This is a genomic window from Rhizobium sophoriradicis, assembly GCF_025200795.1.
Lineage (GTDB): Bacteria > Pseudomonadota > Alphaproteobacteria > Rhizobiales > Rhizobiaceae > Rhizobium > Rhizobium sophoriradicis.
In genome coordinates, this window is sequence record NZ_CP104152.1 from 4,054,302 (window position 1) to 4,169,644 (window position 115,343).

Below are 115,343 nucleotides of genomic sequence, written 5' to 3' on the forward strand. Positions count from 1 at the left end.
CCGAGCGGACCGATGTTCCTTTCGCCAGGCTGTGGGCTTGGCTGGCGATCGCGCCGCTCGCCGTGCCGGCCTTCGTGCACAGCTATGCCTGGGTCAGCCTCATTCCCGGCATGCGCGGCCTACAGAGCGGCGTCTTCGTTTCGGTGATCGCCTATTACCCTTTCCTCTATCTGCCGGTCGCCGCAGCCTTGCGCCGTCTCGATCCGGCCATCGAAGATGCCGCGGCCTCGCTCGGCCTCAATCCCTGGCGTGTCTTCTTCCGCGCCGTGCTGCCGCAGCTGAGATTTGCCATCTGCGGAGGCTCGCTGCTGATCGCGCTGCACCTGCTTTCGGAATATGGCCTGTTCGTCATGATCCGCTTCGACACCTTCGCGACGGCGATCGTCGACCAATTCCAGTCTTCCTACAACAGTCCAGCCTCCAACATGCTCGGCGGCGTGCTCGTCGCCTGCTGTCTTTTCCTGCTTGGCCTCGAAGTGCTGCTGCGCGGCAACGAACGTTATGCCCGCGTCGGCGCCGGCTCGCCGCGTCCGGCCGATCGTCGGCGCCTCGGCTGGTTCATGGTGCCGGCCCTCTCGCTGCCCATCGTGCTGGCGGTGTTGACGCTCGGCGTGCCGCTGGTGACACTTGGGCGCTGGCTCTATCTCGGCGGCAGCGAGATCTGGCGTATCGAGGTCGCCAGCGCCTTCGTGCAGACGATCGTGCTCGCCCTTGCCGGCGGCGTGCTTGCGACGATTGCCGCGGCGCCGATGGCGTGGCTGTCCGTGCGTGCACCCGGCCGCTTGCAGCGCCTGCTCGAAGCCTGCCACTATTATGTGGGATCGCTGCCGGGTGTCGTCGTGGCGCTGGCCCTGGTGACGATCACCGTGCGCCTGATGCTGCCGCTCTATCAGACCTTCGCAACCCTGCTCGTCGCCTATGTGATGCTTTTTCTGCCGCGCGCCATGGTCGGGCTGCGCACCAGCATCTCCCAGGCGCCGGTGGAACTGGAGCGCGCCGCGATGGGTCTCGGCCGCACCCCCGGCCAGGCGGTGCGGCAGATCACCATGCGGCTTGCAGCGCCCGGAGCCGCCGCCAGCGTGGCTCTCGCCGCACTCGGCATCACCAATGAACTGACGGCGACGCTGATGCTTTCACCCAATGGCGTCGATACGCTGGCGACGAAATTCTGGTCGCTGACCAGCGAAATCGATTATGTCTCCGCCGCCCCCTACGCCTTCATGATGATCGTGCTGTCGCTGCCGCTCACCCTGACGCTCTATACGCAATCGAAACGGACCGCCGGCCAATGACGCTGCTTACGATCGAGAACATCAGCAAGCGTTACGGCCCGGTCCAGGCGCTGAAGGATATTTCGCTCGAAGTGCAGGCGGGCAGCCGCACCGCCGTCGTCGGGCCTTCCGGTTCGGGCAAAACGACGCTGCTGCGCATCATTGCCGGCTTCGAGCAGGCCGACGCCGGCAGGGTGACCCTGGATGGCGACGTGCTGGCGGACGGTCCGGCCGCGGTGCCGGCCCATAAGCGCGGCATCGGCATCGTCTCGCAGGACGGAGCGCTGTTCCCTCATCTGAGCGTTGCCGAGAATATCGGTTTCGGTTTCGAAAAAGGGGCCGTGGATCGTGAGAAGCGCATCGCCGATCTGCTCGATATGGTCGAGCTCGATCGCGGCATGCTGGCGCGGCGCCCGCACCAGCTTTCCGGCGGCCAGCAGCAGCGCGTCGCACTTGCCCGCGCGCTCGGCCGCAAGCCGCGGCTGATGCTGCTCGACGAGCCGTTCTCGGCGCTCGACACCGGCTTGCGTGAAAACATGCGCAAGGTGGTGGCGCGCGTGCTGCAGGCAGCCGGCATTACCGCCGTTTTGGTGACGCACGATCAAGAAGAGGCGCTGAGCTTTGCCGATCAGGTGGCGGTCCTAAGGGAAGGGCGGCTGATCCAGGCCGGATCGCCGCAATCATTGTATCTGCATCCCAGGGATCGCGAGACGGCACTGTTCCTCGGCGATGCCGTGCTGCTTCCGGCGATCATCCGGAACGGGCTAGCCGACTGCGCCCTCGGCCGCGTCGCCGTCGATGGCAGCCGGCAGGGCAAGGCGGAGATCATGCTGCGGCCCGAACAAATCCGTGTCATTGCCGATGAAAGCGATCGCGATCATGGCGGACGTGTCGTCGAGGTGGAATTCGGCGGCGCAGTCTGCACGGTTGCGGTTTCGCTTGACGGCGTTGCCCTGCCGCCGATCCGGATCAAGACCTCGAGCGTCGCCCTTCCCTCGCGCGGCGATCTCGTTCGCCTCGATATCTCAGGCAAGGCGCATGTCTTCGAGCGGTAAAATCAACCGACCTTACGCACCACTTCTTCCGGCTCGATGCCTTCGAGCCAGCCGCCGGTAAAGCCGGCGCGCTCGAGGCCGAGGCGGATGGTCGGCGATCGCCGCATCAGCTTCCAGATGAAATCGGAGCGCTCGTTTTCGATGGTCATGACGACAAGACCCTGGTCGATGCCGACGGTGCGGTCGTCGACCCAGCCTTCCGGCCGCTTGGTCTTGACCGTCGGGTTGAAGCCGCCGGGAAAACCGCCTTCCAAGAGCAGGTTCGGATAGCTGGTCAAAAGTGCCTTGGTGCCGTCGAGGGCGGCCTGCCGGTCGTAGGGCAGGCAGGCGAGGGCCGCCCAGGGCGCGATCGTCCCGTCATCGGGGCCAAGCGGGGCGCCGCGGGCGGCGTAACCCAGAACCTTCGGCTGTCGGCCGCCGCGCATGCGCCGGGTCGGCGGCGGGCCATCGCAGGCGGAGAAGCCCCAGATATTCCTGTTATAGCCGACAAACTGGCCGGGATTGCGCTCGGCATAATCCCGCTGGACGTTGATGACGACCTGGGTGTTGCGGAAATAATCCCAGTTGCGCTCCGCCATCGGCTTGTCCCGAATGCCGCGGAAATCGATCCAGGCATGCGAGAAGAGATGGATGAACAGCGGGCCGGCATAGAGATAGGGCTGTTCGCCGTGCATCATCCAGGAATAGCTCACCGTGAAGGCGTCGTAGCACGACTGCGGGATGGGATGCGTCGGCGATGCCAGCGCCAGGGCATAGAGGATGATCGCCTCGTCGAAGCCGTGATAACGCCAGCGCAGAAAACCCGATGAAGGCTTCCAACCCATGGAAATGGTGTCGCCCTTGTTCAGCGCCCAGCGCCAGTCGACGCGTTCGTAGATGAAGGTCGCGAGCTCACGGATTTCAGTCTCGGTCTCGTCCTGGCGATCGAAATATTGCGCTGATGTCAGGATACCGGCAACGAGCAGCGCGGTGTCGATGGTCGAAAGTTCGCTGTTCCAGGCGCGGTTGCCGGTGTCCATGTGCAGGAAATGGTAGAAGAAGCCGCGGTGGCCGGTCGCATGACGTTCCTCGCCCTGGCGCGCCTCGGCAAAGAAACGCAGCGTATTGACCGTGCGTTCTGCCGCTTCCTTGCGGGTGATCCAGCAACGTTCGACAGCAACGGGATAGGAGGAAAGCGCAAAGCCAACGGCCGCGATGCTCGCCGGCACGCCGCCGATCGAGGTATCCGCCACCAGGCCAATCTCGGGATTGGAATATTTCAGGAAGTACTTGAATGCCGAATGCTGCAACCTGTCGATTAGGGCTGCATCAATATCTTCAATCCGTTGCAGCATAGGCTCCTACCCAACTGTTGCATCGCCCCATGGTGGAACATGGGGGCCGTCCCCCGGGCAAATCAAACCTTTTTGATTCGCAAGGATAAGAGAACACAAACGGCGGGTATTGGTCGTTAACAATTATCGGTGAAATAATATCTAGCATAAGTCATATAAGCAGTGCAGCAAAAGGGCGCGATGCGCCGCGGCGGCACAGCGCATCTCCGGCAATACTTGTTGCCTCGCGGCACCCTGCAGGGCGGCCGCTTATCGACCGATCGCAAAAACCCATTCGCAAGTCGCGTGAGGGTCGCGGAGTCGTGCCGAACATTCTTTTGGGAAATCATCTCTCGCTGGCGTCGGTGAAATCTTAAGCCTGTGGCGATCGCGCGGAGAGGAAGACCTGCGGCTCGAAGGCAAAATCCTTGTCGAAAGGATAGGTCGGATGCTGTTTGCGCAGCCGCGGCAGGCGCTCGACGAACTGATCGACGACGCCCTCCGACAGTGCCATGAGGTTAGGATTAGCGATCGGCGCCAGTTCCGGCGAGAGATAGCCCGATTTGACGACGATGATCCGGGCCGCATGCGGGTCGAGCCCGAGCCGGGTGAAGTCGGCGATATTGTGATAGGGCCGCCGTTTGGCCGAAAGCGCCAGATCGATGCCGCCGGTCGAAACCACCGCCTGGCGGTCTGAAGGGTCGGACGTTTCGTGCAGGAACTTGACTGTGAAACGGGCAATGACCGGCCTGCTGCCCTTGGTGTCGAGCGAAGCGCCGACGCTGAGTTCGAGCTCGCGACCCACGCCCGCAGCGTAACAGGCCTCGGTCGCTTCGCGGTCGGCGATACCGGCAAAGACGACGCCGCTGGCGTTCCTGGAAATCAGCTCCGCCAAGATGTCGGCCCGATCTCCGACGCCGCCGCCGGTCGGGTTATCACCGGATTCGGCGAGCACGACAGGAGCCGTCGGGCTGGCGATGGCTCTGGCGACGCATTCTTCGACGGAGCCGGTCTCGCAACCGAAGACGAAGTCCTCGCGCGAATCCCAATAGGCCTGGGCAAGGCGTTTGGCCTCACGCTCGAGCACGGCCCGATCGGTGCCGGTCATGATGGCCGCAGCCGTGGCGCGCGGTTCGTCGGCCCAGACGTAGCCGACCATCAGCGACGCATCCCAGACGCCGTCGATCGCATCGATTTCGGGCAGCATGGCATAGAGGCTCTTAGCCGGCTCATCGACGGTGCTGGTGCGTTCGCCCGGCAGCACGACCGGGATCGGCGCCCAGAGAACAACCGGCTTCACGCCTGTTTTCAGGCTCTTTACCAGCATGGCGACCGAGCGGCGCATCGTCTCCTCGACATCGATATGCGGCGCCGTCCGATAGGTCGAATAGACATCGAGTGCATCAATGATGCGTTGGGTGACGTTGCCATGCAGGTCATAGCTCGCCGAAACCGTACAATCCTCGCCGACCAGCGCGCGGGCGGCACTAATCCAGTCGCCCTCGGCATCCTCCATGCCGTCCACATACATGGCACCGTGCATGGCAAGATACAGGCCGTCGAGCGGCAGCAGCGGTTTTAGCCGCTCGAGGAATTCGCTCTTGAACGCCTCATAGGTGGCACGCGAAACCGGCCCGCCGGCAATGGCGCGGGCATGGATCGTCGGCATGAATTCCGCGTCGTAGTCTCTGAGGAAGGCAAAGTAGGGCGATTCCAGCAGCCCCTCCCCGCGCAACACGCGAAAATCACTCTCCTCGTTCAGAACGGGATTGTAAGTGCTGCATTCAATATGGATGCCACCGACGGCGATGCGCATGGAAAACCTCGGATGTGGGAGCAATTACAATATAGGGCTGGTGATGAACTGAAGATGGGGGGCAGCGATTCGGCGGTCGCGCCGCCGCCCTCTGATCCTGATGATAGTTCGCAAAACAAGCTGATCAACCGCAATAAATGACAAAATGGATCCGAGCTTCTGACTCGATCGATGACGCTGAATCAGTTCCTCGAAAGCTTACCCTGGGAAGCCGTGAAAGGCGGCATCGCAAGATTCGCGTCGATCAACACAATCTCCTGAACGTCGTCGCGAGCCACCCCCACACAGTCAAAGAAGTCCATGTCGATCCTCGGAAGCGGCCCGAAGTCGATCGCCGGGAGGAACTGACGGTGAACTGGCTCAGGGAGCTGTATGGCGATACTCTCGTCTCTGTTGTCCCGCATGAGGATGAAACCTACCAGCACCTTGACGCCTACATCTTGCCGCCATCGCAGGACCTAAAAGCCGCCATCGACGGGATGGAGGGCATTCGAGCATGCGGCGATCGGTTCCGGTGCAGCCATAGGAGCGTCAGCGAAACGCCGCCCAGGGCGGGGCGCGGGACTGACTGCCCCCGAAGTCGCATTCCATACCTCTCCCGGGACGCTGCCGTGGAATGTCTCTTTTTTCCACCTTGCGTTTGTGGCCGTGGCTCAGGAACACGATACCTCCGCTTTTGATTCAGAAGCTGTCATTTTTTGGAGCGACGGCATAGTTCTTTAACGCTACGCCTCTCTTTGGTGCAATTTCGTACCGATGTGGGGTTTTCCCCCTCGCCCTTTTTCAAAAAACTTACGTTTGTGGCTGACTTAGTTTCTTAGCTGAACAGTCTTTGTTTTCTAGCGTTTAAAATTATCAACGATAGAGGGGTAGCTATGTCACTTTCCGCAGTTTTCGTGCCTGAAATTCAGAATCCACAGTATACTTCCAACCATCGTGATGATGTTGTCCTTCCTCGCGAGGAGAGCAAGCGTGTTTTCATCAACGGCGTGGAACTCGATGCAGAGCGTATCTCCGGAAGAGTTGTCGGCTCAAGGATAAAGCAGCACAATCAAATCTATACAACTCATCACAACAACTACATGGCTAACGTTGATAATCACGTACATTCTACGGTTCGAAACGAACAATGGGAAACGAGCGAAGTCCGGCTAAGGTTTGAGGACGGGAAAGAAAGGCTCTTCCAGCTGCCGTTTGCCGTCAGCGTCGGTGAAAACGATATGATGAGCATCATCAGTCTGTATAGGGTAGGCGGAGACGGATACACGGCCGCGGCTCAAAACCATAATATCGGCCAATCGTTCACACAGGACCGCAATGGCTTGCAGCATACATGTGCTCGCCTTGGCGTATTCAAACCGTCGGTATTCCTCAACAACAAGTCATTTCTGATTGTCCTCGCATTGCTGGCGGTTTCACTTTACGGCCTGTCTGGAAGTGTCTTGCTGGCGCTGATCGGCAGCGTCCTTTTGTCTGGGCTTTTTGTCCTCGCGTTTCAGTACCTGGTTCTCCTGCCCTATGTCATCGCCGTGTGGCCCAAGGCAAATCGGCAACTCCAGGCGTTTTTCGACGATTTTGCCGCGTGGTAGCCCCCAGGGGATCGCGCTTCGCCAGCGTGAGGGCGAGGCGTTTGTGCTGAATGAATAACTGATTGCGCCGGGTGTTTTATGTCGTTTTTATCTTCTCTTGTTCTTCTTGCCTCTACCATTCCTTCAATGCCGTCGCCGCCCGTCGGTGACGAGTTTCCATGGAATTCCAAAGCGGTCGCTCCGACAATATTCGAATTCTCTGACTACGGCGGCAAAAACTCGACGATGAAGGCGAAGATCACACCTGAATCCATTCAGAGTTGGTGTGGTAACTGGCATCCGGGAGATACCTCATGTGCTGCGTCGCGAGAGGTCGATTGAAAGGTGTATGAAGCCCGCGCAGACTGCGAAACGGGTGACCTATGGACGGAGGGCAAGCACTACCGTTTTGAGGGCCCCGAAACCGAAAGCAAGGACTTCTACGGCTACATCAGCATGAAAGATACCGAGACAGGTAAACGCGTCGGAATGTCAAATGCAGATCGTGGCCGCGAATTCGGAGCTATGTGGCTCAAGCTGTGTCCTTTCGGATGGCCTTACAATGATATCCCCGTTCAGCGGACATTCGCGACTGAGGATCGCTACGGTGAGTTCATGGGCCACAACGGATCCCTGATGTTCCATCATCAGAAGCAGCACATCATCGTCTATTCGCAACCCAAGGCTTCAATCGCCGGGTCCATCAAGGCCGAAGACCGTCGTTTTCCGTGGCTGGAGTGTTCCGAACGAGTGGATTTCTGGCGTCGCATACACATTCAAGAAGGGCTGCGATCCGGCGCCGTACCTCGTCAGCGGATACGACAACGGCTCACTGCAACTGACATTGCAGGGCAAGGCCCCAGTCCGCGATGGATGCAATGTCGTCGGGTACAGCGACAAGAGTCCCAATGCAAAACTTGTTTTTGATCGTGGTGAATAATGGATAGCAATAAATTTCCACTCCACAGAGCCATGAACTCCAAAGGAAATTCGAATGCTGCGCAGCAGCTAGCAATGGTGGATGTCGTGTGCCGGGGCAATCATCACCATGAAAACGAGAGGATTGGCCAATGTTCGCGTTCTGGCAATCATTTGATAACAAATACTCGATGTATATGCAGTTGAAACAAATGGAAATTTCTCCTGCTCCTGCCGAAAAATATGAGTTCATTCAATACGATTGCCCAAGACCTCATCGATGTGTGGCTACGATCCGACGAGATGACAAACCCGGAGAGCCTGTATGCCGAGATCATCAAAAGGTCGACCATCAAAATGGCGCTCTCCGTCGTCACGACGGTCGCCGACAATCCCTATGACTGGCGGTTTCTCCGGGTGAAGGACTTCGGCTTCAAGAGCCACCTGCTGAACCAGATGAAGCAACAGTTTCCTGATGCCGCCCTACGTGATCTCGATCGAAGCTTTGTCGACGACGCGATTATTCCCGCCTATTCGCGTGCCATAGAAGTGGGACACCCGACACTCGAGCTTGTCAGGACCAGACTTCTCGGTGTCCGGATAGGCTACGAACGCCTTATCCTGCCGCAGAAAGGCAATGGAAAACCCGCCTGGTGCATCAGCCTCGTCGAAGGGCGATTCTTCGTCTCACCTACACGGGAGGCAAAGACCGACATCACGGACGACAATATCATCCAGCTTCTTATCGAAGGGCAGACCACGAAAGAAATCGCCGAGGTTCTGCACCTATCGCCAAGAACGATCGAGCACCGAATAGACAAGCTGAAAAACCGATTTGAGGCGAAGAACCTCGTCCATCTGGTGGCAAAGCTCGTCGCCACCCAGGTCGGCCGTAGGGAGAAGGAGAGCAACTAGTCTATCTGGCTACCGCCGGTTAACCGCTGCCCGCGCCTGGAGGTCTTCCATGGACAGGCCAGTGCTTACCGATGCAACATTGTAGAGCGCGGCGGTGATGTCTTTCGTCTTGAAAGACACGCCTTTGTTACCAAGCGTTGGATTGAAGCCAAGCAGATTCCCATCGCGGCCCAATATTAGGTGAAGGCCGAAGAACATCTGGTCGAAATCCTGGCTTCGGGGCTTGTAGAGGTTTGCGCTTCCGGCGGTGGTGTCGATGTCGCCATCGAAGTTCGCGATAAATAACTGCGTTACTGCGAAGACATCCTGGCTGCGACCAGTCACAATCTCCCCGAACTTACAGGCTCCCAGATGCGGCGCGTTCGGCAGGATGGTTGGGCGGATGGCTTTCCGCATTCGGTGCCCCGTAGGTAGCTTCGAGGTGAACAGATCGCTTGCATCGCCACCGAGAATGGACAGGTTTTCTTTTGTCGCTGCGATGACTTCGGCCGCAGCCATGTCCGTCGTGATCCGGTGGAACTTCTTGGCCGATGTTGCCATAGGCACGGTCTCGCCAGTCTCTCCCCGGAACCATCGCGCATAGCGGGCCGAGGCAACCTCAGCTTCGGACGAGACCGAGGCAATGGAGAGCGCCGAGCGCACGATTTTCTTGACGTCATCGCCGAAGCGTTCGCCATACTGCAGTTTCGATGCTGGACTCATCATACCCTCTCGCTGTTCGTCGGATTGAAAGTATGACCGATTTCTTAACGGCCTGGTTTCAGTGGCTTCGTAGTTTCCCCCTCATTTGGACGGGGTTCTCTCGAAAATCGGTGCTTGCTCAAATTCGTACGCCAGTGCATGCCGTCGGGGTATTCGGCCCTGACGGGTTCTACCCATTTAAATTCAATATCGAATCCTTGAGTGGGAAGGACGAGACTTCCTTTTCACATTTGCGCCGGTCCTCCTGCTGCCTCATCCTTTCCGAAAGGATTGAGGAGGTCGCGCATGGACAGGGAACTCAAGCAGAGAAAGCGACGGCGAACCTGTGCAGATTGGATTCGCCTGAATGCTGCCAGACGGCGGCGACGCGATTCTGCGGCGAAAACCGTGCTCCAACTGCTCGACCTGTTGTCTGCCGCGCTGGCCCTGCTTCCGGAAAGTGCCGTTACTGTGTTTCCTGAACGCAATCGCGGGACCATGGCGGAGAGGGTGGGATTTGAACCCACGATACCCTTGCAGGTATGCCGCATTTCGAGTGCGGTGCATTCGACCACTCTGCCACCTCTCCGCGGTCAGGTCGGCGCTTGTTCGGCGCGGGCGTTCTCATAACGAGCATATGACAGGTTGGCAAGCCGAAATCTCAAGCTTTTCCATCCTTTTGCCTTGACACCTTTTCGTCACTCGCGTATCCCGCATCCGCAATAGGAGTGGAGTAATCCGCCCCTTGCCCGCCTTGCGCTCGCGCGGGGTTCACCGGCAGACCAGAATTCCGGGCTAGACCCCTGAAATCCCTGCTTAACCTGGACTGATAAAAAGACGGCCACCTGCGGAATAGCGGGGAGCGCCGGAACGAACATGAAAGGATAAAAAATGTTCGCAGTCATCAAGACCGGCGGTAAACAGTACCGAGTGGCAGCCAATGACGTGCTGACCATCGAAAAGCTCGAAGCTGTCGCTGGCGACTCCATTGAATTCACCGAAGTGCTCGTGATCGGCGAAGGCGCCGACGCTGCGATCGGTGCGCCCTTCGTTACCGGCGCCTCTGTCAAGGCAGAAGTCGTCGAACAGAACCGCGGCAAGAAGGTCATCGCCTTCAAGAAGCGCCGCCGTCAGAATTCGAAGCGTTCGCGCGGCCATCGTCAGCATCACACGGTCGTCCGTATCACGGACATCGTGGCTGCCAAGTAAGATCAACGGGACAAGGTTTAAAGGAGAACTCCAATGGCACACAAAAAAGCTGGCGGTTCCTCGCGCAACGGTCGCGATTCCGAATCCAAGCGCCTTGGCGTGAAGAAGTTCGGCGGCGAAGCCGTCATCGCAGGCAACATCATCGTGCGTCAGCGCGGTACGCAGTGGCATCCGGGTTCCAACGTCGGCCTCGGCAAGGATCACACGATTTTTGCGCTTACCGCCGGCAATGTGAACTACCGAACGAAGGCCAACGGTCGCGTCTACGTGTCTGTCATGCCGAAAGCGGAAGCAGCGGAATAAGCCGGTAGCGCTCAAAAACAGCCGGCGTCTCATCGACCCGGCTGGCCGTACCAGGTTCAGTCCAGAAAACAGGGGAGATGGGGCGCCATCTCCCCTTTTTCTTTGTCCAAACAGGAGGACTGAACATGCAAGGCGAATTGTTGAGGGCAGACCAATCACGGTCTCCCCGGGAAGACCAGCGGTCTCCCATAGAACGGCTGAGGCCGGAGCGGTTAAGGACCGATTGCCCTGTCTTGTTATCGGAAAGGCTCGTCATGCGCGCGCCCCACGAAGAAGACATCGACGCCCTTGCCCATCTCGCCAACAACGCCAAAGTCGCCACCATGGTATCGCGTATGCCGCACCCCTATACCGCCAATGATGCCGCCGACTTTGTTTGGCGTACGCGAAATGGCGAGATCGGCAAGTGCGTCTATGCGATCACCAAAGCCGAAAACGGCGCCTTTATCGGCTGCTGCGGCGTCGAACCGCATACCGACGGCAAGACCGTCGAGATCGGTTACTGGCTGGGTGAGCCCTATTGGAACCAGGGTTATACAACCGAGGCCTGCCATGCCCTGGTCGATATGGTGTTCAGGACCCGTCAGGACGTCGACCAGATCGACGCCCGCTGCAGGGTGATGAACGTCGCCTCCCGGCGTGTCATCCAGAAGTGCGGCTTCCAGTTCCAGGGTTCGGGGCTTGCCGCCTCGCTGGCGCTTGGCAGCAACGTGCCTGTGGAATGGTACAGGCTCGACCGCAAGACCTGGATGTCGCTGAGAAGCTGGGGGAACATCGCATGAGCACGACCGCGCTGCAAAGGCCGGAAACCAGACCGATGATGCCCGGCCCCGCGCCTGTCATCTCGACATCGCGGCTGACGCTCCGCCCCCACAGGCTGAGCGATGCGCCTGCGATCGCGGAATCGCTTTCTGATTTCGCGGTCACACGCATGCTGTCCCGCGTTCCCGCGCCCTTCGACCGGCAGGATGCGCTGGACTGGCTAATCCCGGTCACCTCGGGCACCCTGCCCGACTGGCCCCTGGCGATCACCGGTCAGGACGATGTCCATATCGGCAACGTCTCGATCGAGCTGCGCCACGGCCGCTGGCACCTCGGCTACTGGCTGAACCGCTACTACTGGCGGCGCGGCTATATGAGCGAGGCGGTGGCGGCGATCATCGAGCGCTTCTCGCGCCGCATGCCGGAGACGCCGATCCATTCCGGCGTCTTCGCCGACAATCCGGCGTCGCTGAGACTGCAGGAGAAGCTCGGTTTCCGCATGACGGGTTGCGGCGAAATCTATTGTTTCGCCCGCAATACCATGGTTTCGCACATCGAAACCGTACTGCAGCCGGGCATGCTGCAGCCACGGAAGGTTGCCTAATCGAAGGAAGGGAGACGCCGCCACCGGCGGCGTCTCGGTCAATCGCCGACCTCGACCCAGAGCGGGAAATGATCGGAGCCGACGGATTGCGTGTCGATCCGGGCGGATTTCAACCGGCTCACGAGGCCGCAACTGACGAAGCAATAATCGAGATGCATGCGTTTGCCGTGATCCTCGGGGTCCATCCAGCTGTAGCTCTCGGGGCGGTAGGCTTCGAGCGTCGCAAAGGCGTCGACCGGCGTGCCGATCCGGGCGACCCGGCCGTAATATCCGCCGGCAGCACCGGCAAGCGCGCTATATTCCGGCGATTCCGGCTCCATGTTGAAATCGCCCATGATGACGTAATCCTCCGGCAGCGGCGGTTCCGGCAGATCGAATTCGGCCGCCCCGGTCAGCGACCCGCCCTCCTGGACGAAAGCATTGATATGCGCGTTCAAAAATTGCAGCTGGCGGATGCGTTCGTCTGGAGAAACGTGGTCGAGATGGACGGAGTAGACGCGGATCGCGCCCTCGGGCACTGTGATGACAGCCTCGGTCGCGCCGCGCTGCGGGTTGATCTTGCCCATCGTGCGGCTGCGCGGCAGAAGCAGCGTCCGGGTCGAGGCGATCGGCCAGCGCGACAGCACCATATTGCCGAACTGGAAGCGGGTGCCGGGTGCCTGCGCGGGCTTGCTGCGATCAGCCTCGACATGCAGGTCGCAGGCCGGCCCATACACCCAGAAATGGTCGGGAAAGAAGGCGGCGATGTCGGCCACCATGTCGGCAAAGCCGTTGCGCGAGAAGCCGCGGGTCACCTCCTGCAGCGCGATGATGTCGGCGCCTTCGAGGCTCCGGGCAATGCGCGCGAGATCGTATCTGCCGTCGAGACCGAAGCCGTACTGTATGTTATAGCTCGCAAAATTCACGATAATCTTTGACCTCCGTCGGAACCGCCTATATCGAATGGGCCAAGACGGGCCGTCCAACTGCCACCGGATACTGGAAGTAAAATGAAATTTCTCGACGAAGCAAAGGTCTATATCCGATCCGGAGACGGCGGCGCGGGCAGCGTCTCCTTCCGGCGCGAGAAATTCATCGAGTTCGGCGGCCCCGATGGCGGTGACGGCGGACGCGGCGGCGATGTCTGGGTGGAAACCGTCAACGGCCTCAATACGCTGATCGATTTCCGCTACCAGCAGCATTTCAAGGCGACGATCGGCACCCATGGCATGGGCAGGAACCGCACCGGCGCCAATGGCAGTGACGTGACGCTCAAGGTCCCTGTCGGCACCCAGATCTTCGAGGAAGACCGGGAAACGCTGATCTGCGACCTCACCGTCGAAGGCCAGCGTTACTGCCTCGCCCGTGGCGGCAACGGCGGCTTCGGCAACGCCCATTTCAAGACCTCGACCAATCAGGCGCCGGATTGGGCCAATCCCGGCCTGCCCGGCGAGGAAAAGACCATCTGGCTGCGCCTGAAGCTGATTGCCGATGCCGGCCTCGTCGGCCTGCCCAATGCCGGCAAATCGACCTTCCTCGCGTCCGTCACCCGCGCCCGGCCGAAAATCGCCAACTATCCCTTCACCACGCTGCATCCCAATCTCGGCGTCGCCACCATCGACGAACGGGAATTCATCTTGGCCGACATTCCCGGCCTGATCGAAGGCGCCCATGAAGGTGTAGGCATCGGCGATCGGTTCCTCGGCCATGTCGAGCGCACCCGCGTGCTGCTGCACCTCGTCTCCGCGCAGGAGGAAAAGGTCGGCAAAGCCTATAAGACGGTCAAACACGAGCTCGAAGCCTATGGCAACGATCTCACCGACAAGCCGGAGATCGTGGCACTCTCGCAGATCGACGTGCTCGACGAGGCCGAACTGAAAAAGAAGACGAAAGAGCTGGCCAAGGCCTGCGGCAAGACGCCGTTCCTGATTTCGGCCGTCACCGGCAAGGGCATGACCGAGGTGCTACGGGCGCTGCGCGATATCATCGTCGAAGAAAATGCCGAGGAAAAGCCGGTCAAGGTGCCGAAGCTCAGGCATCGCGACATGATCGTCTCCGACGAGGGCGAGGATGAGGCCGATGACCAGCCGTAAGCCGCTCGGCCGCTACCGCCGCATCGTCATCAAGATCGGCTCGGCCCTCCTGGTCGACCGCAAGGCCGGGCTGAAAAAGGCTTGGCTCCATGCCATGTGTGCCGACATTGCGGGGCTGAAGGCCAAGGGGATCGATGTGCTCGTCGTTTCCTCGGGCGCGATCGCGCTCGGCCGCTCGGTGCTCGACCTGCCTTCCGGCGCGCTGAAGCTCGAGGAAAGCCAGGCGGCCGCTGCCGTCGGCCAGATCGCGCTCGCGCGTGCCTGGTCGGAAAGCCTGTCGCGCGACGAAATCGTCGCCGGCCAGATCCTGTTGACGCTCGGCGATACCGAAGAGCGCCGCCGCTATCTCAATGCGCGCGCCACCATCAACCAGCTTTTGAAAATCGGCGCCGTGCCTATTATCAACGAGAACGATACGGTCGCGACCAGCGAAATCCGCTATGGCGACAATGATCGGCTGGCGGCCCGCGTCGCGACCATGACTGGCGCCGACCTGCTGATCCTTCTCTCCGATATCGACGGCCTTTATACCGCTCCGCCGCATCTCGATCCGAATGCGGCCTTCCTGGAGACGATCGCCGAAATCACCCCTGACATCGAGGCGATGGCCGGCGGCGCCGCTTCCGAGCTTTCACGCGGCGGCATGCGCACCAAGATCGATGCCGGCAAGATCGCCACGACCTCGGGCTGTGCCATGATCATTGCCTCCGGCAAGACCGATAGCCCGCTGTCGGCGATCGAAAACGGCGCCCGCTCCTCCTGGTTCGCGCCGTCGGGCACGCCGGTGACCGCCCGCAAAACCTGGATTGCCGGGCAGTTGCAGCCGGCCGGAGAACTGCATGTCGATGACGGCGCCGTCACCGCCCTCGGGGCCGGCAAGAGCCTGCTTCCCGCCGGTGTGCGCAGCGTTTCCGGCCTCTTCAGCCGTGGCGACACGGTGGCGATCATCGGCCCTGAAGGTCGCGAGATCGCCCGCGGTCTGGTGAGCTACGATGCCGAGGACGCCCGTCGGATCGCCGGCCGCAAGTCGGCCGAAATCGCGGCAATCCTAGGCTATGCCGGGCGCGCCGCCATGGTCCATCGCGACGACATGGTGATGACCGCACAGATCAGACAGAAATCGGAAAGGCAGAAAAAGGACGCGAGCTATGCTTGATACCGTTGCGCTAAGCCCTGACATTGACGCGCTGATGATCGACATCGGCCGCAAGGCCAAGGCTGCCGCGCGACCGTTGGGCTCTGCGTCCACCGAGGCGAAGAACAGCGCCTTGAATGCCATGGCCGACGCGATCCTCGCGAACAAGGCGCATATCCTTGCCGAGAACGCCAAGGACCTGAAGGACATCGAAGGCAGCGAGATGCTCGCCTCCTTCGTCGACCGGCTGACGCTGAACGACAAGCGCGTCGCCGAGATGGCCGAGGGAATCCGCGCCATCGCCGCCCTTGCCGATCCGGTCGGCGAAGTCATCGCCGCCTGGGATCGGCCGAACGGCCTGAAGATCGAGCGCGTCCGCACGCCGCTCGGCGTCATTGGCGTCATCTTCGAAAGCCGGCCGAACGTCACCGCCGATGCCGGCGCCCTTTGCCTCAAGGCGGGCAATGCCGTGATCCTGCGCTGCGGCTCGGATTCGCGCCGTTCATCGCAGGCTATCCATGACTGCTTGGTTGAGGGCCTGAAGGCCGCCGGCCTTCCAGAGCATGCTATCCAGCTGGTTCCGGTCACCGATCGCGCTGCCGTCGGCGCCATGCTGCGCGGCCTGGACGGCGCGATCGACGTCATCGTGCCGCGCGGCGGCAAGAGCCTGGTGGCCCGCGTGCAGAGCGAGGCCCGCGTGCCGGTCTTTGCCCATCTCGAAGGTCTTTGCCACATCTATGTCGATGCCTCCGCCGATATCGAGATGGCGAAGCAGATCGTCGTCAATGCCAAGATGCGCCGCACCGGCATTTGCGGCGCGGCCGAAACCCTGCTCGTCGACGGTGCCGCGATCGGCACGCATCTGACGCCGCTGCTTGAGGTTCTCACCGAAGCAGGCTGCGAGATCCGCGGCTCCGCGACGGTGCTGAAGGTCGCTCCCGGCATCAAGCCGGCGACCGAGGAGGACTGGACGACCGAATATCTCGACGCGATCATTTCGGTCGCGGTCGTCGACGGCATATCGGGCGCGATCGCCCATATTCAGACCTATTCGTCGAACCACACCGAGGCCGTGATCGCAGAGGACCCGGCGGTGGTCGAGCGTTTCTTCACCGAAGTCGATTCGGCGATCCTGCTGCACAATGCCTCGACGCAATTTGCCGATGGCGGTGAGTTCGGCATGGGCGCGGAGATCGGCATCGCCACCGGCAAGATGCATGCGCGCGGCCCCGTCGGCGTCGAGCAGCTCACCTCCTTCAAATACCGGGTGCGCGGTGCCGGACAGACCCGACCTTGACGTGACGACAGAAAATCTGGATCGGCGCTACCTCCGCATGCCGCACAGCGAACGCGGCATGGCCGTCGGCCTGTTCGGCGGTTCGTTCAACCCGCCGCATCAGGGCCACGCGCTTGTTGCCGAGATCGCAATCAAGCGGCTCGGCCTCGACCAGCTCTGGTGGATGGTGACCCCGGGCAATCCATTGAAGAGCCGCAACCAGCTCGCACCGCTTGCCGAACGCATTGCCGAAAGCGAACGTATCGCCGCCGATCCGCGCATCAAGGTCACCGCTTTCGAACAGGCGCTCGGCGTCAGCTACACCGCCAATACGCTTGCCCGCATCAAGGCCTGCAATCCGCATGTACATTTCATCTGGATCATGGGCGCCGACAGCCTGCAGACCTTTCACAAATGGCAGAAGTGGCAGGAGATCGCCCGCACTTTCCCGATCGCCGTGATCGACCGGCCGGGCGCGACACTCTCCTACCTCTCCTCGAAGATGACGCGGACCTTCGATTTTGCCCGCGTCGACGAGGATGACGCGCGCGTGCTCTGGAAGAAGCGGGCACCGGCCTGGACCTTCATCCACGGACCACGGTCCGGCCTGAGCTCGACGGCAATCCGCAACGGCGCGCAACCGGACAGCGCCGAATAGACTGATTTTTAGGGAAATCCCGGAAACGAGAAAGCCCGACGGGGGAGGATCCGTCGGGCTTATAAACTCGATCGACAACTGGGAGGAGGAGTGTTGTCGACCCGATCGAACGGCTATGGGAGGAGGAGAAGCCGTGTCGATGAGTGTGTTGTACCATATTCCGCCGGAAGATGAATATCGATTTGTGCAATGCAGCAATGCTGACGATGCAACACTGAGGCCGAGAGGCTTCGACTGTTGCCGATTTTATCAGCAAGGCGGAACGAAAATGGCCATTGTCACGGCCGGTCTGGTGGTCAGTCGTCGGCTTTCCCAGGCAAAGGCGTTACCGCCGAATCTCCTACTCTAGGAACAGCCATGCGCTTCAAGAACGCGTGGATCCTCATCTCCAGACAACAGGGTTATATTTCCTTGGATATATCTCTGGCCAGAACCCAAGCGCCGTTATATCCATGAAGATATTTCGAACCGCGGGAAGGAATCATGCACAGCCGCCGCCAATGGATGAAACTGACAACCGCCGCGATCGCGGCTTCCTGGCTTGGCGCGGCAGCGCTGCCGACTAAGGCAGAAGCCGCCGAAAAGCTGACTGTCTTTGCCGCAGCAAGCCTCAAGGACGCGCTCGATGCCGCCAATGCCGCCTGGGCGAAGGAAAGCGGCAAGCAAGCCGTTACTTCCTATGCGGCAAGCGGCGCGCTCGCGAAACAGATCGAAAACGCGGCCCCTGCCGATATCTTCATCTCGGCCGACCTCGACTGGATGGATTACCTTGCCAAGAAGAATCTGATCAAGGCCGACAGCCGCACGAACCTGCTTGGAAACCGGATCGTGCTCGTTGCCGAAAAGGACAAGGCCAAGCCGGTCGAGATCAAGCAGGGCTTCGATCTTGCCGGTCTGCTCGGTGACGGCAAGCTGGCGATGGGTGAGCCGAAATCGGTTCCGGCCGGCAAATACGCCATGGCCGCGCTCGAAAAGCTCGGTGTCTGGACATCGGTCGAAACCAAGGTCGCCGGCGCCGAAAGCGTGCGCGCCGCCCTTGCCCTGGTCTCCCGCGGCGAGGCGCCCTATGGCATCGTCTACCAGACCGACGCGACGGCCGATAAGGGTGTCGCCATCGTCGGCACCTTCCCCGCCGATTCCCACCCGCCGATCATCTATCCGGTCGCAATTCTTGCCGAGAGCAGGAACCCGGACGCCGCAGCCTATCTCGACTTCCTGAAATCCGATAAGGCAGCCGGCTTCTTCACGGCGCAGGGATTTACTGTCTTGAAATGATGGGCTGAATTGATTGCGGAATCGATAGTGACAGCTTAGCGTGAAGCCGCCCCTCACCCTAACCCTCTCCCCGTAAACGGGGCGAGGGGACGTGCCCAGCGACACGTTGGCAAGAGACGGAAGGGTTGCGGCTGCTCCCCTTCGCCCCGCAAGCGGGGAGAAGGTGCCGGCAGGCGGATGAGGGGCAATCGGGTGACCGGATTTTCCAGGGAGACAACTGCGTTTGGATATGTTCGGCCTGAGCGATGAAGAATGGACGGCGATCCTGCTCAGCCTGCGCGTCTCGGTCGTCGCCATGCTGGCGAGCCTGCCCTTTGGCATCCTCGTCGCCCTGCTGCTTGCCCGGGGCCGCTTCTGGGGCAAGTCGGTGTTGAATGGCATCGTTCACCTGCCTCTGATCCTGCCCCCTGTTGTCACCGGTTTTCTTCTTCTCATCCTGTTCGGCCGCCGCGGCCCGATCGGCAGCCTGCTCGATCAGCATTTCGGCATCGTCTTTTCCTTCCGCTGGACGGGTGCGGCACTCGCCTGCGCCGTCATGGCCTTTCCGCTGATGGTGCGCAGCATCCGTCTGTCGATCGAGGCGGTCGACCGCAAGCTCGAGGAGGCGGCCGGAACGCTGGGGGCCGGCCCGATCCTGGTCTTTCTGACGGTCACGCTGCCACTGACCCTGCCCGGCATCATCACCGGCATGATCCTTTCCTTCGCCAAGGCGATGGGCGAATTCGGCGCGACGATCACCTTCGTCTCCAACATTCCCGGCGAGACCCAGACCTTGTCATCTGCCATCTACACCTTTACCCAGGTGCCGGGCGGCGATGCCGGCGCGCTGCGGCTGACGCTCGTCGCCGTCCTCATTTCCATGACCGCCCTGCTCGCCTCCGAGTTCCTCGCGCGTTTCGCCGGCCGAAGGATTGATCCGGAATGACGTTGATCGTCGAGGCAAAACAGAGGCTCGGCGCCTTTCTTCTCGACGCCGCCTTCACATCCGAAGGCGGCGTGACCGCGCTGTTCGGACGCTCCGGCTCCGGCAAGACCTCACTGATCCGCATCATCGCCGGCCTCGCCCGTCCGGACGAGGGCCGCGTTATCCTTGACGGCGAAACCCTGACCGAAACCAAAGCCGGCCGCTTCGTTCCGAAACACCGCCGTCATTTCGGTTATGTCTTCCAGGAGGCGCGGCTGTTCCCGCATCTTAGCGTCCGCGCCAATCTTTCCTACGGCCGCTGGTTCGCGCCAAGACCTGCAGGCGGCGAGAGCTTCGATCACGTCGTCGACCTGCTCGGCATCGAGACGCTGCTGGATCGCAGCCCCGCAAAACTTTCCGGCGGCGAGAAGCAGCGGGTCGCGATCGGCCGCGCCCTTCTCTGCTCGCCCCGGCTGCTGTTGATGGACGAGCCGCTGGCCGCCCTCGACGAGGCGCGCAAGGCCGAGATCCTGCCCTATCTCGAGCGATTGCGGGATCAGACCGAAATCCCGATCGTCTATGTCAGCCATTCGATCGCCGAGGTGGCGCGGCTCGCAAACAAAGTGGTGGTCATGCGCGATGGCAGGGTGGAGGCGGTCGGCCCGGCCGTCGACATTTTGAGCCGCGCCTCTGCGGCCTTCGACCGGAAAGAGGCGGGGGCGCTGCTGCAAGGCATCGTCGAAAGCTTCGACGCACGGCACCATCTCTCGACCGTCGCCCTCAAATCCGGTCGGCTGCATATTCCCGGCGCGGCACTCTCGCCCGGCAGTCCGGTCCGCATCCGCATCCCATCGCGCGACGTCATGCTGGCGACGGCAAGACCGGAGGGGCTCAGTGCCCTCAACATTGTTGAAGGCAGGATCGAACAGCTATTTCAGGATGCGGACGGAACGGTTGAAATCCGGCTCGACTGCGGCGGCGATAGCATCCTCTCGCGCGTCACCGCGCTCTCCTGCGAGCGCCTCGACCTTCGACCCGGCAAGATTGTCTTCGCCGTCATCAAGACGGTTGCCCTAGAACAGGATGATTTTAGGCCTAGTCGGCCTAAAATCTGAATCCTGTTCTAAATTAAAGGTTTAGAGCATGATGTCGTCCGAAAACCGCTCACACTTTTCGGCATCAAGCTCTAGAGGCTTAGCCGTGCCCATCCCGCCGCGGGTTACGCTTTGCCTCGAGCCAGGCAAGGTCCTCGGCAAGGCTCGCTTGCAAAATGCTTTCCATCCGCCGAAACCGCGCCAGCAGTTGCTCGCCGAACGGCGTCAGCGCCGCACCGCCGCCCTTCTGGCCGCCGCGTTGTGATTCCACCACCTGTTCGCAGAACATCCGGTTCATCTCGCTGACCAGCAGCCATGCGCGGCGATAGGACATATCCATCGCCCGCCCTGCTGCGGAGATCGATCCGGTTGCGCGGATATGTTCCAGCAGCTCCATCTTGCCGCGTCCGAGCCGATCCTCATCCGGGAAGCTGATTCGCAAGATGGGAACGAGTGGTTTTGCGGCCGGATCGGTCATTCGAATCTGCAGATGGTGGAATTTCCCGCACTTTACGCTCCGGCCTGAAAACTGTACACCGCGCCGACAAGCAGCGGGGCAGCAATATAGTTCAATTCGGTCGCCAGATCGGATTTTCCGCCGCTCCGTACGTTAGCACGTCTTGAAACATTAATGGTTTGATGCCTATCTTAACCATATCCGGTCGTGATCGGATTTCGTGTTGTGCATGGTTTGTCATTCCAGGAAAGGGAAAGCACTGACAACAGTACACGCCAAGGGAAAAACGCTCGCCGTTGTCCCGAAGAGCGCAGAACGTGGCGCCGATGCCGCTGCCCGCGCCTTAGAAGCCGTCCTCGCCAGCCTTGAGGACTCCAAAGCTGAAGATATCGTCACTATCGACATTGCCGGAAAATCGGCGCTGGGAGACTACATGATCGTCGTCTCCGGCCGTTCGAACAGGCATGTCATGGCGATCTCGGACCACCTGCTCACCGATCTGAAGGACGAAGGCTTCGGTACGGCCCGCGTCGAAGGTCAGGAGGGCGGCGATTGGATCCTGATCGACACCGGTGACATTATCGTGCATGTGTTCCGTCCTGAAATCCGAGAGTTCTACAACATCGAAAAGATGTGGGCGGCTCCTGACATGGATGAAGAAACACGCCACTGACAGCCGGGGCCGGCATTCTGACCGGTACCTGAGAGTGGCATTGACTGGCCGGGAACCATTGTAAGCCGGCCAGGGGGCGCGCTTTGTGCGCCGCGGATGCCTCATAAGCGGGAGCGGGTGAATGCGAGTTGGTCTTTTTGCGGTGGGACGGCTGAAATCCGGCCCCGAAAAGGATCTTGCGGCCCGCTATTTTGATCGTTTCGCCAAGGCCGGCCCTGCGGTCGGCCTCGAACTTGCCCGTATCGCCGAGGTTGCCGAAAGCCGCGCTTCCAATGCGGAGACCCGCAAACGCGAGGAGGCGGCGATGCTGTTGAAATCGCTTGCCGAAGGCAGCGTCCTCATTCTTCTCGACGAACGCGGCAAGGCGCTCGACAGCGAAGCCTTCGCAAATCTGCTCGGCGCCTATCGCGACCAGGGCAAGCGTGAGCTGATGATCGCGATCGGTGGCGCCGACGGCCTCGATCCCGCGCTCTACAATCGGGCCGACGCCACACTCTGCCTGGGCAAAATGACCTGGCCGCACCAGCTCGTCCGCACGCTGATCGCCGAGCAGCTCTATCGCGCCGTCACCATCCTGTCCGGCCATCCCTATCATCGCGTCTGACGTGTTCCACGTGGAACTCAAGCCTTTGACGATGCGTCGCATTGTCACGCAGCCGTGTTTCGCCTGGCCTGCCGTTCGCCTGCGAACTTTCTGGCAAAGCGTGCCAAATCAGCTTAGTCTCCGCGCGATTTGAAAGAGTGCCCCGACACGCATGACGACGACACCAACCAGGCGACACCGCATGATCCTGCCGGCCCTTGCGGCCGGTTTTGGTATCGCCGTCATCGTCGTATCAGGTAACACCTTCACCGTCCGGGCGCAGGAAGCCGCGCCGGAAGCGGCGCAATCTGCAGCGCAGCCGCCCGCAGCCGAGCCGCCGCCACCCGATCCGGCCGCTGAACTTGCCGCCAAACGCGATCAGACCCGCGCCGAGCTCGAAACCCTGGCGAAATCCATCAGTCTTTCCTCGGACAAGGTGAGCGAACTCCAGCAAAGCATCGCCAATCTGGAAAAAAGCACGGAGAGCATCCGCCAGGCGCTGATCGATTCCGCCGCCCGCCGCAAGGGGCTCGAAAAGCAGATCCTCGAAAGCGAGAAGAAGCTGGCCGATCTCGGCGTCAAGCAGGATGGCATCCGCCGTTCGCTGCATGAGCGCCGCGGCCTGCTGGCCGAGGTACTGGCAGCACTTCAGCGCATGGGCCGCAACCCGCCCCCAGCCTTGCTCGTCACTCCCGATGACGCGCTCGCTTCCGTGCGCAGCGCCATCCTTCTCGGCGCCGTCGTGCCCGGCATCCGCAAGGAAACCGACAAGCTCGCGGCAGACCTTGCAAGCCTTGCCGCCCTGCAGACGGCAAGTGCGGCCGAAAAGGCCGGCCTGACGGCGACGATGACCGATGGCATCGAGGAAGAGCGCCGCATGGACCTGCTGCTTGCCGAAAACGACAAGCTCAGCCGCAGCAACGCCGCCGAACTGGCCGCCGAAAGGAAACGTTCGGAGGAGCTGGCGGGCAAGGCGACCAGCCTGGAAGGCCTCGTCGCGTCGATGGAATCCGAGATCGCTTCCGTGCGCGATGCGGCTGCCGCCGCCCGCCAGGCCGAGGAGAACCGCAAGCTCCTGACCGACGAACAGCGGGCTCAGGCGCGGGCTCTGGCCGACAGTGGCGTGCCCGATAAAAACCGCATTGCGCCCGCATATCCCTTCGGAGAATTGAGGGCCAAATTGGAGCTGCCCGTGGCAGGCGACATCCTGCGCCAGTTCGGCGACGCCGACGGCACCGGGCACGAAGCCATGGGAATGACCGTCGCCACCAACCCGGAGACAGTGGTGACGGCGCCTGCAGATGGCTTGGTGGTTTTCGCCGGCGTTTTCCGCAGTTACGGCCAGATGATCATTCTTGATGCGGGCGACGGATATCACCTGGTTCTCTCGGGAATGGATACGATCAATACCCGTCAGGGAAAATTCGTTTTCGCCGGCGAGCCGCTCGCCGTGATGGGGGCGAAAAGAGTGGCAAGCGCAACTGCATTGGCGCTGGAAACGGACCGGCCAACGCTTTACATTGAATTTCGAAAAGACGGTAAACCGGTCGATTCCCGACCGTGGTGGACCGCCAAGGACACTGGAAAGGCACGCAATGATTCGTAGGGCTTCTCTTGTTCTGGTCGGCGCATTGATGGGTGCGACCGCGATGAGCGTCATTTACTCGGCAGGTGTGCCGGCAGAAGCGGCCGGATCCTCTACATATAAGGAACTCTCGGTATTTGGCGATGTCTTCGAACGCGTGCGTGCGCAGTACGTCACGCCGCCGGCCGAAGACAAGCTGATCGAGAATGCCATCAACGGCATGCTTTCCTCGCTCGATCCGCATTCGAGCTATATGAATGCGAAGGACGCCGAGGACATGCGCACCCAGACCAAGGGTGAGTTCGGCGGCCTCGGCATCGAAGTCACGATGGAAGACGAGCTCGTCAAGGTCATCACCCCGATCGACGATACGCCCGCCGCCAAGGCCGGCGTTCTCGCTGGCGACTACATCTCCGAGATCGACGGCCAGTCCGTGCGCGGCCTGAAGCTGGAAGACGCGGTCGAGAAGATGCGTGGCGCCGTCAACACGCCGATCAAGCTGACGCTGATCCGCAAGGGCGCCGACAAGCCGATCGAGCTGACGATCGTCCGTGACGTCGTCGCCGTCCAGGCGGTCAAATCACGCGTCGAGGACGATGTCGGTTACCTCCGCATCATCTCCTTCACCGAGAAGACCTATCCCGACATGGAAAAGGCGATCAAGAAGATCAAGGACACCGTTCCGGCCGACAAGCTGAAGGGCTACGTCCTCGACCTGCGCCTTAATCCGGGCGGCCTGCTCGACCAGGCGATCAATGTCTCTGATGCCCTGCTGCAGCGCGGCGAGGTCGTTTCGACCCGCGGCCGCAATCCCGATGAAACCCGCCGCTTCAATGCCGGCCCGGGCGACCTGACTGACGGCAAGCCGGTCATCGTGCTGATCAACGGCGGTTCGGCCTCCGCATCGGAAATCGTTGCCGGCGCGCTTCAGGATCTGCGCCGCGCCACCGTTCTCGGCACCCGTTCCTTCGGCAAGGGTTCCGTCCAGACGATTATCCCTCTTGGCGAGAACGGCGCGTTGCGCTTGACCACGGCACTCTACTACACACCGTCGGGCCGCTCGATCCAGGGCACCGGCATCACGCCTGACATCAAGGTCGAAGAGCCGCTGCCGGAAGAACTGCAGGGCAAGATGGTGACCGAAGGCGAATCCAGCCTGCGCGGCCACATCAAGGGTCAGAGCGAAACCGATGAAGGTTCGGGCTCCGTTGCCTACGTGCCGCCGGATCCGAAGGATGACGTTCAGTTGAACTACGCGCTCGACCTTCTGCGCGGCAAGAAGACCGATCCGGCCTTCCCGCCGAACCCTGATAAGGCCGTCGTCGCCAAGTAATCGATCGTCGCAAGGCCGGGCACTCGCCCGGCCTTGACCCTTTATGCTGTTTCCCGGTTTTGGAGCGGGCGAGAAAATTGGGAACGGACCTGCATGCGCCTTTGGGGCGCAACCGCAAAACCGCCAGCCGGCGTCCCGGCGTGCTGCGCCTCGGCCGCATTGCTGCCAGTCTCTGCCTTTTCGCGATAGGCGGCTTTTCTCTCTATACCGCCTTTCGGGGCGACGGGCTGGAGCGCGCCAAACCGCCGACGGCCGAACAGGCCGCAACCCAAGCTTCCGGCAAACCGCCGACGGCCGCTGCCGACCAGGCGGCGGACGGAATGCCCCGCGCCGATCCACGCTCGGGCGCCAATGTCGAACAGATGATCACCGGTGATGGCTCCGTCGTCACCAAATACAGTCCCCACCCTCGCGACGGCAGCGGACCGGTGCTGGTCGATGCCATGCAGATCGGCCAGGACCCGCGCATGGCAGCCCAACCCAATGAAGCACTGCTCGAAGACACCGCCTTTGGCAGGCTGCCGATCGTCGGCCCCGACGGCCGGCGGCCGATGGACCAATATGCCCGTCCCTCATCCGGCGCACGTGGCATCCGCATTGCCATCGTCGTCAGCGGCCTTGGCCTCAGCCAGACGGGGACGCAGCGCGCCATCGCCGAATTGCCGGAGGAAATCACCCTCGCCTTTGCCGCAAGCGGCAACAGCCTGCAGCGCTGGATGCAGGAGGCCCGCCGCGGCGGCCACGAGATTCTTCTGCAGGTGCCGCTCGAGCCATTTGATTATCCGGCCAATAATCCCGGTCCGGAGACGCTGCTGACCTCGAAGCCGGTGGCCCGCAACATCGAGAACCTGCACAAGGCGATGGGTGAGATCACCAATTACACCGGCATCATGAACTATCTCGGCGGCCGTTTCCTCTCCGACCCCGCCGCCATGGAACCTGTCATGCGCGATATCGGCAAGCGCGGCCTGCTGTTCCTCGACGACGGCACGTCGGCGCAGTCGAAAACGGCGACGGTCGCCAAAGGCACCGAACTGCCCTATGCCTTTGCCGACCTGCAGCTCGACGGCCAGCTCGATATCAGCGCCATCCTGAAGAAGCTCGACGAGCTCGAACGCATCGCCCGCAAGAATGGCCAGGCGATCGGCATCGCCTCGGCTTTCGATGAAAGTGTCGACGCTATCGCCAAATGGAGCGAGGAAGCATCCATGCGCGGCATCGAGATCGTCGGCGTCGCGGCGCTTTCCAACGACCCGAGAAGCCCCTGAGATAATTCCTGAACGGAGAAGAAGATGAGCCAGGCGACCGTGAAAGCCGAGGATCTGCCCTACCGTCCCTGCGTCGGCGTCATGATCCTGAACCGCGATGGCCTGGTCTGGGCCGGGCGACGGATCCCCGACGGCAGTTCCGAATATGACGGCTCGCCGCAGCTGTGGCAGATGCCCCAGGGTGGCATCGACAAGGGCGAGGATCCCTTGGACGCCGCCTATCGTGAGCTCTACGAGGAAACCGGGATCAGAACGGTGACCTTGCTTGCCGAAGCAAGGGACTGGATCAACTATGATCTGCCGCCGGCGCTGATCGGCATCGGATTGAAAGGGAAATTCCGCGGCCAGACGCAACGCTGGTTCGCCTTCCGCTTCGAGGGCGACGAAAGCGAGATCGCCATCAACCCGCCGCCCGGCGGTCATGATCCGGAATTCGATGCCTGGGAATGGAAGCCGATGCAGGAACTGCCCGGTCTGATCGTTCCGTTCAAGCGCGCCGTCTACGACCAGGTGATCGCCGAGTTCCGGCATCTGGCAGCGCTGCAGTCGGAAGACTGAGCGCCTTTTTGCGCGAAGACGTGTATTGAAGATGCCAGCCGCGCGGAGTGGCCGGCATTTCCGTCCGAATTATTCGGCTTCGTTGGCCGAATCGGCGTTAAGCTGGCCGTATTTGCTCTCGCCGATTTTCTCGAGCAGATCGAGTTGCGTTTCGAGGAAGTCGATATGGCCTTCCTCATCCGCCAGCAGTTCTTCGAAAAGTTTCATGGAAACGTAGTCGCCGGCATCGTGACAGATATCGCGCGACTTCTTGTAGGCCGTGCGGGCGTCATATTCGCCGGCAAGATCGGCTTCCAGCACTTCCTTGACATTCTGGCCGATGCGCAGAGGCGCCAGAGTCTGCAGATTCGGATGGCCTTCGAGGAAGATGATGCGCGCAACAAGCCGATCGGCATGGTGCATTTCTTCGATGGATTCGGCGCGCTCCTTCTTGGCGAGCTTGGTGTAGCCCCAGTCCTCGAGAAGCCGATAATGAACCCAATATTGATTGACCGCGCCGAGCTCGAGGAACAGTGCCTCGTTAAGCCGCTCGATGACCTTTTTGTCGCCTTTCAATGTCCGCTCTCCTGTTTTCCTCATGGAATCGTTTCAAGCGTGACATGAAATCAAATATTTCGGTCTCCGTCGAGTGGCGACGGGCGTGATATTCCTCGGTCGTCTGGATGATGATATCGACCACATTGGGGAAGCAGCCGCAGCAACGGCCGCGTTTTTCCATGGCGTGGTAGACCTTCGCAGGTACGATAAGCTGCCAACAGTCCTCGTCGAGAAGGTTGGTGATAACCTCCCGGATTTCCTTGTCGGTTATATAATTGCAGCTGCAGACAAGCACGTCTTCATTTCCAAACATGACACTGACTATCGTGTTTTTTGCTAAAGAAGATGATGGCTGTCAAGAAAAAATTCGAATCCGATTGCATCGATTGGAAGCGATGGACGAGGGCTGTTGCAGATTGTCTGAAATTTTGCAGCGAGCGCATGATGAAGGTGTGCCCGGTCAGCGGCCGCTTTGACGTGTTCAATGAAAGTTCCGCCCGCGCGGCATGACCTCGGCGGTTTCCGCCGCACCGCCATGGCGTCCCGCCGCACTCATCCGTCTTTCCAATTCCGCCTTCTCCTGCGCAGTCGCAAATTTTCTCTGCCGTGGGTCGACCCCCGGCCTCAGCACCTCGTCCGCGCGCTCACAAGCGCCGAAACGCCGGGCCTCGCGTTGCAGGATGCCAAGCGCCGGCGTCATGTCCTCGATATGCTCGACGACCGTATGGATCACCCCGCTATGGCTTTGCAGCCTGCCGCGGATTTTCACCAGCCGGGCCCCCATGACGACTGCCCTATATTTGTCGAACATCTTGTTCCAGACGATCGCATTGGCAACGCCGGTTTCGTCCTCCAGCGTCATGAAGATCACGCCTTTGGCCGAACCCGGGCGCTGCCGCACCAGCACCAGACCGGCAATCGTCACTCTCTTCCCGTTGGGCACCGTCAGAAGATCGACATTGCGTGTGATGCCCGCCTTTCGCAATTCCTCCCGCAGAAACGAGACGGGATGCGCTTTCAGCGACAGCGAGAGATAACGATAATCCTCGATCACCTGCTCGCCCGGCAGCATATCCGGCAGCACCGCCGCGGGTTCGGGCTGAAGGTCGATATGACGGACCTGTTCGAAAAGAGGCAGCTCTTCGGCCGCACTCTTCACATCCAGTGCCCGCACAGCCCAAAGCGCTTCGCGGCGCGACAGATTGATGGATCGGAATGCATCCGCATCCGCCAGTCGCTCGATGACGGATTTCGGCAGACCGGATCGCAGCCAGAGATCGCGCACCGAACGATATCCTTGCCCTCGATTGTCGACAAGCCGTTTCATATCGTCTGACGAGAGACCTTTGATCTGCCGGAAACCCAGCCGCACCGCATGCCGGGTCTTGATGATCCCCCGCATCTGCCCATGCCGGAAATCGACAGCCTTTCGGTCGAAGGCAGCCTCTTCCAAAGTACAATCCCAGTCGGATTCATTGATGTCGACCGCTAGGATCCTTACCCCATGTTCGCGTGCATCCCGCACCAGCTGAGCCGGCGCGTAAAACCCCATCGGCTGGGAATTCAGCATCGCCGCGCAGAAGACATCGGGATAATAGGCCTTGAGCCATGAAGAGGCATAGACGAGCAGCGCAAAGGATGCGGCATGGCTTTCCGGAAAGCCATATTCACCGAAACCTTTGATCTGATTGAAACATTGCTTTGCGAACTCGGGATCGTAATTCTTTGCGACCATTCCCTCGATGAAGCGCTTCTCGAAATCGCCGATCGTACCGGTCCGCTTGAATGTCGCCATCGCTCTGCGAAGCTTGTCGGCCTCTGCCGGCCTGAAGCCTGCAGCGGTGATTGCGATCTGCATCGCCTGCTCCTGAAAGAGGGGGACGCCGAGGGTTCTTTCGAGGACCGCTTCCAGCTCCTTGCTTGGATATTTCACGGGAATGTTCCTGGCCCGCTGCTCCCGGCGTTTCAGATAGGGATGGACCATATCGCCCTGGATCGGTCCTGGCCGAACGATCGCCACCTCGATAACGAGGTCGTAGAATATCTTCGGCTTCAGGCGCGGCAGCATGCTCATCTGCGCCCGGCTCTCGATCTGGAAGACGCCAAGCGTATCGGCCCGGCCCATCATCTCATAGACCGGCTTGCCCTCGTCCCCATGCTCCCTGTTGCCGAGGTCTGCGAGCGTCTTCTTGACATCATAATGCAGTTCAAGCAGCGAGAAGGCCTTCCGCAGACAGGTCAGCATGCCGAGCGCCAGCACATCCACCTTGAGGATCTTGACGTTGTCGAGATCGTCCTTATCCCATTCGATCATGTAGCGATCCGGCATCGCCGTCTTCATGATCGGCACGACCTCGTCGAGTCGGTCCCGCGTGATGACGAAGCCGCCGACATGCTGGGTGAGGTGGCGCGGAAAGCCGAGAAGCTCGGAGGCATATTGCAGCACGTTCTGGGTCAGTGGATCCTTGACGTCGAGACCGGCCGCCTTGGCATCCCGATCGGAGAGATTGTCCTCCGACCAACCCCAGACGAGGCTGCTGATCGCCGACTGAACATCCTCCGACAGGCCGAAGGCCTTGGCGACCTCGCGGCCGGCCGAACGGGTGCGGTAGGTGGTCACTCCCGCCGTCAGCCCGGCATGTTCGATGCCATATCGTCCGTAGATGAACTGGATGACTTCCTCACGCCGGTCATGCTCGAAATCGACGTCGATATCCGGCGGCTCGTCCCGGTCCATCGAAATGAAACGGTCGAAGAGCAGCGTGCTCTTCTGAGGGTCAACTTCCGTTATTTCAAGGCAATAGCAGATGACCGAATTCGCCGCCGATCCGCGTCCCTGGCACAAAACCTTGAGGTCATAACGGGCGTGCTGGATGATCCTGTGAACCGTCAGGAAGTAGGAGGCGTAGTTCTTATCGCCGATGAGTTTCAGTTCATAATCGATCTGCTGCGCCACCTTGGGTGGGACACCCTCGGGATAGCGCCTTGCGGCTCCCGCCCTCGTCAGTCTCTCGAGGGTCTGCTGCGGCGTTTCGCCGGGATCGTTTTCAGGCGGGTAATTGTGCTGCAGTTCCTTCAGCGAAAAGGTCAGTTTGCTGAAAAAGACCTGCGTATTTTCGACCGCATCGGGATAGTCCCCGAAGATCCGGGCCATTTCACGTGAGTCCTTGAGGTAGCGCTCGGCATTCGGCGCCAGCAGGAATCCGGCTTGTGATATCTGCACATGCTCCCGGATCGCGATCACGACATCTGAAAGCGGCCGGCGTTCAGGATGATGGTAAAGCGGCTGGTTGGTCGCAATCAACGGCACGCGATTTCGGGCGGCAAGCATGGCAAGCACCGCAAACACCTGCCTGTCGCGACCGTCATAGGCCGGCGCCAGCACCATAAAAAAAGCCTTGCGGAAACGTCTGCGAAACCGTTCCAGATAATCCTCCAGCGCAGTCTGGCCCGCCTGGCTCTCGACAAGGGTACGATCGGCAACGAGGGCAAGCATCATCTCGTCCCCCCATTCCATGAGCTCCGCTTCGGTCAGGATGCAGGTTCCCTTGACCGCTTCCTCCTTCAGATTGCCAGCGCTGAGAAGGCGGCAGAGGTTTGCCCAGCCCCGCCGATTGCATGGGTAGGCGAGGATATCAGGCGTGTCGTCGGAAAAGACGAGACGGGCGCCCGGCTGTATCCGGATTGGATGGAAAATCCTTTCCTTTTTCCCGTTCTCCTCCGCTTGGGCCATGATCGCATCTCTGTTCTTGTATCTCTCCTCAAGCTGTTCCGCCTGGGCATGCGCACGCACGACGCCGGCAACCGAATTCCGGTCGGCAATTCCAAGACCGCCGAGCCGGAGATGAGCAGCCTGCAAGACCATCTCTTCCGGACTGGAGGCGCCTTCGAGGAACGAGAAATTCGTCCTCGCGCCGATCTCGAAAAATGCGCGCCCGCTCTTCATGCAAACACACCGTGCATGAACCAGCGGGGATCGAGTTCCCGGCCATAGAAACCTCGACGATAGATCCAGAAACGATGGCCGCTCTCGTCCTCGATGCGAAAATAATCGCGCGCCTCCGCGTCACTTCCGTCGATCCACCATTCCATGGCAATCCGCTCCGGACCTTCGCTTTTTGCCACTTGATGCTGCATACGCCGCCAGCGAAAGATTTGCGGCGGACCATCGGGCACTTCGGCGAGTACGGTCTCGACCGGCTCCGGCGTTGCAAAAAGCCGCAACGGGCGCTCTTGGCGGAAAGGAAGAGAAGCCTTCTGCTCGGCTTTCCCACGTCTTGAAAGATTGTCCATCGTCGGAACCGCGATGACGGCGCGTTCCGGCACATGGCTCTCGCGGAGTTGGAAACTTTGCAGACAATCCTCACCCAGCCGAGCGGAGACACGGTCGACGAAAGCCGAAAGGGAGATTTCTCCCTGACAATCGCCCTCGAAGTCAGCCTGCGCTTCGTTGAAGGGATCATGCCGCAACACATTCAGCCGCACGATCTCGAAACCATAACCGGCATCGAGATCGTCATAGACCGCCTGCAGGCGCTCGGAAAAAAGCCCGGCGATAAATTTCGGTTCGCGAAGCGGTTGCGAAGCGCCGACAGAAATACGGAAGACCCTGCCGTCGACGCGGAAGAGCACCAATTCGAACACCCGCCCGCCGGCGCCTCGTGCCTCCAGCGACGGCTGCAGCGACACGGCGACCTGCCTGGTGACGGCAAGGATCTGTTCTTCAGTTCCGATTGGCTCGATCAGGCGGCTTTCGGCCGAAAGGCTGGCGACCGGACGACGGGGCGAAACCGCTTCCTCTTCATGTCCCAGCGCCTGGTCGAGACGCAGCAGCAATTCCGGCCCGAACCGGCGGGTCAGCGGTGCCCGCGGCGCATTGATGATGTCGCCGATATATTTCAGACCGAGCTTCTTCAGCGCATCGACGGTTTGCCCCTGCAGCCGCAAAGCTGCGATCGGCAAGGACATCAGCACTTGCTCCGTCTCCTCATCCTCGATCACGTCGCTTTGCCCGAAACGCGACACCGCCCAGGAAAGACCCGGCGACGATGAGATCGCGCCGCGCGCATCGATCCCCATGTGAAACAGCCGCGACAGAACATCCTTGAGAAGCGCCTTTTCGCCGCCGAAAAGATGTGTGCAGCCGGTAATGTCGAGAAACAGGCCGTCCCTGCCGTCGAACGCCACCAAAGGCGTATACCGGTCGCACCAGTCGGCAATTGCCTCCAGCAGCCGGCGGTCGGCCGCCGGATCCTCTTCCACCACATCGAGCGTCGGATACATGGCGCGCGCTTCGGCCACGCCCTGTTCCTTCTTCAGCCCCAGCCGCTCGGCCAATTCGTCCAGTGCCGTCAACCGCATGGCATTGTTGAGCTTGCCCGAACAGACGATGGACGGCGCCTCAGGACGCCCTTTCGAACGCCAGGAGGGCCCCCATCGCCTGCGGGCGATACGATCGGTTGGCAGATGCGGGAAGCTGAGCGCCAGAATGCGCTGACTGTTCGCCTGGAGGACGAAGGAGGTTTGGTTCGGAGACAGGGAAAAATTCGTGTTCATGGGGGTTCCACTCCAGGAGAAAGGAGAGCGGGGCCGGATTGCGGCTCTTCTCCAGCGTGAGACGGAAAACCGGATTGCCGATACTGCCGGCAAGCTTCGATCCATCCGGCAACGGCCGCAGACCAGACGGTGCCGGTTCGACATGCAGGCGCAAGGCCGCACTGCTGGCCTCCTCCGCTCCTGCCTGCCGCAGAAGAAGGAGCGGACGACGGGCAGCATGCGTCCTGAGACTGAGCCTGCGGCTTTCGGTCAGGCCGAAATGCGCAGGATTGCCCCGCACTTCGAGGATGACGGCCGAGAAGGCAGCGCTTTCCACCGCCGCCTCCGCGAGCCAGAGCGCTTCGTCCAGCTTGCGCGGCGCGGCATGGAGAAATCGCTCCGGATATAACCCGAAATCCCGAAGCCCGGGAGCATAGGGACGGCCGGCCTCCAGCGTGCCGACGGCATCGCCGATCCAGAGCAACGGCATAAGCCTGCCGGCATCTGATTCCTGTTTCTGCAGCCGCGCGACAACAGCCATCGCCAGCCCACTTGCCGCGCCCGCATCGCGAGACAGCGCGGAGCGGAATTCGGTAATCCCATCGAGGGGCAGGCCGCCTTCCAGCGCCCGATCGACAAACTCCACCCCAAACGGCAAGGGGGGCAGAATGCGCTCCTGGCCCGTCTTGCGTCCTTGCGCCAAGGCTTCCTGCTCCGCGGCCGCAAGCGCCGGCGCGGGCTTTCCCTCCAACTTAGCGATGGTTTCGCGGAGCGCAAAAAGCCGCTCGCGCGCCAGGGCGTTCTGCGCCATGGCGTTTCTCCGATCCGTCTTGTTCCTGTTATGTTCTTATGGATTCCAGAGAGCGGAAGAAGAGTCAACAACCATTTTCTATGAATTTATTCCTGCCTTTGATTCCGCACTCGAAAATCGGCGATAAAGGTTCTATATGGGCCCGCAAAGGAAGGAATATTCATGGCCCGCATAGACCAGAGCGATGATTGGCGGGACCGCCATGCGCCGACGATCAGCACTTTCGAGTCGCTGGCCATGGAGGCCTATAGCCATCTGCCCGATGAATTCCGTCAGCTGACGACCAACCTCACGATCGAGATCGAGGATTTCCCCGATGACGACGTTTTCGAGGACATGGCGCTGGAAACCCCTTTCGACCTGCTCGGCCTTTTCGAGGGCAGGGGCATTTCCGAACGTTTCACGGTGGAAACCGGCGAGATGCCAAACCGCATCCGCCTCTACCGGCGCCCCATTCTCGATTACTGGGCGGAGAATGACGAGACGCTCGGCGATATCATCACCCATGTCCTGATCCACGAGATCGGCCACCATTTCGGGCTGAGCGACGATGATATGGAGCGGATCGAGGCCAGCGCCGAGGAAGCCGCGGAGCGTTAGGCGTCTATCCTGGAATTAAGTCTTACTGTTCGGAGAGTTTCATCTCCGGATCGTAATCCTTGCCTTCGACGGTCTTGACGACGGCCTGGCCGCACTGCATCGCGCCGGTTGCGGCATTGAAGGCATAGGTCGGCGAACCCTCCAGCGACCAGCCCTTGTTGAGGGCGGCGGTGACCTTGTGGCAGAACGAGGCGTCGTCGGGACCGGTCAGGAAGCGGTAGAGTTTCATCAGGCGGGCTTTCTTGCAGATATCAGGCGAGCTTTATGAACCAGAGCCTCGGCCTGGACAAGATGCAGCCGTTCGATCATTCGCCCATTGGCGTTGATGACATTGAGGCCCCTGGCGTCAGGATCGGCAAAAGCTGATATGACCGCCTCGGCTTCCGCAATCTCCTCCGCACTCGGCCCGAAATGCCGGTTGGCGGGCTCGATCTGCGAGGGATGGATCAGCATCTTGCCGGCAAAACCCATGGCGCGGCCCTGGCCGCATTCGGCGTCGAAGCCTTCGGCATCCTTGAAATCATTGAAGACGCTGTCGATCGCATCGAGCCCATAGGCCCTGACCGCAAGGACGACCTGCATCAGCCACGGCACGAGATAGCTCCGTCCCGGCTGGGGAAGCACGCCCGTTTCCTTGCGCAGGTCATTAAGCCCGACGACGAGACAATCGAGCCTTGCACCCGGCGTGCGGCCGGCTCCGGCGATCGCTCCGACATTCAGCACGCCGCGCGGTGTCTCGATCATCGCCCAGATGCGCAGCGCCTCCGGCGCCTCCGCATCGGCAAGCAGATCGCTGATGTCAGTCACATCGCCAGGTTCGTCCACCTTCGGCAGGAGAACGGCGTCGGGCAAAAGCGCCTTGACCAGATCGAGATCCGCCGCCCCGAATTCGGATGACAAAGAATTGATGCGGATGATCCTCTCCTTGCCCTCAAGCGGCGGCCCGGCAAAAAAGCCGCGTAGATTTTCCCGCGCCTGCCCCTTCTTCTCGGGCGAGACGGAATCCTCCAGGTCGAAAATAACCGCATCGCAATCAAGGGAATGGCTCTTTTCAAGCGCCCGGAGATTGATGGCGGGCACGCTCAGCACCGAGCGGCGCAGATGCAGGGAACGGAGAGGTATGGTTCGGCTCATCACTCATTAGTGCCAAGCTTCGCAAAGCCCGGCAAGACAACAAAAAGCCATGCTTGCCTTGCAGAGAGAAAAAAGAAGGACCACATTCCTTTCTGTAGAAAGGTATCAAACCCATGCAGAACATTCGCTCCATCTTCTTCATGCTTGCCGGCGCCACCGTTTTTGTCGCCATGCTGCTTCTCACCTTTTCGGTGACGCTTGCCGTCGGCGGCATCCTGACCGTGCTCATGGTCGGCCGCGCCCTTTCGATGAAGATGAAGCCCGCTCCGGTCCGCGCCAAGGCAAATAATGGCCAACGCGAAATGCGCATCTGGAATGACGGCCGCGGCACGATCATCGACCTCTGAACTGCTTTCCAGAAAAAACTGACCGACACTGTCGGATCATGCTTCCATGATACGTCTTTGAAGCAGCCAGGCATTCCGCCGGCGCTCAGAAACGATGGAGGACGAGCATGGATACGACGACGGAAAACAATCCGGTTAAAATGCCGCCGGTCAAGAATGGCCTGCTGCCCTATCTGACGGTCGATGGCGCGGTGAAGGCCGCGGAATTCTACATGAAGGCCTTCGGCGCCGAGGAGGCCCATAGGGTGCCGGTCGACGAGAGCGGCCGGACGATGCATATTCATCTCTATATCAACGGCAGCTCCCTCATGCTGGCCGATGCCTATCCCGAATACGGCCATCCCTTCAAAGGTCATGAAGGCTTCGCCATCCAGCTGGTCATCGACGATATCGATTTCTGGTGGGAGCGCGCGGTTGCGGCCGGCGCCGAGGTCGTCATGCCTATCGAACTGATGTTCTGGGGCGACCGCTACGGCCAGCTTCGCGATCCGTTCGGCGTCCTCTGGGGCCTGAACGCCCCGACCAAGTAAGAACGCGCGCACCCTGACGGCCGCGCGAAACGCCGCGTGGCCGCCACTTTCGAAAGATTCTCCTTCATTTCGGCGAAAAACTGGACTAGATGCAAATTCAGGAAAGTACGTTTGCTGAAATGGAGCATGGTCATGGATAAATTCGTCAAGCTGACGGGCGTTGCAGCGCCCTTGCCGGTCGTCAACATCGACACCGACATGATCATTCCGAAGGACTATCTGAAGACCATCAAGCGCACCGGTCTCGGCACCGGCCTCTTCGCCGAGGCCCGTTACAACGAAGACGGTTCCGAAAATCCCGATTTTGTCCTGAACAAGCCGGCCTATCGCGATGCCAAGATCCTGGTCGCCGGTGACAATTTCGGCTGCGGTTCCTCGCGCGAACACGCTCCCTGGGCGCTGCTCGATTTCGGCATCCGCTGCGTGATCTCCACCAGCTTCGCCGACATTTTCTACAATAACTGCTTCAAGAACGGCATCCTGCCGATCAAGGTCAGCCAGGAAAACCTCGATAAGTTGATGGACGACGCCTCGCGCGGCTCCAACGCCATCCTGACCGTCGACCTGGAAAACCTCGAAATCACCGGCCCCGACGGCGGTTCGATCAAATTCGATCTCGACGAGTTCAAGCGCCACTGCCTGCTGAACGGCCTCGACGATATCGGCCTGACGCTGGAAAAGGGCAAGGCGATCGACGAATTCGAAAAGAAGAACGCTTCTGCCCATCCCTGGGCCGCTTAAAGCCCGAACGAATGACGATCGATCAAGCCGGGCCTTTGCCCGGCTTTTTCTTTTCTAAAGCATGCCGCGCAACTGTGCAGCGGTTTTGCGGCAACGACATGCTTCAACAAAGAACTTTAAGCGCAAGGAGGCGAATCCGAAAGAACGCGACGCGCTTTAGAGATCAGAGAAACCGCTCTTTCCAGAGCCTCAGCTTTTCCAGCGACACGCCGATGCCGCCGCAGACTTCGATTAGTGGATTGTCGAAGCGCGCCAGCAGCCCGGCATGGACATCGGCAACGGCAAGGGCGGCACCGCAGGCCGGCTCGACCAGGATGCGCCGCGCATCGGCAAATTTCAGGCAGGCGGCAACGGCATCGGCATCGCTGACGAGAACGCTTTCGATCGGATGCTGTTTCGGCAGGTCGAAGACATGCTGGGCGACCTGCCGCGCGCCGAGCGATGTGGCGATCGAGGTGATGGCAGGCAGGATAATGCGCTCATTTGCCTTGAGGCTTTCATGCAGCGAAGCCGCCCCTTCGGTTTCCACGGCAATCACAGGCACGTCGGGAAGCCCGTTTCGCTTCAGCCCCTCCACAATGCCGGCAAGCAGCCCGCCGCCGCCGACGCTGGTGACGACGCAGTCAAATTTTGCGCCCTTCGCCACCACTTCGTCGACCAGCGTCGCATGGCCATCCCACAAAAGCGGATGGTCGAAAGGATGCACATAACTCGCCTTGCGGCTCCGGGCGCGTTCGACCGCGTGGGCATTGGCCTCGTCGAAAACGGCTCCGTGCACGAGGACACTGGCGCCGGTTGCCGCAATCGTCTGCCGGACGTCGGCCGCCGTCGTCTCCGGCACGACGATCGTGACCGGCACGCCGAGCGCGCGGCCGGCATAGGCTGCGGCAATACCGGCATTGCCGCCGGAAGCACAGAAGATCTCGCGCGCGCCATTTTCCACCTCGTGCTGGCAAAGCCGGCCGACGCCGCGTAGCTTGAAGCTACCGGAGGGCTGCAGTGCGTCGAGCTTCAGCCAGAGCGGCTTGCCGCTGGCGCTGAAATCAGCGGCTGTTCGAGCCAGCGGCGTATCGAGATGGAGAGGCGCTGAAGGCATGGAAACATTCCGGAAATATCTGCTGGAGCCTTCCGTTCTATTCCAGTTGGAGGCGTCGGAGCAACTATCGGCGCTGAGAGCGAAGCGTACCGATTTACCCTTTCTCTCGCTTGAAATGCCCATTTCCGGGGTCTAAGAAGCCGCAGCTTGTTTTTCCAGGAGGGCTCCATGACAGCGCGCAATCTTTTCCTGCTGCCGGGTGACGGCATCGGTCCCGAGGCCATGGGCGAGGTCCGCAAGATCATCGCCTATATGAACGAGGCAATGAATGCCGGTTTCGTCACCGACGAAGGCCTTGTCGGCGGCTCCGCCTATGATGCCCATGGCGCGGCGATCTCGGAAGACGACATGCAGAAGGCGCTTGCCGCCGATGCCGTTCTGTTCGGCGCCGTTGGCGGCCCGAAATGGGATAGCGTGCCCTATGAAGTGCGCCCGGAAGCCGGCCTGCTTCGCCTGCGCAAGGATCTGCAGCTTTTCGCCAACCTGCGTCCCGCCATCTGCTATCCGGCCCTTGCCTCGGCCTCCTCGCTGAAGCCGGAACTGGTCGAAGGCCTCGATATCCTGATCATCCGCGAGCTGACCGGCGGCGTCTATTTCGGCGAGCCGAAGGAAATCATCGATCTCGGCAATGGCCAGAAGCGCGGCATCGACACGCAGGTCTACGATACCTACGAGATCGAACGCATCGCCGGCGTCGCCTTCGAAATGGCCCGTACGCGTCAGAACCGCGTCTGCTCCATGGAAAAGCGCAACGTCATGAAGTCGGGCGTGCTCTGGAACCAGGTGGTCACCGAGACGCACAAGGCGAAATATTCCGACGTTCAGCTCGAACATATGCTCGCCGATGCCGGCGGCATGCAGCTGGTGCGCCAGCCGAAGCAGTTCGACGTCATCGTCACCGACAATCTCTTCGGCGACATGCTCTCCGACGTCGCTGCCATGCTGACCGGCTCGCTCGGCATGCTGCCCTCGGCCTCGCTCGGCGCGCCGGACGGCAAGACCGGCAAGCGCAAGGCGCTCTACGAGCCGGTGCACGGCTCTGCCCCTGATATCACCGGCAAGGGCATCGCCAACCCGATCGCCATGATCGCCTCCTTCGCCATGTGCCTGCGTTACTCCTTCAACATGGTGAAGGAGGCCGACGATCTGGAAAAGGCGATTGCCAACGTGCTCGACAAGGGCATCCGCACCGGCGACATCATGGCCAATGGCGCAAGGCAGGTCGGCACCGTCGAGATGGGCGATGCGATCCTTGCCGAGTTCAAGGCGCTTTCCGCCTGATATATTTCACGTGAAACAGTTTCCCGCCCTTCGCATTACGCATGCGGAGGGCTTTTTTCATGGATGAACAATCCGCGGTTCAGTCGAATTAGCCAAAAAGGGCTATCCTTGGCCATAATCTCGTGTATTTTTGCGCCGGATTTCACGAGCGCATACTCAGCCGTCGTATGAATTTCCGGTTTATGCGCCACAAAGTGATAGAGCGCCTGTCGGACGCGCCGCGCTCGAAGGCTATTTTGAACGGACGACTAAATGCGGGCATTTTGGACTTCCCTGGACAGGCGCTGGCGCCGGAGCGACGCTGCCATGCCGCCTTTGCGCTGGCAGGCCTGCCTCTTCATCACGATCAACGCCGTGATCCTTTCCATGCTGCTCTTCGATGCGCCGATAGGCGCCAGCGAGCCTCCTGAATCGGTGAAGCAGCTTGGCGAGCTCCTGACCGGTTTCGGCGATTCCGCCTGGCTAATCATTACCAGTATCCTGCTCTTCTTCCAGGGCAGGGCGGGCTACAAGCTCTTGAAGACGGCGCGAGCCAGGGCGCAGGCACTCTATGTCAGCTGGATCGGCGCCTATCTCTTCACCACGGTCGTTTTCTCAGGGCTCCTCGCCAATCTTTTGAAGCGGGCGATCGGAAGGGCCCGTCCCGATCACTTCCACGACTACGGCATGTTTTCTTTCACGCCCTTTTCGGGCCATTCCGCTTTCGAAAGCTTTCCCTCCGGCCATTCCACCACGGTCGGCGCCTTCTTTGCGGCCTTCGCGCTTCTGTTTCCGCGCTACCGCGTTGCCTTCATAGCCTGCGCCATCTGGCTCGGCATGACGCGTGTCATGGTCGGCGCCCATTATCCGAGCGATGTCATCGCCGGCCTTGCCTTCGGCGCCTGGTTCTCGTTGTTGATGGCGATCGTCTTTGCCCGCTGCGGGTTGCTCTTCAAGTTGGCGCCGGATGGCTGGCCGCTCGCCAAGCGCCTTTTTCCTGATATGGAAAAGCCCGGCGCCTTGTGAGCGCCGGGCCGTTTCTCGAGCTTCTCGGACGCGAGCGCGTCATCAATCCATCGCGTGGATATCCCTGTTCTTCGTTTCCGGCAGGAAGATCAGGCCGATCACCAGGGTGATCGCCGCAAAGACGATCGGATACCAGAGACCGTAGTAGATATCGCCCGCAGCAGCGCTCATCGCGAAGGCCGTTGCCGGCAGCAAGCCGCCGAACCAGCCGTTGCCGATGTGATAAGGCAGCGACATGCCGGTATAGCGGATGCGGGTCGGGAAGAGCTCAACCAGAAGTGCGGCGATCGGGCCGTAGACCATCGTCACATAGAGGACGAGGACGAACAGGATCGCAACCGTGCCGACCCAGTTGACGCGGGCAGGATCGGCGGTCATGGCGAAATTGCCGCCATTGGCGATGGTATAAACCGCCATGTCGGTGACGCCATTGGCCTCATCCGCCGTCAGCAGCTTGCCTTCGACCAGCTTGGCCGCCGGCATGGTTTCCTTGGCGCCGGCGCGGATAGCTTCGGCATTGAGCGCCAGTTCCGGATTGGCGGCGATGAAGGCATCGAGCTTGGCATCCGGCACCTTGGCGACACCGCGTTTCAGCGGATAGCCGGCATCGTGAAGCGCGATGTTGACGCTCTTTTCGAAGGCGGCAGTCATGCCCTTCGCCTTGTCGCCGGCGGCAGCGGCGTCAAAGCTCGGAACCGTCGCGTTACCAACCTTCACCGTCGCCGGCTGCCCGGCAGGGCCTGCCACGACGTCATAAGGCACCGAGTTCTTCGTCAGGAACGCCGTCGCCACGTCGCAGGAGCTGGTGAATTTCGCCGTGCCCGTCGGGTTGAACTGGAACTTGCAGTCCGCCGGGTCGGCCGTGACCGTCGCGCGGATCGAGGCCTGCGCTTCGGCAAGTGCCGGGTTTGCTGTCCAGGTCATCGCCTTGAATAGCGGATTATAGGTCACCGCGGCGATGAGAAGACCGGCCATGATGATCGGCTTGCGGCCAATCTTGTCCGAGAGCGCGCCGAAGATGACGAAGAACGGCGTTCCAAGCAGAAGCGAGATCGCAACCATGATGTTGGCCGATTGCAGATCCACCTTCAGCACGTTCTGCAGGAAGAACAGTGCATAGAACTGACCGCCGTACCAGACGACCGCCTGGCCCATGGTGGCACCGAGAAGCGCGATGATCGCGATCTTGGCGTTGCGCCATTGGCCGAAAGCTTCGGTCAGAGGCGCCTTGGAGCCTTTGCCTTCCGCCTTCATGCGCTGGAATGCGGGCGACTCGTTCATCTTCAGACGAATCCAGACGGAAATGCCGAGCAGGACGACTGAGACCAGGAACGGAATGCGCCAGCCCCAGGCGGCGAATTGAACCGGACCCATGATGGACTGAACCAGAATGATGACGATCAGCGACAGGAACAGGCCGAGCGTTGCCGTCGTCTGGATCCACGAGGTGAAATAGCCGCGGCGCCCGTTCGGCGCATGTTCGGCGACATAGGTTGCCGCACCGCCATATTCACCGCCAAGCGCCAATCCCTGCAGCAGGCGCAGGCCGATCAGGATGATCGGAGCTGCGATGCCGATCGTGGCCGCACCCGGCAGGATGCCGACGAGGAAGGTCGACAGACCCATGATCATGATCGTCACGAGGAAGGTGTATTTGCGGCCGACGAGATCGCCGAGACGGCCGAATACCAGCGCGCCGAAGGGACGCACCAGGAAGCCGGCGGCAAAGGCGAGTAGCGTGAAGATGTTGCGCGTCGCCTCGGGATATTGGGTGAAGTAGGTCGCGCCGATATAGGTGGCGAGCGAGCCGTAAAGATAGAAATCATACCATTCGAAAACGGTGCCGAGCGAAGAAGCGAAGATGACCTTCTTCTCCTCGCCCGTCATCGGACCGGCCTTCGCGCCGTCGATGCTTGCGACATTTGCCATTGTCTGTCCTCCACAGAGTGATGAGCAACGCGCGCGGCCTACTCTCCTCAAGCATACCCCTGGCCGCGACACGCCTGACGGGAGTGTGCCAGAAACGGCGGATCAAAAAGAGGGATGCTTTGGGATTATGACTTTAGTCTAACAGCGGGGGAGCTCTGTCGCGTGCATCGCGCGCTCCGCTGGAAGGAAATTTCGCTGCGGTTTGCGGCGGACGCCACCTCAGATCGTGCCCGACGCCCTCCTTCGCGTGCTCATGCGCGTCCGTGGATATACCTAGACGGCTGGATCGAACCAGAACGGTCCGTTCCCAGGCGGTCCTTACGACAGCACTCCTTCCGCCTGGCAGCCGTCCGCGCAAAAACCTTGACTCCTGTGGAAAACCTTCTAAGAGCAACAGCGGAAAAGGAATCTCCATGGTTCGAGACGAACACGCCATTGCCGGATGCAATGACCGGGCACGGGTTGCCGGGGTGGATATTGCCGTTCCGGTTTCTGCCAAAACCAAGGCCAAAACGACGACGAAAACCGTCTGACGTCTCTGGCCTGCCGCTCTCTCCCCGGCTCGGCTGGGGACAGGAAGACGCGATCCGTCGCGCCTTTCCCCTCACCGGACAAGAGGAGAGAAGAGAAAGAGAGCTTGAGAAATGGGTTTCAAAGTAGCAGTCGCGGGAGCGACCGGAAATGTCGGCCGGGAGATGCTCAACATCCTCTCCGAACGAGGCTTCCCCGCCGATGAGGTCGTGGCGCTCGCCTCGGCGCGTTCGCAGGGCACCGAGGTGTCCTATGGTGACCGGACATTGAAGGTCTCCAATCTGGAGAACTACGATTTCTCCGACACCGACATCTGCCTGATGTCGGCCGGCGGCGAGGTTTCCAAGAAGTTTTCCCCGAAGATCGGCCAGCAGGGCTGCGTCGTCATCGACAATTCCTCGGCCTGGCGCTACGACGCCGACGTGCCGCTGATCGTGCCGGAAGTGAACCCGGATGCCGTCAGCCAGTTCACCAAGCGCAACATCATCGCCAATCCGAACTGCTCGACCGCCCAGCTGGTGGTGGCGCTGAAGCCGCTGCATGACTTCGCCAAGATCAAGCGCGTTGTCGTCTCGACCTACCAGTCCGTCTCCGGCGCCGGCAAGGACGGCATGGACGAACTCTTCAACCAGACACGCGCCGTCTTCGTCGCCGACCCGATCGAGAACAAGAAGTTCACCAAGCGCATCGCCTTCAACGTCATCCCGCACATCGATAGCTTCATGGAAGATGGCTATACCAAGGAAGAGTGGAAGGTGCTGGCCGAGACGAAGAAGATGCTCGATCCGAAGATCAAGGTGACCTGCACCGCCGTGCGCGTACCTGTTTTCATCGGCCATTCGGAATCGGTCAACATCGAGTTCGAAAACGAGATCACCGCCGACCAGGCCCGCGACATCCTGCGCGATGCGCCGGGCTGCCTCGTCATCGACAAGCGCGAGAACGGCGGCTACATCACGCCCTATGAATCCGCCGGCGAAGATGCGACCTACATCTCGCGCATCCGCGAGGACGCGACGGTTGAAAACGGCCTTAATATGTGGGTAGTCTCCGACAACCTGCGCAAGGGCGCGGCTCTGAACGCGATCCAGATCGCCGAGCTGCTCGTCAATCGCGGCCTGGTCAAGCCGCGCAAGCAGGCCGCCTGACACCATTTGTAAACCATAAGATGTTAAAGCCCTGCTCGGTGAGCGGGGCTTTTTCAAGCAATACAGCTGTATAAGCGTTCGCTAAAAGGTGATCGTGACAAAATCGCGGGTGACTGGCATTCTCTTGCCCGCCTAAAAACTATGCAGATCGAGAGCGGGGTTTCTCAATGCGCATGACAAAGTTGTTTCTGGCGGCCGCTGCGGTAATGGGCGTCCTCCATACGGTACCGGCGTTCGCGCAAGGAGCGCAATGCGGCAATACCAGCGCCGGCTTCGATGCCTGGGTTGCCGATTTCAAACAGACGGCAGCGGCCAACGGCGTCAGCCAATCGGTGCTCAGCCGCGCCTTCGCCAATGTCAACTATAACAAGCCGACGATCGCCGCCGACCGCGGCCAGAAAAGCTTCAAGCTCTCCTTCGACGCCTTCATGCAGAAGCGCGGGGGAGCCGCCATCATCTCCCGTGGCCGCAGCATGAAGGCCGCCAACCAGGCCCTTTTTGCATCGCTTGAGCGTCGCTTCGGCGTTCCCGCCGGCCCGCTGATCGCCATCTGGGGCATGGAGACCGGTTTTGGCAGCTATATGGGCAATCAGCATACGCTGTCGGCTGTTTCCACCCTTGCCTATGACTGCCGTCGTTCGGAATATTTCACCGACCAGCTCTATGCCGCGCTCCAGCTCGTCTCCGAAGGTTATCTGAGCCCGCAGGCAAAGGGTGCCGCCCATGGTGAAATCGGCCAGACGCAGTTCCTGCCGAGGAACGTCGTGCGGTTCGGCGCCGATGGCGACGGCGACGGCCGTGTCGACATGGTCGCCTCCCGCGCCGATGCGCTGGCCTCGACCGCCAATTTTCTCAAGGGTCACGGCTGGCGCGCCGGCGCCGGTTATCAGCCGGGAGAGCCGAATTTCGCTGCCATCCAGGGCTGGAACGCCGCCAGCGTCTATCAGCAGGCGATTGCCTATATCGGCCAGCAGATCGACGGCGGCAGATAAGCCTTCAGAGACAATGATCCCGCGAAACGCCGCTGCAATATGCGGCGTTTTTCATAGGCGCGCATCGAAACCACCGCCGGAGGCTGCCTTGCGGCGCTCCTCCTGCGGCGGAGCCGGCACGACCGGCCCGGAAACGACGCAGTTGCGGCCGGACGCCTTGGCGGCGTAAAGCGCCAGATCTGCGCGTTTGACAAGATCCTCGAAGTTCCGGCTTGCGCCGTCGTTTGCCCGGCCGGCGCATCCGAAACTCGCCGTGACCTTGAGCAGCTCGCCGCTCGGTAACGGGATTTCCGCCATCTCGATCGCCAGCCGCACCCGCTCTGCAACGATTGCAGCGTCGTCTGGCGTCGAATCGGGTAGAAGCGCCAGGAACTCCTCGCCGCCGTGACGCACCAGCAGATCGAAAGAACGGAAATTCTCGCGCGCGACACCCGCGACATGGCGAAGCACGGCGTCGCCCGCGTCATGACCATAGATATCGTTGATCCTCTTGAAATGATCGAGATCGAACAGCACGACGGATATCCAGCGCGATCCGTGTTCGGCCTGGGTCAGAAGCGCGGATGCCGCGACCTCGAAGCCGCGCCTGTTATACAGGCCGGTCAAGAGGTCGGTCTGGGCGGCGTTGCGCAACTCCGCCACCAGCGCCTCGCGGTCCAGCGTCAGCCGGTCGATCAGGCGCAGACCCCGTGCCGCAAGCACCATCACCAACGTGGCGAGGATGAGCAGACCAGCACACAGCGCGAGAATCCGCGTCAAATGCAGGTGCGAACGCGTCGAAAAGTTCTCGCCGGTGTCGTGAATATCTCTGGCGGCCTCGATCATCTTCTGCTGCAGGAAACTCATTCGTTCGTTCTGCGCCGCGGCCCAGACGTCACGTACTGCGCGCGTCGGCCGCGATCCGGCGAGGATCGCATCGGTGATGGCATTCGCCTTCACCTGACTGCTGCGACCGAGATAGCCGACGATATCGCGCTCGATCGACTTTTCGGAGTGGAAGACCATGTGATCCATGCCCTCGCCGATCATCACCTTTCCCTGCACGAACAGCTCCACCGGAAATCTGGCGGAGGGGCCGCGGTCGAGGTAACGCGTGCCAATCCCGGTGATCAGCCTTTCGCCATAGTAGGTCAGCATGATGCCCATCAGCTGGTTGGATTTCTCGAGCAGCACCGGGTCGCTGATCAGCGGCGAGAGCGCATCGACGACGGCAAGCTGCTTGAGGGCCGCGTACCAGTAGATGGAACCGGGATCGCTGCCGGCATAACGGCCCTGGTCGACGGCGCTTCGGGCGGCGATGATGCGGCTATAGGCGAGGCCGAGAGTCGACAATTCGTCCACGAGCTCTTCATCGAGCACATCGCGGGAAGGCAGGCTGGCGTAAAAAGCCCGGCGTTCGTCATCGAGCGTCGCCCGGCTTCGCTGCATGTCCATCGCAGTCTTGCTGCTGGGATGAGCGAGATAGTGGCGCGTGGCACCGATTTCACTCAGGATCTCAGTGGCGGCGATTGACCCGCCGCGGGCAAGCACATCGGCGAACTGCCGGTCTTTCTCGAGGTTCCTGTATTGCGTCAGGGAAGTCCGGATGACGACGACGCCTTCAATGAGCATGAAGACGAAGGGCAGCATGATGGCCGCCAGGATAACCTTTTTGATGGTCTCGAATTTCATCGCCAATCGCCACGGTCATCAAAAACGTCGGTCGCGCGACCACTGACAGAAGCTTAACGGAAATTCTTAAAAAACTGATAAAGCGGCAGGTCCCTAGATCTCGGGACGAATGAAGTCGCGTGTCTCGGCATCCATAACCCAGAGTTCGCCGGTCGAAATATCGAACCACGCGCCGTGGAGATGCAATTTCCCTGCCTCCTCGAGCGCCTTGATCTCGGGAAAGGTTCTGAGATTGTCGATCGAATTGCGGATCGAAACGCGCTCCAGCGCCGTCTGCCGCTCGGCTGCCGTCATCACGTCATTGCTCTGGATCTGCTCGGCTGCCGGTTTGACCAGCGACATCCAGCGACCGATGAAATCGCCCGGCGACAGCGGCTCGACGTTCGGATCGAGTGCTGCACGGATGCCGCCGCAGCGGCCATGGCCCATCACGACGATATCCGAGACCTTCAGCGCCTGCACGGCAAATTCCAGTGCGGCCGATGTCGAATGGAAATGCCCATCCGGCTCGTAGGGGGGCACCATATTGGCGACGTTGCGGATAACGAAAAGCTCGCCTGGGCCGGCATCGAAGATCAGCTCGGGAGCTGCGCGTGAATCCGAACAGGCAATGACCAGCGTACTCGGGCTCTGGCCGTTTTCGGCCAGCTGCCGATATCGGTCGCGGGCGTCGGCATAACGCCCGTTCATAAAGTTGCGATAGCCGTCCAGAAGGGTGTTTGGAAAACGCTGCATTCTTCTGGATTAGCGCGCGCCGAAGACAAGATCAACTGCTGCACCGCAAAATGAGCACACTGGCAGACGCATCATTTTTTCCGCCGCTGCGCCGGATGCACGAGCCGGCGCATCTGCACCATCGCCATCGGCCTCGAAAGGCTTGACGCGTCGCTTGCCAGCATCAACTCGTTGCTGCCGCGCTTGACGGCACGCGCCAGCACTTCGAAAACGCTGGCGGTGGCAAGCTGCAACGCCTTTTCATCCTCAAGACCGGATAGCAGGCGCGACAAGAAAACCGCGGCGAGCAGGTCGCCGAGACCGTTCGGCGGGTTCTCGACGACGCGGTGCTCGGCAAGAAGCGCGTGACGGCCGGAAAGATAGAGATTGCCGGTACCACCCGCCATCATCGGCACCGCCGAGGTGACGAGCATACGCGACGGCCCGAGCGCCAGCGCCGCCTCCATGATCGCGCTGTTGTCGTCAAGCGCTGCTCCCGACAGCCAGGCGAGCTCGTAGCGGTTCGGCGTCGCCAGCGAGGCGAGCGGGATGAGATCGTCACGAATGGCCTCGGCCGTTGCTTCCGGCACGTAGAGGCCGCCGAGGTCGCCCATCACGGGATCGCAGACATAGAGCAGTTCGGGATTGTTCTGGCGCAGTGCAGCGATCAGCCGGGCGACGGAGCGCGCCTGGGCGGCATTGCCGAAATAGCCCGAAAGCACGGCCCGGACTTCACCGATCCAGGGCGCACGAATCAAATCGTCGATCGCCGCGTCGAAATCGGCTTCCGCAAATGTCAGCCGCGTCGAATGGCCATGGCCGGGATGCCAGGGCAGGATGATGGTCGGCAGCGCCCAGACCGGATGGCCGAGCGTCTCCAGTGCGAAGACCGCCGCTCGATTTCCGACCGAGCCGCGCACGACATGGCTGGAGATGACGATGACTGCGCCCGCTGCATTTTCCGACATGGTATCAAGGTCCGCATGATGATGGCGTTTGATGATCTTTTTGACGCCACGCTGTCAACCATTCTTCATCTGCGCATGGAAATGTGCGGCGAAAGAAAAAGGGAAAAGATGGCCGTCGACGTGTGTTTTGGCTACGAAATCGGAAAAATCTCCGACAATTTCCCATTTCCGGCGCCAAAAAAGCGTCAAAACCATCGCGCTGGCCCCTATTTTAGAGATTTTTTCGAAGAATCTTCTGCTAGCTTGCAGAAAATCAGTCCATTGCGGGAGGCGATCCATGGCTGCCAGAAACAATCCGAAACGGGAAAAACAGATCGAAGGCGCGCGTAAGGTCGCCAAGGCGACGGGCGAGGCCCGTCTCGATCCGGAAATTCTCTTCGGCCGGGCAAGCAATGACGATCTCGAACGCTACACGCCTGAAATGCTGGCGCTTTCTGCCGTGCATTCGGCAAAAGAACTTGCCGCCTGGAACGGCAAGACGCCGCGCGTCAGTATCGACACCATCGGCGGTGTGGCCCCTGACGGCATTGCCGTCTCGGTGCTTTCGGTGACCGACCGGAATATGCCGTTTCTCTATGAATCGGTCATGGGTGAAGTGACGAGTACCCACCGCGATCTCTTCATGGCCGTGCATCCCATCCTGGTGATGGAAAAGGGCAAGGCGCCTGCGCTCTATTCCGCCGATCAGCCGAGCGATCCCGCCACACGCGTCAGCCATATCCAGCTCCATATCGCCCCGCTGAATTCCGGCCAGGCGGCCGATCTCGTCAAACGCATCCAGACCGTGCTCGAACAGGTCCGTCTGTCGGTCTCGGACTGGAAGCCGATGCTTTCCAAGCTCGACGTGGTAATCGCCGAGCTTTCGGCCAATGGCGCCGGCCGCAGGAAGGCCGAACACGCCGAGGCGCTGGCGTTCCTCCACTGGCTGCGCGACGAGAATTTCACCTTCCTCGGCATGCGCGAATATGTTTATTCCGGCAAGGGTTCCGATGCCAAGGTCGAGCGCGACAAGGGCACGGGCCTCGGCATCCTCTCCAATCCCGATGTTCGGGTGCTGCGTACCGGCAAGGATGCCGTGACGACGACGCCTGAGATCCTCGCCTTCCTCGACGGCCCCGATTTCCTGATCGTCACCAAGGCAAATGTGAAATCGATCGTCCATCGCCGCGCCTATATGGATTATGTCGGCGTCAAACGTTTCGACGCCGAGGGCAATGTCACCGGCGAACTGCGCATCGTCGGCCTGTTCACCTCGACGGCCTATACGTCGCTCGCCTCGGAAATCCCGCTGCTGCGTTCCAAGATCGAAAAAGTGAAGGAGCATTTCGGCTTCGACCCGATGAGCCATTCCGGCCGCATGCTTGATAACACGCTGGAATCCTATCCGCGCGATGATCTTTTCCAGATTGACACGACACTGCTTGCCAGCTTTGCCGAGCAGATCAACGATCTGGCCGACCGGCCGCGCGTGCGCGTCCTGCCGCGCATCGACCATTTCGACCGCTTCGTCTCGGTGATCGTCTATGTGCCGCGCGAGGAATACGACTCGATCGTGCGCGAGCGGATCGGCACCTATCTGAAGACCGTCTATGACGGCCGTGTTTCCGCTTATTACCCGGCTTTCCCCGAAGGCGGCGTGGCGCGCGTGCATTTCATCATCGGCCGCTCCGGCGGCAAGACGCCCCGCATTCCGCAGGCGAAGCTCGAGCAGACGATCCGTGAAATCACCGCCCGCTGGGACGACCGTTTCGAAGCGCTGGCCGGGCCGAAAGCGCCGAAAATATCAGTCGACCAGGCCTTTCAGGATTCCTTCACCCCGGAGGAAACCGTCGCCGACCTCGCCGATATCGGTGCCTGCGCCGCCGGCGAGCCGATCCGCATCCAGTTCTATCATCGTCAGGAAAACCAGAGCCGCATCCTTTCGCTGAAGATCTTCCACGCCGGCGGCCAGCTGGCGCTGTCGCGGCGTGTGCCGCTTCTCGAGAATCTAGGCTTCAATGTCGTCAGCGAACGCACCTTCGATATCGGAGTGCCGGTTGCTGACGGTCAAACCAAACTCGTGGTGCTGCATGACATGGAGCTCGAGACCCGCAACGGCCGCGACATCGACCTGCAGCGCTATGGCGCCGCCCTCGAGGAAGCCTTCGTCGCCGCCTTTGCCGGCACGATCGACAATGACAGCTTCAACCGGCTGATCCTTTCGGCGGGGCTCTCGGCCCGTGAGACCAATGTGCTGCGCGCCTATGCGCGCTACCTCCGCCAGGCCGGCATCGCCTATTCGCAGGACTATATCGCAACGACGCTCGACAAATATCCCGGCGTCGCCGCCGCCATTTTCCGGCTGTTCCACGACACGCTCGATCCCAAGCTGCCGGAGAAGGCCCGCGTGAAGAAGCTTGCCGAGCTGCACCAGGGGATCGAGGCCGAGCTCGCCGAGGTGCCAAGTCTCGACGACGACCGCATCCTGCGCCGCTACGCCAACATCGTCGACGCCACGCTGCGGACCAACTATTTCCAGAAGAACCCTGATGGTTCGCCGAAATCCATGCTCGCCTTCAAGCTCGATCCGCACTTGGTCGACGGACTGCCGCAGCCGAAACCCTTCCGTGAGATGTTCGTCTACGGCGTCGAGGTGGAAGGCGTGCATCTGCGCTTCGGCAAGGTGGCGCGCGGCGGACTGCGCTGGTCGGACCGCGCCGAGGATTACCGCACCGAGGTGCTCGGCCTCGTCAAGGCGCAGCAGGTAAAGAACGCCGTCATTGTGCCGGTCGGCGCCAAGGGCGGCTTCTACCCGAAAAAGCTTCCCCTCGGCGGCAGCCGCGACGAGATCTTCAATACCGGCCGCGAGGCTTACAAGACCTATATCCGCACCCTGCTTTCGATCACCGACAATATCTCCGGGGCCGAGATCGTGCCGCCGACGGATACGGTGAGGCTTGACGGCGACGACCCGTATTTCGTCGTCGCCGCCGACAAGGGCACGGCAACCTTTTCCGACACCGCCAATGCGCTGGCGCAGGAAGCCGGCTTCTGGCTTGACGACGCCTTCGCCTCCGGCGGCTCGGCCGGTTACGACCACAAGAAGATGGGGATCACCGCCCGCGGCGCCTGGGAAACCGTCAAACGCCATTTCCGCGAAATGGACATCGACATCCAGACGACCCCCTTCACCGTCGCCGGCGTCGGCGACATGTCGGGCGACGTCTTCGGCAACGGCATGCTGCTGTCGCCGAAGATCCGGCTGGTCGCCGCCTTCGACCACCGCGACATCATCATCGATCCCGATCCCGACATGGAAAAGACGCTGGCAGAACGCCAGCGGCTCTTCGACCTGCCGCGCTCGAGCTGGCAGGATTTCGACAAAAACATGCTTTCGAAAGGTGCGATGATCATTTCCCGCGCGGCAAAATCGGTGACGCTGACGCCGGAAGCGATCGCGGCAATCGGCATCGACAAAGCCGTGGCCACGCCATTCGAGATCATGACGGCGATCCTGAAAAGCCCGGTCGACCTGCTCTGGTTCGGCGGTATCGGCACCTATGTGAAAGCGTCCTCCGAAACCGATACCGAGGTCGGCGACCGCGCCAACGATCCGATCCGCATCACCGCGGCGGAGGTACGCGCCAAGGTGATCGGCGAGGGCGCCAACCTCGGCGTCACGCAAAAGGGCCGCATTGCCTATGGCCTCAGGGGCGGGCGCTGCAATTCCGACGCCATCGACAACTCGGCCGGCGTCAACACCTCGGACGTCGAGGTCAACATCAAGATCGCGCTGGCGGCCGCGATGCATGACGGACGGCTGACGCGGGCGAAACGTGATCAGCTTCTTTCGTCGATGACCGCTGAAGTGGCGGCTCTCGTGCTGCGCAACAATTATCTCCAGTCGCTGGCGATCTCGCTGACGGAGCGCAAGGGTACGGCAAATGGGCTGGAGCTCGGCCGCTTCATGAGCGTGCTCGAAGCCGCCGGCCAGCTGAACCGCAAGGTCGAGACCTTGCCCGACGACCAGACCCTCGCCGAACGCTATACGGCGGGCAAGCCGCTGACGCGGCCGGAAATCGGCGTTCTGGTGTCCTATGCCAAGATCGTGCTCTTCGACGCGCTCGCCGCAAGCGATCTGCCCGACGACCCCTATTTTGCGTCGACGCTGTCGAATTATTTCCCGGTCAAAATGCAGAAGTCGAACGCCGACGATATCGCCAGCCACCGCCTGCGGCGTGAAATCATCGCGACCGTGCTAGCCAACGAAGCGATCAACCGCGGCGGGCCGAGCTTTATCGTAGCGATGATGGATGCAACGGCGGCTTCGGCGCCGGAAGTGGTGCGCGCCGCAATCGTCGCGCGTGACGGTTTCGACCTCACCCGACTCTGGGCCGAGACGGATGCGCTCGACGGCAAGATATCGGGCGAGATGCAGAACCGCATCTACGAGGAAATCAGCCACAGCTTTATTGTTCTCACGCGCCTGCTGTTGAAGACCGCCATGACCAAGGCCGATATGGCCGAGGTGATTAGCCGGCTGCAGGCCGCTCTTAAGAAGTTGCGGCCTGCTTTTGCAGAACAAGCAGCCGCCGATGCTGCCGCACGACAGGCGGAATACGTCCAGGCGGGTGTGCCAGAAAAGCTCGCTGCCGAGATCGCCAACCTCCAGAGCTTCGCGCTGGTGCCGGAGATCATGCAGATTGCCGAGCGCACCGGCGAGCCGCTGGTGCGTGCTGCGGAAAATTATTTCGCGGTGTCGAAGACCTTCCGGATCGCCCGGCTGCTTGCGGCCGGTGGCCGGATCCTCACCTCCGACCACTACGAAAATCTGGCACTCGCCCGCAGCATCGACCAGATCGCCAGCGCCCGGCGCGACATCGTCATTTCGGCCCTGTTCGACCACGGCAAGGAAAAGCTGCCCGTCCAGGCCTGGCATGCCCAGGATCGCGTCCGCATCAACCGCATCGTCGAAGAGCTTTCGAGCCTCAGCGACAGCGGCGATCCCAATCTTGCGCGCATTACCGTGGCCGCCGGCATCCTGACCGATCTTGCGCGCGACCGGGCGAGGTGAGACAGTCCGCCAAAAAAGGAGCGGATGTTGAATCGCATAGACTGGACAGGAACGCAGCCGCCGAAAGCCACGGAGAAGGGCATCTGGGGGTGGATGTTCTTCGACTGGGCGGCGCAGCCCTTCTTCACCGTGGTCACCACCTTCATCTTCGGACCCTATTTCGTCTCCCGCCTGACCGATGACCCGGTGTCGGCGCAGACGACTTGGAGCAACATGGCGACGATCTCGTCGCTGATCATCGCCCTGCTCTCGCCCGTTCTCGGCTCGATCGCCGACCAGTCCGGCGCGCGCAAGCCCTGGATCGGCTTCTTCGCCGTCGTCAAGATCGCAAGTCTGTTCGGCCTGTGGTTCGCAGCCCCTGGTTCGCCTGTCCTCTATCCCGTAATCTTCATGATCCTCGCCTCGATTTCGGCCGAGTTTTCGATCGTCTTCAATGATTCGATGATGCCGCGGCTGGTCGCCAAGCACGAGGTCGGCAAGCTTTCCAACACCGCCTGGGGGCTTGGTTATCTCGGCGGCATCATCGTGCTCATTGCTGTCGTCACGCTTCTGGCGGCAAGCCCGGAAAGCGGCAAGACCGTTCTCGGCCTCGACCCGCTTTTTGGCCTTGATCCCAAGACCGGCCAGGATGCACGCATCACCGGGCCGATCTCGGCCGTCTGGTACCTGATCTTCATCCTGCCGATGTTCTTCTTCACGCCCGATGTCGGCAGAGGCCTGCCCTTCGGCACCGCCATCCGCGCCGGCCTGTCGGAGCTCAGGAACACCCTCGGCGAACTCAAAGAGCGGCGCGGCATCCTCAAATTCCTGATTGCCCGCATGATCTATCAGGACGGCGTCAACGGCCTGCTGATCCTCGGCGGCGTTTTTGCCGCCGGCATGTTCGGCTGGGCAACGATCGAAATCGGCCTTTACGGCATCATCCTCAACGTCATCGCCATCTTCGGCTGCCTGATCGCCGGCCGCATCGACAAGGGCGTCGGTTCGAAGGTGACGGTTGTTATCAGCCTCACCATGCTGCTTCTCGCCACCATCGGCATCATCTCGACCGGGCCGGGTTACACGATGTTTGGCCTGGTGGCGTTGCCGACGACGGATTCCGGCGGCCTCTTCGGCACCGCCGCGGAAAAGGCCTATATCCTTTACGGCCTGTTGATCGGGTTCGCCTTCGGGCCGGTCCAGGCCTCGTCGCGCTCCTATCTCGCCCGCAGCGTCAGCCCTGAAGAAGCCGGCCGGTACTTCGGCATCTATGCGCTTTCGGGGCGCGCCACGAGCTTCATGGCGACGCTGCTCTTTTCGCTGGTGACCTATATGAGCGGATCACCGCGGCTCGGAATGGCGACGCTGATCCTGTTCCTCGCCGGCGGACTGGTGCTGCTCGTCCGCACGCCCTATCCGGCCGATCGGGCATAGACGCCCAATTAGTGCCGGAAGTGGCGCATGCCGGTGAAAACCATCGCGATGCTGTGTTCATTGGCGGCATCGATAACCTCCTGATCACGCATCGAACCGCCCGGCTGGATCACCGCCGTCGCGCCCGCGGCAATCATCGACAGAAGACCGTCGGCAAACGGCAGGAAGGCTTCGGAGGCAACCGCCGAACCCTTTGTCATCGGAACCGCGAGGCCGAGCGCCTTGGCGGCCTCTTCGGCCTTCAGCGCAGCGATGCGGGCCGAATCGACCCGGCTCATCTGGCCGGCGCCGATGCCGGCCGTCTGGCCGTCCTTGGCATAGACCACGGCATTCGATTTGACGTGTTTTCCGACCTTGAAGGCGAACTTCATGTCCTCGAGCTCCTGCGCCGTCGGCGCGCGCCTGGTGACGACCTTGAGTTCCAGATCCTCGACCATGCCGTTGTCGCGGCTCTGGACGAGCAGGCCGCCGGAGACGGTCTTCGCCGTCAGCCCTGTAACGCGCGGATCGGGCAGGCCGCCGGCGGACAGGAGCCTGAGATTAGGTTTGCGGGCGACGATCGCCTTTGCCTCTTCGGTGACATCGGGGGCGATGATCACCTCGGTGAACAGCTTGACGATCTCTTCGGCCGTTTCGCCGTCTAATATCTGGTTCAGCGCAATGATGCCGCCGAAGGCGGAAACGGAATCGCAGGCAAGCGCCCGCTGATAGGCTTCGACCAGGCTGGAGCCGGTGGCGACGCCGCAGGGGTTGGCGTGTTTGATGATGGCGCAGGCAGGCGCCTTTTCCGGCAGGAACTCGGCGACCAGCTCGTAGGCCGCGTCGGTATCGTTGATATTGTTATAGGAGAGCTGCTTGCCCTGGAGAAGGACAGCCGTCGAAACACCCGGGCGCTTCTCGCCGGTCACATAGAAGGCGGCCTTCTGGTGCGGGTTTTCGCCGTAGCGCATCTCTTCCTTCAGCACACCGCCAATGACGCGGTGGCGCGGCGTGTCGATCGATAGCGCTTCGGCAAACCAGTTGGAAATCGCAGCGTCATAGGCCGCGGTGCGGGAATAGGCCTTGGCGGCCATGCGCTGGCGGAAGGCGTAGGCCGTCTTGCCTGCATCGGCCGAAAGCTGCTCCTTGAACTCGGCATAATCGTCGGGATCGGTCAGGATCGTCACATAGGCATGGTTCTTGGCCGATGCCCGGATCATTGCCGGACCACCAATATCGATATTCTCGACGGTCGTCGGGTAATCGCCGCCGGCCGCGCGCACCTCCTCGAAGGGATAGAGGTTGATGACGGCGAGATCGATGGCCTCGATGCCGTGCTTCTTCATCGCTTCCTGGTGTTCGCTGTCGTCACGAATCGCCAGCAGGCCGCCATGCACTGTCGGGTGCAGCGTCTTGACGCGGCCATCCATGATCTCCGGAAAACCGGTGATGTCGGAGACATCGGTGACGGCGAGACCGGCAGCAGCGATCGCCTTGTAGGTGCCACCGGTCGACAGCAGGCGCACGCCTCTTTCAGACAAGGCCTGGGCGAGCTCGACGATGCCGGTCTTGTCAAAGACGGAGAGGAGCGCGGTCTTGATTTCGACCTTGTCCGGTGCGGGGATTTTCTTGGAAATGACGGCCATGAACTTTCTCCGTTCGGGCTTCGGTTCTGCTTGCGCCGCGTTAGCACAGCTTCGCCGCCGCGCAAACAGGCGCTAACCCTTGCGGGATAAAAACCAGCGGATTTCCGTCTTCTCGGCAAGATCGAAGTCGATCTCGATCTGGTCCGAGCCGCAAATGCCGGAGCTGTCGGCAAAGAAAATGTCCTCGGAAATCAGCACTTCGTTGCCGGGGGCGGAAAACAGCCAGCTTTCGCCGTCCGGCGCAGTCAGCAGCACTGACTCGCCGTCGCTTTGCTGCAGCACGATCGAAGGATGGATATGAAACCGGGCGACCGCCTTCAGGGGCTCGTCGCTGTCATATCCGTCACGGACGACCAACCGGTCGTGGCCCGTTACGATCGTGCCGGCGGCATTGAGTGTCAGCTCACGCTCATGCAGCACGCCGAATGCTCTCACATAACCGTCATGGCTGAGCTTGATGCCGTCGCGTCCATCCTCCGTCTCCGCACGCTCGACCGTTACCGTCCTGACCGGTTCGGTGATCGCATGGTTGAGGAAAGGCGAGAGCGAAAAGCGACTGGAGGAAGTGTCGTTGAGGATGACGGTCGAATGCGCCGCGGTCGTGCGCGCCATCTGGACATAGCGGTGCCCGGCAAATTTCGGCGAGCCGGAATTGACGATGAAGCGATGGCGGCCCGACGACATCTCGAAGGAAAGGCTGCCGGCATGCGCAGTGCGCACCGCGCCGCCTGCAGGCGGCGCGCCGCTATCGGCGATGATCACCGTCCTGCCCCCGGCAAGTCGCTGATAGCGCGACTGCGGCAAAGCTTTGAACGGCTGGCCGGCGGTCTCGTCATATCTCAGCACCGACATCAACTCGTTGGCAAGCGTCGAGGTCGCGCCGTTGAAAAGCGCCAGATCCCCATCCTGATGGCGAAAGAACCGCAAGGCCGGATACATGCGGTCGATGCCCGAGATCAGCTTCTGCGGCAGTTCATGGCCAAGATTGACATAGGTCTGCCGCAACGGCAGCAGATCGAGCAGCAGTTCAAGGCCGACGCGCGGATTGCGTGAGATATGGCCGCCATCCGGCAGAATCTGGCTATCGAATTCGCGATCGAGCGCCTGCGCCGCCCTTCTCAGCGTGGAGGCGCGGGCCGGCATGGCAACGGACGCCATGGCGAGCGCGATGCGCAGGCGAAACAACTCCAGGCCGCCGAGCGTATAGGGCGCCATGCGCTGCAGAAATCTCACCTGAAACGCCAGCGACTTCATGAAGCGGCGATAAAAGCCGCGGTCGGCATTCTGCAGCACGACAGGCGAATGCGACAGCCAGGCGATGACGCGCTGGGCGGTGACGTCGGTGTCCCAGGCGATCCCTTCCATGCGGCCGGCATGGATCGAGAGCCAGCTGTCGACGACGGTGCGGGCGGCGGCGGCGCTGCGTTCCGTCTTGTGGGCGCGCATATGCCGCAGCCAGCCGAAACTGTGGAGGCGGGTCGCGAAGGGCCGCGAGGGCAGGGTGAAAGTGAAGGGCGATTTGCCGTTCGTTTCCAGCATGCGCCCGGCCAGAAGAAACCGCCCGTTGAGAATTTCTTCAGCCACATGCGGATCGATGCCGCGAAGATCGGTCGGCGCGACGATCAGGCGCTCGGGCACCTTGATCGAATGGCGAAAGAGCTTCAGGCGCAGCAACGCGACGCGGCGCAAGGCGCGCCGCCAAGCTTCCCGAACATACATGCTCGCAAAACGCCGACCGGACTGCATATTCTATTGTCTATTGACCCTCGTGGTTAAGAATAGGTGAAAAGCGGCCGATTTCATCGCCCGCAATGAATTAATTCGTGACAAAGTTCGAATATATGCAAATTACTGCATTTTAGTTGAGATCATTCGACGGTTCACAACGCACCGTGGCGATGATGCGAGGGTTTAAACCCCGCATGGTTTGCTCCGACTTTTAAGGTTGGTCAGCTCGCTCGTCGCAGCACCGCTGCGTAAAAGCCGTCGAGGCCGGAGGCGATGCCCTCAGGCATCTTCAGCATGGTCGGAAGCGTGCGGAATTCGCCGAGCGGCGTGATCGCTGCCTCAAGGCCGGGCCAGTCGCCCGCATTGATCGGAACGCGCTCGATTGCATCCGTATCAGAAAGAACACGGGCGACGACCTCCTCGCCCTCGGCGGGATCGAGCGAGCAATTTGAAAACACCAGCATGCCCAAGGGCGTCAGCAGGGTCAGCGCATGGCGCAGCAAGCGCTCCTGCAGCGCCGCCAGCCTGGCGATATCATCCGGCCCCTTGGTCCATAACACGTCAGGATGCCGGCGCGTCGTGCCGGTGGAAGAGCAGGGGGCGTCGAGCAGGATCGCATCGAAGCCTTCGGGCGGCTTGAATGTCGTCAGGTCTGCCGCGACCGTTTCCGCCGTCAGGCCAAGCCGGTCGAGATTCGAGCGCAGCCGTCTTAGCCGACTTTCCGACTGATCGAGTGCGGTGACCGCGCCGCCGGCAAGGATGAGCTGTGCCGTCTTGCCGCCGGGTGCAGCACAGAGATCCGCCGCACGTTTGCCCGCGAGATCGCCGAAAAGCCTGGCCGGAATGCTTGCCGCTGCATCCTGCACCCACCAGGCGCCCTCATCGAAGCCCTCGAGCGACGGAATGCCGCCATCGAAAGCGGCAAGCCGCACGCCGCCGGTGGGCAAGGCAACGCCGTTCAACCTCTTTGCCCAGCCCTCGGCGTCGGATTTGACGGTCAGATCGATCGCCGCCGGTTCGAGCTGCGATTGCGAGATCGCCAGCGCTGCCTCCCGGCCATAGGCCTTTTCCAGCCGCGCAAGGAACCAGGACGGCATCGGCGCGACCTTGCCGATCTCTGCCAGCACCTCCTCCTTTTCGCGGCCGAGCCGGCGTAGCACGGCGTTGACCAGCTTGGCGAAACGACGATTGCGCGGATCCTGATTGGCCTGCTCGACGGCAAGATCGACGGCCGAATGGTCGGGCACGTCGAGATAGAGAATCTGCGCCGCGCCGATTGCCAGAACGTGATGCAGCGCCCGCGCGCCCTCCGGCAGCGGCGATTCCAGCAGCGAGGCGATCGCCGCATCGATGCGCGGCAGATGACGCAGCGTCGTGTTCAGAATGGCGCGGACAAGCGCCCGGTCGCTTTCACCGAGCGCTTTATAGGCAGGATTGCCATGTTCGTGATCGAGAGCGCCGTCGAGCGGCAGCTTGCGGTCGACGACAGCGGCGAGAATTTTTGCCGCCGCGGCACGGGCTTGCAGGCCGGGCTTAACAGGCGCCGACCGGTCGGCCGGCCGATCGGCGGAAGGTTTCTGTTTACGGAATGGCTTTTTCGTGCCGTCTGAATTCAAGACCACGGACCTCTTGGCGGTTGCGAACCACCGCGACCCGTATTCGGAACAGAGCGCGATTTGCGCGTCGGATTAACAGCACGAACCGGTCCCGTCGAGACATTCATGCCGCTTTGCGCCATCTCCTGCAGCGCGGCAATGCGGTTTTCCGTGTTCGGATGCGTGGAAAACAGATTGTCCATGCGCTCGCCGGAGAGCGGATTGATGATGAACATATGAGCCGTCGCCGGATTGCGCTCGGCATCCTCGTTCGGCACATGGGCGGCACCGCGGGCGATCTTGCCGAGTGCCGAAGCGAGCCAGAGCGGATTGCCGCAGATTTCGGCGCCGCGGCGGTCGGCCGAATATTCGCGCGTGCGGCTGATCGCCATCTGCACCAGCATGGCGGCAAGCGGCGCCACAATCATGGCGACGAGGACGCCGATGAAGCCGAGCGGATTGTTGTTCTCGCGGTTACCGCCGAAGAAGAAGGCGAAGTTGCCGAGCATCGAGATCGCGCCGGCAAGCGTTGCCGTGATCGTCATCGTCAGCGTGTCGCGATTCTGGATATGGGCGAGCTCATGCGCCATCACCCCGGCGACTTCCTCGGGAGACAGTGCCTGGAGCAGCCCTGTCGAGGCGGCGACCGCGGCATTTTCAGGATTGCGGCCGGTTGCGAAGGCATTCGGCTGCGGGCTGTCGTAGAGATAGACCTTCGGCATCGGCAGCCCGGCATTGCGGGCGAGATCGCGCACGATCGCAAAAAATTCCGGCGCATTGCGCTCGTCGATCTGCTGGGCGCGGTAGGCCGCCAGCACCATGCGATCGGAATTCCAGTAGGAGAAGAAATTCATGCCGGCGGCAATGAGAAATGCGATCATCATGCCGCCCCGACCGCCGATAAGGAAGCCGACAAACATGAAAAGCGCCGTCATGAAGGCAAGCAACATGGCAGTGCGAACGAGGTTCATTGCGAATCTCCAACTCCAATTTCGGCGTCGCAAGCTTTCAATCCCAACGACGGCGCATTATGATTTGGTTATTCACCAGCCATTTTCAATGTTTTCAGGCAGGAGAAGCCATGCAGGACGCCGATAACGACAATAGCCAAACGCCGACGGCCGAAGGATCGGAGCCGCCGCGAAGAATGCTGTCTCCGGCTGCCCAGCGTGCACTTGCCGAGGCCGAGGAGCGGCGAAAGAACCGGACGCCGCTGGAGCTGCCGCCGGAGATCGGCGGCCGCGGCGGAGCCGAGCCGGCCCGCTTCGGCGATTACGAGGTCAATGGCCGGGCGATCGATTTCTAAGCAAGGATTGTCGAGCCCGGGCCTTGTGCAGCCGTCTAATATTCAGCCTGCAATGTAAAGTGAGCCGCCCCAGGTCCTGGAGGCGGAGCGGCTCTGTGTTTGTCAGGCCGTCGCCTTGTTCTGCCGGTTGGCGATCAAATCATCGACGACAGCAGGATCGGCAAGTGTCGAGGTGTCGCCGAGCGCACCGAAATCGTCCTCGGCGATCTTGCGCAGAATGCGGCGCATGATCTTGCCCGAGCGGGTCTTCGGCAGGCCGGGGGCAAACTGGATCTTGTCGGGCGAGGCGATCGGCCCGATTTCGGCGCGCACATGTTTGACCAGTTCCTGGCGAAGCGTATCGGAACCATCATGGCCGGCCATCAGCGTCACGTAGCAATAGATGCCCTGACCCTTGATCGCATGCGGATAACCGACGACCGCAGCTTCCGAAACCAGATTGTGCGAGACCAGCGCCGATTCCACCTCCGCCGTTCCGAGCCGGTGGCCGGAGACGTTGAGCACGTCGTCGACCCGGCCGGTGATCCAGTAATAGCCGTCCTCGTCGCGCCGGCAGCCATCGCCGGTGAAGTACTTGCCCTTGTAGGTGGAGAAATAGGTCTGGATGAAGCGCTCGTGGTCGCCATAAACGGTGCGCATCTGGCCCGGCCAGCTGTCGGCGATGCAGAGATTGCCGTCGGCGGCCCCTTCCAGCACCTTGCCCTCATTGTCGACCAGCTCAGGCTTGACGCCGAAGAACGGCACCGTCGCCGAACCGGGTTTCAAATCGGTGGCACCCGGCAGCGGCGTGATCATGTGGCCGCCGGTCTCCGTCTGCCACCATGTATCGATGACAGGGCAGCGCTTGTCGCCGACGACGTTGTAATACCACTCCCAGGCTTCCGGATTGATAGGTTCGCCGACCGTGCCGAGCAGGCGCAGCGACGAGCGCGACGAGCGCGTGACGAATTCGTCGCCGGCGCCCATCAGCGAACGGATCGCCGTCGGTGCGGTATAGAAGATATTGACCTTGTGCTTGTCGATCACTTCCCAGAAACGGCCCTGATCGGGGAAATTCGGCACGCCCTCGAACATCAGCGTCGTGGCGCAGTTCGAAAGCGGCCCATAGACGATATAGGAATGGCCGGTGACCCAGCCGACATCGGCCGTGCACCAGTAGATGTCGCCATGATGGTAGTCGAAGACATATTCATGCGTCATCGAGGCGTAGACGAGATAACCGCCGGTCGTGTGCAGCACGCCCTTCGGCTTGCCGGTCGAACCTGAGGTGTAGAGAATGAACAGCGGATCTTCCGCCTTCATCTTCACCGGCGGGCATTCCGCCTTCACCGTGGCGATCTCCTGGTGGTACCAGAGATCGCGGCCCGGCGCCCAGCCGGTCTTGCCGCCGGTGCGGCGCACGACCAGCACCTTGCTGACATTGACGTGCTGGCGGGCGGCGATGTGGATCGCCGTATCGGTATTGTCCTTCAGCGGCACCGGCTTGCCGCCGCGCAAACCTTCGTCGCAGGTGATGACGAAGGTGGATTCACAGTCGACGATGCGTCCCGCCAGGGCCTCGGGGGAGAAACCGCCGAAGACGACCGAATGCACCGCGCCGATGCGGGCGCAGGCGAGCATCGCGTAAGCCGCTTCCGGGATCATCGGCATATAGATGGTGACGCGATCGCCCTTCTTGACGCCGTGCTTCTTCAAGACATTCGCCATCCGGCAGACATGCTCGTAGAGCTCGTTATAGGTGATCTTCTTGTCGATATAGGGATTGTCGCCTTCCCAGATAATCGCCACCTGGTCGCCATTCGTCTTCAGATGGCGGTCGATACAGTTATAGGAGACGTTCGTCTGGCCATCCTCGAACCACTTGATCGAGACCTTGCCGGTAAAGGAGGTGTTCTTGACTTTGGTATAGGGCTTGAACCAGTCGATCCGCTTGCCGTGCTTGCCCCAGAACTTGTCCGGATCCTCGACGCTCTCCTCGTACCATTTCAGGTACTTCTCCTTATCGATCAGGGCACGCGCCTTCACCGACTTCGGCACCGGATGGATCTTCTCCGACATGCAACTCCTCCTCATGGGACATGCGACGGGCCAAGCAATTTATGAGCCCGGACTTCAAATCAGGGCAATTCATAGCAGGTCGCATCGCCACGGCAATTAGACAAAGGTCATTTGATTTCGGAAGAATTGCAATTCTGCGACAGTCCGGTTATATAGCGGCATATTTCCCGGACATTGTGGTGACAATCCACGGACCGCGACCGGCGCGGACGATAGAAGGACTATATCCATGGCTCAAACATTGCTCATGCCGAAGGCGACCGCCATCTGGCTTGTCGACAACACGGCGTTGTCTTTCGATCAGATCGCGCAGTTCTGCAAACTGCATCCGCTCGAGGTCAAGGCAATCGCCGACGGCGAAGCGGCGCAGGGCATCAAGGGCCTTGATCCGATCTCGACGGGACAGCTCTCGCGCGACGAGATCGCCCGCGCCGAAGCCAATCCGAACCACAAGCTGAAGCTTTCCGAGCCGAAGGTGCGCGTGCCGGAATCCAAGCGCCGCGGCCCGCGCTATACGCCGGTTTCCAAGCGCCAGGATCGCCCGAACGCCATTCTCTGGCTCGTTCGCAATCATCCGGAACTGAAGGACGCGCAGATTTCCCGCCTCGTCGGCACGACGAAATCGACGATCGAGCAGATCCGCGAGCGCACTCACTGGAACTCCGCCAACCTGGCGCCGATGGATCCGGTGACGCTCGGCCTCTGCAGCCAGATCGACCTCGACATGGAAGTGGAAAAGGCCTCCAAGGGCCGTCCGCTACCGACCGCCGCCGAACTCGGCGCGACGCTGCAATCGGCGCAGGAAACCGAGCGCCTGACCCCGAGCTACGAGCGCGAGGAAGAAAAGGAAAAGGAAATCGACGCCGATGCCGTCTTCCGCAAGCTGAGCTCGCTCCGCTCGGCCCCGAAGGACGAGGACGACGACGATCACTACTGAGAGATCGACGATCTCATGAAAAACCCCGCCGGTATGAGCTGACCGGCGGGGTTTTTGTTGCGGATTGCCTGTTTCGATTTAGCTGCGGAACAGGGTGAGGATGTTCTGTGCCGAGCTATTGGCAATCGAAAGCGACTGGATGCCAAGCTGCTGCTGCGTCTGCAATGCAGAGAGCTTGCTCGATTCCTCTTCCATATCGGCATCGACCAGGCGACCGATGCCCGAGTCGATCGAATCGTGAAGGCCGCTGACGAAATTCTCCTGCAGCTGGATGCGCGTCGAGATCGATCCCAGAGCCGAGCCGGCAGCGGTCATGGCGCCGAGAACCAGTTCGATCCCGGTCAAGGCTGAGTCGAGTTGACCCTGGGTAAAACCGGTAATGTCGAGATCATAGATTGACGGCATGACGATGACGGTGCCGCCATAAGTGCCGTTAAAAGCGGTGCCGATAATGCCGCTGCTCGTCTCGATCGCACCCGTGCTGGTCATGCCGAAGAGCACATTGCCGAGCGTTCCTGAATCGAGCACGTAGTCGGTCATCTTCACCGACACGGCATTGCTGCCGTCACGGACGAAGGAGGAGACGACGCTCTTCGTGCCGGAAGCGCCGGCCACCCAGTTTTCCCCGGAGAAGGAGGCGGACTGGGCGATGCTGAGCAGCTGCTCCTGCAGTTGGTCGAGTTCCTGCTGGATCTTCGTCTTGTCGACGCCCTTTTCCGTGGCGGCGACGATCTTCGCCTTGATTTCGCTGACGACGTCTAGGGCGCTGTCCATGGCCGCATAGGCGGTGTCGACCTTGGCCGCACCGAGGCCGAGGGCGTCGGAGACGGCGGAAAGCGCCAGGTTGTCGGAACGCATGGTCGTTGCGATCGACCAATATGCGGCATTGTCGGCAGCCTTCTCGACACGATAACCGGAGGAAACGCGACCCTGGGTGTCCTTGAGGCTATCGTTTACGCCGCGCAAAGTCTGCAGCGCTGCCATGGCAGCGTTGTTGGTGAGGATGCTCGTCATGATCCGTTCCACAATAGGAGAAAGGGGCATTCCGGACTACGCGCCGCGCGTCCTTCAGACGCGCAAAGGACACTGTAGCACTTCAACTGCTGCAGAATTTTCTCCTAAATCGATTCCGACTTAAGGAATTATGCAGCAGGCCGGTAACGGCGACTGCGTCATGCAAAGCCTGCTGTGCAAGCCTTTGCCGTTAACAAATCCTTGCGCAACTTGGTTAACAATTCCTCAATTGAGCTTATAGAATCCTTAATTTACATCGGCAGAGAGCCGAAACCGCGCTTGCGCAGCGCCTCGGCGATCTCCTCCAGAATCGCCGGATCATCAATGGTCGCAGGCATTTTCCATGGTATGCCGTCGGCAATTTTCTGCATGGTCCCGCGCAGGATCTTGCCCGATCGCGTCTTCGGCAATCGGTTCACTGTAATGGCCGTCTTGAAGGCGGCGACAGGCCCGATCTGATCGCGAATCATCGCCACCACCTCTGATTCGATTGCTGCCGATTCGCGAGCGACACTCCGTTTCAGCACCAGGAAACCGCAAGGCGCCTGACCCTTCAGCGCATCGATGACACCGATGACAGCGCATTCGGCGACATCGGGATGCCGCGCGCAGACCTCCTCCATCGCACCGGTCGAGAGCCGATGACCGGCGCAATTGATGATGTCGTCGGTGCGCGACATGATGAAGAGATAGCCGTCCTCATCGACATAGCCGGCGTCGGCGGTCTTATAATAACCGGGAAACTCATCGAGATAGGCCGATCGAAAACGGTCGTCCGCATGCCAGAGGGTCGGCAGGCAGCCGGGCGGCAGGGGCAGCCTGATGACGATATTGCCGAGCGTTCCCGCCTCGATCGGATGGCCGGCATCGTCGAGCACCGCAACTTCATAACCCGGCATCGGCAGCGCCGGCGAACCATGTTTGACCGGCAGGGCACCAAGGCCGAGCGGATTTGCGGCGATCGGCCAGCCCGTCTCCGTCTGCCACCAGTGGTCGATGACGGGGATGGCGAGCATGCGTTCGGCCCATTTCAAAGTCTCCGGGTCCGCCCGCTCGCCGGCAAGAAACAGCGCCCGCAAATTGGGCATCCTGTAGCGCGCGATCAGTTCGCCGTCCCCATCCTCTCGCCGGATGGCACGAAAGGCGGTCGGCGCCGTGAAGAGCACGCGCACATCATGCTCTGCAACAACGCGCCAAAATGCGCCGGCATCGGGCGTGCCGACCGGCTTTCCCTCGAAGATCAAGGTCGTCACGCCCGATATCAACGGTGCGTAGACGATATATGAATGACCGACGACCCAGCCGATATCGGACGCCGTCCAGAAGACTTCGCCCGGCTTCAGCCCATAGATATTCCGCATCGACCAGTTCAGCGCGACCAAGTGCCCGCCATTGTCGCGCACCACTCCCTTCGGCTGGCCGGTGGTGCCGGAGGTATAGAGGATATAGAGCGGATCGGTCGCCTTGACGGAAACACAGGCCAGCTCGGCGCCACGGTGGGGCGCCACCGCCGCTTCGAAATCCTCATCACGGCCGCCGACGAGTTCTGCCTGAAGCTGCGGCCGCTGCAGCACCAGGCAGCGCTCAGGCTTCATCCGGGCAAGCTCGATCGCCTGATCGACCAGCGGCTTATAGGCGACGACGCGGCCGGGCTCGAGCCCGCAGCTCGCGGTGATCACCAGCCTGGCGCCGCTGTCGTCGATACGGGCCGCAAGCTCACTGGCGGCAAAGCCGCCGAATACGACGGAATGGACCGCGCCGATACGAGCGCAGGCAAGCATGGAAAACACTGCCTGCGGCAGCATCGGCATATAGAGGATGACGCGGTCGCCTTTGCCGATGCCGAGCGCCAGCAGCGTCGCGGCGATGGCCTTCACCTCGCCGAGGACCTCGTCATATGAGAAGCGGCGCTTCTCGCCAGTCATGGCGCTGTCGAAGATGATGGCCGTCTCACTGCCGCGTCCGGCCGCGACATGCCGGTCCAGGCAATTGTGGCAGGTATTGGTTTCCGCCCCCGCAAACCAGCGGCCGTAAATACCGTCATCAGGCGAAAACACCCGCTCCGGCGGCTTGAACCAGTCGATCTCGGCGGCGGCTTCGCGCCAGAAGGCTTCGGGATCGCGTTTCCAGGCCGCATAGGCCTGATGATAGCCGTTCTGCATCTGCTCCTCCCCAGGACATGCAAGCCTCGATGTTAATCTAGGGAGAGGGGAGGGGAACGGGAAGCCCGACCAAAGCAGCGTATCAGCGCGCGCCGAAAATCGCCGATCCGACGCGGACACTGGTGGCGCCGAAGGCGATCGCCGTCTCGTAATCGCCCGACATGCCCATGGAGAGTTTCTCAACGCCGCATTTCGACGCGAGCTTTGCCAGCAGGGCGAAATGCGGCCCGGGATTTTCCTCGGCCGGCGGAATGCACATCAGGCCCTCGATGGAAAGACCGAGCTCGTCGCGGCAAAGCGAGACGAAGGCCGGCGTGTCGTCAGGCGCGATGCCGGCCTTCTGCGGCTCCAACCCGGTGTTGACCTGGACGTAGAGCCGCGGTGTTTTGCCTTGCCGTTTCATCTCCTCGGCAAGGGCCCGGGCAATCTTTTCCCGATCGACGGACTCGATCACGTCGAAAAGCGCCACCGCGTCCGCCGCCTTGTTCGATTGCAGCGGCCCGATCAGATGCAGCTCGATGTCGGGATATTCGGCTTTCAGCGCCGGCCACTTGCCCTGGCTCTCCTGCACCCGGTTCTCACCGAAGACGCGCTGCCCGGCTTCGATGGCCGGGCGGATCGCCTCCGCCTCGAAGGTCTTCGACACCGCAACGAGCCGAACGGAGCCGGCCGGACGACCGGCCGCGCGTTCCGCGGCGGCAATCCTTGATCGTACGTCGTTCAGGCGCTCTTGAAGTTCCATCGTTCTGCCTCGACATTTCCGCATGAGAGTGAAGGCAATGAACTAGCCAGCCATTCTGTGCTTGCCAAGACCCGCTGCCGCGAAATCGCCCGGCCGGGACGAAGATCGGGCGCTTGCAGCGCCTGCAAAACTTGACGCTAAGGTGGTTTCATGGTGAAGGTCTCGACCAACCTCCCCTGATTTTCCGGAATTTCGAATACAATGGCCACCGAACGTTATAATCCGCGCGATGCCGAGCCCCGCTGGCAGCAGAAATGGAACGAAGACAAGGTCTTCGAGACCGACAACGCCGATCCGCGCGAAAAATATTACGTCCTCGAAATGTTCCCCTATCCGTCGGGGCGCATCCATATGGGCCATGTCCGCAACTACGCCATGGGCGATGTCGTTGCCCGCTACAAGCGCGCCCGCGGCTATAACGTGCTGCACCCGATGGGCTGGGACGCGTTCGGCATGCCGGCGGAAAACGCCGCCATGGAGCGCGGCGTCCACCCCGCCTCTTGGACCTACCAGAACATCGCCTCGATGAGGGCGCAGTTGAAGGCCATGGGGCTTTCATTGGACTGGAGCCGCGAATTCGCCACCTGCGACGTCGACTATTACCAGCACCAGCAGCATCTCTTCGTGGATTTCCTCGAGAAGGGCCTGGTCTACCGCAAGCAGTCGAAGGTAAATTGGGATCCGGTCGACAACACGGTGCTCGCCAACGAACAGGTGATCGACGGCCGCGGCTGGCGTTCCGGCGCGCTGGTCGAACAGCGTGAACTGACGCAATGGTTCTTCAAGATCACCGATTTCAGCCAGGACCTGCTGGACGCGCTGGATACGCTCGACCAGTGGCCGGAAAAAGTCCGACTGATGCAGAAGAACTGGATCGGCCGCTCGGAAGGTCTGACGGTGCGCTGGGAGATCGTGCCGGAAACGGCGCCGGCCGGCGAGACCGAGATTACCGTCTATACGACCCGTCCTGATACGCTGTTCGGCGCCTCCTTCCTGGCGATTGCCGCCGACCATCCGCTGGCCAAGGACGCGGCCGCAAAGAATGTCGAGATCGAGGCCTTCTGCGAGGAATGCCGCCGCGCCGGCACCTCGCTTGCAGCACTCGAGACTGCTGAAAAGAAGGGCCTGGACACCGGCATCCGGGTCCGCCATCCGCTCGATCCCGCCTGGGAGCTGCCGGTCTATATCGCCAATTTCGTGCTGATGGATTACGGCACGGGCGCGATCTTCGGCTGCCCCTCCGGCGACCAGCGCGACCTCGATTTCGCCCGCAAATACGGCCTGCCGGTCGTGCCCGTGGTCATGCCGAGGGATGGCGACGCTGCGAGCTTTTCCATCGGCGATACCGCCTATGACGGCGATGGCGTCATGATCAATTCTCGCTTCCTCGACGGCAAGACGACCGAAGAAGCCTTCAATATCGTTGCCGACCGGCTGTCGGCCGCTTCGCTCGGCAATACGCCCCAGGGTGAGCGGAAGATCAATTTCCGCCTGCGCGACTGGGGCATTTCGCGTCAGCGCTATTGGGGCTGCCCGATCCCGGTCATCCATTGCGATGCCTGCGGCGTCGTGCCAGTGCCGAAAAAGGACCTGCCGGTGAAACTGCCGGAAGACGTGACCTTCGACCAGCCGGGCAACCCGCTCGACCGCCATCCGACCTGGCGTCACGTCGCCTGCCCCAATTGCGGCAAGGATGCCCGCCGCGAAACCGACACGATGGACACCTTCGTCGATTCGAGCTGGTATTTCACCCGCTTCACCGCGCCGTGGGAAGCAAAGCCGACCGATCCTGAGGCGGCTAATCGTTGGCTGCCGGTCGATCAATATATCGGCGGCATCGAGCACGCGATCCTGCATCTGCTTTATTCGCGCTTCTTTACCCGCGCCATGCGCGAGACCGGTCACGTCGCCGCGAGCGAACCCTTCAAGGGCCTGTTCACCCAGGGCATGGTCGTTCATGAGACCTACAGCCGCAGCGCCGGCGCCGGCCGTGAATGGGTGGCTCCCGCCGATATCCGCATCGAGGAGATCGATGGCAAGCGCCGGGCCCTGCTGCTGGCGACAGGCGAGGAGGTCGCCATCGGCTCTATCGAGAAGATGTCGAAATCGAAGAAGAACGTCGTGGATCCCGACGATATCATCGCCTCCTATGGCGCCGATACCGCCCGCTTCTTCGTGCTGTCCGATTCGCCGCCGGAGCGCGACGTCATCTGGTCCGAGGCGGGTGTCGAAGGTGCGCATCGTTTCACTCAGCGCCTGTGGCGGCTGATTTCCGAAGCTGCCGGTGTCCTGTCCGCCGTTGAGGCCGCACCGGCGAGCGAGGGCGAGGCGCTGGCAATCTCGCAGGCGGCGCACAAGACGCTCAAAGCGGTTCAGAACGACTATGACAAGCTCTGGTTCAACAAGGCAGTCGCCCGCATCTACGAGCTTGTCAACGCACTTGCTGCGCCGCTGACGAAAGTTGCGGCGGGCGAGGGCGATATCGCCTATCGTGCCGCCGTGCGTGATGCTGCCGAGATCCTGGTCCAACTTGTCGCGCCGATGACGCCGCATCTTGCAGAGGAATGCTGGGCCACGCTCGGCAATACGGAGCTGCTTGCCCGCACCGACTGGCCGCGTTTTGTCGAAGCGCTCGTCTTTGAAAACGACGTTGTGCTGCCCGTGCAGATCAACGGCAAGAAGCGCGCCGAATTGACAATTTCTCGCGATGCCGATCAGAATGCCGTCACCAACGCCGTGCTGGAACTAGATGCGGTGAAGAACGTGCTGAACGGTCAGGCGCCGAAGAAGATCATCGTGGTTCCCCAAAGGATTGTGAACATTGTCGTCTGATATCACCCGCAAGCTGGCCCGCAATGCCGGCATCGCCATGATCCTTGCCGCCTCGGCATTGCTGTCAGCCTGCCAAGTCCGGCCGCTTTATTCCGAGAGCTCGGGCGTCACCGAAAAGCTGTCCTCGGTCGGCTTTTCCGAGGCATCCGGCCGCGTCGGACAGCAGGTCCGCAACCGGCTGATCTTCCTGGCGTCGCGCGGCGCCGGCGAAACGGCAAATCCGCAATATCACGTCGAATTGCGGACCACGTCGAGCGTCGCCGATACGCTTCTGCGGCAATCCGGCGATACCTCGCGCGCCGGCCGTGTGACCGTCACCGTCACTTATACGCTGAGCGCTGTCGCCGACGGTCGCGTCATCAAGGCCGGGAGCCGCCAGGCGACCTCACTGGTGGACTTCTCCGAGCAGGAATTTGCCAAGCAAAGGGCGATCCGAGATGCGGAGAATCGCGCCGCCGATCAGACGGCGGAATTCGTAGGCGCCGATCTCGCTGCTGCCCTCAGCCGCTGAGGGCGGGCAGATGGCGGAGATAAAGTCGCACGAGTTCGAGACCTTTCTGCAGAAATCGGCGCAGAACTACCGGATTTTCGTCATTTATGGCCCGGATCGGGGTCTGGTGTCCGAGCGCGCCGGTCAACTCGCCGGCAAGACCGGCGTCGCGCTGAACGATCCTTTTTCGCTGACAAAACTCGATATCGCCGATTTGCAGAAGGATCCCGGGCGACTGGTTGACGAGGCGCAATCCATCGGGCTGTTCGGCGGCGAAAAACTCATCTGGATCCGCGGCGCCGCCAACGAAAAATACCTTGTCGATTCGCTGGCGCACCTGGCTGAAAAACCGCTCGAGGCCACCTATCTGATCGTCGAGGCCGGCGATCTGAAAAAGGGATCGCTGCTGCGCAAGACAGCGGAAGCCGCGCGAGCCGTCATGACGGTACCGTCTTATGCCGATGACAGCCGCGCCTTGAACGGCTTGATCGATGCCGAACTCGGGGCGGAAAAGCTCGGCATTACACCGGCGGCGCGCCAGGCGCTGATCGCCTTGATCGGCGGCGATCGCATCGCCTCACGCAATGAAGTGCGCAAACTCGCCCTCTACTGCCGCGGCCTTGATACGGTCGAAGAACATCACGTTACCGAAATAATCGGCGATGCCAGCGCGACCTCCGTTGATGATGCCGTCGACGCCATCCTGGACGGCGATCTCAACGGCTTCCTCCACGCCATGCAGAAGATCAGCAGTTCAAAAACAGCGATTTTTCTCGTGCTTCAGGCCTGCCTGAAGCAGTTCCAGCTTCTCGATACCATGCGTGCAGAGATGGAAGAAAAGCGCCTACAGGCGCCGCAGGTGATGCAGACAATGGGACGACATCTGCATTTTCGCCGCAAGCCGATCCTAGAGCAGGCGCTTCGCCAGTGGTCCGCGGAAAGCATCGCGCGTGAATCCAACCGTCTGCAGGCGGCTATTCTTCAGAGCCGGCGTCGGCAGGTGCTGGAAGACAGCGTTGCGATGCAAACACTTCTCTCCACCACCCTGCAATCTGGCCGCAAGTCGGCGTGATTATCGCCGTTCCAGCAAGCGGCAGACTTCCTCGAGCTGCTCAAGCGACTTGTAGGAAATTTTGATCTGGCCGCCGCTGGTTTTGTGATTGATTGACACCTCGAGCCCGAGGGCATCGGACAGCGTGCGTTCCAGCGCCAGCGTATCCGAGTCCTTTTGATCGCGGCGCGAGGCCGTCTGCTGCGGCTCCGATTGCGCCTTGATATTGTTCTGCGCCAGCTTTTCGGCATCACGCACCGACATGCCCTTGGCAACGATCGTGCGGGCAAGGCTTGCCGGATCGGGGGTCGACACCAGCGCGCGCGCATGGCCGGCCGAAAGACTGCCGGCGGCCAACAGATCGCGAACCGGATCCGGCAGTTTCAGCAAACGCAGCGAGTTGGCCACATGGCTGCGGCTTTTGCCGATAATTTCGCCGAGATCATTCTGGGTATAGCCATATTCCGCGATGAGCTGCTCGTAGCCCAGGGCCTCTTCCAGAGGATTGAGATCCGCGCGCTGCACGTTCTCGACAATAGCAATCTCAAGCGCCGTCTTGTCGTCGACGTCACGGATAATCACCGGGATTTCGATCAGGCCGGCAAGCTGCGCTGCCCGCCATCGCCGTTCGCCGGCGATGATTTCATAGCGGTCCCGCTCCATCGTGCGCACCACGATCGGCTGCACGATGCCGTGTTGACGGATTGAGCTGGCAAGATCGTGCAACTCGGTGTCGTCGAAAAAACGACGGGGATTGCGGGGGTTGCGACTGACGAATTCTATCGGGATCATCCGATCGGCGCTGACAGTTCGCTCAGCCTCCACCGGAACAGGTTGATCCATTTCACCAATCAACGCCGCAAGACCACGGCCCAATCGCCTTTTCGATACATCGTCATTCATGATCTACACTCACCTGCATCCTGAAATGATTTTACGCAGCCAGTCTCTGGCGCTCCCGCTGAATGACCTCAGAGGCCAGCTGCAGATAGGCCTGGCTGCCCGCGCATTTCAGATCATAGAGAATGGCCGGCTTGCCGTAGGACGGGGCTTCGGACACCCGGACATTGCGCGGAATTAACGTATGATAAACCTTCTCGCCGAGATGCGTGCGCACGTCATTGACCACCTGTTGGGCAAGATTGTTGCGAGCATCGAACATCGTCAGGACGATGCCCTGGATATCCAGCCGCGGGTTGACCGTCCGACGCACCTGGCTGACGGTTTCGAGCAGTTGGCTCAGTCCCTCGAGCGCGAAAAATTCGCATTGCAGCGGTACCAGCACCGAATGGGCCGCCGCCATCGCATTCATCGTCAGCAGATTGAACGAAGGCGGGCAATCGAGAAGGATATAGGAAAATGCCATGGCTTCGGCGGACGACAGTGCCTTCCGCAATTTAAAGACGCGATCGCTCTGCTGCGAGATTTCCATCTCGATGCCGAGCAGATCCATGGTCGATGGCACGATGAAGAGGTTGGGAACGGCAGTTTCCAGCGTCACCTCGCTGATTCCGCGCTCTCCGACCATCAGGTCATAGGAGGAAAGTTTGCGATCGCGACGGTCGATGCCGAGGCCGGTGCTGGCATTGCCCTGCGGATCGAGATCCACGATCAGGACGCGCTCGCCGATGGCGGCCAACGCTGTTGCCAGGTTGATGGCGGTGGTCGTTTTGCCAACGCCACCCTTCTGATTTGCGATGGTGATTATCCGGTGTCGTTCGCCAGCCATTGCCGCAATATCCGATCTGTTAAACCAAGCGCCGGAGATTCGATATTTCCAAAATCACGGATTCCTGCTCGACGGCGCTCTTATGTTCTACCAGATCGAATTCCCACCGGCCACGCGCTTCATCGATTTCCCTCAGGTAATCCCGGCCTTTGTGAAAAAATCCACGACAATTTCCCTTGCCAAGCATCCAAGGTGCTGCATAGCCGATCAGCCCGTCGAGGTCGGCGAGGGCTCTGGCTGAAATCGCACCACACTCGCCGATCTCGGCATGGGCATCCTCGATTCGAATCGCGTGAACGCTCCCGCGTGCGTTTGTCTCCCGCAGTGCGGTTCGCAAAAATGCTGCCTTTTTGTGATTGCTTTCGACAAGATGCACCCACCCATCCTGCAGCTCCGCCAGGAAGATTGCGGTGATCACGCCGGGAAAGCCGCCGCCGCTGCCGAGATCGACCCAGCGAACTGGCTCGGGGTAAATCTGGAAAATCTGGCTGCTGTCCGCGATATGACGCCGCCACAAATCATCGAGCGTCGATGGCGCTACGAGATTGATGGCTTTTGCCCATTTCTGAAAGAGTGCCGCAAAATGTTGGAGTCGTGCCTGTGTTTCACGTGAAACACGCAAACCGTTCAATTCCATTCTCAAAGACTCTCAAATCTTGTGTTAGGCAATTTGGCGCTCTGCACCGCTCCGGCGGCGCAAATGCACCAGCAACAGCGCAATAGCGGCGGGCGTCATGCCTTCGACAATGGCTGCCTGCGCGACGTTGAACGGACGGGCCGCACTAAGCTTTGTCTTGAGCTCATTCGACAAGCCGGAAAGCGCAGAGTAGTCGAAATCATCGGGGATACGCCGTTCCTCGTCGCGCTGCTGGTCAGCAATGGCCGCAGCCTGCCGGTCGAGATAAACGGAGTAGCCCGCCTCTATCTCCAACGCCTCGGCAACCGTCGGCCGGATCGCGCCCAGAGCATCCGGCCAGACCCGCCGGAGGGCGGCAAAGTCGTAGTCCGGGTAGGACAATAAATCATAGGCCGTCCGGCGCTGACCATCCAGATTGATGTTCAGGCCGGCGCGCCGCGCTTCATTGGGGGTCACCTTCAGCGACATCAACTGGGCGCGCCCGGCGTCGACTTCTGCTTGATAGACTGTGAATCGCCGCTCGCGTGCACGGCTGACGCAGCCAAGCCGCATGCCAAGTGGTGTCAGCCGAGCATCAGCATTATCGGCCCGCAGCGTCAGACGATACTCCGCGCGCGACGTAAACATCCGATACGGTTCCGTAACGCCTCGCGACGTGAGGTCATCGATCATCACCCCAATGTAAGAATTTGTTCGGCTAAAATGGAACGGATCCGAATCGGTGCTTCGCAGTGCAGCATTCAAGCCTGCCGCCAACCCCTGCGCCGCTGCCTCCTCATAACCGGTGGTCCCGTTGATCTGGCCGGCGAGAAACAGGCCTCTCAGCCGCTTGACTTCGAGCGACGGCGTAAGCTCCCGCGGGTCGACATGATCATACTCGATGGCATAACCCGGCTGGAGGATCCGCGCCGTCTCGAGTCCGGGAATGGTCTTTATGAAGTCCGCCTGGACCTCGGCCGGCAGCGACGTCGAAATGCCATTTGGATAGACCGTATCGTCGTCGAGGCCTTCCGGTTCGAGAAAGACCTGGTGGCCGTCGCGTTCGCCGAACTTGACCAGCTTGTCCTCGATGGATGGGCAGTAACGCGGCCCGACACCTTCGATCTGCCCGGAATACATCGCCGAGCGTTTGATATTGTCTATGATGATCCGATGTGTCGCTTCGGTCGTCCGGGTGACGCCACATTCGATCTGCCGCGTCGTGATCGAATCGGTCATGAACGAAAAGGGCACGAGATCCTCGTCCGCACCCTGCCGACCGACGGACTGCCAGTCGATTGTCTTGCCATCCAGCCGGGCCGGCGTGCCCGTCTTCAATCGCCCCAAGCGCAGCCCCAACCGGGCCAGAGTTGCCGACAACCCCAGCGAGGGGGGTTCGCCGACGCGGCCGGCGGGTGTCTTATCCGAACCGATATGGATCAGACCACGCAAAAACGTCCCGGTCGTCAACACGACTGCCGGCGCTTTCAGCCGCCGGCCATCCTTCATGATCACGCCGGCAACACGGTTATCGACGACGTCGAGATCGAATGCGTCGCCCTCGACGATATCCAAGCCTGGTGTCGCTTCGATCGCCGCCAGCATCGCCAGTCGATAGAGCTTCCGATCCGCCTGCGTTCGCGGACCGCGGACGGCGGCACCCTTCTTCCGGTTCAACATTCTGAACTGAATGCCGGCAAGATCGGCGACCCGGCCCATCAGACCGTCCATCGCGTCGATCTCGCGGACCAGATGTCCCTTGCCAAGCCCACCAATCGCCGGATTGCAGGACATGACACCAATCGTGTCTCGCCTGTGGGTGACCAAGGCGGTTTTCGCCCCGAGGCGCGCAGCTGCACTGGCAGCCTCCGTGCCGGCATGGCCGCCGCCGATCACAATCACATCATAGACATTGCCGGTCATCTCAAACTCCAACTCGGCGGGTTTCACGTGAACTCAGGCGACAGCCTCAAGAAAAGGTTTCACGTGAATCATTTACCGATACAAAACTCCGAGAAGATCACATCGAGCAGCTGCTCGACATCCACCCGCCCGGTAATCCGTCCCAAATACTCAGCCGCCAGGCGAAGCTGCTCCGTGCGCAGTTCGAGATTCGTCTCGCTCTGCGAGATTGCCGCATCTAGCGCTGCCAAACATTTCGCCAGCGAATCCTTGTGCCGCTGTCGGCTCGGGATCGCCATAGACAGGCCAGCAAACCGCTCCTTGACGACGCGCCCGATCAGCGCCCGCAATTCCGGCAGGCCCTCACCGGTTGCCGTCGAAATCCGCAGATCATATCGATCGGAGCCAGTCTCGATGAGATCCTTCTTCGTTCCGACCCTAACATGCGGCACAGCCTGGTCCAAGTCGGCAGGAATGACGGGATCGCTCACATCGACCAGCAACAGCACAAGATCGGCATCACGAAGCGCTATGCGTGCCCGCCGCACGCCTTCCATCTCCACCCGATCGTCCGCCTCACGCAGACCGGCCGTGTCATAGAGTTTGACAAGATAGCCGTCAATGTCGAGATCGACCTGCAGGACGTCACGAGTGGTTCCGGCAATATCCGTGACGATTGCGACGTCGCGTCGGGCGAGAGCATTCAACAGGCTCGACTTTCCCGCATTCGGCGCCCCGGCGATCACCACCTTAAAGCCGTCTCTGATAATCTCGCCCGCCGAAGCCGCGTCGAGATGATGCCAGATATCATTGCGAAGCCGATCCATGTCGGCCCAGACCATATCTGACACCGATCCCGGGACATCGTCTTCGTCGGCAAAATCGAGTTCCGCCTCGATCAGGGCGCGCGAGCGGGTCAATCGTTCCGCCCACGAATCGTATACTGCCGAGACACCACCAGCGCTGTGTTCCACGGCGAGGCGGCGCTGCATCTCCGTCTCAGCCTCGATGAGATCGGCCAGGCCCTCGACCTCGACAAGATCAAGCTTGCCATTTTCGAAAGCGCGTCGCGAAAACTCGCCTTCAATCGCCATACGAACACCAGGAGTATCACCCAGCGCCTGAAACAGCGCTGCCAGGACGGCCTTGCTGCCGTGGATCTGCAGCTCGGCGACATCTTCACCGGTAAAAGAGTTTGGAGCGGGGAAAAACAGCACCAGACCGCTATCGATCGGTTGATTGTTGCGCGCCCGAATCGTTCGGTAGGAAGCCAGCCGATCAGCCGGCACTGATCCGGCCAGCCTGATCAAGAGCTCTCGGGTTAACGGACCGCTGATGCGAATGACCGAAACACCCGAGGGCGGGGCGCCGCTCGAAAGCGCATAAATCGTATCATTCACCATGGGCCATCGTCCGCTTGTCAGTTCGAATCCGAATCGATTCCTCTTAAATAAAAAGCTGGCGACATCGAGGCGATGCGCCAGCTCTCAATGGATGAATCCGGCTAAGGATCAGGTATTCATCGAGTCGAAGAAATCGGAATTGTTCTTCGTCTGTTTGAGCTTGTCGATCAGGAATTCGATTGCATCCGTGGTGCCCATCGGAGCAAGGATACGACGAAGAACGAAGATCTTCTGCAGATCCTGGCGTGGCACGAGCAGGTCTTCCTTACGCGTGCCGGACTTGAGGATGTCCATCGCCGGGAAGATGCGCTTGTCGGCGACCTTGCGGTCGAGGACGATTTCCGAGTTGCCGGTACCCTTGAACTCTTCGAAGATCACTTCGTCCATGCGGCTGCCGGTATCGATAAGCGCCGTTGCGATGATGGTCAGAGAACCACCTTCCTCGATGTTGCGCGCGGCGCCGAAGAAGCGCTTCGGCCGTTGCAGTGCGTTGGCGTCGACGCCACCCGTTAGCACCTTGCCGGAGGAGGGGACGACTGTGTTGTAGGCGCGCCCGAGGCGTGTAATCGAATCGAGCAGTATCACGACGTCGCGGCCATGCTCGACGAGACGCTTGGCCTTTTCGATGACCATTTCGGCCACCTGGACGTGACGCACCGCCGGTTCGTCGAAGGTCGAGGAAATGACCTCGCCGCGGACGGAACGCTGCATGTCCGTCACTTCCTCCGGACGTTCGTCGATCAGAAGGACGATGAGATAGCATTCCGGGTGGTTGGCCGTGATCGAATGGGCGATGTTCTGAAGAAGGACGGTCTTACCGGTGCGCGGCGGCGCGACGATCAATCCGCGCTGGCCCTTGCCGAGCGGCGCCACCAGATCGATCACGCGGGGCGATAGATCCTTGGACGTCGGAATGTCGAGTTCCATCTTGAAGCGCTCATTCGGATAGAGCGGCGTCAGGTTGTCGAAATGAACCTTGTGACGGATCTTTTCCGGATCGTCGAAATTGATGGTGTTGACCTTCAGCAGCGCGAAATAGCGCTCGCCCTCCTTCGGTCCGCGGATCGGTCCCTCGACCGTGTCGCCTGTCTTCAAAGAGAAACGGCGGATCTGCGATGGCGAGATATAAATATCATCAGGGCCGGGCAGGTAGTTGGCGTTGGCCGAGCGCAGGAAGCCGAAGCCGTCCTGCAGCACCTCGACCACCCCTTCGCCGATGATCTCCACATCCTGGCTGGCCAGCATCTTGAGGATCGCAAACATCAGCTCCTGCTTGCGCATCGTGCTTGCATTCTCGACCTCGAGCGATTCGGCGAAAGCCAGAAGATCCGTCGGGGATTTGCTCTTAAGTTCCTGAAGCTTCATTTCAGCCATGAAGTGACCAATACTCTTTTCATTTTCGAAGGGGAAAGGCGATGTTGGGTCGTATTCGGTACTGCGAAAGGGGCTCGCAGACGACTGAACTCTTCACACATGCCACGTAGGTGAGATGCGCGGAAAATAGCGAGTCGCAATCGCCGCCGCAAGGGGGCTGATTAAAATGAAGCAAATTTAACCTGAGGAGGATTTTCCTCAGAACGGCTTCACCACCACGAGGATCACGATCAGGATCATCAACAGTGTCGGCGCCTCGTTCATGAACCGCCAATAGCGTGCCGAGCGGCGATTTTCGTCGCGCTCGAAAGCGCCGACCGCACGGCTGAAAAACATATGAACAGCCGTCAGCAGCACGACCAGACCGATCTTGGCATGCAGCCAGCCGCCGTGGAATCCATAGACCGACCAGGCGAGATAAAGACCGAAGATCCAGGTCAGCATCATCGCCGGCGTCATGATGATCCGCAGCAGCCGACGCTCCATCACCTTGAAGGTTTCCGACTGCACCGAGCCCGGTTCCGCGTCGGTGTGATAGATGAACAGCCGCGGCATGTAGAACAGTCCTGCCATCCAGGAAATCACCGCGATGATGTGAAGCGCCTTGATCCAGAGATAGAGGTTGTCGGGGTTCCAGGCGAAAAGCCCGACCGCCATCAGCGCGAAGAAGGCCAGCGCAAAATGGGCACGGCGCCGGGCATAAGCGCCGGGTTTCCGATCCGTCTGCCTTTCCCTCGTCACTTCGCCCCCCGCACGCGCTCGACCAGCAGACGCACATGTTCGGGGTCGGCCTGCGGCGTGATGCCGTGGCCGAGATTGAAGATCAGCGGTCCATGGCCGAGATGCTGCAGAATATCGTCGATGCCCTCTTCCAGCGCCCGGCCGCCGGCAACGACGCGCATCGGATCGAGGTTGCCCTGGACCGGTCCATCTTTCTGAAGTTCGGCAGCGAAGGCCAATGGGACCGACCAGTCGAGGCCGATCGCATCGGCGCCGGTCTTCTGACGATAGGTTTTCAGCTGATAGCCGGCCCCCTTGGCGAAGGCGATGATGCGCGCATGCGGGCGCTGCGACTTGATCGAAGCGATCATCCGCGCAACCGGCCTGATCGCGAAAGCTTCGAACTCCTTCTCCCCGAGAACCCCAGCCCAGGAATCGAAGATCTGAACGGCATCGGCGCCGGCGTCAATCTGGGCGACGAGATAGTCTGCCGACACGTCGGCAAGCAGCATCAGCAGATGCTCGAAAGCGCGGGGATATTTGTAGGCGAAGAGACGGGCAGGGGCCTGATCCGGCGTGCCGTGTCCGGCGATCATATAGGTCGCAACCGTCCAGGGCGCGCCGCAGAAGCCGAGCAGGGTCGTCTCGTCAGGCAACTCCTCCCGCACCCGTCGCACTGTTTCCAAAACCGGTCTGAGATAGGCGACGACCTGTTCCCCGTTCAATCGCCCGATCCCGGCTTCATCGATCGGATCCATCTCCGGCCCATGCCCTTCAGTGAATCGGACATTCCGCTTCATTGCATCGGGGATGACCAGAATATCGGAGAACAGGATCGCCGCGTCGAAGCCATAGCGGCGGATCGGCTGCAGCGTCACCTCGACGGCGTAATCGGGCGTGTAGCAGAGATCGAGAAAACTTCCGGCCTTTGCCCGAGTCTCTCTGTATTCCGGCAGATAACGTCCCGCCTGCCTCATCAGCCAGAGAGGCGGAGGGCTGAGGCTTTCGCCGTCGAGAACCCTCATGATCTTTCGGCGCGTGTCGCTCAAGCGCTTCTTCCCTATATAAAATCAAAGATATTTTAAAAGGTTTCTATTTCTTAGAGTCGGTGTCTATCAAGGATTAAAATCCATCCACTGCCGATGCCATTTGTCGCGCGCCCGCACCAAAACTCGAAAAGAATTTTCCGATTCTTCGAAATTTCCGGGAGAAGGCGAATCCCAAAATGATTCCAAAAACTTGCCAGGCAGCCGATTTTCTCCTTCCTGTGGATAGCTTGTGGACTTGCCTTCGACAAACCAATTTCGTCCCCATCCTCCACAGGACCTGGCAAAACCGGTCCGCAAAATTCGAAATGTGGATAAGGCGGCATGTTTTCCCTTGCCCGAGGCAGCCTCGCCGCCTTAGCTCTCCATCATCCAGTGTTTTCAACAGGCAGCGGAAAATAGCGTGGAGAACAGAACGAACTTCTTTCATCTGCATCTGATTTCTGACTCGACGGGAGAGACTCTGATCTCCGCTGGCCGTGCCGCCTCGGCGCAGTTCCGATCCGCTCAGCCGATCGAGCATGTCTATCCGCTGATCCGCAATCGCAAACAGTTGCTGCCGGTTCTGCAGGCGATCGACGATGCGCCCGGCATCGTGCTCTACACCATTGTCGACCGGGAGCTGGCGAGCCTGATCGACGAGCGCTGCACCGAAATGGGCGTCGCCTCGGTCAATGTTCTGGAGCCGGTGATGAATGCATTCCAGATCTATCTCGGCGCTCCGTCGCGCCGCCGGGTCGGAGCCCAGCATGTGATGAATGCCGGTTACTTCGCCCGCATCGAAGCGCTGAATTTCACCATGGATCACGACGACGGCCAGATGCCGGACGATTACAACGATGCCGATGTCGTCATCATCGGCATCAGCCGGACGTCGAAGACACCGACATCTATCTATCTCGCCAATCGCGGCATCAAAACGGCCAACATTCCGATCGTCTATGGCGTGCCGTTGCCCGAGAGTCTTTTTGTCGCGACCAAACCCTTGATCGTGTGCCTGATCGCCACCACCGATCGTATTTCCCAGGTGCGGGAAAACCGCATCCTCGGAGCGACCCAGGGCTTCGATCGCGAACATTACACCGATCGCGCCGCGATCTCCGAGGAGCTGAAATATGCGCGCTCGCTTTGCGCCCGTCACAACTGGCCGCTGATCGACGTGACCCGCCGCTCGATCGAGGAAACCGCCGCGGCGATCGTTGCCCTGCGCCCGAAGCTGCGCTAAGCGCTGACGCAAAGTCGGCACTCCGAGGAGCCTATGACAACAACAATCATCCTTGCATCGTCGAGCCCGTTTCGGCGGATGCTGATGGAAAATGCCGGCCTGTCCTTCGAGGCGCAGGCCGCAACGATCGATGAAAGGGCGCTGGAAGCGCCGTTGGAAAAAGCCGGGGCGACGCCGGATGCCGTTGCCCTCGCTCTGGCCAGGGCCAAGGCCGAGGATGTCAGCCGGCGCTTTTCGGACAGCCTGGTTATCGGTTCGGATCAGACGATGTCGCTCGGCGACCGGGTCTTTCATAAGCCGAAGGACATGGCCGACGCGGCCGGCCACCTTCACGCCCTGTCGGGAAGAACGCATCGATTGAACAGCGCCGTCGCCATCGCCAACAATGGTGTGGTCCTGTGGGAACATCTCGCCCATGCCGAACTGACGATGCGGCCTCTGACGGCGGAATTCATTGCCGGGCATCTGGCGCGGGTCGGTGACAAGGCGCTTTCGAGCGTCGGCGCCTACCAATTGGAGGCGCAGGGCATTCAGCTCTTCGAGAAAATCGAAGGTGATTACTTCACCATTCTCGGCCTGCCGATGCTGCCGCTTCTGACGAAATTGCGCGAACTCGGAGCGATCGATGGGTGATTCACGTGAAACATTCGGGCCGAAGGCGTTTGTCACAGGCTTTCCGATCAAGCATTCGCGCTCGCCGTTGATCCACGGATATTGGTTGAAGACGCTCGGCCTGCCAGGCAGCTACCGCGCTCATGAAGTCGCACCGGAAGCCTTTGCCGATTTCGTCGCTTCGCTGAAGGATGGCAGTTCCGGCTTTACCGGCGGCAATGTCACCATTCCCCATAAGGAATTGGCCTTCCGCCTCGCCGACAAACCGGACGCGCTGTCGCTCGAACTCGGCGCGTCGAACACGCTCTGGCTGGAGGATGGCCTTCTCCACGCGACAAATACCGATGGCCGCGGCTTCACTGCCAATCTTGACGAACGCCATCCGGGCTGGGACCGGCATGACACGGCCGTGATCTTTGGCGCCGGCGGCGCCAGCCGGGCCGTCATCCAGGCGGTTCGCGACCGCGGCTTCAAGACGATCCACGTCGTCAACCGTACCGTCGAACGGGCCCACGAACTGGCCGACCGTTTTGGCCCGAAGGTTCAGGCCCATCCGGCCGGTGCGCTTGCCGAGGTCATGAAAGACGCCGGCCTGTTCATCAACACCACGTCGCTCGGCATGGACGGCGAGCCGGCGCCGCAGCTCGATTTCACTCCACTTGCTGCCGACGCCGTCGTTACCGATATCGTCTATGTGCCGCTGAAGACGCCGATCCTGGCGCAGGCGCAAGAGCAGGGCTTTGCGATCGTCGACGGTCTCGGCATGCTGCTGCATCAGGCCGTGCCGGGCTTCGAGAAATGGTTCGGCAAGCGCCCCGTCGTCGACGCCGCACTGCGTGCACTGATCATTGCGGATATGGAAGCACACTGATGCTGAAGATCGGATTGACCGGCTCGATCGGAATGGGAAAGTCGACGGCCGGCAAGCTCTTTGCCGAGGCCGGGATTCCGCTGAACGATTCCGATGCCGTGGTCCACGATCTCTATGCCGGCGAGGCTGCACCGCTGGTGGATGCCGCCTTTCCCGGCACGATGAAGGACGGCGTGGTCGACCGGCAAGAACTCGGCCGCCAACTGGCGCACGATCCCGACGGCTTCAAACGGCTGGAGGCAATCGTTCACCCGCTGGTCCGCAAGCGCGAAACGGAATTTCTGGCCCACCACCGTGCCGCCGGCGCCGAGATGGTTCTGCTCGATATCCCGCTGCTTTTCGAAACCGACGCTTGGGAAAGGGTGGATGTCATCGTCGTCGTCAGCACCGATCCACAGATTCAGCGTCAGAGGGTGCTTGCGCGCGACGACATGACCGAGGAAAAATTCGACATGATTCTCTCTCGCCAGACGCCGGATGCAGAAAAACGGCGCCGTGCCGATTACCTGATCGACACCAGCCACAGCATTGAGCAGACGAGGGAACGGGTGCTTGAGATCGTCGCCGATCTGAAAATGCGAATTGCCAAGGGAGATTTCCGGAATGCGTGAGATCATTTTCGATACGGAAACCACCGGCCTTGACAACCGGATGGACCGCATCATCGAAATCGGCGGCATCGAACTCTTCAATCACTTCCCGACCGGCAACACCCTTCATATCTACATCAATCCGGGAGATCAGAAGGTCCATCCGGATGCGCTCGCCGTGCACGGCATTACGGATGAATTCCTCAAGGACAAGAAAGCCTTCGCCGAGGTCGCCGAGGAAATTCTCGCCTTTTTCGGCGATGCCAAGTGGATCGCCCACAACGCCACTTTCGACATGGGCTTCATCAACGCCGAATTCGCGCGGATCGGTTTGCCGCCGATCCTGCCGGAACGGGTGGTCGATACGCTGTCCATGGCGCGGCGCAAAAATCCGATGGGACCAAATTCGCTCGACGCACTTTGCCGGCGTTACGGCGTCGACAATTCGCACCGCGCCAAACACGGCGCGCTTCTCGACTCCGAGCTGCTGGCCGAAGTCTATATCGAAATGATCGGCGGCAGGCAGGCGGCCCTTGGCCTCGGACAATCCGGCCAGGCGCCGGGCGGCGAAATGGCGATGGAAGATGATGGAGCGATATTAGCGGTGCTTGAGCGGCCCCGGCCGCTTGCACCCCGCCTCAGCCAGGCCGAAGCGCAGGCGCATGAGGCGCTGGTCGCCAAGCTCGGCGAAAAAGGCATTTGGTCGAAATTCGCCAGCTCGCCAGCGTGACAAATCGGGCCGCAGCGTCCCTTTCGCGTCTTTCAGACGCGCGGCGCTGAATTAAAAATGCCCGGGACTTGCCCGGGCATCCGCATGTCAGAACCGACGGAATTCGATCAGTTCGGAACGGCCTGAACCTTGGCGCGGGCCTGCTCTTCGGCAACGCGCTGGGCAAACATCTGCGTGAAGTCGATCGGGTCGATCATCAGCGGCGGGAAGCCGCCGTTGCGGGTCACGTCGGCGATGATCTGACGGGCGAAGGGGAAGAGCATGCGCGGGCATTCGATGAAGAGAACCGGCAGCATGTGCTCCTGCGGGAAGCCGGTAACGCGGAAGACGCCGCCATAGACGAGTTCGGTGTGGAACACCGTCTTGTCATCATCCTTGGCTTCGGCATTCAGCGACAGCACGACATCGAAATCCGTGTCGGAAAGCGGATTGGCGTTGACGTTCACATTGATGTTGATCGTCGGCGCCTTGTCGCGCGCCTGCAGCGAACGCGGCGCACCCGGGTTTTCAAAGGACAGATCCTTCGTATATTGCGCAAGGATCGAAAGGGTGGGGTTGGTCGCACCGTTGCTGTTGTTGTCGTCTGCCATTGGCTTTTCCTCGAAGGGCATGGGAATGGTGCCGCCATCTAACATTTCGGGGAGGGGCTTACAACCCTGAGCGCTGGGCGCTGTTGCTCGGTCGAAGCACTTCAATCACCGAGATGTTTGCCGGACCACGGCGAGTTGCGATCCGGCTGCCTATGATAATCCTCCTCGTCGAGATCCACCACCTTCGAATTCCGGTTGCCGTCGCGGGACTGCGGTTTCGGGCCGGCGGAAAAGCCGTCCTGGGCGTTGACGACGACGAAGCGTCTGGCGATCGACCGCCAGACGAGATCGCGCACCGGCGGAATGAGAATGAGGATTGCGATGATATCGGTGAGGAAGCCGGGAATGATCAGGAGCAGCGCGGCGATGACCGTCATCGCCGGCTTCAGCAGATCGCGGCCGGGCATCACGCCGTTCCGTCCTTGGCTCGACATGCGGCGCAGGATATCGATGCCCTGCCGGCGCAGCAGGACCACGCCCAAAACAAAGCTCGCCATGACGAGCGCCAGTGTCAGCACCAAGCCGAGCGCCCGGCCGACGACGACGAAACCGGCTATTTCGCCAAGCGGCAGCAGCAGAATGAAAGCCGGCAGGATTGAAAAACGCATGGTCGTCATGTCCCGGACTGGCCGGTCTCCTCTTGGCGCCGGCGAAGATGCCAGCCATCATTTGAATCATCTGTATAGGCGGACTATATGGGAGTACAAATCAGAGATGTTAACGGCGGCTGCGATACGATATGAGTTCGAACGACTTCATCACATTATTCTTCCTGGTGGCGGCGGTGCTGATTTTCTTTCAGCTCCGCTCCGTGCTCGGCCGCCGCACGGGAAACGAGAAGCCGCCGCGCGATCTCTATACGCCGCGGGACGCGGCGCCTGCTGAAGCTGCCGATGCCGGCAAGGTCGTGACGCTGCCGCGGCGCGATGCGACAGGGGAGGATGAGGATCGCTTCGCCGCCATCGATGCCGTTGCCGCACCAGGAACGCCGCTCAACGAATCGCTGCGCGCCCTGAACAAGGCCGACCCTTCCTTCAATCCGAAGGAATTTCTGAACGGCGCCCGCATGGCCTACGAAATGATCGTCATGGCCTATGCCGACGGCGACCGGAAAACGCTGAAGAACCTGCTGTCCCGTGAAGTCTATGACGGTTTCGATGCGGCGATCGGCGAGCGAGAAAGTCGCGGCGAGAAGGTGAAGTCCACCTTCGTTGGCATCGACAAGGCCGAAATCACCCATGCCGAGACGAAGGGCAGCGAAGCGCAGATCACCGTGCGCATCGTCAGCCAGCTGATATCGGCCACTTACGACAAGGCGGATGCTCTGATCGAAGGCGACGCCGAGAACGTCGCCGAGGTCAATGACCTCTGGACCTTCGCCCGCGATACCCGCTCGCGCGATCCGAACTGGAAACTTGTGGCGACCGAATCGGAACATGAGTGACCACGCATCGGACTTCGTCCTGCAGGCCATAAGCTTCGACACTTTGGAAGGCTGGAAGGATGATGATCCCTCCGGCCTTTTTGAAGTCATGCGTGACTGCCGGCGGCAGATCACCGAGGTCAAACCCTACCGCGCCGGCTCGCTCGGCCTGAGTTCGGAAGACTTGCTTCCGCTTCTGATCGCCGCCGAAGACTTCACACCGTCCTCTCCCGCATCAGCACGCCGCTTTTTCGAAACACACTGCCGGCCATTCCTGATCCGCCGCAAGGATGGCAATCCCGGCTTCGTCACCGCCTTCTACGAGCCCGAGATCGAGGTATCGGAAAAGCCGGATGACGTTTTTAGTTTTCCCTTGTATCGCCGTCCCGACGATCTGATCGATCTCGACGACAGCAATCGCCCGGCCGAACTGGACGAGGCCTATGCGTTCGGCCGCCGCCATGATGACGGCCGGATCGGCGCCTATCCGGATCGCCGCGCGATCGACCAGGGTTTTCTTGAAGGCCGCGGCCTCGAAATCGCCTGGGCGAAGTCGAAGGTCGATGTCTTCTTCGTCCATGTGCAGGGCGCCGCCCGGCTGCGTTACAGAAATGGCCATATCGGCCGCATCACCTACGCAGCGAAGGCCGGTCATGCTTTCTCGGCGATCGGCAAGCTGCTGATCGAGCGCGGAGAAATCGACCGTGCCGAGATTTCGATGCAGTCGATCCGCGCTTGGCTGGCGTACAATCCCGAGCGGGTGGACGAAGTGTTATGGCACAACCGCTCCTATATTTTCTTCCGGGAGGCGGCGGTCGCCGATCTTGAGGCCGGTCCGATCGCGGCCGCCAAGGTGCCGCTTCTTGCCGGCCGTTCGCTAGCCGTCGACCGGCTGATCCATACCTTCGGCTTTCCCTTTTTCATCCGCGCCGAAAGCCTCACCCATCTCGATCATGGCCGGGCCTTCGGCAGGTTGATGCTGGCGCTCGATACCGGCTCGGCGATCGTCGGACCGGCCCGCGGCGACATCTTCACCGGTTCGGGGGATACGGCAGGAGAACGAGCCGGCACCGTCCGCAACGACGCCGATTTCGCCATTCTCATTCCCAATGCTGCTGCCGGACGATTTGACTGATGGTTAGGGATCGCAAGCTCAGCGCCGATGAGAGGATCCTCTGGGGTAAGGTTGCCCGCAGCACCCGGCCGATGCCTGAAAAGGCGGGTGAGTTGAATGAACTCGATGCCTTTCTCGTCGAGGCCGAAGCCGCCGCCGAACAGGAGAAGGCCGGAAAGCAGGCATCCGCCACGCCTCTGCCGCTGCAACCGGCAGCGCCTTCGGCGTCGAAACCGTCGGCCGGGGTGCACCATCCGCTGGAAAAGCCGGTCAAGCGTAAGATCGCCAAGGGCCGGCTGGCGCTCGAAGCGCGGATCGACCTGCATGGGCTGGTACAGAGCGAGGCTTATGTCATCCTTCTCGATTTCCTGATCCGCGCCCATGAGCGCGGCCTGCGCCATGTCTTGGTCATCACCGGCAAAGGCAGCTCGATGGGCAGCGACGGTGCGCTGAAGCGGGCCGTGCCGCTGTGGTTCTCAAAGCCGGAATTCCGCTACCTGATTTCGTCCTATGAACAGGCCGCACAGCATCATGGCGGCGAGGGCGCGCTCTATATCCGCCTGTCGCGGCGGCATGGGGAAAGGCCATGACCCCCTTCGGCGAGGCGGTTCGCCGGCTGAGGGCGCGCAAGGGCGTCTCGCAGAAGGAAATGGCGGAAGCGCTGAACGTCTCCCCCGCCTATCTCTCGGCGCTCGAACATGGCAAGCGCGGTCTGCCGACATTCGATCTGCTGCAGCGCATCGCCGGCTATTTCAATATCATCTGGGATGAGGCCGAGGAACTGTTCCTGCTCGCCCGTTCCTCCGACCCGCGCGTCGTCATCGACACCTCGGGCCTACCGCCGGAATATACCGTATTTGCCAACCGGCTGGCCCGGCGGATCCGCGAGCTTGACAGCGCTGAGATCGCCCGGTTATCGGCTCTTCTCGAAAATAGCGGCAAAGGCGACGGAAAAGCGTCATAATCCCCTGTTTTATGGCTTGTTCAGGGGACTTGCCATTGGGAACAGGGCTCAAAAAACCTATATACGAGAGTGAAGAAAGCCGGTGATTCGCAAGGCGCGCCGCCGCTTACGACAACAGGGAAAATCTCGACAGAATGAGCGATACATCCGCGACGGAAAACGGCGTAAGCACCGAATATGGCGCAGATTCCATCAAGGTCCTGAAGGGCCTCGATGCCGTGCGCAAACGCCCCGGCATGTATATCGGCGATACCGATGACGGCTCCGGCCTGCATCACATGGTCTATGAAGTCGTCGACAACGCCATCGACGAAGCGCTGGCCGGCCATGCCGACATCGTTACCGTCAGCCTCAATCCGGATGGTTCGGTGACGGTCACCGATAACGGCCGCGGCATCCCGACCGACATTCATTCCGGCGAAGGCGTGTCGGCGGCCGAAGTCATCATGACGCAGCTGCATGCCGGCGGCAAGTTCGACCAGAATTCCTACAAGGTCTCCGGCGGTCTGCACGGGGTCGGCGTTTCCGTCGTCAATGCGCTTTCCGTCTGGCTGAAGCTGAAGATCCGCCGCCATGGCAAGATTCATGAAATGAGCTTCACTCATGGCGTAGCCGACGCGCCGCTGAAGGTCACGGGCGAAGCGCCAGACGAGACCGGCACCGAAGTGAGCTTCATGCCGAGCAGCGAAACCTTCACTATGACGGAGTTCGACTACGGCACGCTGGAGCATCGCCTGCGCGAGCTCGCCTTCCTCAATTCCGGCGTGCGCATCCTGCTGACCGATAAGCGCCATTCCGATATTAAGCAGGAAGAATTGCGCTATGACGGCGGCCTCGAAGCTTTCGTCGCCTATCTCGACCGCGCCAAGAAGTCGCTGGTCGACAAGCCGGTCGCCATCCGCGGCGAAAAGGACGGCATCACCGTCGAAGTGGCGATGTGGTGGAACGACAGCTACCACGAGAACGTGCTCTGCTTCACCAACAACATTCCCCAGCGCGACGGCGGCACGCATATGGCCGGCTTCCGGGCGGCATTGACGCGCCAGGTCGTGTCCTATGCCGATAATTCCGGCATCACCAAAAAGGAAAAGGTGACGCTGCAGGGCGAAGATTGCCGCGAGGGCCTGACCGCGGTCCTGTCGGTCAAGGTGCCCGATCCGAAATTCTCCTCGCAGACGAAGGACAAGCTCGTGTCCTCGGAAGTCCGTCCCGTTGTCGAAAGTCTCGTCAATGAGGCGCTGAGCACCTGGTTCGAAGAGCATCCGAGTGAAGCCAAGATCCTCGTCGGCAAGGTCGTCGAGGCGGCAGCCGCACGCGAGGCAGCCCGCAAAGCCCGCGAATTGACCCGCCGCAAGGGCGCGCTCGATATCGCCTCGCTGCCTGGCAAGCTCGCCGACTGCTCCGAGCGTGATCCGGCAAAATCCGAAGTTTTCCTGGTCGAGGGCGATTCGGCCGGCGGCTCGGCCAAGCAGGGCCGTTCGCGCGAAAACCAGGCGATCCTGCCGCTGCGCGGCAAGATCCTCAACGTCGAACGTGCCCGTTTCGACAAGATGCTGTCGAGCCAGGAAATCGGCACATTGATCACGGCGCTCGGCACCGGCATCGGCAAGGACGAGTTCAATGCCGAGAAGCTGCGTTATCACAAGATCATCATCATGACGGACGCCGATGTCGACGGCGCCCATATCCGCACGCTGCTGCTCACCTTCTTCTTCCGGCAGATGCCGGAGCTGATCGAGCGCGGCCATCTCTATATCGCCCAGCCGCCGCTCTATAAGGTCGCGCGCGGCAAGTCGGTGCAGTATCTGAAGGACGAAAAGGCGCTTGAGGAATATCTGATCGGCCAGGGTCTGGAAGATGCCGCGCTGCGGCTCGGCAGCGGCGAGGTCCGCACCGGTCAGGATCTGCGCGAAGTCATTCTCGATGCGCTGCGTATGCGCGCTCTGCTCGACAACCTCCATTCGCGTTACAATCGCGCCGTTGTCGAACAGGCGGCAATTGCCGGCGCGCTCAACGCCGAACTCGTCAGTGACCAGGCAAGAGCCCAGGCATTGGTAAGCGAAGTCGCAAGCCGTCTCGATATTATCGCCGAGGAAACCGAGCGCGGCTGGCAGGGCGATCTGACCAGCGATGGCGGCCTGCGCCTCGAGCGCATGGTCCGCGGTGTTAAGGAAATCGTCGTGCTCGATATGGCGCTGATCGGCTCCTCGGACGCCCGGCACATCGATCAGCTGACGTCACGTCTCAAGGAAATCTACCAGACGCCGCCGTCGCTGCATCGGCGCGAAGGCGACATCGAGATTTCGGGGCCGCGCGCCCTGCTCGACGCGATCTTCGCCAGCGGCCGCAAGGGCCTCACCATGCAGCGCTACAAGGGGCTCGGCGAGATGAATGCCGAACAGCTCTGGGAAACGACGCTCGATCCGAACGTCCGTTCGCTGCTGCAGGTCAAGGTCGCGGACGCCACCGATGCCGATGGTCTCTTCGCGCGCCTGATGGGTGACGAGGTCGAGCCGCGGCGCGAATTCATCCAGGACAACGCGCTGAGCGTCGCAAACCTCGATATCTGATCAATATTGTCTCAGCAAAAGGCCCCGCTGTCCTCGAACCGCGGGGCCTTTTGTTTTTTCGGTTGCGCTCAGTTCGCGACGAAACGGCCGTTGAAGGCGACTTCGGAGAGCGGCTTGCGCTGGCTGGGGAATTCGCGCGTCTGGTTGCGTTCGGAGAGTACGGTCTTATCGGCCAGGCGGCCAACCGCAACACCCGCCTCGACCCTGTACCCCTGGGGGATGCCGAAGGTCTTCATGATATCTTCGTGTTTGATACCGCCCATGCCATGGGCGTAAAAACCGGAAAGGCGCGCCTGGAGCGCCAGGTGGCCCCATGCCGCGCCGGCATCGAAGGAATGCGTGTAGCTCGGCTTTTCCTCGCCGGAACCGGCAGCGCCGGTGAAGCTGCGCGACACGACGAAGATTAGCGCTGACGCATTCTTCGCCCATTCCTGATTGGCATCGACGAGCAATGCGACGAATTTCTCCCAATGCTGTGAACCTTTCAGGGCATAGATGAAGCGCCAGGGCTGCTGGTTGGAAGAAGACGGCGCCCAGTGGGCGGCGTCGAGCAGGCCGAGAAGCTGCGCCTCCTCGATGATTTCGCCGGTGAAGGCGCGCGGCGACCAGCGATCGAGAAACATCGGATCAATCGGATATTGGGATTCGCGGTTATTGCTCTTCGTCATGCTTGTTCCGGGGTTGGGAGCAGAAATTCGGGTCAGCTTCGGTCAGTCCATCCAGACGATGTCGAGTTCCTCGCGGAAGGCGAAGCGCTTCAGGTGATCGTCGATAACGTCCTGCATCCTTGCCTGCTGGGCTGGATCGGCAAGGGAAAGCACCATGGTGAGGGCCGCATCATCGGCGGTGAACGTCACTTCAGCGGTATCGCTGAACGGCACCCGGCCCTTATGGGGGTCGAAATCGACACTGAACTTGTGGCTCCAATGTTTGCAAAGCTGCTGCAGGTAGCGGCTTGCATGTTCGGTAGGCACAACGGCTTTGGAGACGTGCATCGAGAAAACTCCATCTCATCTTGAGCTGCGTTCAGAAGTCATATTTCGCAGCTTCGCTGCCTTGGCAAGCGCAGGCATCGTCGCATGCTCGATTGGCCGGGCATGCGCCGAAACTGCCAATCTCGATCATATCAAGCGCGGCTACTACTCGCTGGAAAGCCTCAAACCGACAAAAATCGTTTCCGCCGGTCATGACTTGTCTGAAATTTTCTAGAAGGCCGTACCGCTTCCCGGCAAAGCCGTAATGACACCGATGAATAATTCGTTCATAGGTGATCGCAACTTCGTTTTTGATGAGGAGGAACTCCATGAAGCTGATGCGTGTTGGCGAACCAGGTCGCGAAAAACCGGCACTTCTCGATGCCGATGGCAAAATCCGCGATCTCTCCGGTCATGTCGGCGATATCGGCGGCGAGGCAATCTCGCCGGCCGGCCTTGCAAAGATCGCGGCGATCGATCCGAAGAGCCTTCCCGAACTCGGTGCCGGCCGCATCGGCGCCTGTGTTGCCGGCACCGGCAAATTCATCTGCATCGGCCTCAACTTCTCGGACCACGCCGCCGAAACCGGCGCCACCGTGCCGCCCGAGCCGGTGATCTTCATGAAGGCGACGTCGGCCATCGTAGGGCCGAATGACACCGTCCTCATCCCGCGCGGCTCGGAAAAGACCGATTGGGAAGTCGAGCTCGGCGTCGTCATCGGCAAGACGGCGAAATATGTCAGCGAGGCCGACGCGCTCGACTACGTCGCCGGTTACTGCGTGTCGCACGACGTTTCCGAACGCGCCTTCCAGACGGAACGCGCCGGCCAGTGGACCAAGGGCAAGTCCTGCGACACTTTTGGGCCGATTGGCCCCTGGCTTGTGACCAAGGACGAGATTGCCGACCCGCAGAACCTCGGCATGTGGCTGAAGGTCAACGGCCAGACGATGCAGAACGGCTCCTCGAAGACGATGGTCTACGGTGTTGCCCATATCGTTTCCTATCTCAGCCAGTTCATGTCGCTGCATCCAGGCGACGTCATTTCGACGGGCACGCCGCCCGGTGTCGGCATGGGCATGAAGCCGCCGCGCTATCTTCGGGACGGCGATGTCGTCGAGCTCGGCATCGAAGGCCTCGGCAGCCAGAAGCAGAGCTTCGTCGCCGATCGTTAACGACACTAGTAGCGCTGAAGCTTAAGCTTTCAGTTTTATGGTGATGCCAGGGATCAACACTCTGGCATTTCCTGTGCAGGTTCGGCACGTCCATGTTGCTGTGCAACAAAAACCTGTTAATCTATGTTACGTGCCAGCGTGCGGAAAGGTTCGATGTCTATCAATCGACGTCATCTTTTCGATAGAGAAAGGCAGCGCCTTGTATGTTTTATCAGCTTTATGAATTGAATCATGCTGCCATGGCGCCGTTTCGCGCCGCGGCAGATATCATGCGTTTTGCCTATGCCAACCCGCTGAACCCGTTTGCCCAGACGCCGTTCGGCCGCACGATCGCGGCAAGCCTCGAAATGTTCGAGCGCACGACACGCCGCTACGGAAAGCCTGAATTCGACTTGAAGTGGACGACGATCGACGACCAGACGGTTTCCGTCCGTGAAGAGGTCGTCTGGTCGCGCTCCTTCTGCAATCTGCTGCATTTCGCCCGCAACGTTCCGCCCGGCCGCGCCAGCGACCCGCGCATCCTGATCGTGGCGCCGATGTCCGGTCACTATGCGACGCTGTTGCGCGGCACGGTCGAGGCGCTGCTGCCGAGCGCCGACGTCTACATCACCGACTGGATCGACGCCCGCATGGTGCCGATGACGGAGGGCACGTTCGATTTCGACGATTACGTCGATTATGTCATCGAGATGCTGCATTTCCTCGGTCCCGACACGCATGTGATCGCCGTCTGTCAGCCTTCCGTCCCGGTGCTGGTCGCAGCCGCGGTGATGGAGGAAGCCAACGATCCACTATCGCCATCCTCGATGACGCTGATGGGCGGCCCGATCGACACGCGCATCAATCCGACCGCCGTCAACAAGCTCGCCCAGGAACGGTCGCTGCAGTGGTTTTCCGATAATGTCATCATGAATGTGCCCTGGCCGCAGCCAGGCTTCCTGCGGCGTGTCTATCCGGGCTTCCTGCAGCTTTCTGGCTTCATGTCGATGAACCTCGACAGGCACGTCGTCGCCCACAAGGAATTCTTCATGCACCTCGTGAAGAACGATGGCGAACCGGAAAAACATCGCGATTTCTACGACGAATATCTCGCCGTCATGGATCTGACGGCCGAATTCTACCTGCAGACGGTCGAACAGGTCTTCATGAAGCATTCGCTGCCGAAGGGCGAATTGATGCATCGCGGCAAACGCGTCGATGCCGCAGCGATCCGCAACGTCGCGCTTCTGACGGTTGAAGGTGAGAATGACGACATCTCGGGCGTCGGCCAGACCAAGGCGGCACAGACCATCTGCGTGAACATTCCCGAAGATATGCGTATGCATTATCTCCAGCCGGATGTCGGCCACTACGGGGTTTTCAACGGCTCGCGTTTCCGCCGCGAGATCGCACCGCGCATCGTCAATTTCGTCCGCCAGCATTCGCGTGCCGCGGTCAAGCGCCCGGTGCGGCGCGTCATCAAGGGCGGCCGGACGGCGTAAATCAGGGCCAGCTGAATTAGAAAAGTGGATTCAAGACCTTGTCCGATTTCCCGGGCAATCGTCTTGAAGCCTGCTATTGCGGTAACCACATCGATTTCAGCGTTCGGCATCTTGCCGGCGCAGAACGCGAGGATACCGCACGATGAACCAGTCAGCATTGCTTCGACCGGATTGGACTCCGGCTACCATTGCCCTGATGATCCTCGGCTTCATGGTTTTCTGGCCTCTGGGTCTGGCCATGCTTGCCTATATCATCTTCGGCGAGCGTCTGCGCGGCTTCAAGCGCGACGTAAACCAGGCGACCGACGGCTTCTTTGCCTCCTGCCGCCGTTCGCATGGCCATCACCGCCCGCATTTCTCGACCGGCAACGTCGCCTTCGACGACTGGCGTAAGGCCGAGCTCGACCGGATCGAGGAAGAGCGCCGCAAGCTGGACGAAATGCGCCAGGAATTCGACGAGTATCTCCGCGAACTCCGCCGCGCCAAGGACCAGGAAGAGTTCGACCGTTTCATGCGTGACCGCAAGAATGCCAAGCGCGACGATAACGGCGGGCCGGTCGCGGAATTTCAGACGCCGTGAGTGGATGAGTGATGAAGCGATGACCGGCATCTTGACCGATGCCGGTTTTTCCATGCCCGGCTTCCCGCTGAATCGTTTAGGTTCGCCGGCGAATCGTATAGAAAACACCCATGTTTCCGCTTCTGAAGACACGGCCAAAGGTGCGAAAGCCGGCTCCGCCCGAAACGCGGACGCTTGATGTCGCCGGCCGGCTCATGCCTCTCACCATCAAGCATCATGACCAGGCGACGCGCATCACGCTGCGCATCGAGCCAGGCGGCCGCGCGTTGAAGATGACGGTGCCGAGGGGCCTTGCGGCGCGTGAGGTCAACGCCTTCCTCGATCGGCACCAGGGATGGCTGCTCACCAAACTTGCCAAGTTTTCGACCGACACCGGGCTGCGCGATGGCGGCAAGATCCTCCTGCGCGGCGTTTCCCATCGCATTGTGCATACGGGCAGCTTGCGCGGTTTGACGGAGGTGGTCTCTGTGGGCGGCGATCCGGTGTTGCGTGTCAGCGGCATGCCTGAACATGTCGGGCGGCGCATTGCGGCCTTCCTCAAGAAGGAGGCGCGCGCCGATCTCGAGAGGCTGGCGGCAGCGCATGCCGCAACCATCCGGGCGCCGATCCGCTCGATCTCGATGAAGGATACCCGAAGCCGCTGGGGCTCCTGCTCGTCGGAGGGAAATCTGAGTTTCTCCTGGCGGATCGTCATGGCGCCGCCTTCCGTGATCGACTATCTCGCCGCCCACGAGGTCGCCCATCTCAAGGAAATGAACCACGGGCCCCGCTTCTGGGCGCTTTGCAAGAAGCTTTGCCCCGGCATGGAGGAAGCGAAATCCTGGCTGAAGCGGCACGGTAGCCAGCTGCACGCCATCGATTTCGCCTGATCGAAGCTCGCCCTAAATGCAGCTTTGCATGCAAATTGGCTCGACTCTTGCCGCATTTCGTGTCACTTCGCTGCCATGAAACCGGATATCAAAATCTGTGGCTTGAAGACGCCGGAAGCTGTCGATCGCGCGCTGAAACGCGGCGCGACCCATATCGGTTTTATCTTCTTTGAAAAGAGCCCGCGCTACATCGAGCCGGACCTGGCGGCAAAACTTGCCGAACCGGCCCGCGGCAAGGCGAAGATCGTCGCCGTCGTCGTCGATGCCACAAATGACGAGCTGGATGAGATCGTCTCGCTGTTGAAGCCGGATATTCTGCAGCTCCACGGCAATGAGAGCCCCGAGCATGTGCTGACCATCAAGGCGCTCTATGGCTTGCCGGTCATGAAGGTCTTTTCGGTGCGCACGGCCGACGATCTGAAGCGGGTCGAGGCCTATGTCGGCATCGCCGACCGCTTCCTGTTCGATGCGAAAGCGCCGAAGGGTTCCGAACTGCCGGGTGGTAACGGTATTTCCTTCGACTGGAGCCTTCTCGGTTGGATCGACGAGAGCATCGACTACATGCTGTCCGGCGGACTGAACAAGAACAATGTCGCGGATGCGCTCGCGAATACCAAGGCACGTGGTATCGACGTCTCCTCGGGCGTCGAAAGCGCGCCCGGCGTGAAGAGCGTTGCAATGATCGATGAATTTTTCGATGCGGTCGAAACGGCGGATGCGCCTGTCATGGCCTCAGGGAGTTGAGAGTGAACGAGACGCCTAAACCGAATTCCTTCCGTTCCGGCCCCGATGAAGATGGCCGCTTCGGCATTTTTGGCGGTCGTTTCGTTGCCGAAACATTGATGCCGCTGATCCTCGATCTGCAGGACGAGTGGAACAAGGCGAAGACCGATCCGGTCTTTCAGGCGGAGCTGAAACATCTCGGCGCGCACTACATCGGCCGCCCCAGCCCGCTTTATTTTGCCGAGCGGCTGACGGCCGAACTCGGTGGCGCGAAGATCTATTTCAAGCGCGAGGAGCTGAACCACACCGGTTCGCACAAGATCAACAATTGCATCGGCCAGATCCTGCTCGCCAAGCGCATGGGCAAGACCCGCATCATCGCTGAAACCGGCGCCGGCCAGCACGGTGTCGCCTCCGCCACCGTTGCCGCCCGCTTCGGCCTTCCCTGCGTCGTCTATATGGGCGCCACCGACGTCGAGCGTCAGGCGCCGAACGTGTTCCGCATGAAGCTGCTCGGCGCCGAAGTCAAACCGGTGACCGCCGGCAGCGGCACGCTGAAGGACGCCATGAACGAGGCGCTCCGCGACTGGGTCACCAATGTCGAGGACACCTATTATCTGATCGGCACGGCAGCCGGTCCGCACCCCTATCCGGAGATGGTCCGTGACTTCCAGTCGGTGATCGGCGCCGAAGCAAAAGAGCAGATGCTGGCGGCCGAAGGCCGCCTTCCGGATCTCGTCATCGCGGCCGTCGGCGGCGGTTCGAACGCGATCGGCATCTTCCACCCCTTCCTCGACGATTCCTCCGTCAAGATCGTCGGTGTCGAAGCCGGCGGCAAGGGCCTGCAGGGCGATGAACATTGCGCGTCGATCACTGCCGGCACGCCCGGCGTGCTGCACGGCAATCGCACCTATCTCCTGCAGGACGGCGACGGACAGATCAAGGAAGGCCACTCGATTTCGGCCGGTCTCGATTATCCCGGCATCGGCCCGGAACATTCGTGGCTCAGCGATATCGGCCGCGTCGATTATGTGCCGATCATGGATCACGAAGCGCTCGAGGCCTTCCAGACCCTGACCCGCCTCGAAGGCATCATCCCGGCGCTCGAGGCCGCGCATGCGATTGCCGAGGTGATCAAACGTGCGCCGACGATGGGCAAGGACGAGATCATTCTGATGAACCTCTCCGGCCGCGGCGACAAGGACATCTTCACCGTCGGCAAGCTTCTGGGAATGGGACTGTAAGACATGACCGCACGCATGGACAAACGCTTTGCCGAGCTGAAGGCCGAGGGCCGTCCGGCGCTTGTGACCTATTTCATGGGCGGCGATCCTGACTACGATACCTCTCTCGGCATCATGAAGGCGCTGCCGGAGGCAGGTTCCGACATCATTGAGCTCGGCATGCCCTTTTCCGATCCGATGGCCGACGGTCCGGCGATCCAGCTCGCCGGCCAGCGTGCGCTGAAAGGCGGCCAGACGCTGAAGAAGACGCTGCAGCTGGCGGCCGATTTCCGCAAGACCAACGATGCGACGCCGATCGTGATGATGGGCTACTACAATCCGATCTACATCTACGGCGTCGAGAAATTCCTCGACGATGCGATCGCCGCCGGCATCGACGGCCTGATCGTCGTCGACCTGCCGCCCGAGATGGATGACGAGCTCTGCATTCCAGCGATCCGCAAAGGCATCAACTTCATCCGCCTGGCGACACCCACCACCGACGAGAAGCGCCTGCCGGCCGTGCTGAAAAACACCTCCGGCTTCGTCTACTACGTCTCGATGAACGGCATCACCGGCTCGGCGCTGCCCGATCCGTCGCTTGTTTCGGGCGCCGTCCAGCGCATCAAGCAGCACACCGAGCTGCCGGTTTGTGTCGGCTTCGGCGTCAAGACTGCGGAACATGCCAAGGTCATCGGCGGCTCGGCCGACGGCGTCGTCGTCGGCACCGCCATCGTCAATCAGGTCGCCACCAGCCTGACCAAGGACGGCAAGGCGACGGCGGACACCGTTCAGGCGGTCGCAACGCTGGTGCGCGGCCTCTCATCGGGAACCCGTTCGGCGCGCCTTGTTGCTGCCGAATAGTTTTCCCACATTGGCACTCGTCAATCAGGAGTATTCGAGTTGAACTGGATCACCAACTACGTTCGCCCGCGGATCAATTCCATGCTGGGCCGTCGCGAAGTGCCGGAGAACCTCTGGATCAAGTGCCCGGAAACGGGGGAGATGGTCTTTCACAAGGATCTCGAATCCAACAAATGGGTCATTCCGGCGTCCGGTTATCACATGAAGATGCCGGCCAAGGCGCGCCTTGCCGATCTCTTCGACAATGGCGAATATGAATCGCTGCCGCAGCCGAAGGTCGCCCAGGACCCGCTGAAGTTCCGCGATTCGAAGAAATATATCGATCGCCTGCGCGACAGCCGCGTGAAGACCGAACAGGAGGACACGATCCTCGCCGGTCTCGGAAAGGTGCAGGGCCTGAAGCTCGTCGCCGTCGTGCACGAATTCAACTTTATCGGCGGTTCGCTCGGCATTGCCGCCGGCGAGGCGATCGTCAAGGCGTTCGAACGTGCGACATTGGAAAAGTGCCCGCTGGTGATGTTCCCCGCTTCCGGCGGCGCGCGCATGCAGGAAGGCATTCTCTCGCTCATGCAGCTGCCGCGCACGACGGTTGCCGTCGACTTGCTCAAGGAATCCGGCCAGCCTTATGTCGTCGTACTGACGAACCCGACGACCGGTGGCGTGACCGCCTCCTACGCCATGCTCGGTGATATTCATCTGGCCGAGCCCGGCGCAGAAATCGGCTTTGCCGGCAAGCGCGTTATTGAGCAGACGCTGCGCGAAAAGCTGCCGGAGGGCTTCCAGACCTCCGAATACCTGCTGGAACATGGTATGGTCGACATGGTCGTCAAACGTCACGACATCCCGGAAACGCTGGCGCGCCTCCTGAAGATCCTGACGAAGAAACCCGTCTCGGCGGCCAACGACATGAATGCCGGTGCGATCGCCCTGGCGGCGAGCGCCTGATAATCGACAAGCAGGCGGGGTGCCGAATTGATACCCAGAGGCCAAACCGCGGTGAGTGAGGCAGCGCAAGAGATCGAAAAACTCATGGGATTGCATCCCAAGGGCTTCGATCTGTCGCTCGATCGCATCACTCGTCTTCTCGATCAACTCGGCAATCCGCACCGGAAACTGCCGCCGGTGATCCACGTCGCCGGCACCAACGGCAAGGGGTCGGTCACCGCCTTCTGCCGCGCTTTGCTTGAGGCAGGCGGCTACAGCGCCCATGTCCACACATCGCCGCATCTCGTCAATTGGCACGAGCGCTATCGCATCGGCGTCAAAGGCGGACGCGGACAGCTGGTCGATGACGCCGTTTTCGCTGATGCCGTGCGCCGCGTCGCCGATGCCAATGCCGGACAGCATATTACCGTCTTCGAAATCCTGACGGCGGTCACCTTCATTCTGTTTTCCGAACATCCGGCCGACGCGGCGATCATCGAAGTCGGTCTCGGCGGACGCTTCGATGCCACCAACGTCATTTCCGATCCGGCCGTCTCGGTGATCATGCCGATCTCGCTCGATCACCAGCCCTATCTCGGCGACAGGGTCGAGCTGATCGCAGCGGAAAAAGCCGGCATCATGAAGCCGGGATTGCCCGTCGTTATCGGCCACCAGGAATATGACGCGGCACTCGACGTGCTGATGTCGACGGCCGAGCGGCTGCATTGCCCGAGCGCGGTGTTCGGCCAGGATTTCATGGCGCATGAGGAATATGGCCGGCTCGTTTATCAGGACGAATACGGGCTTGCCGACCTGCCGCTGCCGCGCCTTCCCGGCCGCCATCAATATGCCAATGCCGCCGCCGCCATCCGCGCCGTCAAGGCGGCAGGTTTCACCATCACCGAGACGATGATGGAAAAGGCGATGAATTGCGTGGAATGGCCGGGCCGGCTGCAGCGCCTGAGCGATGGCCGGCTGTTGCAGCATGCGCCCGCCGGCGCCGAAATCTGGGTCGACGGCGGGCATAATCCCGGTGCCGGCGAAGTGATCGCCGAAGCCATGGCCAATTTCGAGGAACGCCAGTCCCGGCCGCTGTTCCTGATCATCGGCATGATCAACACCAAGGACCCGGTCGGCTATTTCAAGGCCTTCGCCGGGCTGGTCGAAAAAGTTTTCTGCGTGCCGATTCGCGGTAGCGAAGCGATGATCGATCCGGTGATACTCTCGCATGCTGCCTATGATGCCGGTTTGGTTGCCGAACCGATGTCGACGGTCGGCGAAGCGCTCGAAGCCATAAAAGCCGTTAGCGATCCGCAAGCGCTGCCGCCGCGCATCCTCGTTGGCGGTTCCCTCTACCTCGTCGGCGACGTGCTTTCCGACAACGGCACGCCTCCCAAGTGAGGGGCGAATGAAGAGCCCGAAATGAAAAAGCCCGGTCAAAGCCGGGCTTTTTCGTAATGTGACATCAATCGATCAGGCAGCGTTCGAAATCCAGTTCGACAGAGCGGTCTTAGGCTTGGCGCCGACCGAGATATCGGCGACTTCGCCGCCCTTGAAGATTGCAAGCGTCGGAATGGAGCGCACGCCGAACTGTGCGGCGAGTTCCGGGTTCTCGTCGATATTGAGCTTGGCAACCTTGACCTTGCCTTCCATTTCGACGGAGATTTCTTCGAGGCTCGGCGCAATCATCTTGCACGGGCCGCACCATTCAGCCCAGAAATCGACGACGACGGGTTCTGCAGATTCCAGAACTTCCGACTGGAAGTTATTGATATCGACTTTCACGGTAGCCATAGGCTGCTCCTTTGACGGAATTGGATGTTGAACCACATGTGATGCTGCGGTGCCAAATTTTCAATGTCCGGTATTTCACTTTGTCTTCAGTCCTGCAAGCGCCAAACCGAGCGCCCTTTCGCTCAGCGTGTAGAGGGAGGCGTTCTCGGTATAGACGAGCATGCAGTCGATGCGCTTGCCGGGATAGAGCGGTGCCAGGATCTCGCGATAGATCGCCAGCTGCGCCCGGTGTGCAAAGGGGATGGCGTCTTCGGACGCCGGCGGCACGCGATTGGTTTTGTAATCGAGAATGACGACGCGATCGGTAAGCACCGCCAGCCTATCGATGCGGCCGGAGACGGCATAGCGCCTGCCGTCGAGGGTCAATGTCCCCATGATCGAGACCTCGGGCCGGGCCTGCTCGCCGAGGACGGGCTGCAAGTCCTTCTCGTCCAATAGTTTCAGAACCGAATCGACCAGCTTGCGCCGTTCGGCCTCGGGCCAGAAACGGGCCGCCCGTTCGCCGTAACGCTGGGCCGCACCGGGCCGCTCCTCCGGCGGAATATCGGGAAGCGCCTGCAGCATGCGATGCAGCAGCCTGCCTTTCTCCAGCGAGCAATCGCTGCGTTGCTTCTCTGAAAAGAGCGGAGAAGCGACAACCAGGCCGCCTTCGTCTTCGTCGATGATCGTCCCGGCGCCGGAAGGGCTGAGGGGCCGAGGCAGTTCCGCCTGTGGCGGCAATGGCCGCAACAGGCCTTCCGGCAGCCTAATTTCGTCGTCGCGCGCCTCACTGCGGATGATACGCTCGAAGCTCCGCTCCACCCGCGGCACGCGCCATCTGATGCCCTGCCATTCCCCGTCGGGGTCGGAGAAGCTGGCTGCCTCCACATGCGGATGACCTTCGCTGAGCGCGGTGGAAATCATCATATGCCAGGTGTCGTTGTTCGCCCGCACGCCACGGTAGCCGCAGACGACCAGCCGGTCGGCGGCCCGCGTCATGGCGACATAGAGCAGTCGGCGATACTCCTCTTCGGCCAGTATCTGGATTCGCGCGGCATCGTTCTGCGTCAGCGAATTGGCGAGGTCGGCGACGGGAACCCAGGCGGGCATCGGCGGCTCATCCGGGTCGGTTTCGATCAGGCGAAGCTTCGGCAGATGCGTATGCGTGAAAGCTTTGGAGCCACCGTCGACCAGGAAAACAATGGGTGCCTCAAGACCCTTTGAGGCATGCACGGTCATGATCCTGACCTCGTTGCGCCCCTTGTCCTGCTCACGCTTGACCTCGGGCGCTTCGAGCTCGAGCGTCGAGATGAAGGATTGCAGCCCGGGAAGGCCGGAGCTCTCATGGTCGAGGGTGAAGGTCAGGAATTCGTCGAGGATATCGCTGACTTCAGTGCCGAGGCGGGCAAGAAACTGCCGCCGTCCGCCGTGGCTGCCCAGCAGGCGCGCATAGAAATCATGCACCGATAGGGTTTTCGATTGTCGGAGGAACAGTTCCAGCTTTTCGACCGCCGCGCGGAAACGCTCGTTACCGTCGGCGGCGAATTTCTTGAGATGGCTCCAGACGCTCTCATTGTCGCCCCGCAGTGCCGCGGCCGCAAAGATGTCCTCCTCAGAGAGATCGAAAAGCGGGCTCTTGAGCACGGCGGCGAGCGACAGGTCATCTTCCGGCAGAAGCAGGAAACGGCCGAGTGCGAGCAGATCCTGCACGGCGATATGGCTGGTCAGGGTGAGCCTGTCGGCGCCGGCGACGGGAATGTCGCCGCGACGTTTCAAGGCGCGTGTCAACGCATTGACGAATGCGTCGCGCTTGCGCACCAGCACAAGAATATCACCGGCCTCGATCAGCCGCTCCTTGCCTTTGTCGACGATCGTTTCACGGCCGACGAGCGCGCCGATCGAATGGGCGATGCGCCGCGCGAGAATTGCGGCCGGCGCGCTTTCCGGCGTCGCATCGAAGGGCGCCGTCCAATCCTCTTCCTTCACCACCGCTTCCGGCGCGACCATTTCCCAGAGGTCGACGGCGCCGGGATGTCCGATGCGGCTGGAACGATGCACGACCGGCTCGCCGACAGCGCTGAGGCCTCGCGCATTGTCGGATGTCCTGAAAATCTCGTCGACGGCCTCGAGCACGTCGGCAGTCGAGCGGAAGGAGAGCGGCAGCCGCACGGAAGAAAAGCTCTGCCCGCTGTCCGAGACGCGCCGCCGCGTCCGGTCGCTCTCTTCCGAAAAACGCTCGGGCCGCGCCCCCTGAAATGAATAGATCGACTGTTTCTCGTCGCCGACGGCAAACAGCGTGCGCACGATCGGCCGGGCGCTCTCGCCGGAAAAGAAATCCTCGGCGAGCGACTGGATGACGCTCCATTGGATCGGGCTGGTATCCTGCGCCTCGTCGACGAGGATATGATCGATACCCCGGTCGAGCTTGTAATGGATCCAGGGACCCACGCCGCTCTTTGTCAGCAGGTCGGCGGTGCGGGTGATCAGGTCCTCGAAATCGAGTTGGCTGCGCTGTTTCTTCAGTTCCTCGTAATCGTGATTCAGCCGATCGGCGAGCACGAGCGCGGCCTGCGTGGCGCCGTGCATCCGCATCAGTTTCAGCCGGTCGCGGCTTGCCGCGACATGCGCGCGGGCGGTGATGATGGCCTCCGCCAATTGCGGCGCTTCAGCAAGCATGGCCTTGACCAGGAACTGCGCGTCCGTTTTCTGCTCGCCCTTCGCCGTCAGGAAAATTTTCTCAAGCATCGCAGCGCGTCTGGCGTCATCCGGCTCCCGGCCGGCGAGCCTCAGGCCATAGGCAACCTCCTGCGCTTTGGCGCCGCCCTTTTGATCGGCCAGCGACAGATAAAGTTCCAGCGTACCGCATGAAAGTTCCGGCAGCGGCCAGTATTGCGCCGCGATCCCTCTCTCGGTGTCATCGGCGGCGAGCCCCAACCTTTTGCGCAGAACCATGTCCACGCCGCCCTGCTGTTCGGCGGCCGCGGTAAAGCGGCGGATGGCGTTGCGGTTGGCGACAATGTCGCCGAGCAGGTTCTCCAGGCCGGATTCGTCGCCGAGATTGAGAACGTAGGCGAAAGCCTCTGCAAGGGCGCCGCCTTCTTCCGGCGCAGTCGCCGTCAGCAGCGCCCGGCGCGCATCGGAAAGCAGCGCCGCGGCGGCGCGGTCGTCGAGAACCGAAAAATGCCCAGCGACATTGGCCTCCAGTGGGAACTGATGCAGCAGCGCCTCGCAAAAGGCGTGGATCGTCTGGATCTTCAAGCCGCCCGGTGTCTCCAGCGCCTTGGCAAACAGCCGCCGGGCCTCGGCCAGTTTTATCCGATCGGGCGCCGTACCTTCGATCTCAATGATCCGCCGGCTGAGATCGTCATCGTCAAGCACGACCCAGTCGGCCAGCCGTTCGAAGACCCGGTTCGACATTTCCGAAGCCGCGGCCTTGGTATAGGTGAGGCAGAGAATGGCCGAAGGCCGCGCGCCGGCGAGCAGAAGCCGGATGACGCGCTGGGTCAGGACATGCGTCTTGCCGGAACCGGCATTGGCCGAAACCCATGCCGAGCGCACCGGATCGGAGGCGATCGCCTGTTGGACCGTGGTCCAGCCGATCCAGGCCCCCGGATCGTCGTTATCAGGAAGGTCGCTCCGCTCACTCATCGCCGCCGCCTTCCTCATTCTCGGCCGTCGACCATTCGGAGACGCGGGCGAGATGATCGTAGTCGCCGCCGAAATCAAATTGCTGCGCCGGGATGAGCCGCGAGGTAAAGCCTTTTTCGCCGGATTGCAGCAGGCTGACGAACTTGATCAGCTGGTCGACCGATTCCTCGGCAAGGTCGATTGCCGATTTCGCCTTGTCGCTGCGGGCGGCGTTTTCATTGTTGACCATATCGACCTGGAATCGGTTTCCGGGACGCAGGCGGACATAAAGCAGATCCTGCGGCGTGAGGCTGCCGGCATCGCGAAAGGCGCCGGCGCGCAAGGCCGCGGCTTCCAGCGCGAGCTGCGGATCGAGAAGCGCGCGTGCCTGCGCCGGCGAGGGGTTGTAGCCGGTCTTGTAGTCGATGATGTCGGCGGCGTTCGGCCCGGTAATGTCGATCCGGTCCGCGACGCCATTGAGCCGGATATTGATCGCCTCCAGCTCCACGCCGCCGCGCACTTCCGTCAGCGTCCGGCGGATGGCTGGCCGTCGTCCGGCCTCCCATTCGAGGAAGGCGCGTGCCACTTCCCGAAAACGCGGCCGCCATACGGCATCGATATGCGGCGGCAGCTTTTCCATGTCGAAAAGCTCGGTCAGGATAAGCTCCATCGCTGCTGCCGCCTCCGGCGTGCCGGCCACATGCGCCGCGCGGATGAACCGGTCGATGATCGTGTGATAGAGCGTACCGCGTTCAGCTGCGCCGGGGTCGCGATTGAACGCGTCGACCGGATCCAGCCGCAGGATGCGGCGGGCATAGATGGCATAGGGATCGCGGCGCAGCCGTCCGACCTCGCTGAAGGAGTAGGATTTCGGCTGCAACGCCAGCGGCGGTTTCGGTGAAGGCCGTTGCGCCGGCGCCTGGCTCTCTCCCCGATCGATGAGACCGGCCCATTGCAAGAACCGGCTGCCGCGCCCCTTGAGTTCCGCTTCGAGCGCCTCCCCGCCCAGCGCCAGCAGCCGCTGCAGCCAGCGCGAGGCGACCGTCGGCGTCGAGCCCTGACGCAGCGCCCTGGAATAGATCAGGTGGCGGGTGCCGTTCGCCATCTCGAAATCATGCGCCAGCTGGCCGATGCGCCGCTCCGGCGGTTCGAGCCCGATCTCCGTCTTCATCATTCGCGGAATGAAGGGATTGTTGGCGCTCTGCCCCGGCCATGAGCCTTCGTTCAGTCCGCCGAGGATCAGCGTATCGACGCTCTGCAGCCGGGCTTCCAGCGTGCCGAAGATGAACAGCCTGGGATGGCTGAGCGCCCGTGGTTTCACCGCATGGCCGGCGGCGAGCGCCGCCATGATGTCGATCCATTGCGGCCCGTCGGCCTCCATCTGCCCGTCCGTGTCGATCACTTCGCCGAGAAGGGAGGCAAGTGCGTCCCCCGCCTCGTTCGACCAGAGATCGGCAAGATTGCCTTGCGGATCGGCCGCGACCGCTTCGAGAGCACGGCCGGTACGCGCGGCCCATTCGGACAGCGTGAAACTCGCCGTCTTGCCGCGATCCTCCGGCCGGTGCCGGAAGAGCGCAGAGGCGAGAGGCTCGGTCGCCTGGGTAATCCGGCGGGCAAGCTCGGATGCGAGATTGGCGGCGTCGGCGGGAAGCGCCTTTCGCCATTGCGGTGCGTGCCGATCCAGGGCCTGTTCGGCAAGCTGATGGGTCAGAAGCACCTCGAGCGCGCTGATATCCACCTCGGTCACGCCGCCGCGCAGCGCCAGAAGCTCGAGCGTTTCGGTGGCGGAAATCAGGGCGTCGCGTTCGAGGCCGAAGCGGGCCAGAGGATGTTTGAGCAGTGAGACGATCGCCACCGGATCACCCGGGCGCAGCGCCGCCTCCAGCAGCAATTGCAGCAAGCTGCCCTGCGGCGTGGCCGAAAGCGGCGTGCCGGCCGAATCGTCGCCGAGGATGCCGAAGCGTGAAAGCTCCGCCATCACCCGACGGGCGAGGTTGCGGTCCGGCGTGATCAGGGCTGCCCGGCTCTCGCCGTCCTGCCCCGGCCGTTCCAGCGCCAGTCTGAGCGCGACGGCAATCGCGGTTGCTTCCTCGCGCTCGTTGGCGGCTTCGATCAGCGAAACGTCGTTGAAGGCCGAAGTCAGCGCTCCCCCGGGGAGCTCGCTCTTCCATGTTCCCCAGTCGCTGGTCGCCTCTGCCGGGGCGAGCGCCCGGGACAGGATTTCGGCGCGCCGGTCAAGATCGGCCTCCGGTCTGTCAAGGATGCTGACATCGGCCCGGGTCAGCCTTAGCCTCTTCAGCAGCGATGACAGTCCGTATTGCGGATGGCTCCGACTGGCCGGATTGGGATGCTGGCCCGGCGCCGGTTCGGGCGCGACCATCTGCCAATGTCCTTCCGGCATGGCGAGATCGAGGCCCGGAAGCACGATCACGCCTTCGGACAGATGGGCGACGGCGGCGATCAGATCGGCAGTCGCCGGAACCGAACCTGTCGACCCGGCGATGATGATCGGACCGCCGGGCTTGGTCGCCGAAAGCCGGGCCGCTTCGGCCCTGAGAATGGCGTTTCTGTGCCGTGCCGGCGAAGATTTGCCGAGTTCGGAAAGCCGCGCCGGCCAGAAGGCGCTGGCGATCTGCAGAAACTCGGCGGTCAGCTGCCACCAGGCGGCATAATCGCCGGTGTCGAGCTTCGACAGTTCCGACCAGTCGAGATCCTCGGTTTCGATGGAATCGATCAGCTCGGCGAGATTGCGGGCGAGCCAGATCGCATCCGCCGGGCTTGCCGGCGCGACCAGCGGCGAGTCCGAATGAATATGGCGGACGATCTCCGGCAGTTTGTTGCGCCAGGCAAGGATCAGGCGCGCCAGTTCCAGCAGCCGCGCAGTATTCGACAGCGGCTGGGCGAGGTCGATCGTCGCTGGCAGCGCCTCGTCGAAATAGCCGCTGTCATCATCGGTTTCACCTAGGGGGCGGATGACCGGCAGGATCGCCGACCGGCCGCCAAGCAGATCGACGAATGCCGAGCGCAACACGCGCACGGCACGCCGGGTCGGCAGGTAGATGGTTACTCCGGCGAGCGACAGCGGGTCGTCGGCATCATGCCGGAAGAGCGGCGTCAATCGGCCGTCGCACAGTGTCGTCGCCAGGGTTTTCAGGAAGGGAAGGCCCGCCGGGATCGTCAGGATGCGTGGCTGGTGCCGCTCCGTCATGGCTCACGCGAACGCCCGCAACCTGCGGATCGTTTCCTCCGCCTCACCGATCGCCTCCGGCGTTCCCACAGTCAGCCAGTGCCCGTCGAGCACCAGGCCGAAAAGCCGGTCGCGTGCAATCGCCTTGTCGAAATAGATATTGAGGTTGAAAGCATCCTTCGGCGCATCGTCGAACAGCGATGGGTTCATGGCGATCGCGCCGGCATAGACGAGGGGATTGGACGGATCGTCGCGGTAACGCCTTAGCCGGCCGTCAGCCGCAAGGCTGAAGTCGTTCTTGCCGTTGTGACCAGTGGTATCTTCGATGCCGACACAAAGCAGCGCCATGTCCATCTGATCGGCATCGAAGAATCCGGCTAAGCGCTGCAGGTTCGTCGGCCGTCCCGGCTGCTCGCCGATCCAGAAGAGGTCGGCATTCATGACGAAGATATCGTCTCGGTCCAGCAGCCTCAGGCCCTTCGCCAGCCCGCCGCCTGAATTCATCAGCCCGTCCCGCTCGTCGGATATGATGATCTGGAGGCCGCGATAACTGCCGAGATGCTCGAGCATCTGGTCGGCATGGTGGTGAACGTTGACGACGGCCCGTTCGACCCCGGCCGCCACCAGCGCGTCCAGCGCATAATCGATCATGGCCTTGCCGTCGATCTTCACCAGCGGCTTCGGGATCGTGTCGGTGATCGGGCGCATGCGGGTTCCAAGACCCGCGGCCAGTACCATGGCTTGTCTGATGCTCATCTTGATCCGGAATTTATGATTCGCTCTGGCCTATTCCAGCCCTTGCGCACCAATCGCGCAAGGGGGCAAGCGCCTCATGCTCGAGCGCGACGTTGAGATAGGCGAGCGTGCGCGGCATATGCCTGAGATAATCGGGCTTCCCATCCCGCTGCAGCAGCCGCACCCAGAGACCGGCAAGTTTGCAGTTGCGCTGCGCCGACATGATCGCCCAGGCCTTCATGAATCCGGCTTCGTCGAAGCCGCCCTGCGCACGGCGAAGAGCGAGATAATCGTCCATCAGCTGCCGGAACAGCTCCGGCTCGATCGTCACGCGTGCGTCCTGGACGATCGAGGCAAGATCATAGGCCGTGGGGCCGATCATCGCATCCTGGAAGTCGATCAGACCGACCCGTCTGATGCCGGCCTCCTGCGGGCGCCAGATGATATTCGGCGAGTGGAAGTCGCGCAGCAGCAGGTTCTTTTCGGCCGCGGCGAGCTCGTCGATCAGCGCGTCCCAGATCGCCAGATAGTCCTTGCGCTCTGCGTCCGAGGGTGCGGAGCCGCGCTTCCAGCCGATGTGCCAGTCTAGCACAAGCTGCACTTCCATCTTCATCGCGGTGCGATCGAAGTCGGGAATGTGATGCGTGTGCGCGGCGGAAACGGGGATATCCTGCGGAAACTGCATGGAATGAAGATGGGCAAGGCAGGCGACGCTTTGCCGGTAACGCTCGGCGATCGGCCGGCCGGCGTCATCGAGCACGCCTTCGGTGCCTAGATCTTCGATCAGCAGGATGCCCTGCTCATAATCAACCTTGTAGATCTCCGGAGCTGCAAACCCCCGTTCGCGCAACGCATCGGCAATCGCAACGAAGGGATAGGCGTTCTGTGCCAGATGCGCGACCTTGGGATAGGGCTTGCCGTCGTAGACCGGCGGTCCCTCGGGATGCGGGCGCCAGTCCATCAGGATTTTTCGCGGGGCAGCATCCGGATAGATCGCTTCATAGGCGCGCAGCGACGCATCGCCGGTGAGGAAGCGTCGTTTGGCCTCGGCATAGCCGGCCCCGTCGAGGAAATCGCGAATCGCGAAGACCCGGCGGATGCGCTGCGCCTGCTGGCCGGCGGCCTCGATCGTTGCCCGGCGACCGCTGCCCTCATGCACCAGCGCCAGGGCGATGCGCTCTGCCGGCAATTCGCTGTCAGCCATCTCCGGCCATTCGACGAGACAGATGCCGTTCTGCAGCGCCTCGTCGAAGCCGAGTTCGGCCAATTCGCTGGCGTCGCCGAGCCGATAGAGGTCGAAGTGCGAAACCGGGATACGCAGGTCGTAAGATTGCACCAGCGTGAAGGTCGGGCTCGGAACCTCAAGCCCATCGTCATCGGCCATGGCACGCAGGATTGCCCGGGCGAGCGACGATTTGCCGGCGCCGAGATCGCCGGAAAGCGCAAGGCAATCGCCGGCCTTCAAAGCAAGCGCCAGATCTTCGCCGAGGCGAATGGTGGCCGCCTCGTCCTTCAGGAAAAGCGAGATCGTATCGGTGGTGGTCATTCGGCAGCGGCGGTATGGGGAATATTAACCGAGGGGATTCGGCAGACGACCGTCGTGCCCTTGCCCGGTTCGCTGTCGATCGTCACGTCGCCGTGATGCAGGCTGACGAAACTGTCGACAATCGAGAGGCCGAGGCCGGCGCCGCCACGTTTGCCGCTTTTAGCGCCCGTGGCGAACCGGTCGAAGACGGTCGCGATCATGTCGGGTGAGATTCCGGGGCCGCGATCGCGCACGGAGAAGACGAAATCCGTGCCTTCGCGTTGGCATTCCAGCGAAATCGAGCTGCCCTCCGGCGAGAAATTCGCCGCGTTGGAGAGAAGCTTCAGGAGAATCTGTTTCAGCCGCTGCGGATCGGCGACGATCGAGCCGAGATAGGCAGGCGCGGTGATTTCGAGCGCCACGCCACTTTCCTGCAGCCGATCGGCGATCTGCATCGAGACGTCGTCAAGCAGGTCGTTGAGATCGATTTCCGCATAGTTGAGGCGCATGATGCCGGCATCGACGGTGGCAAGATCGAGAATATCGTTGACGAGCGTCAAGAGAACCGAGGACGAGGTCGAGATATGGTCGATATATTCCGCCTGCCGCTCGTTCAGCGGCCCCACACCCTGCGTGCGCAGCAGGTCGGTGAAGCCGATGATATTGGTCAGCGGCGAACGCAATTCATAGGAAACGTGCTGCACGAAGTCGTTCTTCAACTCGTCGGCCTTGCGCAGCGCCTCGTTCTTTTCGGTCAGCGCCCGCTCGGCCCGCACGCTGTCCGTCATGTTGACGAAGGTCAGCATGGTCTGGGCGTTCGGCAGCGGGATGACGGCGTAGTCGAGCACGAGGCCGGAGAACAGTTCGAGCGTCCCCTGGCTCGAGCGGCGCTCGTCGTCGAAGCTGGTGATCAGTTCCGCGAATGTCTTCCAGCCGTCCGGCCGGTCGTAGGAGGGAGCGCAGGCTTCGCCGAGCGCACGGATATGGGTGCCGGGCTTGGCCTCGGCTTCGGTGATCCCCCAGAGCGCCCGGAAGGCCGGGTTCGACAGGCGGATGCGTCCATCCGGGCCGAACACCGCCACACCTTCGGAAAGATGATCGATCGTTTCGCCCTGCACCTTGACGAGCGTGTTGTAGCGCGTTTCGAGATCGACCTGTTCGGTCAGGTTTTCGAACACCCAGGTGGCGCCGCCCTGCGGATGGGCGGTGGCGAAGACGCGCAGCGTCTGACCGTTCGGCAGGTGCCAGAGGTCCGATTGCGTATCGAGCGCGCGATAGACGGAAAGAGCCGCTTCCTTCCAGCTTTTCCAGTTGAGCTGGTCCGGCAGCTTCTTGGCCGCCCGCAGGCGCTCGAGCAGCTCGCTATTGTCCGGCCGGCCTTCGAGAAAGGCGATATCGAGCTCCCAGAGCGCCACGAAGGCCTGATTGTAGAATTGCAGCCGGCGCTCGCCGTCGAAGATGGCTACAGGCGTGGCGAGATGGTCGAGCGTCTCGGCATGGCTCTTCAGCGTCCGGTCCAACTCGGCGCGCACCGCCTCGATATCGGACACGTCGACCGCCATGCCGGCCGAGCCGCCGGGAACCGTGACGTCGACCACATCGAAGAATGTACGGTTGCCATGCACGACGGTTGAGATCGTGTCGTGAAACGGCGATTCCGGCGTCGTCGTGGCGCGAATGCGTTCGCGCGCCACCGTCGTCAGCATCTCGCGGCCTTCATTGATCGCCTGTTGCGGCGAGCGCGCCTCGACCGCCTCGCCATAGGCCTGGTTGACCCAGGTGAGGCGACCCGCCGGGTCGCGCTGCCAGGCCGGCATGTCGATCGCGTCGAGCATCGTCTGAAAGGCCGAGATCGAAGTCATCAGCCGGTCGCGCTCGATCCGGAGTTCGGCAAGTTCGGCGCGCAGATTGTTGAGCGCCACGAAGCGGACGAAGGCGCGTCCCCCGGAAACCCGGCCCTGCGCCTCGAGGATCTCATCGCGGATGGTCTCGACCACCATGTCGAAGCTCTGCGCTTCGTCGCGCAGCCGGTCGATCGCCTTTTCCAGCTCGGAGGCCGAACGTGACTTCAGCCAGAGGCCGAAGGCCAGGAATTCGCCGTCCTGCGGCGCGCCGGTCTCCGGCGGGAGCTGGCCGAGCAGCTCCGGACGGGCATTGCCGTCCCAGATGACGATCCGTCGGTTCTTGTCGGCAATCAGCGCCTGATATTGTGAAATGCGTTGCTGGGCATCGGAGAGCGCCGAGCGGATTTCCCGGCTCTCGTTTTCCAGATTGCCGCGCTGGCGCACCAGCCAGAGCGTCGAAAGCAGGGCCGCCGATATGACGCCGATGACAACGGAGACGCCGATAACCTGCGAGGAGGTGAAGAGGTGAGCCGAGGCTGCCGCCTGCTGCTCGCTTTGTGCGAGAACCGGCCGCGCCAGCGCGGCAAGCGCCGTGCCGGCCGCGCAGGTTTTCAGGAAGCGCGCCAATGATCCATGCTCTTGCTTTGCGGCCTCGTGTGCCGTTGCAGATTTATAGTCTTGGCCTGGCGTCGGCGGGCGGCGATGGGCGCGAGCGCCGTCGTCCGCCTGACCGGGCAGGCTGTTTTTCAGTTCCGACATCCGCGGTATGTCTCCGTCCTTCAATGTGCCGCATTACGACAAGACATCCCATTTTCGAAGCGGTCGGACGGGGTCCGGCGCCACGAATCAAGTCTTAAAACAATACTTCGGAAGGGAATCGGCGGGAAGGGAGCGGCCAAAAAATAAGCCGCGGCATTTGTCAATGCCGCGGCTTCTACATCTTGTGGATATCGATGATGAGATCAATATCTGTAGTGGTCGGACTTGAACGGGCCCTTCGGCGAGACGCCGATATAGGCAGCCTGCTCTTCGCTAAGCTGGGTCAGCTTCACACCGAGCTTGTCGAGATGCAGGCGCGCAACCTTTTCATCGAGGTGCTTCGGCAGGATGTAGACCTTGTTCTCGTACTGGCCGGGCTTGGTAAAAAGCTCGATCTGCGCCAGCGTCTGGTTGGTGAAGGAAGCCGACATGACGAAGGAGGGGTGGCCGGTGGCGTTGCCGAGGTTGAGCAGGCGGCCTTCGGAAAGCAGGATGATGCGGTTGCCCCTCGGGAATTCGATCAGGTCGACCTGCGGCTTGACGTTGGTCCACTTGAGGTTCCGCAGCGCGGCGACTTCGATTTCGTTGTCGAAATGGCCGATATTGCCGACGATCGCCATGTCCTTCATCTCGCGCATATGGTCGATGCGGATGACGTCCTTGTTGCCGGTCGTGGTGATGAAGATGTCGGCCGAGGAAACCACGTCCTCGAGCAGCACCACTTCGTAACCATCCATGGCCG

Annotated in this window: 102 protein-coding genes, 1 tRNA gene and 2 pseudogenes (2 of these 105 cut by a window edge); 60 read left to right on the forward strand and 45 right to left on the reverse strand. The window is 61.2% G+C overall.

Annotation, left to right across the window (positions count from 1 at the left end; genetic code table 11):
* Both N2597_RS19830 and N2597_RS19835 read left to right on the forward strand, forming a co-directional pair.
* Positions 1-1,292 carry the 3' portion of an ABC transporter permease gene (locus N2597_RS19830; RefSeq protein ID WP_183597857.1) on the forward strand. The gene continues 376 nt to the left of window position 1, outside the view, so the window shows 1,292 of its 1,668 coding nt (coding positions 377-1,668); the start codon falls outside the window, past its left edge; the stop codon is at positions 1,290-1,292.
* Positions 1,289-2,326 (forward strand): ABC transporter ATP-binding protein, encoded by a 1,038-nt coding sequence (locus tag N2597_RS19835; protein ID WP_183597859.1) that lies wholly within the window; start codon positions 1,289-1,291, stop codon positions 2,324-2,326. The genes N2597_RS19830 and N2597_RS19835 overlap by 4 nt, the downstream gene beginning before the upstream one ends.
* 2 nt (positions 2,327-2,328) lie before the next feature.
* Here N2597_RS19835 and N2597_RS19840 read toward each other — a convergent pair whose 3' ends face one another.
* On the reverse strand, positions 2,329-3,660 hold the full coding sequence (locus N2597_RS19840; RefSeq protein WP_183597861.1) for a glucoamylase family protein: 1,332 nt from the start codon (positions 3,658-3,660) through the stop codon (positions 2,329-2,331).
* Between the two features lie 352 nt (positions 3,661-4,012).
* Positions 4,013-5,455 carry a M81 family metallopeptidase gene (locus N2597_RS19845; RefSeq protein ID WP_183597863.1) on the reverse strand — a complete coding sequence of 481 codons (1,443 nt, stop codon included), beginning with the start codon at positions 5,453-5,455 and terminating at the stop codon, positions 4,013-4,015.
* 875 nt (positions 5,456-6,330) lie between these two features.
* On the opposite strand from N2597_RS19845, the gene N2597_RS19850 reads away from it, so the two are divergent.
* The 3 genes from N2597_RS19850 to N2597_RS19860 all read left to right on the forward strand — a co-directional run bounded on the left by N2597_RS19850 (position 6,331) and on the right by N2597_RS19860 (position 8,856).
* Positions 6,331-7,044, forward strand: coding sequence for a hypothetical protein (locus N2597_RS19850; RefSeq protein ID WP_106797007.1), 714 nt, complete (start codon positions 6,331-6,333; stop codon positions 7,042-7,044).
* Positions 7,045-7,368: 324 nt separating this feature from the next.
* The gene (locus N2597_RS19855; protein ID WP_183597865.1) at positions 7,369-7,950 is read left to right on the forward strand and encodes a hypothetical protein; all 582 of its coding nucleotides are present in this window, start codon (positions 7,369-7,371) and stop codon (positions 7,948-7,950) included.
* Between the two features lie 294 nt (positions 7,951-8,244).
* Positions 8,245-8,856, forward strand: a complete 612-nt coding sequence (locus N2597_RS19860; protein WP_210281906.1) for a helix-turn-helix domain-containing protein — start codon at positions 8,245-8,247, stop codon at positions 8,854-8,856.
* A gap of 9 nt (positions 8,857-8,865) precedes the next feature.
* On the opposite strand, the gene N2597_RS19865 is transcribed toward N2597_RS19860, so the two are convergent.
* Entirely contained in the window at positions 8,866-9,558 is a 693-nt protein-coding gene (locus N2597_RS19865) for a DUF6656 family protein (protein ID WP_183597869.1), read from the reverse strand.
* Positions 9,559-10,036: 478 nt separating this feature from the next.
* Positions 10,037-10,126, reverse strand: a tRNA-Ser gene (locus N2597_RS19870).
* A gap of 302 nt (positions 10,127-10,428) precedes the next feature.
* Between N2597_RS19870 and rplU the strand changes: the two genes are divergently transcribed.
* From rplU to N2597_RS19890, 4 genes are all read left to right on the forward strand, one after another.
* Positions 10,429-10,746 carry a 50S ribosomal protein L21 gene (rplU, locus tag N2597_RS19875; RefSeq protein WP_009995580.1) on the forward strand — a complete coding sequence of 106 codons (318 nt, stop codon included), beginning with the start codon at positions 10,429-10,431 and terminating at the stop codon, positions 10,744-10,746.
* Positions 10,747-10,779: 33 nt separating this feature from the next.
* Entirely contained in the window at positions 10,780-11,049 is a 270-nt protein-coding gene (gene rpmA / locus N2597_RS19880) for a 50S ribosomal protein L27 (protein ID WP_004127267.1), read from the forward strand.
* Between the two features lie 125 nt (positions 11,050-11,174).
* Positions 11,175-11,831: a GNAT family N-acetyltransferase gene (locus tag N2597_RS19885; protein ID WP_038692019.1), complete on the forward strand. Its 657-nt coding sequence runs from the start codon at positions 11,175-11,177 to the stop codon at positions 11,829-11,831.
* The gene (locus tag N2597_RS19890) at positions 11,828-12,415 is read left to right on the forward strand and encodes a GNAT family N-acetyltransferase (protein ID WP_038692021.1); all 588 of its coding nucleotides are present in this window, start codon (positions 11,828-11,830) and stop codon (positions 12,413-12,415) included. Before N2597_RS19885 ends, N2597_RS19890 begins: the two co-directional genes overlap by 4 nt.
* Before the next feature lie 38 nt (positions 12,416-12,453).
* Here N2597_RS19890 and N2597_RS19895 read toward each other — a convergent pair whose 3' ends face one another.
* A complete protein-coding gene (locus tag N2597_RS19895) occupies positions 12,454-13,320 on the reverse strand; it encodes an endonuclease/exonuclease/phosphatase family protein (RefSeq protein ID WP_183597871.1) in 867 nt (288 codons plus the stop codon).
* Positions 13,321-13,404: 84 nt separating this feature from the next.
* On the opposite strand from N2597_RS19895, the gene obgE reads away from it, so the two are divergent.
* The 7 genes from obgE (at position 13,405) to modC (ending at position 20,850) form a co-directional block, all read left to right on the forward strand.
* Positions 13,405-14,487 carry a GTPase ObgE gene (gene obgE / locus N2597_RS19900; RefSeq protein WP_077992372.1) on the forward strand — a complete coding sequence of 361 codons (1,083 nt, stop codon included), beginning with the start codon at positions 13,405-13,407 and terminating at the stop codon, positions 14,485-14,487.
* Positions 14,474-15,643 (forward strand): glutamate 5-kinase, encoded by a 1,170-nt coding sequence (proB, locus tag N2597_RS19905; protein WP_183597873.1) that lies wholly within the window; start codon positions 14,474-14,476, stop codon positions 15,641-15,643. Before obgE ends, proB begins: the two co-directional genes overlap by 14 nt.
* Positions 15,636-16,919, forward strand: a complete 1,284-nt coding sequence (locus N2597_RS19910) for a glutamate-5-semialdehyde dehydrogenase (RefSeq protein ID WP_183597875.1) — start codon at positions 15,636-15,638, stop codon at positions 16,917-16,919. Before proB ends, N2597_RS19910 begins: the two co-directional genes overlap by 8 nt.
* 37 nt (positions 16,920-16,956) lie before the next feature.
* Positions 16,957-17,556: a nicotinate-nucleotide adenylyltransferase gene (locus tag N2597_RS19915; protein ID WP_106797013.1), complete on the forward strand. Its 600-nt coding sequence runs from the start codon at positions 16,957-16,959 to the stop codon at positions 17,554-17,556.
* Positions 17,557-18,039: 483 nt separating this feature from the next.
* Positions 18,040-18,831, forward strand: a complete 792-nt coding sequence (modA, locus tag N2597_RS19920) for a molybdate ABC transporter substrate-binding protein (RefSeq protein WP_077992378.1) — start codon at positions 18,040-18,042, stop codon at positions 18,829-18,831.
* Between the two features lie 223 nt (positions 18,832-19,054).
* Positions 19,055-19,756 carry a molybdate ABC transporter permease subunit gene (gene modB / locus N2597_RS19925; RefSeq protein WP_077992380.1) on the forward strand — a complete coding sequence of 234 codons (702 nt, stop codon included), beginning with the start codon at positions 19,055-19,057 and terminating at the stop codon, positions 19,754-19,756.
* The gene (gene modC / locus N2597_RS19930) at positions 19,753-20,850 is read left to right on the forward strand and encodes a molybdenum ABC transporter ATP-binding protein (protein WP_106797014.1); all 1,098 of its coding nucleotides are present in this window, start codon (positions 19,753-19,755) and stop codon (positions 20,848-20,850) included. Before modB ends, modC begins: the two co-directional genes overlap by 4 nt.
* 79 nt (positions 20,851-20,929) lie before the next feature.
* Here the strand turns inward: modC and N2597_RS19935 are convergent, their stop codons facing one another.
* Complete coding sequence (locus N2597_RS19935) at positions 20,930-21,307, reverse strand: winged helix-turn-helix domain-containing protein (protein WP_010051473.1); 378 nt, start codon at positions 21,305-21,307, stop codon at positions 20,930-20,932.
* A gap of 208 nt (positions 21,308-21,515) precedes the next feature.
* Between N2597_RS19935 and rsfS the strand changes: the two genes are divergently transcribed.
* The 6 genes from rsfS to N2597_RS19965 all read left to right on the forward strand — a co-directional run bounded on the left by rsfS (position 21,516) and on the right by N2597_RS19965 (position 27,286).
* Complete coding sequence (rsfS, locus tag N2597_RS19940) at positions 21,516-21,959, forward strand: ribosome silencing factor (RefSeq protein ID WP_038692036.1); 444 nt, start codon at positions 21,516-21,518, stop codon at positions 21,957-21,959.
* Positions 21,960-22,080: 121 nt separating this feature from the next.
* Positions 22,081-22,563 (forward strand): 23S rRNA (pseudouridine(1915)-N(3))-methyltransferase RlmH, encoded by a 483-nt coding sequence (rlmH, locus tag N2597_RS19945; RefSeq protein ID WP_009990313.1) that lies wholly within the window; start codon positions 22,081-22,083, stop codon positions 22,561-22,563.
* Between the two features lie 181 nt (positions 22,564-22,744).
* Complete coding sequence (locus tag N2597_RS19950) at positions 22,745-24,148, forward strand: murein hydrolase activator EnvC family protein (RefSeq protein ID WP_077992384.1); 1,404 nt, start codon at positions 22,745-22,747, stop codon at positions 24,146-24,148.
* Positions 24,138-25,460, forward strand: a complete 1,323-nt coding sequence (locus tag N2597_RS19955; protein ID WP_003543943.1) for a S41 family peptidase — start codon at positions 24,138-24,140, stop codon at positions 25,458-25,460. The genes N2597_RS19950 and N2597_RS19955 overlap by 11 nt, the downstream gene beginning before the upstream one ends.
* A gap of 77 nt (positions 25,461-25,537) precedes the next feature.
* Complete coding sequence (locus N2597_RS19960) at positions 25,538-26,728, forward strand: divergent polysaccharide deacetylase family protein (RefSeq protein ID WP_183597879.1); 1,191 nt, start codon at positions 25,538-25,540, stop codon at positions 26,726-26,728.
* Positions 26,729-26,752: 24 nt separating this feature from the next.
* Complete coding sequence (locus tag N2597_RS19965; RefSeq protein ID WP_183597881.1) at positions 26,753-27,286, forward strand: RNA pyrophosphohydrolase; 534 nt, start codon at positions 26,753-26,755, stop codon at positions 27,284-27,286.
* A 69-nt stretch (positions 27,287-27,355) separates the two neighbouring features.
* Here N2597_RS19965 and bfr read toward each other — a convergent pair whose 3' ends face one another.
* The 5 genes and pseudogenes from bfr to N2597_RS19990 form a co-directional block, all read right to left on the reverse strand.
* The gene (gene bfr, locus N2597_RS19970) at positions 27,356-27,841 is read right to left on the reverse strand and encodes a bacterioferritin (RefSeq protein ID WP_009994966.1); all 486 of its coding nucleotides are present in this window, start codon (positions 27,839-27,841) and stop codon (positions 27,356-27,358) included.
* Positions 27,807-28,206: pseudogene (locus N2597_RS19975) on the reverse strand ((2Fe-2S)-binding protein). Before N2597_RS19975 ends, bfr begins: the two are co-directional and overlap by 35 nt.
* Positions 28,207-28,304: 98 nt before the next feature.
* Positions 28,305-31,769, reverse strand: a complete 3,465-nt coding sequence (locus tag N2597_RS19980) for an error-prone DNA polymerase (RefSeq protein ID WP_183597883.1) — start codon at positions 31,767-31,769, stop codon at positions 28,305-28,307.
* Positions 31,766-33,184: a Y-family DNA polymerase gene (locus N2597_RS19985; protein ID WP_341356243.1), complete on the reverse strand. Its 1,419-nt coding sequence runs from the start codon at positions 33,182-33,184 to the stop codon at positions 31,766-31,768. The genes N2597_RS19980 and N2597_RS19985 overlap by 4 nt, the downstream gene beginning before the upstream one ends.
* Positions 33,185-33,224: 40 nt before the next feature.
* Complete coding sequence (locus tag N2597_RS19990; protein WP_225881422.1) at positions 33,225-34,169, reverse strand: ImuA family protein; 945 nt, start codon at positions 34,167-34,169, stop codon at positions 33,225-33,227.
* A 162-nt stretch (positions 34,170-34,331) separates the two neighbouring features.
* Here N2597_RS19990 and N2597_RS19995 point away from each other — a divergent pair, with 162 nt between their 5' ends.
* On the forward strand, positions 34,332-34,769 hold the full coding sequence (locus tag N2597_RS19995) for a metallopeptidase family protein (protein ID WP_008528622.1): 438 nt from the start codon (positions 34,332-34,334) through the stop codon (positions 34,767-34,769).
* A 22-nt stretch (positions 34,770-34,791) separates the two neighbouring features.
* On the opposite strand, the gene N2597_RS20000 is transcribed toward N2597_RS19995, so the two are convergent.
* Together N2597_RS20000 and N2597_RS20005 are read right to left on the reverse strand one after the other, a co-directional pair.
* Positions 34,792-34,998, reverse strand: a complete 207-nt coding sequence (locus N2597_RS20000; RefSeq protein WP_009996762.1) for a DUF1737 domain-containing protein — start codon at positions 34,996-34,998, stop codon at positions 34,792-34,794.
* The gene (locus N2597_RS20005; RefSeq protein ID WP_077992401.1) at positions 34,998-35,903 is read right to left on the reverse strand and encodes an HpcH/HpaI aldolase/citrate lyase family protein; all 906 of its coding nucleotides are present in this window, start codon (positions 35,901-35,903) and stop codon (positions 34,998-35,000) included. Before N2597_RS20005 ends, N2597_RS20000 begins: the two co-directional genes overlap by 1 nt.
* Before the next feature lie 113 nt (positions 35,904-36,016).
* Here N2597_RS20005 and N2597_RS20010 point away from each other — a divergent pair, with 113 nt between their 5' ends.
* The 3 genes from N2597_RS20010 (at position 36,017) to leuD (ending at position 37,521) form a co-directional block, all read left to right on the forward strand.
* Positions 36,017-36,250, forward strand: a complete 234-nt coding sequence (locus tag N2597_RS20010) for a hypothetical protein (RefSeq protein ID WP_010028885.1) — start codon at positions 36,017-36,019, stop codon at positions 36,248-36,250.
* A gap of 107 nt (positions 36,251-36,357) precedes the next feature.
* Complete coding sequence (locus N2597_RS20015) at positions 36,358-36,780, forward strand: VOC family protein (protein WP_009987234.1); 423 nt, start codon at positions 36,358-36,360, stop codon at positions 36,778-36,780.
* A gap of 132 nt (positions 36,781-36,912) precedes the next feature.
* A complete protein-coding gene (gene leuD, locus N2597_RS20020) occupies positions 36,913-37,521 on the forward strand; it encodes a 3-isopropylmalate dehydratase small subunit (RefSeq protein WP_038692803.1) in 609 nt (202 codons plus the stop codon).
* Between the two features lie 163 nt (positions 37,522-37,684).
* On the opposite strand, the gene N2597_RS20025 is transcribed toward leuD, so the two are convergent.
* On the reverse strand, positions 37,685-38,617 hold the full coding sequence (locus N2597_RS20025) for a pyridoxal-phosphate dependent enzyme (protein WP_039622897.1): 933 nt from the start codon (positions 38,615-38,617) through the stop codon (positions 37,685-37,687).
* Positions 38,618-38,785: 168 nt separating this feature from the next.
* Here N2597_RS20025 and leuB point away from each other — a divergent pair, with 168 nt between their 5' ends.
* A complete protein-coding gene (gene leuB, locus N2597_RS20030) occupies positions 38,786-39,898 on the forward strand; it encodes a 3-isopropylmalate dehydrogenase (protein ID WP_183597887.1) in 1,113 nt (370 codons plus the stop codon).
* A 252-nt stretch (positions 39,899-40,150) separates the two neighbouring features.
* On the forward strand, positions 40,151-40,903 hold the full coding sequence (gene lpxE, locus N2597_RS20035; protein WP_179363785.1) for a lipid A 1-phosphatase LpxE: 753 nt from the start codon (positions 40,151-40,153) through the stop codon (positions 40,901-40,903).
* Positions 40,904-40,945: 42 nt separating this feature from the next.
* Here lpxE and N2597_RS20040 read toward each other — a convergent pair whose 3' ends face one another.
* Positions 40,946-42,832 carry an MFS transporter gene (locus N2597_RS20040; RefSeq protein ID WP_077992405.1) on the reverse strand — a complete coding sequence of 629 codons (1,887 nt, stop codon included), beginning with the start codon at positions 42,830-42,832 and terminating at the stop codon, positions 40,946-40,948.
* Positions 42,833-43,113: 281 nt separating this feature from the next.
* Between N2597_RS20040 and N2597_RS20045 the strand changes: the two genes are divergently transcribed.
* The 3 genes from N2597_RS20045 to N2597_RS20055 all read left to right on the forward strand — a co-directional run bounded on the left by N2597_RS20045 (position 43,114) and on the right by N2597_RS20055 (position 45,503).
* Positions 43,114-43,365: a hypothetical protein gene (locus N2597_RS20045; protein ID WP_210281914.1), complete on the forward strand. Its 252-nt coding sequence runs from the start codon at positions 43,114-43,116 to the stop codon at positions 43,363-43,365.
* Between the two features lie 111 nt (positions 43,366-43,476).
* On the forward strand, positions 43,477-44,511 hold the full coding sequence (locus tag N2597_RS20050; RefSeq protein WP_038692066.1) for an aspartate-semialdehyde dehydrogenase: 1,035 nt from the start codon (positions 43,477-43,479) through the stop codon (positions 44,509-44,511).
* A gap of 167 nt (positions 44,512-44,678) precedes the next feature.
* On the forward strand, positions 44,679-45,503 hold the full coding sequence (locus N2597_RS20055; RefSeq protein WP_038692068.1) for a lytic murein transglycosylase: 825 nt from the start codon (positions 44,679-44,681) through the stop codon (positions 45,501-45,503).
* Positions 45,504-45,554: 51 nt separating this feature from the next.
* On the opposite strand, the gene N2597_RS20060 is transcribed toward N2597_RS20055, so the two are convergent.
* From N2597_RS20060 to pdxY, 3 genes are all read right to left on the reverse strand, one after another.
* Positions 45,555-47,174: a GGDEF domain-containing protein gene (locus N2597_RS20060; protein WP_077992406.1), complete on the reverse strand. Its 1,620-nt coding sequence runs from the start codon at positions 47,172-47,174 to the stop codon at positions 45,555-45,557.
* 93 nt (positions 47,175-47,267) lie between these two features.
* On the reverse strand, positions 47,268-47,909 hold the full coding sequence (locus N2597_RS20065) for a carbonic anhydrase (protein ID WP_183597891.1): 642 nt from the start codon (positions 47,907-47,909) through the stop codon (positions 47,268-47,270).
* Positions 47,910-47,980: 71 nt separating this feature from the next.
* Positions 47,981-48,856 (reverse strand): pyridoxal kinase PdxY, encoded by an 876-nt coding sequence (gene pdxY, locus N2597_RS20070; protein ID WP_183597893.1) that lies wholly within the window; start codon positions 48,854-48,856, stop codon positions 47,981-47,983.
* Between the two features lie 15 nt (positions 48,857-48,871).
* On the opposite strand from pdxY, the gene N2597_RS20075 reads away from it, so the two are divergent.
* Genes N2597_RS20075 through N2597_RS20085 form a run of 3 tightly spaced genes read left to right on the forward strand, consistent with a single transcriptional unit; the run spans position 48,872 to position 55,322 of the window.
* The gene (locus tag N2597_RS20075) at positions 48,872-49,186 is read left to right on the forward strand and encodes a hypothetical protein (protein ID WP_225881421.1); all 315 of its coding nucleotides are present in this window, start codon (positions 48,872-48,874) and stop codon (positions 49,184-49,186) included.
* A complete protein-coding gene (locus tag N2597_RS20080) occupies positions 49,134-53,909 on the forward strand; it encodes an NAD-glutamate dehydrogenase (RefSeq protein WP_183597895.1) in 4,776 nt (1,591 codons plus the stop codon). The genes N2597_RS20075 and N2597_RS20080 overlap by 53 nt, the downstream gene beginning before the upstream one ends.
* Positions 53,910-53,933: 24 nt before the next feature.
* Positions 53,934-55,322 (forward strand): MFS transporter, encoded by a 1,389-nt coding sequence (locus N2597_RS20085; RefSeq protein WP_106797023.1) that lies wholly within the window; start codon positions 53,934-53,936, stop codon positions 55,320-55,322.
* An 8-nt stretch (positions 55,323-55,330) separates the two neighbouring features.
* Here N2597_RS20085 and purH read toward each other — a convergent pair whose 3' ends face one another.
* The 4 genes from purH to htpX form a co-directional block, all read right to left on the reverse strand.
* Positions 55,331-56,947: a bifunctional phosphoribosylaminoimidazolecarboxamide formyltransferase/IMP cyclohydrolase gene (purH, locus tag N2597_RS20090; RefSeq protein WP_183597897.1), complete on the reverse strand. Its 1,617-nt coding sequence runs from the start codon at positions 56,945-56,947 to the stop codon at positions 55,331-55,333.
* Between the two features lie 72 nt (positions 56,948-57,019).
* Positions 57,020-58,693 carry a heparinase II/III family protein gene (locus N2597_RS20095; protein ID WP_077992416.1) on the reverse strand — a complete coding sequence of 558 codons (1,674 nt, stop codon included), beginning with the start codon at positions 58,691-58,693 and terminating at the stop codon, positions 57,020-57,022.
* 203 nt (positions 58,694-58,896) lie between these two features.
* Complete coding sequence (locus N2597_RS20100; protein WP_106797025.1) at positions 58,897-60,297, reverse strand: RsmB/NOP family class I SAM-dependent RNA methyltransferase; 1,401 nt, start codon at positions 60,295-60,297, stop codon at positions 58,897-58,899.
* Positions 60,288-61,241 (reverse strand): zinc metalloprotease HtpX, encoded by a 954-nt coding sequence (htpX, locus tag N2597_RS20105; protein ID WP_077992418.1) that lies wholly within the window; start codon positions 61,239-61,241, stop codon positions 60,288-60,290. The genes N2597_RS20100 and htpX overlap by 10 nt, the downstream gene beginning before the upstream one ends.
* 110 nt (positions 61,242-61,351) lie before the next feature.
* On the opposite strand from htpX, the gene N2597_RS20110 reads away from it, so the two are divergent.
* A complete protein-coding gene (locus tag N2597_RS20110; RefSeq protein WP_096762116.1) occupies positions 61,352-61,576 on the forward strand; it encodes a DUF1674 domain-containing protein in 225 nt (74 codons plus the stop codon).
* 102 nt (positions 61,577-61,678) lie between these two features.
* Here N2597_RS20110 and acs read toward each other — a convergent pair whose 3' ends face one another.
* Positions 61,679-63,634, reverse strand: a complete 1,956-nt coding sequence (gene acs, locus N2597_RS20115; protein WP_183597899.1) for an acetate--CoA ligase — start codon at positions 63,632-63,634, stop codon at positions 61,679-61,681.
* Between the two features lie 229 nt (positions 63,635-63,863).
* On the opposite strand from acs, the gene N2597_RS20120 reads away from it, so the two are divergent.
* Positions 63,864-64,571, forward strand: a complete 708-nt coding sequence (locus N2597_RS20120; protein ID WP_003571448.1) for a DUF1013 domain-containing protein — start codon at positions 63,864-63,866, stop codon at positions 64,569-64,571.
* A 78-nt stretch (positions 64,572-64,649) separates the two neighbouring features.
* Here the strand turns inward: N2597_RS20120 and N2597_RS20125 are convergent, their stop codons facing one another.
* The 3 genes from N2597_RS20125 to N2597_RS20135 form a co-directional block, all read right to left on the reverse strand.
* A complete protein-coding gene (locus tag N2597_RS20125; RefSeq protein WP_096764521.1) occupies positions 64,650-65,585 on the reverse strand; it encodes a flagellin N-terminal helical domain-containing protein in 936 nt (311 codons plus the stop codon).
* A gap of 251 nt (positions 65,586-65,836) precedes the next feature.
* Positions 65,837-67,747 carry a propionyl-CoA synthetase gene (locus N2597_RS20130; RefSeq protein WP_077992738.1) on the reverse strand — a complete coding sequence of 637 codons (1,911 nt, stop codon included), beginning with the start codon at positions 67,745-67,747 and terminating at the stop codon, positions 65,837-65,839.
* A gap of 82 nt (positions 67,748-67,829) precedes the next feature.
* Positions 67,830-68,489, reverse strand: coding sequence for a YggS family pyridoxal phosphate-dependent enzyme (locus N2597_RS20135; protein ID WP_096764523.1), 660 nt, complete (start codon positions 68,487-68,489; stop codon positions 67,830-67,832).
* Positions 68,490-68,690: 201 nt separating this feature from the next.
* On the opposite strand from N2597_RS20135, the gene leuS reads away from it, so the two are divergent.
* From leuS to holA, 3 genes are read left to right on the forward strand one after another with little or no spacing between them, the layout of a single operon-like run.
* Entirely contained in the window at positions 68,691-71,321 is a 2,631-nt protein-coding gene (gene leuS, locus N2597_RS20140; protein WP_183597901.1) for a leucine--tRNA ligase, read from the forward strand.
* Positions 71,311-71,832 (forward strand): LPS assembly lipoprotein LptE, encoded by a 522-nt coding sequence (gene lptE / locus N2597_RS20145; protein ID WP_077992740.1) that lies wholly within the window; start codon positions 71,311-71,313, stop codon positions 71,830-71,832. The genes leuS and lptE overlap by 11 nt, the downstream gene beginning before the upstream one ends.
* Before the next feature lie 10 nt (positions 71,833-71,842).
* Entirely contained in the window at positions 71,843-72,883 is a 1,041-nt protein-coding gene (gene holA / locus N2597_RS20150) for a DNA polymerase III subunit delta (protein WP_183597903.1), read from the forward strand.
* Here the strand turns inward: holA and N2597_RS20155 are convergent, their stop codons facing one another.
* The 8 genes from N2597_RS20155 to hemE all read right to left on the reverse strand — a co-directional run bounded on the left by N2597_RS20155 (position 72,884) and on the right by hemE (position 81,655).
* A complete protein-coding gene (locus N2597_RS20155; RefSeq protein ID WP_077992742.1) occupies positions 72,884-73,765 on the reverse strand; it encodes a ParB/RepB/Spo0J family partition protein in 882 nt (293 codons plus the stop codon).
* A gap of 31 nt (positions 73,766-73,796) precedes the next feature.
* Positions 73,797-74,591 carry a ParA family protein gene (locus tag N2597_RS20160; RefSeq protein WP_038692104.1) on the reverse strand — a complete coding sequence of 265 codons (795 nt, stop codon included), beginning with the start codon at positions 74,589-74,591 and terminating at the stop codon, positions 73,797-73,799.
* Between the two features lie 19 nt (positions 74,592-74,610).
* The gene (gene rsmG / locus N2597_RS20165; RefSeq protein ID WP_009996162.1) at positions 74,611-75,228 is read right to left on the reverse strand and encodes a 16S rRNA (guanine(527)-N(7))-methyltransferase RsmG; all 618 of its coding nucleotides are present in this window, start codon (positions 75,226-75,228) and stop codon (positions 74,611-74,613) included.
* Between the two features lie 24 nt (positions 75,229-75,252).
* Positions 75,253-77,130 (reverse strand): tRNA uridine-5-carboxymethylaminomethyl(34) synthesis enzyme MnmG, encoded by a 1,878-nt coding sequence (gene mnmG / locus N2597_RS20170; RefSeq protein ID WP_106797606.1) that lies wholly within the window; start codon positions 77,128-77,130, stop codon positions 75,253-75,255.
* Positions 77,131-77,198: 68 nt separating this feature from the next.
* On the reverse strand, positions 77,199-78,512 hold the full coding sequence (gene mnmE, locus N2597_RS20175) for a tRNA uridine-5-carboxymethylaminomethyl(34) synthesis GTPase MnmE (RefSeq protein ID WP_077992746.1): 1,314 nt from the start codon (positions 78,510-78,512) through the stop codon (positions 77,199-77,201).
* A 108-nt stretch (positions 78,513-78,620) separates the two neighbouring features.
* Positions 78,621-79,886: a transcription termination factor Rho gene (gene rho, locus N2597_RS20180; protein ID WP_003571435.1), complete on the reverse strand. Its 1,266-nt coding sequence runs from the start codon at positions 79,884-79,886 to the stop codon at positions 78,621-78,623.
* A gap of 198 nt (positions 79,887-80,084) precedes the next feature.
* The gene (gene hemJ / locus N2597_RS20185; RefSeq protein ID WP_183597905.1) at positions 80,085-80,627 is read right to left on the reverse strand and encodes a protoporphyrinogen oxidase HemJ; all 543 of its coding nucleotides are present in this window, start codon (positions 80,625-80,627) and stop codon (positions 80,085-80,087) included.
* On the reverse strand, positions 80,624-81,655 hold the full coding sequence (hemE, locus tag N2597_RS20190; protein ID WP_183597907.1) for a uroporphyrinogen decarboxylase: 1,032 nt from the start codon (positions 81,653-81,655) through the stop codon (positions 80,624-80,626). Before hemE ends, hemJ begins: the two co-directional genes overlap by 4 nt.
* Positions 81,656-82,055: 400 nt before the next feature.
* Here hemE and N2597_RS20195 point away from each other — a divergent pair, with 400 nt between their 5' ends.
* Genes N2597_RS20195 through dnaQ form a run of 5 tightly spaced genes read left to right on the forward strand, consistent with a single transcriptional unit; the run spans position 82,056 to position 85,680 of the window.
* Complete coding sequence (locus tag N2597_RS20195) at positions 82,056-82,877, forward strand: pyruvate, water dikinase regulatory protein (RefSeq protein ID WP_038685850.1); 822 nt, start codon at positions 82,056-82,058, stop codon at positions 82,875-82,877.
* 33 nt (positions 82,878-82,910) lie between these two features.
* A complete protein-coding gene (locus tag N2597_RS20200) occupies positions 82,911-83,510 on the forward strand; it encodes a Maf-like protein (protein WP_183597909.1) in 600 nt (199 codons plus the stop codon).
* A complete protein-coding gene (locus tag N2597_RS20205) occupies positions 83,503-84,360 on the forward strand; it encodes a shikimate dehydrogenase (RefSeq protein WP_038685855.1) in 858 nt (285 codons plus the stop codon). The genes N2597_RS20200 and N2597_RS20205 overlap by 8 nt, the downstream gene beginning before the upstream one ends.
* On the forward strand, positions 84,360-84,971 hold the full coding sequence (gene coaE / locus N2597_RS20210) for a dephospho-CoA kinase (protein WP_183597911.1): 612 nt from the start codon (positions 84,360-84,362) through the stop codon (positions 84,969-84,971). Before N2597_RS20205 ends, coaE begins: the two co-directional genes overlap by 1 nt.
* A complete protein-coding gene (gene dnaQ / locus N2597_RS20215) occupies positions 84,964-85,680 on the forward strand; it encodes a DNA polymerase III subunit epsilon (RefSeq protein WP_183597913.1) in 717 nt (238 codons plus the stop codon). Before coaE ends, dnaQ begins: the two co-directional genes overlap by 8 nt.
* A 107-nt stretch (positions 85,681-85,787) precedes the next feature.
* Here dnaQ and secB read toward each other — a convergent pair whose 3' ends face one another.
* Positions 85,788-86,270, reverse strand: coding sequence for a protein-export chaperone SecB (gene secB, locus N2597_RS20220; protein ID WP_038685862.1), 483 nt, complete (start codon positions 86,268-86,270; stop codon positions 85,788-85,790).
* 101 nt (positions 86,271-86,371) lie between these two features.
* Complete coding sequence (locus N2597_RS20225; protein WP_096771449.1) at positions 86,372-86,878, reverse strand: FxsA family protein; 507 nt, start codon at positions 86,876-86,878, stop codon at positions 86,372-86,374.
* A gap of 131 nt (positions 86,879-87,009) precedes the next feature.
* On the opposite strand from N2597_RS20225, the gene N2597_RS20230 reads away from it, so the two are divergent.
* The 5 genes from N2597_RS20230 (at position 87,010) to gyrB (ending at position 92,341) form a co-directional block, all read left to right on the forward strand.
* Complete coding sequence (locus N2597_RS20230; protein WP_010055719.1) at positions 87,010-87,714, forward strand: Tim44/TimA family putative adaptor protein; 705 nt, start codon at positions 87,010-87,012, stop codon at positions 87,712-87,714.
* Entirely contained in the window at positions 87,707-88,828 is a 1,122-nt protein-coding gene (gene mltA / locus N2597_RS20235; protein WP_183597915.1) for a murein transglycosylase A, read from the forward strand. Before N2597_RS20230 ends, mltA begins: the two co-directional genes overlap by 8 nt.
* On the forward strand, positions 88,828-89,397 hold the full coding sequence (locus N2597_RS20240; RefSeq protein ID WP_183597917.1) for a Smr/MutS family protein: 570 nt from the start codon (positions 88,828-88,830) through the stop codon (positions 89,395-89,397). The genes mltA and N2597_RS20240 overlap by 1 nt, the downstream gene beginning before the upstream one ends.
* The gene (locus N2597_RS20245) at positions 89,394-89,771 is read left to right on the forward strand and encodes a helix-turn-helix domain-containing protein (protein WP_038685869.1); all 378 of its coding nucleotides are present in this window, start codon (positions 89,394-89,396) and stop codon (positions 89,769-89,771) included. The genes N2597_RS20240 and N2597_RS20245 overlap by 4 nt, the downstream gene beginning before the upstream one ends.
* Positions 89,772-89,905: 134 nt before the next feature.
* The gene (gyrB, locus tag N2597_RS20250; protein WP_038685872.1) at positions 89,906-92,341 is read left to right on the forward strand and encodes a DNA topoisomerase (ATP-hydrolyzing) subunit B; all 2,436 of its coding nucleotides are present in this window, start codon (positions 89,906-89,908) and stop codon (positions 92,339-92,341) included.
* Positions 92,342-92,409: 68 nt separating this feature from the next.
* Here the strand turns inward: gyrB and N2597_RS20255 are convergent, their stop codons facing one another.
* Together N2597_RS20255 and N2597_RS20260 are read right to left on the reverse strand one after the other, a co-directional pair.
* Positions 92,410-93,009: a nitroreductase family protein gene (locus tag N2597_RS20255; RefSeq protein ID WP_077992763.1), complete on the reverse strand. Its 600-nt coding sequence runs from the start codon at positions 93,007-93,009 to the stop codon at positions 92,410-92,412.
* A gap of 42 nt (positions 93,010-93,051) precedes the next feature.
* Positions 93,052-93,336: a DUF2218 domain-containing protein gene (locus tag N2597_RS20260; RefSeq protein WP_077992766.1), complete on the reverse strand. Its 285-nt coding sequence runs from the start codon at positions 93,334-93,336 to the stop codon at positions 93,052-93,054.
* Between the two features lie 78 nt (positions 93,337-93,414).
* Between N2597_RS20260 and N2597_RS20265 the strand changes: the two are divergent.
* The 11 genes and pseudogenes from N2597_RS20265 to N2597_RS20315 all read left to right on the forward strand — a co-directional run.
* Positions 93,415-93,550: pseudogene (locus N2597_RS20265) on the forward strand (glutathione S-transferase family protein); the annotation flags it as partial.
* 94 nt (positions 93,551-93,644) lie between these two features.
* Entirely contained in the window at positions 93,645-94,487 is an 843-nt protein-coding gene (locus tag N2597_RS20270) for a fumarylacetoacetate hydrolase family protein (RefSeq protein WP_077992768.1), read from the forward strand.
* 203 nt (positions 94,488-94,690) lie between these two features.
* Positions 94,691-95,968, forward strand: a complete 1,278-nt coding sequence (locus tag N2597_RS20275; protein WP_077992770.1) for a polyhydroxyalkanoate depolymerase — start codon at positions 94,691-94,693, stop codon at positions 95,966-95,968.
* A 142-nt stretch (positions 95,969-96,110) separates the two neighbouring features.
* Positions 96,111-96,548 carry a DUF2852 domain-containing protein gene (locus N2597_RS20280; RefSeq protein WP_077992772.1) on the forward strand — a complete coding sequence of 146 codons (438 nt, stop codon included), beginning with the start codon at positions 96,111-96,113 and terminating at the stop codon, positions 96,546-96,548.
* Positions 96,549-96,552: 4 nt separating this feature from the next.
* Entirely contained in the window at positions 96,553-96,726 is a 174-nt protein-coding gene (locus N2597_RS20285) for a hypothetical protein (RefSeq protein ID WP_164519006.1), read from the forward strand.
* On the forward strand, positions 96,659-97,417 hold the full coding sequence (locus N2597_RS20290; RefSeq protein ID WP_086155828.1) for a M48 family metallopeptidase: 759 nt from the start codon (positions 96,659-96,661) through the stop codon (positions 97,415-97,417). Before N2597_RS20285 ends, N2597_RS20290 begins: the two co-directional genes overlap by 68 nt.
* A 75-nt stretch (positions 97,418-97,492) precedes the next feature.
* Positions 97,493-98,161 carry a phosphoribosylanthranilate isomerase gene (locus tag N2597_RS20295; protein WP_009994168.1) on the forward strand — a complete coding sequence of 223 codons (669 nt, stop codon included), beginning with the start codon at positions 97,493-97,495 and terminating at the stop codon, positions 98,159-98,161.
* A gap of 2 nt (positions 98,162-98,163) precedes the next feature.
* Positions 98,164-99,384, forward strand: coding sequence for a tryptophan synthase subunit beta (gene trpB, locus N2597_RS20300; protein ID WP_039617057.1), 1,221 nt, complete (start codon positions 98,164-98,166; stop codon positions 99,382-99,384).
* Between the two features lie 3 nt (positions 99,385-99,387).
* Complete coding sequence (gene trpA, locus N2597_RS20305; RefSeq protein ID WP_039617059.1) at positions 99,388-100,227, forward strand: tryptophan synthase subunit alpha; 840 nt, start codon at positions 99,388-99,390, stop codon at positions 100,225-100,227.
* A gap of 39 nt (positions 100,228-100,266) precedes the next feature.
* Positions 100,267-101,172, forward strand: a complete 906-nt coding sequence (gene accD / locus N2597_RS20310) for an acetyl-CoA carboxylase, carboxyltransferase subunit beta (RefSeq protein WP_077992776.1) — start codon at positions 100,267-100,269, stop codon at positions 101,170-101,172.
* A gap of 27 nt (positions 101,173-101,199) precedes the next feature.
* Positions 101,200-102,552 (forward strand): bifunctional folylpolyglutamate synthase/dihydrofolate synthase, encoded by a 1,353-nt coding sequence (locus N2597_RS20315; RefSeq protein WP_170961485.1) that lies wholly within the window; start codon positions 101,200-101,202, stop codon positions 102,550-102,552.
* A 72-nt stretch (positions 102,553-102,624) separates the two neighbouring features.
* On the opposite strand, the gene trxA is transcribed toward N2597_RS20315, so the two are convergent.
* The 7 genes from trxA to ahcY form a co-directional block, all read right to left on the reverse strand.
* A complete protein-coding gene (trxA, locus tag N2597_RS20320) occupies positions 102,625-102,945 on the reverse strand; it encodes a thioredoxin (protein ID WP_004672616.1) in 321 nt (106 codons plus the stop codon).
* Between the two features lie 75 nt (positions 102,946-103,020).
* Positions 103,021-106,572, reverse strand: coding sequence for a double-strand break repair helicase AddA (gene addA / locus N2597_RS20325; RefSeq protein ID WP_183597922.1), 3,552 nt, complete (start codon positions 106,570-106,572; stop codon positions 103,021-103,023).
* Positions 106,565-109,759 (reverse strand): double-strand break repair protein AddB, encoded by a 3,195-nt coding sequence (gene addB, locus N2597_RS20330; RefSeq protein ID WP_183597924.1) that lies wholly within the window; start codon positions 109,757-109,759, stop codon positions 106,565-106,567. Before addB ends, addA begins: the two co-directional genes overlap by 8 nt.
* A gap of 3 nt (positions 109,760-109,762) precedes the next feature.
* The gene (locus N2597_RS20335; protein WP_183597926.1) at positions 109,763-110,494 is read right to left on the reverse strand and encodes a nucleotidyltransferase family protein; all 732 of its coding nucleotides are present in this window, start codon (positions 110,492-110,494) and stop codon (positions 109,763-109,765) included.
* A gap of 13 nt (positions 110,495-110,507) precedes the next feature.
* Entirely contained in the window at positions 110,508-112,019 is a 1,512-nt protein-coding gene (gene tsaE / locus N2597_RS20340; protein ID WP_183597927.1) for a tRNA (adenosine(37)-N6)-threonylcarbamoyltransferase complex ATPase subunit type 1 TsaE, read from the reverse strand.
* Positions 112,016-114,601: a sensor histidine kinase gene (locus N2597_RS20345; RefSeq protein WP_183597930.1), complete on the reverse strand. Its 2,586-nt coding sequence runs from the start codon at positions 114,599-114,601 to the stop codon at positions 112,016-112,018. The genes tsaE and N2597_RS20345 overlap by 4 nt, the downstream gene beginning before the upstream one ends.
* A 203-nt stretch (positions 114,602-114,804) precedes the next feature.
* A protein-coding gene (gene ahcY, locus N2597_RS20350; RefSeq protein WP_038685902.1) for an adenosylhomocysteinase crosses the window boundary here: on the reverse strand, positions 114,805-115,343 show its 3' portion. The gene runs 862 nt beyond the window's last position; 539 of the gene's 1,401 nt are visible here — the last part of the coding sequence; the start codon falls outside the window, past its right edge; it ends in the stop codon at positions 114,805-114,807.

Coding starts and splice junctions, on each gene's coding strand:
- N2597_RS19835 (WP_183597859.1), top strand. CDS start 1,289: ATGACGCTGCTTACGATCGAGAACATCAGCAAGCGTTACGGCCCGGTC.
- N2597_RS19840 (WP_183597861.1), bottom strand. CDS start 3,660: ATGCTGCAACGGATTGAAGATATTGATGCAGCCCTAATCGACAGGTTG.
- N2597_RS19845 (WP_183597863.1), bottom strand. CDS start 5,455: ATGCGCATCGCCGTCGGTGGCATCCATATTGAATGCAGCACTTACAAT.
- N2597_RS19850 (WP_106797007.1), top strand. CDS start 6,331: ATGTCACTTTCCGCAGTTTTCGTGCCTGAAATTCAGAATCCACAGTAT.
- N2597_RS19860 (WP_210281906.1), top strand. CDS start 8,245: ATGACAAACCCGGAGAGCCTGTATGCCGAGATCATCAAAAGGTCGACC.
- N2597_RS19865 (WP_183597869.1), bottom strand. CDS start 9,558: ATGAGTCCAGCATCGAAACTGCAGTATGGCGAACGCTTCGGCGATGAC.
- rplU (WP_009995580.1), top strand. CDS start 10,429: ATGTTCGCAGTCATCAAGACCGGCGGTAAACAGTACCGAGTGGCAGCC.
- rpmA (WP_004127267.1), top strand. CDS start 10,780: ATGGCACACAAAAAAGCTGGCGGTTCCTCGCGCAACGGTCGCGATTCC.
- N2597_RS19885 (WP_038692019.1), top strand. CDS start 11,175: ATGCAAGGCGAATTGTTGAGGGCAGACCAATCACGGTCTCCCCGGGAA.
- N2597_RS19890 (WP_038692021.1), top strand. CDS start 11,828: ATGAGCACGACCGCGCTGCAAAGGCCGGAAACCAGACCGATGATGCCC.
- obgE (WP_077992372.1), top strand. CDS start 13,405: ATGAAATTTCTCGACGAAGCAAAGGTCTATATCCGATCCGGAGACGGC.
- proB (WP_183597873.1), top strand. CDS start 14,474: ATGACCAGCCGTAAGCCGCTCGGCCGCTACCGCCGCATCGTCATCAAG.
- N2597_RS19910 (WP_183597875.1), top strand. CDS start 15,636: ATGCTTGATACCGTTGCGCTAAGCCCTGACATTGACGCGCTGATGATC.
- N2597_RS19915 (WP_106797013.1), top strand. CDS start 16,957: ATGCCGCACAGCGAACGCGGCATGGCCGTCGGCCTGTTCGGCGGTTCG.
- modA (WP_077992378.1), top strand. CDS start 18,040: ATGCACAGCCGCCGCCAATGGATGAAACTGACAACCGCCGCGATCGCG.
- modC (WP_106797014.1), top strand. CDS start 19,753: ATGACGTTGATCGTCGAGGCAAAACAGAGGCTCGGCGCCTTTCTTCTC.
- N2597_RS19935 (WP_010051473.1), bottom strand. CDS start 21,307: ATGACCGATCCGGCCGCAAAACCACTCGTTCCCATCTTGCGAATCAGC.
- rsfS (WP_038692036.1), top strand. CDS start 21,516: ATGGTTTGTCATTCCAGGAAAGGGAAAGCACTGACAACAGTACACGCC.
- rlmH (WP_009990313.1), top strand. CDS start 22,081: ATGCGAGTTGGTCTTTTTGCGGTGGGACGGCTGAAATCCGGCCCCGAA.
- N2597_RS19950 (WP_077992384.1), top strand. CDS start 22,745: ATGATCCTGCCGGCCCTTGCGGCCGGTTTTGGTATCGCCGTCATCGTC.
- N2597_RS19955 (WP_003543943.1), top strand. CDS start 24,138: ATGATTCGTAGGGCTTCTCTTGTTCTGGTCGGCGCATTGATGGGTGCG.
- N2597_RS19965 (WP_183597881.1), top strand. CDS start 26,753: ATGAGCCAGGCGACCGTGAAAGCCGAGGATCTGCCCTACCGTCCCTGC.
- N2597_RS19980 (WP_183597883.1), bottom strand. CDS start 31,769: ATGAAGAGCGGGCGCGCATTTTTCGAGATCGGCGCGAGGACGAATTTC.
- N2597_RS19985 (WP_341356243.1), bottom strand. CDS start 33,184: ATGCGGTTGACGGCACTGGACGAATTGGCCGAGCGGCTGGGGCTGAAG.
- N2597_RS19990 (WP_225881422.1), bottom strand. CDS start 34,169: ATGGCGCAGAACGCCCTGGCGCGCGAGCGGCTTTTTGCGCTCCGCGAA.
- N2597_RS19995 (WP_008528622.1), top strand. CDS start 34,332: ATGGCCCGCATAGACCAGAGCGATGATTGGCGGGACCGCCATGCGCCG.
- N2597_RS20000 (WP_009996762.1), bottom strand. CDS start 34,998: ATGAAACTCTACCGCTTCCTGACCGGTCCCGACGACGCCTCGTTCTGC.
- N2597_RS20005 (WP_077992401.1), bottom strand. CDS start 35,903: ATGAGCCGAACCATACCTCTCCGTTCCCTGCATCTGCGCCGCTCGGTG.
- N2597_RS20010 (WP_010028885.1), top strand. CDS start 36,017: ATGCAGAACATTCGCTCCATCTTCTTCATGCTTGCCGGCGCCACCGTT.
- N2597_RS20015 (WP_009987234.1), top strand. CDS start 36,358: ATGGATACGACGACGGAAAACAATCCGGTTAAAATGCCGCCGGTCAAG.
- leuD (WP_038692803.1), top strand. CDS start 36,913: ATGGATAAATTCGTCAAGCTGACGGGCGTTGCAGCGCCCTTGCCGGTC.
- N2597_RS20025 (WP_039622897.1), bottom strand. CDS start 38,617: ATGCCTTCAGCGCCTCTCCATCTCGATACGCCGCTGGCTCGAACAGCC.
- leuB (WP_183597887.1), top strand. CDS start 38,786: ATGACAGCGCGCAATCTTTTCCTGCTGCCGGGTGACGGCATCGGTCCC.
- lpxE (WP_179363785.1), top strand. CDS start 40,151: ATGCGGGCATTTTGGACTTCCCTGGACAGGCGCTGGCGCCGGAGCGAC.
- N2597_RS20040 (WP_077992405.1), bottom strand. CDS start 42,832: ATGGCAAATGTCGCAAGCATCGACGGCGCGAAGGCCGGTCCGATGACG.
- N2597_RS20050 (WP_038692066.1), top strand. CDS start 43,477: ATGGGTTTCAAAGTAGCAGTCGCGGGAGCGACCGGAAATGTCGGCCGG.
- N2597_RS20055 (WP_038692068.1), top strand. CDS start 44,679: ATGCGCATGACAAAGTTGTTTCTGGCGGCCGCTGCGGTAATGGGCGTC.
- N2597_RS20060 (WP_077992406.1), bottom strand. CDS start 47,174: ATGAAATTCGAGACCATCAAAAAGGTTATCCTGGCGGCCATCATGCTG.
- N2597_RS20065 (WP_183597891.1), bottom strand. CDS start 47,909: ATGCAGCGTTTTCCAAACACCCTTCTGGACGGCTATCGCAACTTTATG.
- pdxY (WP_183597893.1), bottom strand. CDS start 48,856: ATGTCGGAAAATGCAGCGGGCGCAGTCATCGTCATCTCCAGCCATGTC.
- N2597_RS20075 (WP_225881421.1), top strand. CDS start 48,872: ATGATGATGGCGTTTGATGATCTTTTTGACGCCACGCTGTCAACCATT.
- N2597_RS20080 (WP_183597895.1), top strand. CDS start 49,134: ATGGCTGCCAGAAACAATCCGAAACGGGAAAAACAGATCGAAGGCGCG.
- N2597_RS20085 (WP_106797023.1), top strand. CDS start 53,934: ATGTTGAATCGCATAGACTGGACAGGAACGCAGCCGCCGAAAGCCACG.
- purH (WP_183597897.1), bottom strand. CDS start 56,947: ATGGCCGTCATTTCCAAGAAAATCCCCGCACCGGACAAGGTCGAAATC.
- N2597_RS20095 (WP_077992416.1), bottom strand. CDS start 58,693: ATGCAGTCCGGTCGGCGTTTTGCGAGCATGTATGTTCGGGAAGCTTGG.
- htpX (WP_077992418.1), bottom strand. CDS start 61,241: ATGAACCTCGTTCGCACTGCCATGTTGCTTGCCTTCATGACGGCGCTT.
- N2597_RS20110 (WP_096762116.1), top strand. CDS start 61,352: ATGCAGGACGCCGATAACGACAATAGCCAAACGCCGACGGCCGAAGGA.
- acs (WP_183597899.1), bottom strand. CDS start 63,634: ATGTCGGAGAAGATCCATCCGGTGCCGAAGTCGGTGAAGGCGCGTGCC.
- N2597_RS20120 (WP_003571448.1), top strand. CDS start 63,864: ATGGCTCAAACATTGCTCATGCCGAAGGCGACCGCCATCTGGCTTGTC.
- N2597_RS20125 (WP_096764521.1), bottom strand. CDS start 65,585: ATGACGAGCATCCTCACCAACAACGCTGCCATGGCAGCGCTGCAGACT.
- N2597_RS20130 (WP_077992738.1), bottom strand. CDS start 67,747: ATGCAGAACGGCTATCATCAGGCCTATGCGGCCTGGAAACGCGATCCC.
- N2597_RS20135 (WP_096764523.1), bottom strand. CDS start 68,489: ATGGAACTTCAAGAGCGCCTGAACGACGTACGATCAAGGATTGCCGCC.
- leuS (WP_183597901.1), top strand. CDS start 68,691: ATGGCCACCGAACGTTATAATCCGCGCGATGCCGAGCCCCGCTGGCAG.
- holA (WP_183597903.1), top strand. CDS start 71,843: ATGGCGGAGATAAAGTCGCACGAGTTCGAGACCTTTCTGCAGAAATCG.
- N2597_RS20155 (WP_077992742.1), bottom strand. CDS start 73,765: ATGAATGACGATGTATCGAAAAGGCGATTGGGCCGTGGTCTTGCGGCG.
- N2597_RS20160 (WP_038692104.1), bottom strand. CDS start 74,591: ATGGCTGGCGAACGACACCGGATAATCACCATCGCAAATCAGAAGGGT.
- rsmG (WP_009996162.1), bottom strand. CDS start 75,228: ATGGAATTGAACGGTTTGCGTGTTTCACGTGAAACACAGGCACGACTC.
- mnmG (WP_106797606.1), bottom strand. CDS start 77,130: ATGACCGGCAATGTCTATGATGTGATTGTGATCGGCGGCGGCCATGCC.
- mnmE (WP_077992746.1), bottom strand. CDS start 78,512: ATGGTGAATGATACGATTTATGCGCTTTCGAGCGGCGCCCCGCCCTCG.
- rho (WP_003571435.1), bottom strand. CDS start 79,886: ATGGCTGAAATGAAGCTTCAGGAACTTAAGAGCAAATCCCCGACGGAT.
- N2597_RS20200 (WP_183597909.1), top strand. CDS start 82,911: ATGACAACAACAATCATCCTTGCATCGTCGAGCCCGTTTCGGCGGATG.
- N2597_RS20205 (WP_038685855.1), top strand. CDS start 83,503: ATGGGTGATTCACGTGAAACATTCGGGCCGAAGGCGTTTGTCACAGGC.
- coaE (WP_183597911.1), top strand. CDS start 84,360: ATGCTGAAGATCGGATTGACCGGCTCGATCGGAATGGGAAAGTCGACG.
- dnaQ (WP_183597913.1), top strand. CDS start 84,964: ATGCGTGAGATCATTTTCGATACGGAAACCACCGGCCTTGACAACCGG.
- secB (WP_038685862.1), bottom strand. CDS start 86,270: ATGGCAGACGACAACAACAGCAACGGTGCGACCAACCCCACCCTTTCG.
- N2597_RS20225 (WP_096771449.1), bottom strand. CDS start 86,878: ATGCGTTTTTCAATCCTGCCGGCTTTCATTCTGCTGCTGCCGCTTGGC.
- N2597_RS20230 (WP_010055719.1), top strand. CDS start 87,010: ATGAGTTCGAACGACTTCATCACATTATTCTTCCTGGTGGCGGCGGTG.
- mltA (WP_183597915.1), top strand. CDS start 87,707: ATGAGTGACCACGCATCGGACTTCGTCCTGCAGGCCATAAGCTTCGAC.
- N2597_RS20240 (WP_183597917.1), top strand. CDS start 88,828: ATGGTTAGGGATCGCAAGCTCAGCGCCGATGAGAGGATCCTCTGGGGT.
- N2597_RS20245 (WP_038685869.1), top strand. CDS start 89,394: ATGACCCCCTTCGGCGAGGCGGTTCGCCGGCTGAGGGCGCGCAAGGGC.
- gyrB (WP_038685872.1), top strand. CDS start 89,906: ATGAGCGATACATCCGCGACGGAAAACGGCGTAAGCACCGAATATGGC.
- N2597_RS20255 (WP_077992763.1), bottom strand. CDS start 93,009: ATGACGAAGAGCAATAACCGCGAATCCCAATATCCGATTGATCCGATG.
- N2597_RS20260 (WP_077992766.1), bottom strand. CDS start 93,336: ATGCACGTCTCCAAAGCCGTTGTGCCTACCGAACATGCAAGCCGCTAC.
- N2597_RS20270 (WP_077992768.1), top strand. CDS start 93,645: ATGAAGCTGATGCGTGTTGGCGAACCAGGTCGCGAAAAACCGGCACTT.
- N2597_RS20275 (WP_077992770.1), top strand. CDS start 94,691: ATGTTTTATCAGCTTTATGAATTGAATCATGCTGCCATGGCGCCGTTT.
- N2597_RS20280 (WP_077992772.1), top strand. CDS start 96,111: ATGAACCAGTCAGCATTGCTTCGACCGGATTGGACTCCGGCTACCATT.
- N2597_RS20285 (WP_164519006.1), top strand. CDS start 96,553: ATGAGTGATGAAGCGATGACCGGCATCTTGACCGATGCCGGTTTTTCC.
- N2597_RS20290 (WP_086155828.1), top strand. CDS start 96,659: ATGTTTCCGCTTCTGAAGACACGGCCAAAGGTGCGAAAGCCGGCTCCG.
- N2597_RS20295 (WP_009994168.1), top strand. CDS start 97,493: ATGAAACCGGATATCAAAATCTGTGGCTTGAAGACGCCGGAAGCTGTC.
- trpA (WP_039617059.1), top strand. CDS start 99,388: ATGACCGCACGCATGGACAAACGCTTTGCCGAGCTGAAGGCCGAGGGC.
- trxA (WP_004672616.1), bottom strand. CDS start 102,945: ATGGCTACCGTGAAAGTCGATATCAATAACTTCCAGTCGGAAGTTCTG.
- addA (WP_183597922.1), bottom strand. CDS start 106,572: ATGAGTGAGCGGAGCGACCTTCCTGATAACGACGATCCGGGGGCCTGG.
- addB (WP_183597924.1), bottom strand. CDS start 109,759: ATGACGGAGCGGCACCAGCCACGCATCCTGACGATCCCGGCGGGCCTT.
- N2597_RS20335 (WP_183597926.1), bottom strand. CDS start 110,494: ATGAGCATCAGACAAGCCATGGTACTGGCCGCGGGTCTTGGAACCCGC.
- tsaE (WP_183597927.1), bottom strand. CDS start 112,019: ATGACCACCACCGATACGATCTCGCTTTTCCTGAAGGACGAGGCGGCC.
- N2597_RS20345 (WP_183597930.1), bottom strand. CDS start 114,601: ATGTCGGAACTGAAAAACAGCCTGCCCGGTCAGGCGGACGACGGCGCT.